The sequence below is a fragment of the Brevundimonas sp. UBA7507 genome (assembly GCF_002478355.1).
Classification (GTDB): Bacteria; Pseudomonadota; Alphaproteobacteria; order Caulobacterales; family Caulobacteraceae; genus Brevundimonas; species Brevundimonas diminuta_D.
The window spans coordinates 54,771-164,954 of record NZ_DLNP01000017.1 but is presented as its reverse complement, the minus strand read 5'-3'; the positions used below and the strand labels follow the sequence as shown (position 1 = coordinate 164,954).

Genomic DNA, 110,184 nt, shown 5'->3' with positions numbered 1-110,184 from the left:
TGCATCAGCCCCCAGTCGAACGAGGCCCCCACCCCGCCGGGCAGATCGGCGCCCTTGGGCGGCCGGGCGTCGAACAGCAGATGATCGGCGACGCCGGTCCAGTCGGCGACGCCCGCAAAGTCCGCCCCGTCCTCGATCGGCAGGGCCTTGATGATCCCCGCTCCCGTCAGTCTTCGCGCCTCGGCCGCGCGCTGCGCCGTCTCATGGCCGTGTAACTGGATGAAGTCGGGCCGCAGGATCAGGGCGACTTCGCTCAACAGGGCGTCGTCGGGATCAACCAGAACGGCCACCACCTTCGCTTTTCCGCGCGCCCGGTCGAACAGGTTGGCGGCGTGCATCGGCGGGATATGGCGCGGGCTCTTGGGAAACACCACCGCCCCGACAAAGGCCGCCCCGCCGTCCAGAGCCGCATCTAGGGTATCCGGCGTCGTCAGGCCGCAGATCTTGGTGAGTGTCATGAGACAGGCAGGTGCGCGACTGCAGAGGGCAGGTCAAGCGCCGGCCCTCCTGCTTCCCGCTCACCCCGGCGGACGCCGGGGCCCAGTTCTTTGGCTGCAAACGCGGCGTATGAGGCTCTCACTGGATCCCGGCGTCCGCCGGGATGAGCGGAGTTCAGAAGGCGAAGATCGACGCGATCTCGTCCTCGGTCAGCAGTCGCCACTCGCCCGGCCCCAGATCATCGGGCAACGCCAGCCCGCCCAGCCGCTCGCGGTGCAGAGCCTCGACGTGGTTGCCCGCCGCCGCGAACATCCGGCGCACCTGATGATAGCGCCCCTCCGTCACCGTCAGCAGGGCTTCGGTCGGCGACACCACCTCCAGCACGGCGGGCGCCAGCGGCTTGTCCTCGCCCTCCAGCACCAGCTCGCCCGAGGCGAACAGCCCCCCCTCCGCCCCGTTCAGCGGCCGCGCCAAGGACGCGCGATAGACCTTGGCCACATGACGCTTGGGCGAAATCACCCGGTGCAGCAGGTCGCCGTCGTCAGTCAGCAGCAACAGGCCGCTCGTCTGCTTGTCCAGCCGCCCGATGGTCGAGATCGCCGGATCGCGCCGCCGCCAACGGTCGGGCAGGACGTCATAGACCAGCGCCCCGTCCTCCTTGTGCGAACAGGTCATGCCCAGCGGCTTGTTCAGCAGGACGACCAGACCGGCCACGGGGTCCAGCGGCTCGCCGTCGATCTCCATGCGCGTCGGCAGATCGGGCGTCACCGGAATGCGCTTCGACACATCGGTCAGATCGGCGCCGTCCAGCACGACGCCGCCCGCCTTGCCCAGCCGCGCCATCTCGGCCCGCGAGCCGTAGCCCATCGAACCCAGCAGCCTGTCCACGCGGGACGTTGGAATCTTCTTGCTCATGCCCTAACGCCCTTCGGGCTGCTTGAGGGCGGGTTCATTTCACCGCCTCGAAAACCTTGTAGCCGCCCTGATCCACGACCATCCGCACCCGCTTGAAGGCGGCGTCCAGCTCGGCCTCATAGGGCAGGTGGCGGTTGGCGACGATCCAGGCCGTTCCGCCCTTCTTCAGCATCTCGGCCGCCTTGCGGATGAAGGTCTGCCCCAGCCGCCGGTCCTCGTCGCCGCCGTCGTGGAAGGGCGGGTTGCTGACGATGAAGTTCAGATCGCCCGCCGCCTCCAGCGTCCGCACGTCGGCCCAGTCGAAGCTGGCGCGCGCATCTTCGACATTGCGCTTCGCCGCCTCGACCGCGCGCCGGTCGATGTCGACCAGCCGCAAAGCCGTCACGCCGGGCGAGCGCAGCACCACCGTCGACAACGCCCCGAAGCCGCACCCCAGATCGGCGCCCGCCCCCTTCAGCGGCGGCAGCACCTGCGCCAGCAGCGCCGTGCCCGGATCAATCCGATCCCAGGCGAAGACGCCCGGCTGCGACCAGGCCTCCAGCCCCGGAACCACGCGCGGCGCGCCCGCCTCGATCGCGGCGTCCAGGCCCTCGACCGCCTCGGGGCGGATGACGATGCAGCGGCGATGATGCGCCTTGGCCGTCTCGATGACCTCCAGCCCGAAGTCCTTCAGCTCCTTGCCCAGACGCGATCCGCCCTTGTCCTTGGGGGCCATGACGTCCAGCCGCCCGCCGGGCTTCAGCGTCTTCAGCGCCAGCGCCAGCGTATAGCGACGCTCCACCGCGCCCGGCGGGGCGTACAGCATCACCCCGTCGGCCGATCCGGGCGCAACCGTCTCCAACGCCGTCGAGCCGGGGATCAGGGGCGAGGTCTGCGTCGCCGTCGAGGGCGGATCGAACACCGCGGGCGGGCGGCCGTAGAGAAGCATGGTCATGCGCTGCCTATAACGACATTTCCGTCTTCCTTCTGCCCTTGTGGAAGAAGATGGGCGCCGAAGACGCTTGAATGAGGGGGGTGAACGCCGCGGTCGGTCGACCATGGCGTTTTTTCTTCATCAGACCGACAGGCTGTGCGCCTAGGCCCCCGTCCGTCATGCTTCACATGCCGTCTTCTCCCTCAGGCGAGAGGGGCAGATCAGCCCCAGGGGCGGAAGTGTTTCGACAGCTTGAGCCCCTGGCTCTGGTAGTGACTGCCGCCTTCGCCATAGAGACGTGAGGGTCGCTCCGTCAGCGGCTCATAGACCAGGCGGGCGACGATCTGGCCGTGTTCCAGCAGGAAGGGGGTGTCGTGGGTGCGGACTTCCAGCACGCCCTTGGAGCCTGCGCCGTGCGCCTCGTCCGTGCCGAAGCCGGGGTCGAAGAAGCCGGCGTAGTGGACCCGGAACTCGCCGACCGAGGGGTCGATCGGGGTCATTTCGGCGGCCTGGTCGACCGGAATTTCCACATCGTCCGACGAGGCCAGGATGTAGAACTCGCCCGGATCCAGCAGCAGTTCGCCCCGGCGCAGGGTCAGCGGCTCCCAGAAGTCGCGCGGGTCGTGGCCGTCGATGTGGTCCATGTTGACCACGCCCGCGTGGCGGCGGCCGCGATAGCCGACGACGCCGTTGTCGCCCGCGCGCAGATCGACGCCGACGCTGCGGGTCTCCAGCTTGGGCGGCTCCCCCGCCTTGAGGCGCAGCTGGTTCAGGCGCGTGCCCGGCTTGACCAGGATGGAGAAGGTCTGGGGCGCGATCTCGAGGTAGAGGGGGCCGTCATAGCCCTCGTCCACGTCGTCGAAGCTGCCGCCCTGATCGGTCAGCAGGCGCACGAAGACGTCGACGCGGCCGGTCGAGCTCTTCGGATTGGCGCGTGCGTTCAACCCCTTGGGCAGGCTGAGGCGCTCCTGCAGGCGGGCGATGTAGACGCAGCCCTTCTCCATCACATAGCCGCTGTCGGGCAGGTCGATGGCGTGCATGGCGACGTCGGCGATGCGTTCCTCGACGCGGCGCTGGCCGGGCAGGAAGGAGGCGCGCACGCGCCAGGCCCGGTCGGACAGGCGCAGGTCCAGGCTGGCCGGCTGGACCTGATCGACGTCGAACGGGGTGTCGGAGGCGATGGCGCCGATCGCGATCAGGGTCTCAATGCCCTGGAAGGGAAGGATGCCGGGCTGGTCGGGAATGGAAAAGCGGGTCATGCCGTCCTGTTCTCACACGGATTTTCTCGTCTGTGTAGCTTGTCGGCGACGACAGACGCTTGAACCCCGCGTACGGCGGGACGCATATAGCGCATGCACTCCGCTCCTGCCTATACCGCCGAGACCGAAGGCGTCGTCGTTCGCGTCCGCCCCTCCTATCTGGCGGGCCAGTCGGACCCGGCCGAGAGCCGCTGGGTCTGGGCCTATCAGGTCGAGATCGTCAATCTGAGCGGCGGCCCGGTGCAGCTGGTGGCCCGGCGCTGGACCATCACCGACGCCCTGGGCCGGGTCGAGGAGGTGCGCGGCCCCGGCGTGGTCGGCGAGCAGCCGGTGATCGAGCCGGGCGACAGCTACGCCTACGCCTCGGGCTGTCCGTTGACGACGCCGTCCGGCTCCATGGTCGGCGCCTATTTCATGCAGGACGCCGAAGGCCGGATGTTCGAGGCCGCCATCCCGGCCTTCAGCCTGGACGTGCCGGACTCACGGCGCGTTCTGAACTAAGGGCAGGTCTCAAGCTGGGAGTGAAGGGGCTGAAGCCATTCGGCCCTCAAGCAGCGCGAAGCGCGTAGGGCCAGTACGAAGTCCCTCAAGCAGCGCGAAGCGCGTTAGGGCCAACAAAAAAACCCCCGCCGAGGGCGAGGGCCTGGATGGGACTGCGTCAACCCGGATGAACCGCAGTCCCGCCCCGGAGCCCGTCGGAAGCCGACGGGGCGGACGGCGGCCCCTTTAGGAGGCGTTCGTGTCGGCCGTAGGGCCGAAACTCGACGACGCGGCGGCTCCTCTGCTCAAGCAGGGAGCCGCCGCGCGGCGAGCGATAGCAGGCTTAAATGTACCGGCGCAGGCTGCGGGCCAGGTCGGACGAGGCGTCCTTGCCGGCGCTCTTGCGGACCTGGGGCTGGTAGGCGACGCGGGCGTGCTCGACGCAGTAGACGCCTTCCGACGCGCGACGGCCGCAGAAGCTGAAGTCGCTGGTCGAGGGGTCGCCGATCGGCCATTTGCACATGTGGGCGCCCAGCGTCAGCACGGTGGCGGTGCCGGCCAGTTCCGGCGCGGGGGCCGGGACCGAAGCTTGCGGCGCGGCGGCGACGACGGGGCGCGGAGCCACGGCCTCGATGCGGCGCGGGGCCGACGGAGCCTGCACCGGCGCGGCCGGGGCGGCGGCGCGGGGGCGGGCCGGGCGGAAGGTGGTGCGGGCGGGCTGCGACGGCGCGGCCCGACCCGACAGGCCGAGGCGGTGCACCTTGCCGATCACGGCGTTGCGGGTCACGCCGCCGCCTAGAGCCTTGGCGATCTGGCTCGCTGACTGGCCTTCCAGCCACAGCTTCTTGAGCGCGCCGACGCGGTCTTCGGTCCAGCCTGGGTTCATGTCGCCCTCCTGAGGAGAAGTCGGATTCAATATCTTGTGCCGGAGTCCGAATTTCGGCCCCTCATCACGCCTCTAATCGTAAATCACCCCTTAAAACACGCAATATGTGGGAATTCACCTGTCCACAGAAACTACATCTAGTATGGTTAATGTCCCGATTTGACTCAATTTCTTGGGCGTCATCCACAGGGGCTGCGCCTTGCGAAACCGGCTTGGCTGTCGCATCTGAGGCGGCATGACGCACCTGATCGCCGGTTCCGACGCCTCTTCCGCCGCCCCTCACGGCCTACCCCAGCCTCGTCGCTATGACGGGATCAACTGGGTGGGGCTGCGCACCCTGTACCTGAAGGAGGTCCGCCGCTTCTGGAAGGTGGGCGCCCAGACGGTGGCGGCGCCGGTGGTGACGACCCTGCTCTACATGATGGTCTTCGTGGTGGCCCTGAAGGGAGCGCGGCCGCCGCTTCACGGCACGCCTTTCGCCGAGTTCGTCGCGCCGGGTCTGATCATGATGGCCATCCTGCAGAACGCCTTCGCCAACGCCTCGTCCAGCCTGATCCAGGCCAAGATCATGGGCACGGCCACCGACTTTCTGACTCCGCCGCTTAGCCCGCTGGAGCTGACGGTCGGCTTCACCCTGGGAGCGGCGACGCGCGGGGTGGCGGTGGGGCTGGTGACGGCGATCTGCGTCATGCCCTTCGCCAAGCTGGGGCTGGCCAATATCGCCCTGATCGTCTGGTTCGGCCTGATCGCCTCCCTGCTGATGGGCATGGTCGGGGTGCTGGCGGGGCTGTGGTCCGAGAAGTTCGACCATCTGTCGGCGGTGCAGAACTTCGTGGTCATGCCGATGACCTTCCTGTCGGGCACCTTCTACCTGATCGACAGCCTGCCCGAGCCGTTCGCCACCATCAGCAAGTTCAATCCCTTCTTCTACCTGATCGACGGGTTCCGAGCGGGCTTCATCGGTCATGCCGAGGGCAGCCTGATGGTCGGCGTGGTTATGAGCGCCGTCTTGACCGTGGTCATGGGCGCAGCCTGCTGGTTGGTGTTCCGTTCAGGCTGGCGGCTGAAGAGCTGACGTTTTAATCAAGGCGTCGAGCACGGGGCGAGGGGCCTCGCGAAAGGGGCCTCGCCATGTCGTTTCACCTTCGCCTGAAAGCCGCTGTGAGCGGCGCTTGCCTGGCCGTCGTCTGCCTGACGGCCGCGCCGTCTTTCGCCCAGGATCGCGCCGCCGATCTGCGTGAACAGGTCGGCGCCTACGCCAAGCCGTCCAACGCCGAGCGCCTGGAGGTGCTGCTGGGCCAGCTTCGGGCCGAGGGCTTCGCCCCTACGGTCGAGACCTTCGAGGGCGGCGGCCGCGCCGGTCCGATGCAGGGCTCCAACGTCGTCGTCACCCTGGGCGAAGGCGAGAAGGAGATCCTGCTGACCGCCCACTATGACGCGGTGAAACTGCGTGACGGGACGATGGCCGACGGCCTGGTCGACAACGCCGGCTCGGTGGTCGCCCTGATCGAGGCGGCCAAGATCCTGCGCGAGACGCCGCTGTCGCACCGCATCCGCATCATCTTCTTCGACCAGGAGGAGCTGGGCCTGATCGGCGCCAAGAAGTGGATCGAGGCGCATGGGATCGCCAATGTCGCGGCGGTGGTGAACTCGGACGTCGCCGCCTATGGCGACACCATGATGTACGGCCAGAACAACGGGACGCAGTCGGCCTTCGTCACCCGTGCGGTGCAGGAGCTGTGCGCCGAGCGCGCTCAGCAGTGCGTCGGCTTCCCCGAGTATCCGCCGTCCGACGACCGGGCCTTCTCGGCGGCGGGCGCGCCGGTGGTCTCGCTGGGCTTTCAGGACGAGGTCGGCGCCCACCAGATGTGGCTGGCCTTCAACGGCGGCGAGACCAACGGCCTGGCCGAGGGCTTCACGCCCCAGGTCTTCCGCGTCATCCACTCCAAGGATGACGCCATCGCGGCGGTCGAGGGCCACACCATCGACCTGGCGGGCCGGACCTATGCGGCCCTGATCCAGAAGCTCGATGCGCAACTGCGCTGAAATCGCGTCTCTCGCGGTGTTGACTAAGGGGAAATAGCGCCCGACAAGTTCGTCGCCCTTTTCCAAAGCGGTCCCGTCGCAGACGCGTCGGGACCGTCTCGTTTTATGGAGTCTGCCAAGTGTCCGGTCATCTGATGGGTGTCTACAATCGCGCGCCGCTGGAAGTGGAGCGCGGCCAGGGCGTCCGCCTCTGGTCCACCGACGGCACGGAATATCTGGACTGCGTCTCGGGCATCTCGACCAACGCCCTGGGCCACGCCCACCCCAAGCTGGTGCAGGCGGTCAAGGACCAGGCCGAGAAGCTGTGGCACGTCTCCAACATCTTCAAGATTCCGGGGCAGGACGCCCTGGCCGACTCCCTGTGCGAGAAGTCGTTCGCCGACGTCGTCTTCTTCACCAACTCGGGCACCGAGGCGATCGAGTGCGCCCTGAAGACGGCGCGCAAATTCCACGTCGCCAACGGCCAGCCTGAGCGCATCGACATCTACGGCTTCGACGGCTCGTTCCACGGCCGCACCTACGGCGCCATCAACGCCGCCGCCAACCCCAGCTACACCGAGGGCTTCGGACCCAAGATGGAAGGCTTCCATCAGCTGAAGTGGGGCGATAAGGCCGCGCTGACCGCCGCCTTCGAGAACCCCAACACGGCCGCCATCATCCTGGAGCCGGTGCAGGGCGAGGGCGGCTGCCGCGCCACGCCTGAGGAAGACCTGCGTTGGATGCGCGAGATGGCCGACAAATACGGCGTCCTGATCATCTTCGACGAAGTCCAGTGCGGCATGGGGCGGACCGGCAAGCTGTGGGCCCACGAATGGGCCGGCATGACGCCGGACATCATGGCTGTCGCCAAGGCCCTGGGCGGCGGCTTCCCCATCGGCGCCTGCCTGGCCACCGCCGAGGCGGCCAAGGGCATGACGGTCGGCGTCCACGGCTCGACCTTCGGCGGCAACCCGCTGGCCATGGCCGTCGGCCAGGCGGCTTTCGACGAAGTGTCGTCGGACGCCATTCTGGACAACGTCAATGAGGTCGCCGGCTATCTGACCCAGCAGCTGCACGGCCTCAAGGAGCGTTTCCCTGACGTGATCGTCGAGGTGCGCGGCAAGGGGCTGCTGCTGGGCGTCAAACTGGTTCCGAACAACCGCGAGTTCATGGGCTGGGCCCGTGACGAGGCCAAGCTGCTGGTCGCCGGCGGCGGCGACAACCTGGTCCGCGTCCTGCCGCCGCTGAACATCACCCTCGACGAGGCCCGCGAGGCCATCGAGAAGTTCGAGAAGGCCTGCGAGTTCGCCCGCACCAAGGTCGCCGGCTGACGCTGTTTCTCCCTCCCCTTCATAGGGAGGGCGGCCGTGCCGTGAGGCGAGGCCGGGTGGGGACGCTTTCTTATACCTCCAGACTTTCGCAGGGCCGCCCCCACCCGGTCCCTGCGGGACCACCCTGCCCATGAAGGGGAGGGAGAAGGCTTGGTCATGGTTCGTCACTTCCTCGACATCCACCGCCTGGACGCAGCTGATCTGCGCGCCATTCTGGACGACGCCCACGCCCGAAAACGCGCCCGAAAAGGCTGGCCCCAGGGCCGCGCCGACGCCGATGCGCCGGGCAAGGACCGCGTCCTGGCCATGATCTTCGAGAAGAACTCGACGCGCACCCGCTTCAGTTTCGATGCGGCCATCCGCCAGCTGGGCGGCGACTCCATCATCGCCACCGCCTCGGACATGCAGCTGGGCCGGGGCGAGCCGGTCGAGGACACCGCCCGCGTCCTGTCGCGCATGGTCGACGCCGTGATGATCCGCGCCAACGACCATGAGGACGTCGAGCGCTTCGCCCGCGTCTCGACCGTGCCGGTGGTCAACGGCCTGACCGACCGCAGCCACCCGTGCCAGATTCTGGCCGACCTGATGACGATCGAGGAGCATCGCGGCCCGATCGAGGGCAAGACGATCGCCTGGATCGGCGACGGCAACAACGTCTGCCACAGCTTCATGCACGCCGCGCCCAAGTTCGGCTTCCACCTGCACGTCGCCTGCCCGGCGGAATACCACCCCGACCTGCGCGACCTGGAGAAGGGCGGCGCCCACGTCCACCTGACCAGCGACCCGCGCGAGGCGGTCAAGGGCGCCGACGTCGTCGTCACCGACACCTGGGTGTCGATGGGCGATCAGGACTATGAGGCCCGCCTGGCGGCCTTCGAGCCTTACGGCGTCGACGAGGCCCTGATGGCCGAGGCGGCCGACGACGCGGTCTTCCTGCACTGCCTGCCCGCCCACCGCGGCGAAGAGGTGACGGACGCCGTCATCGACGGCCCGCAGTCGCTGATCTGGGACGAGGCCGAGAACCGCCTGCACGCCCAGAAGGCGGTTCTCGCCTGGTGCTTCGGGGCTTTCTAATTCACCCTAACGCGCTTCGCGCTGCTTGAAGGCGAATTAGGCCTAGCGCAGGTGGACGTCGACCACGTCGCCCGCGTCCGGCTCCTTGCCGGTCAGGTTGGCGCGGGCGATCTCGAAGGCGAACTTCATCAGGCCGCCGTCGCTGACCCAGACCCGGCCGTCGTCGGCGTCGAAGCGCAACAGGGTCAGGCGGGGATCGTCCTTGCCGTCCGGATACCAGGCCGACAGCACCGGGTTCCAGTAGCGTTCGATGACGTCCCGGTCGTGGCCATGCACCGACAGGGCGCCGTGGATGCAGGCCCAGACCTTTTGGTCCTTGGAGCCATAGCTGAACATGGCCGTCTGTCCCGGCGTCGCCGCGTCGCGCGCCAGGTCGGTGTCGTCGCGGGTGAAGAACCAGATGGTTCCGGTCTCGGCCTCGCGAAAGGCGGTCATCGGTTGGCTGTGATAGCCGGGGCGATCCAGTCCCAGCATCCCGGTGTTGCTGGACTTCAGGCTTTTCCAGAAGGCCTCTTCGGCCTCGGCGGGCGTCAGGTGCTTGTCGGTCAAGATCGTCTCCTGTCTCGTCGTTCGGGGAAACAGGACAACCAACCCGGCGCCGGAGCGTTCCCGTCTAGTACGGCGCCGCGGACGGCAGAGGCCGCCCGCTCAGCTCCGCCAGCAGGTGGATCAGCAGGAAGAAGACCAGGGCGGCCGCCAGCAGCATGATGAAGCGCCACGGCATCATGCGCGGGCCGCGCATGATGTCTGTCGGCCGCGACCCTCGCCATCCCGCGAAGACGACGACGGCGATCGAAACGATCAGCAGGATCAGGGTGAGCGTGGCGTCCATGACGCCGCCAGTTGGGGCGCCCGAGGCGGCGATGCAAGCGCTCGGGCGCGCAGGATCGCCAGCGTGGCCGTATTTCTTGATGCGCGGTTAATCTAAACGCGGCATTAACCATGTCGGGCGCATCAGCGGCCTGTCGGCTGCCGTCGGCGACTCGCGGCGAGGCGCCACATCTAGCGGTTAACGACACGTTTACACGCTTTATCTGGAAGGATACCGTTCGCGCCATGGGTCGGGAGGCGAATCAGTGACCGCAGCGGCGCCGTGGAGCGTGAAGGGCATCGATCCCAAGGCGCGCGAGATCGCCAAGGATCTGGCGCGCCGTTCGGGCATGACCCTGGGCGAGTGGCTGAACTCCATGATCATGGACGAGCCGGACGACGACGACGGCGTCGCCACCTTGCCGCGTCGGTCGCCCATTCCGGACCCCTATGACCGCCGCAGCCGCTCGCGCCGCCTGGACGACGTCTATGGCGAGGATACGCACAGGCATGAGAACCTGGGCCGCATGGGCGCTTCGCTGGAGGTGATCGCCGAGCGTCTGGAGGCGGCTGAGCGCCGCTCGACCCTCGCGATCCAGGGCATCGACCAGGCCGTGGCCGGTCTGGTGCGCCGTCTTGAGACGCAGGACGAAGCCGAAGCCGCCAAGGCCCGCCGCATCGACGACATCGCCGAAGAGCTGCGCGAGGGCCATCGTCGCCTGCGTCGTCTGGAGCAGGACGCCGGCACCGAGGCGCGCGAAGGACTGGACAAGCTGGACGCGGCCCTGACCGCCGTCTCCACCCGTCTCTATGAGATGGACGAGCGCCAGCGCGCGGGCGTCAGCGAGCTGCGCGACCGCATCGAGGCGGTTGAGAAGGCGGCTGGGCCGGGCGCCGGAACCTCCCTGCTGTCGCAGGTCGGCGTGCGTCTGGACGATGCCCAGTCGCGCACCTCTGATGCGCTGAAAGGGTTGGAGCGGTCGTTCGCCGCCCTGGATCTGCGGATGCGCGACGCCGAGCGCCGCATCGAGCCGGACCACGCGCGCGAGGCCTCGCGCTTCGAGAAGCTGGCCGAGAGCCTGACGCGCCAGGTCGAGTCCAGCCGCACCGAGATGATCCGCCGTCTCGACGCCGTCGAGACCGAGGGGCGCGTCGAACGGATCGAACGCGCCCTGGCCGCCATCGGCGATCAGGCCCGCGCCGCCGAGCAGCGCTCGGCCGCCGCGGTCGAGGGCATGGGCCGCGAGATCATGCGGATCGCCCGCAACCTCAACGGCCGGGTCGAGAAGGTCGAAGCCGGCGGCGTGGGACCGTCGGACGCCCGCATCACGGCGCTGGAGCAGAAGCTGCAGCGCGACCTGGCCCGCCATGCTGAGACGGTGGACCAGCGTCTGACCCAGGCCGACGATCAGCACGCCCTGGCGCTGGAGCGCCTGGGCGGCGAGATCGCCCGCATCTCGGATCGCCTGAGCGAACGCATCGCCCAGTCCGAGCGCCGCTCGGCCCAGGCTATCGACGATATCGGCCGCCGTCTGGCGGAGAGCGCCGACAAGATGCATCAGCGCCACGAGAGCGCCTCGGGCGATCTGGCCGAACGGATGCGTCAGAGCGAGGAGCGCACGGCGCGCCTGCTGGCCGACGCCCGCGACAGCATGGAGCAGCGCGCCGATCGCGCCCCGCGTCGCGCCCCGCCGCTGGAAAGCCTCGACCCCGCGCCTTGGACCCCGGCGGAAACCGCCAGCGGCGACTGGCGCGCGACGGCCTTCGCCGATCCGGTCGAGGATTGGTCCGTCGAGCCTGTGACGGGCGCCGCCCCGACGACCGTGTCGGATTTCGCATCGGGCGCTGAGAACATCTTCGGCGATCCGCTGGAGACTGACCTTCTGGGGACCGAACCGAAGACGGCTGCGCCGTTCGGCCGGGTCGCGGCCGACGCCTGGCCGCAGGCTGCGTCTCTGGAAGATGAAGACCTGTTCGGCGGCGCTGACGTCAGCGACATTCTGAACGCTGCGGCCGATCAGGACGCCAACCGTCAGCCGTTCGACCTCGGCGAGGCGGCGGATGTCGACGACTTCTCGGCCGAGCTGGATTTCGTCACGCCGCAAGAGCCGGCGCAGGAGCCTGCTGCGGCCTCGACCCGCGACGTTTTGGAGGCCGCTCGCGCGGCCATGGCGCCCGAAGACGAAGCGGCGCCGCGTCAGGCCTTCGGCCTGGCCAAGCGCGGCGGCAAGTCCAAGCTGCAGGAGCGTCTGGACAAGCAGGCCGGCCGTCAGAGCTCGACCATGCGCACGGCGCTGGGCGCCATGGCGGTGGCGGCTCTGGGTGTCGTCGGCGGCTACGCCACCTTGCAGGTGGCGGGCGGTTCGGGTCTGACCCTGCCGGGCGGCTTCACCCTGGCGCCGACATCGAGCGACGACGCGGCGCCCGCTGAGACGACGGCGCCGATCGCGGCCCTGGCGCTGGACGCCGCGCCGACCGACGCCGTGCCGTCGCCCGATGCGGCGGCGACCGAAGGCGCAGGCCTGTTCGCACGCGCGGTGCAGATGCTGGACAACGGCGACGACGGCGGGCTGGAGCCCCTGACCCGCGCCGCCAACCTGGGCTACGCCCCGGCGCAGCTGCGCCTGGCCAGCCTGTATCAGGACGGCGCCGCCGGGCTGACGGCGGATGAGGCCGAGGCGCGCGCCTGGGCCCGCCGCGCCGCCGAGGCGGGCGACGCCAAGGCCATGCATTTCTACGCCATGCAGCTGTATGACGGCGTCGGCGGCGCGCAGAACCGCGCCGAGGCCCTGGCCTGGCTGACCAAGGCGGCGACCGCCGGACGCGTCGACAGCCAGTATAACGTCGCCCAGCTGCTGGAGAAGGGCGATCAGGGCGTGGCCCCCAATCGGGTCGAGGCGTTCAAGTGGTACATGATCGCGGCCCGGCGCGGCGACCAGCAGGCCCTGGCCTCGGTGCAGCGCCTGACCTCTGGCCTGTCGGCGGCCGACCGCCGCAAGGCGCGCGAGGCGGCCGACGCCTTCACCGCCCCGGCCGCCTGATCGGCGCACGACGCGTTCAACCGGGGGTGGCGGTTCGCCGCAGGGGCCGCTAAGACCGGAAGCCTAGTCGCCTTTCCGGCGCCGATTGCCTGTCCTTCCAGCCGAAGGCGCGTGCCGTGGATATTTACCTGCCGATCGCCGAAGTCTCGGTGAACTGGCCGCTCCTGGTTCTGCTGGGGGCGCTGGTTGGATTCGTGTCCGGTCTGTTCGGCATCGGCGGCGGTTTCCTGATGGCGCCGGTTCTGGTCTTTCTGGGCATCCCGCCGACGGTGGCGGTGGCCAGCCAGGCCAGCCATGTCGTCGCCTCCTCGACCTCGGGCGTCATCCGTTATTCCGGCATGAAGGCGGTCGATTACCGCATCGGCGGCATCATGGCTGTCGGCGGGGCGCTGGGCGCCGTGCTGGGCGTCGAGCTGTTCCGCTACCTGCGCCTGCTGGGTCAGGCTGACCTGGTGGTGGCCCTGTCCTATCTGCTGTTCCTCGGCTCGATCGGCAGCATGATGCTGTACGAAAGCCTGACGCAGATCCTGCACCGCGTCCGGGGCGAGACGCCGCCGCGCAAGGAGCGTCGTCGCCCGATGTGGCTGTACGGCTTGCCGTTCAGGATGCGCTTCCCGCGCTCGGGCCTCTATATCAGCGCCATTCCGCCGTTCGGCCTAGGCGTGTTCGCCGGGATTCTGTCGGCCATCATGGGGGTGGGCGGCGGCTTCATCCTGGTGCCGGCCATGCTCTATGTGCTGCGCATGAGGGCCAGCGTGGTGGTGGGCACCAGCCTGTTCCAGATCATCATCACCACCGCCATCACCACCGTGCTTCAGGCCGGGCGCAACCAGACGGTGGACATCGTCCTGTCGACCATCCTGCTGCTGGGCGGGGTGGTGGGGGCCCAGTACGGAGCCAAGCTGTCGGGCCGCTTCCGCGCCGAAGAGATGCGCGCGGCCCTGGGCCTGATCGTCCTGCTGGTCGGCATCCAGATGGGGCTGGAGCTGTTCGTGCGGCCTGGCGACCTGTTCCTGCTGGCGCCGGGGGTGGCGGACTGATGTTCCAGGTTCTGCCGCCCGAGCCGCCGCCCGTCGCCGCCGCGCCCGAGATCATCATCGAACGTTCGGCCGCCACGACCGAGGATGTGCGGGTCGCCGCCGCCCTGACGGACGCGCGGGTGGATGTGGACTCGGGGTTCAAGGGGGCGTCGATCGTCCTCTACGGCGCCGTGTTCAACCCGACCGATACGCCCGCCGACGTGGTGGTGGTGGTGCGCGGCCCCGACGCGCCGGTCCGCCTGGTCAAGAAGACGCGCAACATGGGGGTCTGGCTGAACAGTCGCCCGGTGCTGTTCGAAGGGGCGCCCGGCTTCTACATGACCGCCTCGACGCGGCCGCTGAGCGACATCGCCGACTTCGGCCAGTTGCGCCGTCTGGGCGTGGGGGTGGACCACTTGCGCATCGACGCGCCGGAAGAGGCCCGCACCGTCACCCGCTACGGCGTGCGCGATGTGGTCATCAGCCGCCTGGGCGAGGACTATCTTGATTGGCGCCGCGCCGTGATCCGGCTGAAGGAGGCGGCGGCCCTCTACGACACCGATCCCAAGGGGGTGGAGTTCGTCGATCGAGGCCTGTTCCGCGCCGAGGTCAAGCTTCCCGCCGTGGCTCCGACGGGGAAGTACTACGCCGAGGTCTGGCTGTTCCAGGAAGGGACGCCGGTGTCGGTGTCCAACCTGACCCTGACGGTCGAGAAGGTGGGGCTGGAGCGCGACATCTATGAGTTCGCCCACCGCCGACCTTGGAGCTACGGCGTGCTGTGCGTGCTGCTGGCGGCGATGACGGGCTATGCGGCGTCGCGGGTGTTCCGGAGTCGTTAGTGTCGCTATCGCTCGCCGCGCGGCGGCTCGCTGCTTGAGCGATACAGCCCCCTTCCCCCTCGATGGGGGAAGGGATGGGGATGGGGGTGCGTGCGCGACGGTGTCGGTAGGGCGCGCGAGGCGCGGCGTCTCCGGCGTTCCAGCGGTAGGCGGCCTGCCTTCACCCCCACCCAACCCTCCCCCATCGAGGGGGAGGGCTTTGAGAGCGCCAACAAAAAAGGCGGCCCGTGAAGGCCGCCCTTTCCGTTCAGTCTGTGCCTGAGCCTCAGGCCGCCTTGGTCTGCGGTGCGAAGCGGCCGTAGAAGGTTTCGTCCTTGGCGGCCATGTCGCGCAGAAGCTGCGGAACCTTGAAGCGGTCGCCGTATTTGGCGGCCAGTTCGTCGGCCTTGGCCACGAAGGCCTTCAGGCCGGTCTGGTCCATGAAGGTGATGGGGCCGCCGGTCCAGGGCGCGAAGCCCCAGCCCAGGATGGCGCCCAGGTCGCCCTCGCGCGGGTCGTCGATGACGCCCTCTTCCCAGCAGCGGGCCACTTCCACCGCCTGACGATACAGCAGGCGGGTCTTCAGCTCGTCGATGGCGGCCAGCGCCTCGGGGCTTTCGCCGAAGGCGTCGCCCTTGGTGGTCGGGGCCAGTTCGGCCAGACCCGGCCAGATGACCTTGGGCTTCTGGTCGTAGTCGTAGAAGCCCTTGCCGTTCTTGCGGCCGTAGCGGCCCTGCTCGACCATAGTGGCGACGATCTGCTCGCCCTCGGTCGGGACGTATTTGTCGCCCAGATCCTCGCGGGTCTGCTTGGCGATCTTGTACGACAGGTCCAGAGCCACGTCGTCGTGCATCTCCAGCGGGCCGCGCGGCATGCCGGTCATGCGGCCGACGTTGTCGATCAGCACGGGCGAATAGCCCTCTTCCAGCATGGCCATGCCTTCCATCAGGAAGGTGGAGAAGCAGCGCGAGGTGTAGAAGCCGCGGCTGTCGTTGACGACGATCGGCGTCTTCTTGATCTTCAGGACATAGTCCAGCGCCTTGGCCAGGGCCGCGTCGCCGGTCTTTTCGCCCATGATGATCTCGACCAGCATCATTTTGTCGACGGGCGAGAAGAAGTGGATGCCGATGAAGTCCTCGGGTCGCACGCTGGCCTCGGCCAGGCCGGTGATCGGCAGGGTCGAGGTGTTGGAGCCGAACACGGCGCCCTCGGCCAGTTGGGCCTCGGCGCGCTTGGTGACGTCGGCCTTGATTTCGCGGTTTTCGAACACGGCCTCGATGACCAGGTCCGAGCCCTTGATCAGGTCATAGTCCGTCGTCGCCGTGACCAGGGCCAGGGTGGCGTCGAACTTCTCCTGGGTCATCTGACCGCGCGACAGGCGCTTCTTCAGCAACTCCTCGACGTGGGCCTTGCCCTTGTCGGCGGCTTCCTGCGTCTGGTCGATCAGCACGGTCTCGATGCCGGCCATGACCTGAACATAGGCCACGCCCGCGCCCATCATGCCGGCGCCCAGGACGCTGACCTTCTTGGGGTCGGACTTGGGCACGCCCGCCGGGCGCACGGCGCCCTTGTCCAGCTCCTGCTTGGACAGGAACAGGCTGCGGATCATCGCCTGGGCCTGCGGCGTCATCAGGGTCTTGATGAAGTAGCGCGTCTCGATGCGCAGGCCGGCCTCGATCGGCACCTGCACGCCTTCATAGACGGCCTTCATCATGTTCAGCACGGCCGGATAGTTGCCGTAGGACTGCTTGCGCAGGATGGCGTTGCCCATGATGAAGACCTGGGCGCCCGCCGGGTGGTAGGGGCCGCCGCCGGGGATCTTGAACTTGGGATCGTCCCACGGCTGGACGGCCTTGCCGCCTCCCTTGATCCAGGCCTTGGCGGCCGCGACCGACTGGCCCTTTTCCACGACCTCATGGACGACGCCCGCGCCCTTGGCGTCGTTCGGGCGCCAGGACTTGCCCTCGGCCATCTGCATCAGGGCGGTCTGCACCCCGATCAGGCGCGTCAGGCGCTGGGTGCCGCCGCCGCCGGGGAAAAGGCCGACCTTGATCTCGGGCAGGCCCAGTTGGATATTCGGGTCGTTCTCGACGACGCGGTAGTGGCAGGCCAGGGTGAACTCCAGCCCGCCGCCCAGCGCCAGGCCGTTGATGGCCGCCGCCACCGGCTTGCCCGAGGTTTCCAGCGCGCGGAAGGCGCCGTTCAGCGCCCAGCCGGTGTCGAACGCCTTCTGCAGGTCGCCGCCGCCGGCCAGCATGCCCGAGGCCATGTCGCCCAGGTCCGCCCCGGCGCAGAAGCCGGTCGTCTTGCCCGAGGTCAGGACCACGCCCTTGATGGCGTCGTCGGTCTTGACCTTTTCGACCAGGGCCGGGATCTCGGCGATCACGGCTGAGGTCAGGGTGTTCATCGAACGGCCCGGCACGTCGAAGGTCACGAGCGCGACGCCGTCGGTGTCGATGTCGATCTTGAAGTTTTCCATAGTCATTCGCTCCCGGATCAGACGCGTTCGATGACGGTGGCGGTGCCCATGCCGCCGCCGATGCACAGGGTGGCCAGGGCCGTCGACTTGTTCGAGCGTTCCAGCTCGTCCAGAACCGTGCCCAGGATCATGGCGCCGGTGGCGCCCAGCGGGTGGCCCATGGCGATGGCGCCGCCGCAGACGTTGATCTTGTCGTGCGGGATGTCGAGCGCCTGCATGTAGCGCAGCACCACGGCTGCGAAGGCCTCGTTCAGTTCATACAGGTCGATGTCGCCCGGCTGCATCCCCAGCTTGCCCAGCAGCTTGCGGGTGACGGGTTCTGGGCCGGTCAGCATGATCGACGGTTCCGAACCGATCGAAGCGCCACCCAGGATTTTCGCGCGCGGCTTCAGGCCCAGGGCCTCGCCCATCTCCTTGGAGCCGACCAGGATGCCCGCCGCGCCGTCGACGATGCCGGACGAGTTGCCCGGCGTGTGGACGTGGTTGACGCCCGCCGTCTCGGGGTAGCGCTGGTTGATCACGGCGTCGAAGCCCATGCCGCCCATCATGACGAAGGAGGGGTTCAGCCCGCCCAGGGTCTGCATGTCCGTCTTCGGGCGAATGGTCTCGTCACGGTCCAGCTGGGTCAGACCGAGCTGGTTCTTGACCGCGATCACCGACTTGTCGAAGCGGCGCTCGGCCCAGGACTGGGCGGCGCGCTTGTGGCTTTCGACCGAATAGGCGTCCACGTCGTCGCGGCTGAAGCCGTATTTGGTGGCGATCATGTCGGCCGAGACGCCCTGCGGCACGAAATAGGTCGGGAAGGCCGCCGAAGGGTCGGTCGGCCAGGCGCCGCCGTCGGAACCCATCGGCACGCGGCTCATGGCCTCGACGCCGCCGCCGACGGCCATGTCGGCCTCGCCGGACTTCACCTTGGCGGCGGCCATGTTCACGGCTTCCAGACCCGAGGCGCAGAAGCGGTTGATCTGCACGCCCGCCGTCTCCTGGCCCCAGCCGGCCGACAGCACGGCGGTGCGGGCGATGTCCGAGCCCTGCTCGCCCACCGGCGACACGACGCCCAGGATCACGTCGTCGACCTTGGCGGTGTCCAGGCCGTTGCGGTCGCGCAGAGCCTCCAGAACCTGGGTCGCCAGGCTCAGGGCCGTGATCTCGTGCAGGCTGCCGTCCTTCTTGCCCTTGCCGCGCGGGGTGCGCACGGCGTCGTAGATGTAGGCGTCGGCCATGGAGCGTCTCTCTCTTGTTGTGCCCCTACCGTTCGCTGCGCGGCAGCGAACGGCATGAGGGACGGGTTCTTGGTGTCCCTATCGCTCGGCGCGCGGCGCCTCGCTGCATAAGGGACGGTTGTCGTCTTGGTTAGGGGGGCGGTGAGCGGACGGATCCGATCATCGCGTCTGGAATTGAAACTCAGGGCGTTAGAAAGCCGACGTTTACGTCAACGTCAAGTAACAAGGCGCGTGAGGTCGTCGGATGTGAAAAGGGCGGGCCGTTGTGCGCGGCCCGCCCTGTCCCTTCAGCCTCAGCGGCGCGCCAGCCGCACCAGCTTGCCGTTCTCCTCGTCTGTCACGACCCAGACGGCGCCGTCAGGCCCGACCGCCACGTCGCGGATGCGTTCGCCCAGGCCGGTCAGCAGCCGCTCCTCGCCGACCACGCGGCCGTCCTGCAGCACCAGGCGGACCAGATGCTTGCCGCCCAGGCCGCCGATCAGGGCGTTCCCCTTCCAACCGAGGAACATGGCGCCGTCGTAGAAGGCCATGCCGCCCGGCGCGATCACCGGATCCCAGTAGTAGACGGGCTGGACCGTGCCGTCCTGCGTCGTCGTCGCGCCGGGAATGGCGTCGCCGCTGTACTCGATGCCGTAGGCCGCGCCGGGCCAGCCGAAGTTGGCGCCGGCCTTCTCCAGGTTCAGCTCGTCGCCGCCGCGCGTGCCGTGCTCGATGCTCCAGACCGCGCCGGTTCCCGGCTGGACGGCGATGCCCTGCGGGTTGCGGTGGCCGTAGGACCAGATCTCGGGCAGGGCGCCTTCGCGGCCGACGAAGGGGTTATCGGACGGGACCGAGCCGTCGGCGTTGATGCGGATGACCTTGCCGTGGTGCGAGGCCAGGCTCTGGGCCGTCGGCCGCATCGGCTTGTCCGAGCGCTCGCCGATGGTGACGTACAGCTTGCCGTCCGGGCCGAAGACCAGGGAAGAGCCGAAATGCTTGTCCCCGTCATAGGTGTCCTTGACCTGGAAGACGACCTGCACGTTCTCGACGCGGCTCAGATCGTCCGACAGACGGCCGCGCGCCACGGCCGTGCCGTTGCCGCCGTCTCGCGGCTGGGCGTAGGACCAGTAGATTATCCGATCCTGGGCGAAGGTCGGGCTTAGGATCACATCCAGCAGGCCGCCCTGACCGCGCGCCGCCACGGCGGGCAGGCCGCCGATCGGCGCGCCGATCCGGCCCTGGGCGCTGACGACGCGCATCCGGCCCGGCTTTTCCGTCACCAGCCACTGGCCGTCCGGCAGCAGGGCCAGGCCCCACGGATGCTCCAGCCCTTCGGCCATGACGGCATGCTGCATGGCGATCGTGGTGCTGACCGACGGGGCGCGGGTCTGGCCCTCGAGCGCCGGCTTCTGGTCCGGGTTGTTGGGCGGGCGGGTCTCGACCGGCGCGCCCGTGGCGGCGGATGACGGCGCCTCATCCTGTCCATTGGCCCCGCAGGCGGCGAGAACCAGGGCGGCGGCGGAAGCGGCGAAGAGGGCGGGGCGCAGCATGGCGGCTCCTGAACAGCGTGGCTTTGAACGGTCAGGATGCCGCCTCGACGTGCTTTGCGCGAGCCGAAACGCGCCGCGACCGATAGTCCCGCATGAAATCCGCATCGAAGCGGCTTGAACCGGAGAGAAGGCGGCGATATACGCACCCCTCTCGCGCTCAGGGGTCGTTCTCGATCCGGCGCGATACTCCGTAAGGGGTTGGGTAGCTCAGATGGTTAGAGCGGTGGATTCATAACCCACAGGTCGGCGGTTCGATCCCGCCTCCAACCACCACGGATTTCCTAGTCAAATGTCGGCGATACACGGTCGCGCATCGCCTCGCTGCGCCGCTGATGGCGTGGCGAGCCGTATCGAGTCTTGTCGCGTCCATCCTCTGAGCCGACAATGGAGGAGGGCCGCTTCTCTTCTCGCCGGCTCTTATCGGACGTGGCTCTCTTCATTGGGAACGGTTCTTCGCGCCCTCGCCTTTATCGGCCTGTTCAGGAGGTCGATCATGGTCATCAGTTCACGCGCCACACTGCGCGATCAGGCGGGGGTGAAGCTGGTTCGAATAGAGCGTTTGGCCAAGCAGCAGCGCCTGATTTCCTTTAAACTTTCATCGCATCGGAACGGCAGTCAGCGTCTGATCACGGATGAAGCCGAGGCCCATCGAGCCTTTGCCCGCGAGGTCGCCGCGTCTCTGCAAGACCCAGTAGTCGTTGGTCTGATCGAGCGGGGCGTCCTGCCTGATTGAAGACCCCTCGCCAGCCGCTTGAGGTGTCTAGCGAGGGGCTCCGCGGTTCAACAGAGGGCAGCCCTAGATGGGTTGGGGCGGGCTGCGACGGGCTAACTGTATGCGCGGAAAGTGGTTCCCAACGACAGAAAGCGCCCCAGTAAACCGGAGGTGGCGCTTTGGTTGACCCTGATGAAGCTCTGTCGCTGGGGGCAACGAGAGCGCGAGGAGTCGTTCATATGCGGGCGGCGGGCATGGATCGACGCGCCAAGACCGTCGCCTTGGCCTGCAACCAAATCCAGCATGGCCAGTTGGCTCTGTATGGCTGGACTTGGTGGATACCTACTCGCTGCGCTCGACAACCTCTTTAAGCGCATGACCGGGAATGAACGTCTGCTTTAGCGTCTTCTGGGTTGCGGACGGAGATGCTGCTCCAGTCGCAGCGCCAGACGATCAGCGTTCGAGCGTCTCACAGAGCGGGCGTTCGACTTCTGCAACAGCCGCGCATTTCTCTTAAACAAAACCGCTGTGGAGGCTCAGCTTTGCGGAATTCGCGAGGCGCCGCCGGTGATCTTGCAGACGTAGTCGGTCTGCGGACGACCCGTCTGGCGGCCGGTGGGCGAGATGATGCCGCCGCGCTCGCGGCATTCGGCGTCCAGCTTGTCCATTTCCTGCTGATAGGTCGGCAAGGGGCGGCCTGAGGCGCAGGCGGCGAGCGCCAGCGGCGCGACAATGACGGCGACGAGGAACAGGGGGGCGCGCATGGAAGTCTCCTTCAACCGGTGAACGAGCGGCGAGACGGAATGATCCTCCTGAATCCGTCTCGGAGCAAGGCCAGGCTTTCGGAGCCTCGATCAGCCCGCCAGAACGCCCAGATGCTCCAGCAGGATCTTCAGGCCCAGCGCGATCAGGGCCACGCCGCCGACCAACTCGACGATCTTGCCCAGCCGCGCGCCCGCCGCCTTGCCGACCAGCAGGCCCAGGGTCGCCAAAGCAAAGGTGGTGAAGCCGATGCAGGCGGCGATCAGCCAGATGTTGGCGTCCAGCAGCGCCAGGCCGACCCCCACCGCGCCCGCGTCGATCGAGGTGCCGACGGCCGTGGCGACCAGAGCCAGCAGGCCGCGCGACGCGGCCTTGCCGCCGGGAGTGTCAGCCTCGACATCTGCTTCTTCGCGCTTCAGCGCCTCCCAGATCATCTTGGCCCCGACCGCGCCCAGCAGGCCGAAGGCGATCCAGTGGTCGATCGCCGCGACGAAGCCGGCGGCGGCCACGCCTAGGGCGAAGCCGATCAGGGGAGTGATGGCTTCGATCACGCCGAAAACCAGGCCCGAGCGCAGGGCCTGGGGCACCGTCGGTCGGTGCTGGGCGCCGCGCCCGATGGCGGCGGCGAAGGCGTCGGCGGACATGCTGACAGACAGGACGGCGATGGCGACAGGGGACATCATGGGAAATACGCTCGGCCGGACGCATGACAGCACGCTCCACGCACGGGCCGGCCCCGCAGGTGCAGCATGCTGGTCTCGCTAGGCGGAGGTGATCCGCTGATCGCGCCATGCTCCTGACGACAGGAGCAAGTGTGTTGACGCGACCCCGGCTGGGATATGCCGGAAGCTACTCCCCAACGGCCGCCCCTCTAACGCCTCGTTCCGAGTCTATCAACCCGCGCATGGCCAAAGGCGACAAGACGCCCCATCTGTGCTAGACGCCGCCGCTTCACTCTTCGCCGCAGGACATCCGCCCTTGAGCATTTCGCTCGATCTCTCGCGCGCCAGCGCCCCGGTAAAGACGCCCGTCAACCTCAGCGGTCTGACGCGCGACGAACTGCGCCAGGCCCTGATCGACGCCGGAATCTGTCCGCCCGAAAAGGCCAAGATGCGCGCCTCCCAGGTGTGGCGCTGGATCCACCACTACGGCGTCACCGACTTCGCCCTGATGAGCGATGTGGCCAAGGACACGCGCGCCAAACTGGCTGAGGCCTTCACCCTGGCTCGCCCCGAAATCGTCGAGCGCCAGGTGTCCAAGGACGGCACGCGCAAATGGCTGATCCGCACGGCGCCGGGCATCGAGATCGAGACCGTCTACATCCCCGACGTGGGCCGGGCGGGCGCCCTGTGCGTCTCGTCCCAGGTGGGCTGCACCCTGAACTGCACCTTCTGCCACACCGGCACGCAAAAGCTGGTGCGCAACCTGACGACGGCCGAGATCGTGGCCCAGGTCCAGGTGGCCCGGGACGATCTGGACGAGTGGCCTTCGCCCAAGGAAGACCGCCGCTTGTCGAACATCGTCTTCATGGGCATGGGCGAGCCGCTCTATAATCTGGACCACGTCGCCAACGCCGTCGACATCATCTCCGACAACGAAGGCATCGCTCTGTCGCGGCGCCGGATCACGGTGTCCACCTCGGGTGTTGTGCCGCAGCTGAATGCTCTGGGCGAGCGCACGGCGGCCATGCTGGCCATCAGCCTGCACGCCACCAACGATCCCTTGCGCGACCAGCTGGTGCCGCTGAACAAGAAGTATCCGCTGGATCAGCTGATGGCGGCCATCCGCGCCTATCCCGGCCTGTCCAACGCGCGCCGGGTGACGTTCGAATACGTCATGCTGAAGGGCGTCAACGACAGCCCGGCCGAGGCGCGCGCCCTGATCAAGCTGATCGAGGGCATTCCGTCCAAGGTCAACCTGATCCCGTTCAACCCCTGGCCCGGCACCGACTATCAGTGCTCGGACTGGAAGACGATCGAGACCTTCGCCGCCATCCTGAACAAGGCCGGCTACGCCTCGCCCATTCGCACCCCGCGCGGCCGCGACATCCTGGCCGCCTGCGGTCAGCTGAAGTCCGAGAGCGAGAAGCTGCGGGCCTCTGCGCGTCTGAAGGCCGAGCGCGAAGAGGCGGACGCAGCCTGAGGCCCGACCGTCTGGACGCTTTGTCCGTCGACTGTGGCGCGGGCGCCCTAGCGGAATGGTCAGGCTTTCGGGCAAGGGTGTTTTGGTTTCGTTCCCCTTCAGGCTGGGAGGCTAGGGTTCGTCGTCATGGAGACCTCGTCGTTGCCGGGCGTTCTGTCGACTCCTGAACTCCAGGCGTTCGCGACGGGCTTTCCGATCCTGATGCTGCACCTGGCCGTGACCTTCGGCCTGCTGGCGGCGGGGGCTGCGGTCTACGCCCTGCTGACGCCGTGGCGCGAGATCGCCCTGATCCGCCAGGGGAATCCGGCCGCCGCCGTGGCCTTCGCCGGGGTGCTGGTCGGCCTGGCCATTCCGCTGGCGGTGTCCCTGTCGGTGTCGACCTCGATCCGCGACATCGCCATCTGGGGCGTGGCGACGGTGGTGCTGCAACTGCTGGCCTTCCGCGTCGTCGACTTCCTGCTGCACGGCCTGCCGCAACGCATAGAGAAGGGCGAGACCTCCGCCGCCGTGGTCCTGGCCGGGGCCAAGCTGTCGACCGCCTTGATCCTGGCGGCCGCCCTGACGGGTTGAGGGGGCGGCCTTGCGCTTTCCCCACCTTCCCGACTGGACCATCTACGCCGCCGTCATCGGCGTGATCCTGATCGCGTCGCTGAACCGAGGCGAGCGGGCCGATGCGCCGCACGACTTCCATGCCGAAGAGCCGGCGGGGCCGTTGCTGGGGCCGATCACTCCCTTCGATCCGTCCGTCACCGTCGACACCTCGGACGAGCACGAGCCGGTGTCGGGCACGGCCTTCTCCATCGCCGGGGACGGCCGCTGGATCACCGCCCGCCACGTGGTCGAGGGCTGTCGCAAGCCGGCCCTGGTGATCGACAAGACCCGCGCCCTGGCCGCCGACGTGCGTCTGGCCGCGCGGGCGGACGTGGCCCTGCTGCTGACCGACGGCGGGCCGCCCGCCCTGCCGATCGCGCCCCAGGCGCCGCTCTACAAGGGCCAGCGCGCCTTCCATCCAGGCTTCCCCCAGGGACGGCCGGGCGAGGTGGCCTCGCGCCTGATCGGCCGCGAGACGCTGAAGATTCGCGGCCACCGCTCCTATGACGAGCCGGTGCTGGCCTGGGCCGAGGCCGGACGCACGCGAGGGCTGAAGGGCACGCTGTCGGGCCTGTCCGGGGCGCCGGTGCTGGATCGTCGCGGACGGGTGCTGGGCGTGACCATCGCCGAGTCGCCCCGGCGCGGCCGCATCTACACCACGGCGCCCGACACCTTCGTCCCCACGGTCGGCGCCCAGCAGCGCGCCGACGAGGCCGCTCTCGGCCAGGCGGTGACGACCCAGAACTACGGCGCCGTCTCCGACCGCCTGCGTCAGGATCTGCGCGTCGCCCAGGTGGTCTGCCTGACGACGTGATCTAGGCGACCAGACGCGAGCGGCTGGAACGAGAAACGCCTCCCCATGCGATGGGGAGGCGTTCTGTCTTTTACTTCAGCGAGGCGCTGTCCAGGTTCAGATCGGTCAGCGGAATGACCTCGACGTTCGGATACTTGGCCCGCAGGCCGTCGATGAACTTCGAGGCGTCGCCGACCACGACCAGGCTGGCCCGGTCGGTCGGCAGATGTTCGGCGAAGGCGGCCTCGACCTGCTGCGGCGTGACCGCGCGGACGCGCCCGGCGTAGTCGGCCAGATCGCTCATCGGCAGGTCGTAGAGGGCCAGGTTGGCGACCAGGCCGCCCAGGCCGTCGACCGTCTCCAGCGAGCGGCCGAAAGCGCCGATCAGTGTGGCGCGGCGCGGCGCCAGTTCAGCCTCGGTCGCCGGGGCGTCGCCCAGCTTGCCGATCTCGGCCAGCATCAGCTCGACCACCTCGGTCGCCGACTCGTTCTTGGTCTGGGTCGAGGCGGTGAAGACGCCCGTGTCCGCCCGCGCGCCCAGCGACGATCCGGCGCCGTAGGACAGGCCTTTCTCGATGCGGATCTTCTGGTTCAGCCGCGAGGAATAGCCGCCGCCCAGCAGGGTGTTGCCGACCGTCAGCGGGAAGAAGTCGGCGTCGGTGCGGCTGACGCCGCGGATGGCGGCGACGACCGCCGCCTGACCGGCGCCCGGCTGGTCGATGACGACGACGCGCGGCGCCAGAGCCTGGCCCGCCTTGTCGACGGCCGCAGGGGCGGGACCGGCGTCGCGCCAGTCGCCGAAGGCCTCATCCGCCAGGGCGCGGGCTTCGGCCGGGGTTACGTCGCCCGAGAAGACCAGGGTCGCCTGCGACGGGCGGAAGCGGTCGGAGTGGAACACCGCCACGTCGTCGCGCGTCAGGGCGGGGATGCTGTTCACCGTCCCCGAGCCCGGCGCGCCGTAGGGAGCGTCGCCGTAGATCACGCGGCCCACCGACTGGGAGGCGATGGAGCCGGGCTGGCTCAACGCCACGCGCAGGCCGTCCAGGGTCTGGGACTGCTGACGCTCCAGTTCCTCGGCGGCGAAGGTCGGATTGCGCACCAGGTCGGCCATCAGGGTCAGGGTCCGGCCGAACACGTCCTTGGGCGCATTGGCGTAGACATTGGTGAAGTCGGCGCCCGCGCCTGCGCCGATGCTGGCGCCCAGCTGTTCTATAGCGGTGGCGATTTCCGGGGCCGATTTGGTCGTCGTGCCCTGGGTCAGCAGGGCGGCCGTCATGGAGGCGACGCCCGGCTTGCCCGCCGGATCATGGGCCGAGCCGGCGTTGAAGTTCAGCCGCGCCGAGACCAGGGGCAGGCCCTGCGTCGGGGCGACCAGGACACGCAACCCGTTGTCCAGACGGAAGTCGGCGATGGCCGGGGTGGCGGGCGACACTTCCGGCCCCGGCTGGGGCAGTCGGGCGCGCTCGGCTTCCGGCAGCAGAACGGCGACCGGACCGGCCGGGGCCAGGGACGCGACCGTGACGGGGGCGTCGACGTTCTTCTTCTGCTCGCTGGGCGCATTGGCGTCGTCGGCGGGCAGGTAGTTGATGGTGATCTGGCGCTGCGGCGTCAGATAGCGGCGGGCCACGCGCTGCACGTCGGCGGCGGTGACGGCCTGGATCTCGGCGATCTCGCGGTCGGCGGCGGTCGCGTCGCCGGTCATGATCAGCGCCATGCCCAGGGTGGTGGCGCGGTCGTCGATGCTTTCACGCCCGCGCAGGGCGTCGGCGACCAGCTCGTTCTTGGCCTCGGCCAGTTCGGCGGCGGTGACGGGTTCGTCGCGCAGGCGCGCGATCTCGGCCTCCAGCGCGGCCTTGCCGGTCTCGACCGTCTCGCCGCCCGCCATGATGGCGTAGGCGGTCAGATTGCCCGCCTGCTGGGCGAAGTCGGGGTTGGAGCCCGCCGAGGCGGCGATCTGCTTGTCATAGACCAGCGAGCGGTACAGGCGGCTGCTCTCGCCGGTCGACAGGATGCCGTCCAGCACCGTCAGGGCCGCGCGGTCGGCGTCCTTGTAGGCCACGGTGTTCCAGGCCAGGGCGACGGCGGGCAGGGGCACGTTCGGCGCATAGTAGGTGGCGGTGCGCGGGCCGGTCGGCTCGGGCTCTTTCACGTCGTTGGCGGGCATGGGCGTCGACGGACGCTTCAGCGGGGCGAAATATTCGTCGACCCAGCCGTCCAGCTGCGCCTGATCGAAATTGCCCGCCACGATCAGCATGGCGTTGTCCGGCCGGTAGTAGGTGGCGTGGAAGCGCCGCACGTCGTCCAGGGTCGCGGCGTCCAGCTCCTCGATCGAGCCGATGCCCGGACGGCGATAGGGGTGGTCCTGATAGATGGTCTCGGGCGTGAATAGGCCGAACAGGCGGCCGTAGGGGCTGGCCAGGATGCGCTGGCGGTATTCCTCTTTCACCACGTCGCGCTCGGAGGCGAAGTTCGCCTCGTCGACGACCAGCGAGCCCATGCGGTCGGCCTCGGCGAACAGGATACGCTGCAGGTGGTTGGCCGGGACGACCTCGTAATAGGCGGTCACGTCGTCGGCGGTGAAGGCGTTGTTGAAGCCGCCGACGTCCTCGGTCAGACGATCGAACGTCTCGGACGGCATGTTCTTCGTCGCCTTGAACAGCAGGTGCTCGAACAGGTGGGCGAAGCCCGAACGGCCCGCCGGATCGTCCTTCGACCCCACGCGATACCAGACCTGCACCGTGACGTTGGAGGTCGAGGCGTCGCGCGCCGTATAGACCTCCATGCCGTTGGCCAGCACCCGCTTGGCGAAGCCCAGCGGCGGCACCTCGACCCCGCCCTGGGCGGTCGACGCGACGGCGGGCGGCGCCTTGGCCCAGGCCGGGGCGGCGGCGGGCAGGCCGAGCAGCAGCGCCGAGGCGCAGGCGGTCAGGATCAGGCGATTCTTCATGAGGGGCGGCTTTCCAACGCCCGCGATCGAAGAAACGGGCGCCGAAAGCCTAGCAGGGCGAAGAGCCGCCGCGCACCTTACGGAGATGTAATGAAAGGGGCGGAGCTCTACCGCCCGAACACCTCGACGCCGACGCCGCCGTCGGTCGCCAGCCAGGCGCGCTTCATGCCCTGGCTGTTGTAGGGGGCGGCGATGTTCCCCTCGCGATCCAGGGCGATCAGGCCGCCGTCGCCGCCCAGGGCGCCGATGCGGTCGATGACGGCTTGCGACGCCTCGGCCAGAGACTGGCCGGCGGCGACGCCGAAGGCCGTGCGCACGGCGGCGGCGACGCGGATGAAATACTCGCCCTGGCCGGTGCAGGAGACGGCGGCGTGTTCGTCGGCCCAGGTGCCGGCGGCGGGGATGGGGGTGTCGCCGACGCGGCCCGGCATCTTGCCGAACACGCCCGCCGTCGAGGTGGCGGCGGCCAGGCGACCCTGGCTGTCCAGCACGCAGCAGCCGACGGTGCCGTGGCTCAGACCGCCGGGCGGATGGTTGTCCTCGCCCTTGCCGGCGCGGGTGTACCAGGCCTCGGGGTCCTCGACGCGCGCCAGACCCTGTTCGGCGGCGAAGCGGGCGGCGCCGTTCCCGGCCAGCATGACGTGGGGAGTGCGGTCCATCACCGCGCGGGCGGCGACGACCGGGTTGCGGAAGCCCTGCAGGGCGGCGACGGCCCCGGCCTTGCCCGAGGCGCCGTCCATGAGGCTGGCGTCCAGCTCATAGTCGCCCGCCAGATTGGGCGAGGCGCCGCGACCGGCGACATAGAGGCCGGAATCCTCCAGCAGGACGACCGCCTCGACCGCCACGTCCAGGGCCGAGGCCCCGGCGTCCAGCCGCGCCTTCATCGCCTCCACCACCTCGCGCATGTGCACGACCTCGGCGTCATAGTTGCGCTCGCGCCGGGCGCCGGCGCCGCCGTGAAGGATGAGGGCGGGTTTCGCCATGATCGTCTCCTCAGAACCCATTCGGCCTCTTTGCATCGGGCCGCAGGCTGATTAGCGTCGCCGGCGTGTCGGCGCCATGGCCGATGGGGGATAGCTGAAAAGAGTTCCTATGCGTGCAGTCCTGTCCAAGGCCCCCGGCGGCCCGGAATCGCTCGTCGTCGAGGAGGTCATGGACCCCACGCCCGGTCCGGGCGAGGTGGTGATCGAGGTCAAGGCCGTGGGCGTCAACTATCCTGACGCCCTGATCATCGCCGACAAATACCAGTTCAAGCCCGAGCGCCCCTTCGCGCCGGGGGCCGAGGTCGCGGGCGTGGTCGACGCCGTCGGCGAAGGCGTCAAGGGCGTGTTCCGGGGCGATCGGGTGGTCGCCGTGCCCGGCTGGGGCGGCATGGTCGAGCGGTTGAAGGTCAAGGCCGAGACGCTGATCCCCATTCCCGACGGCATGGACTATGAGACCGCCGCCGCCTTCATCATGACCTACGGCACCAGCTACTACGCTCTGAAGGACCGGGCGCAGCTGCAGCCGGGCGAGACCCTGCTGGTGCTGGGCGCGGCGGGGGGCGTCGGCGCCGCCGCCGTCGAGCTGGGCAAGGCGATGGGCGCGCGCGTGGTCGCCGCCGCCTCGACCAACGACAAGGTGGAGTTCGCGCTGGAGCTGGGCGCCGACAACGGCCTGATCTACCCCTCCGGCCCGATGGACAAGGCGGCCCAGAAGGCGCTGTCGGGCGAGTTCAAGCTGTCGACCGGCCGTGACGGCGCCGATGTGGTGTTCGACGGCGTCGGCGGCGACTACGCCGAGCCGGCCCTGCGCGCGATGGACTGGAACGGCCGCTATCTGGTGGTGGGCTTCCCGGCGGGGATCCCGTCCCTGCCGCTGAACCTGACGCTGCTGAAGTCGGTGTCGGTGGTCGGCGTCTTCTGGGGCGCCGCCGTCGCCCGCGATCCCAAGGCCCACGCCGCCAACATGGCCGAGCTGATGCAGCTCTACGCCGAGGGCAAGATCAAGCCGCGCGTCAGCCGCACCTTTCCGCTGGAGCGCGCCCACGAGGCCATCCAGGCCCTCAGCGACCGCACCGCCGTCGGCAAGATCGTCGTGAAGGTCGAGGATTGATCGGAGCATCCTTCTCCCGCAAGGGGAGAAGGATTTATTCTTCCTCGTCCTCCCGCAGCCGCTTCAACGCCTGCGCCGCCTGATCGTGGTGGCGGGGCTTGAGGTGGGCGCCCAGGGTCGCCAGCACCGCGGCGATCACGGCCGCGTCGTCGGTGAAGCCGATGCCGGCGAAGATGTCGGGAATGGCGTCCACCGGCATGACGAAATAGGCCAGCGCCCCCAGGATCAGCCCCTTGGCCGCCAGCGGCGTCTTGGGATCCTGGGTCGCATACCAGGCGGCCAGGGCCTGTCCGGCGAAGGGGATGCGGGCGGCGGTGCGCCGCATCTTGGGCCAGAAGCCCTTGCGCACGCGCATCTCGTTCACCTTCTGCACGGCGGGAACCAGGGCCTTTTCAGGATTGATGGCGTCATCAGGCGACACCCCGTTGGTCTTTGCGGTCATGGCCGCTAAATCCTCGCACGAGCACTCGGTTCAATCGAATATAGGACGACTTTCATGAAACTCGACGCTTCGATCGCAGCAGTGGTGACGGGCGGGGCTTCGGGCCTCGGCGAAGGCACGGCGCGCGCCCTGGCGGCCAAGGGCGTCAAGGTCGCCCTGTTCGACCTGAACGAGGAACGCGGCGAGGTCATCGCCCAGGAGATCGGCGGCGTCTTCTGCAAGGTGGACGTGACCTCGGACGAGAGCGTCAAGGCCGGGTTCGAAAAGGCCCGCGCCGCCCACGGCCAGGAGCGCCTGACCGTCAACTGCGCCGGGATCGCCACCGGCCAGAAGACCGTCAGCCGCAAGAAGGACACCGGCGAGATTCGCGCCCACGACATGGCCCAGTTCGAGCGCACCGTCTCGATCAACCTGTTCGGCACCTTCCGCGTCCTGTCGCAGTCGGCGGCGGGCATGGTCACGCTGGAGCCGATGGACGACGGCGAGCGCGGCCTGATCGTCAACACCGCCTCGGTCGCGGCCCAGGACGGCCAGATCGGCCAGGCGGCCTATTCGGCGTCCAAGGGCGGCGTCTACGCCATGACCCTGCCGGTCGCGCGCGACCTGATGAACGAGGGCGTGCGGGTCAACACCATCCTGCCGGGCATCATGTGGACGCCGATGATGGCGGGCATGGACCAGAAGGTGCAGGACGCCCTAGCCGCCATGATCCCCTTCCCCAAGCGCCTGGGCACGCCGGCCGACTACGCCGCCCTGGCCCTGCACCTGGCCGAGAACACCTACATCAACGGCGAGTGCATCCGTCTGGACGGGGCGATCCGTCTCGCGCCTCGCTAAGGCGAGGCGCGGCAAGGCCGCTAACGCTCGCCGCGCGGCGGCTCGCTGCTTGAGCGGGCGGGGCGCGTAGCGGCAGGCGGCGGCGCTTTGAAGCGGCCTCCGAGGCGTCCTTGCGGGCGTTTCGGGGGCCGTTTTCGTGTGAAGTTTCAGGGCTATTCGAAAAAAATCGACGGATTGGACGAAAATCGAAAAAGGGGCTTGCGCGATCCGAAGTCGGTCCGCTATACGCCCCTTCCTCGACGGGGAGCAGCACATCGCTCCCAACGGAGTGCGGGCGTAGCTCAGGGGTAGAGCATCACCTTGCCAAGGTGAGGGTCGGGCGTTCGAATCGCCTCGCCCGCTCCAGTCGAAAGGGAAAACGGGGTCCGGCCGCAAGGTCGGGCCCCGTTTCCTTTTGCGCGCAGCGCATCGCTTCCAGCGTCGATGAATGATCCGGGCCGGGACGAACTGTCGTCGTCTCGTGTTCCGCGCGCAGATTCCTTTTCGTGAAACCGTCGTTCTCTCGTCGTCGCGGCGCATTAGCCATGCCGCCGAACCGGGCCGCCAGAAGCGGCGCCGGCCTTCGGGGATATGGACATGAAGCTCGGACTTCTTCTCAGCGCGGCGAGCCTGCCGATGGTTTTCGCTGTCGCCGCCCAGGCGGCTGATGTGGCGGTTGACGCCGCTCCGGCCGTTGCGGCCGCCCCGGCGGGCGACGGCCTGATCGGCCGCGTCGTCAACGCCGACGGCTCGCCCCTGCCGGGCGCCGAGATCATTGACCGCGTCAGCGGCCGCCGCGCCGTCAGCGACAGCCAGGGCGAGTTCAACCTGGGCGGCGTCTCGGGCCAGGTCACGCTGGAGGCGCGCTACATCGGCCTGCCGACCGCGACCCAGACGGTCGCCGCCGCGCCGGGCCGCCTGACCTCGGTCACCGTCATGATGGGCTCGGGCGATGCGGTCGCCGTGGCCGACGTCATCGTCAACGGCGTCATCACCGAAGGCGTGGCCCGCTCGCTGAACCAGCAGAAGAACGCCGACGGCGTGATCAACGTCCTGTCGGCCGACGCCATCGGCCGCTATCCCGACCCGAACGTGGCGGAATCGCTGCAGCGCGTGCCGGGCATCGCCATCCAGCGCGACCAAGGCGAGGGCCGCTACATCAACGTGCGTGGCGCGCCGTCGGCCTTCACCGCCGTGTCGGTGGACGGGGTGACGGTTCCGGCCGTCGATCCGGGCACGCGCGCGGTCGACCTGGACACCCTGCCCAGCGACATCGTCTCCAACATCGAGATCTCCAAGACCCTGCTGCCGAGCCAGGACGCCGACTCCATCGCCGGCGCGGTCAACATCAAGACCCGCTCGCCCTTCGACCAGCGCCGCCTGGCCGTCAGCGGCTATGCCGGCGGCAGCTACAACGACTACGGCGGCGAGGACATCCGCGCGGGTGCCACGGCGTCGAACGTCTTCGGCGCGGACCAGACCTTCGGCGGCCTGCTGTCCTACTCCTACTCCAGGACCAACCGCCGCCCCGACAACGTCGAGTCCGGCTGGACCAAGATCAAGCTCAAGGGCGGCGGCGAAGTATTCGCCCTCGAGGAAAGCCTGTTCAAGGACTATGACACCGAGCGCACGCGCCAGTCGATCAACGGCTCGCTGGAGTTCCGCCCGTCGGACGCCTATCGCGCCTGGGTCCGCGGCTCGTTCGCCCAGTTCGAGGACGACGAGTACCGCAACCAGCTGCTGCTGACCTATGACGAAGGAAAGCTTCAGGCCGGCGCCACGGACCGCAAGGCGACCTTCAATGACGTGACGGTCGAGCGCCAGCTGCGTCACCGCACCCAGAAGAACGAGATCCTGACCCTGACGACCGGGGCCGAGCGCATCTTCGGCAACGGCGCCGTGTGGGACGCCAGTCTGTCCTGGGCCAGCAGCGAGCAGACCTACCCGAACCGCAACGAGCTGCTGTTCGAACTGAACAGCGCTCCGACCGTCAGCTACGACTTCACGGGCAGCCACTACGAGCCGACCTATTCGATCTTCGCCGATGGCGATCATCTGGATCAGTCGAACTATAAATACGCCCAGACGGACTTCCGCTCCTCCACCACGACCCAGGAGGAATACGCCTTCCAGACCAATTTCGAGCTGCCCTCGATCATCGGCGGTCGCGAGGTGACGTGGAAGTTCGGCGGCAAGTTCCGCTCGCGCGACGTGTCGGCCGACGAAGAGCGCAGCCGTATCAAGCAGGCGCCGACACAGACCTACGCCGACCTGATGACGGGCTCGGAGTCGCGCAACTACGGCTATCTGCTGGGCCACAAGTTCAATAACGGTCTGGCCAATGGCTACTTCGGCCAGGTGCGGCCGCAGGCCAAGCGCCGGATGCCCGATTCCGTGCTGGCTGACTATGAAGCGCAGGAAGACATCCTGGCGGCCTATGGCCAGGCCCGTTTCGATATCGGCGCCACCAACATCATCGCCGGTCTGCGCGTCGAACAGACCAAGTTCGACGGCTCCGCAGCGACCTACAGCCTGGAGAACGCCGAGGACGAGAACGGCGAGGAGATCGAAACCGAGTTCTACGGCACGGCGAACGTCAGCCGCGACGACACGGAGTTCTTCCCCAGCCTGACCGTCCGCCACGCCTTTTCGGACAACCTGATCGGCCGCTTCGCCCTGACGCGTTCGATTTCCCGGCCGGAGTACACCGACATCGTGCCGCGCCGAGAGGAAGAGACCGAGGGCACGGAGAAAAAGTATGCGATCGGCAATCCGAGCCTGGAAGCGACCCTGTCGAACAACCTCGACTTCGGGCTGGAATACTACTTTGCCTCGCTCGGCGTGGTCTCGGCCAACGCCTTCTACAAGGATCTGACGGACTATCGTTACACCCTGAACTACAAGGACAAGGTGACGATCGACGGGACCGAGTTCGACGCCGAGTTCGAAACCCCCATCAACGCCCCCAACGGCCACCTGATGGGCCTGGAGCTGAACTGGCAGCAGAAGTTCAGCTTCCTGCCCGGCTGGGCCTCGGGCTTCGGCGTCTTCGCAAACTACACCTGGACCGACGCCGAGATCGAAACGGCCCAGGCCTATGGCGGCCGCAACAAGTTCGCCCTGCCGGGCCAGTCGGACAGCAACTACAACCTGGCCCTCTTCTACGAGATGGCCGGCTTCAGCGCCCGCCTCAGCTACACCAAGCGCAGCGACTATCTGGAAGAGATCAACGCCGACGATGCGGACATGGACCTGTTCGTCGAGGGCCGCGAACAGCTGGACTTCACCGCCTCCTACGACTTCGGCAACGGGGTCGAGGTGTTCGGCGAGGCCAAGAACCTGACCGACTCGGCGGGCGTCCGCTACTACGGCTCGCGCGAGCGGACCTATGAGTATGAGAAGTTCGGCTACAACGTCTTCATGGGCGTGCGCTTCAAATACTAATCGGCTCTGACGGGCTGAAAACGGAAGGCCGGGCGGCGACGCCCGGCCTTTTGCTTTTGTCGGCATGGCCCCCGTTGGGATCACGGCCTATATGAACTGTGGCGGTTGACCCCGCCGGGGTCGGCGCTAGTGTCCGCGCCGCTTCATTTTCAGCGCCTGCCCGGCGCCCGAACCTCAGAGGACCATATGGCCGACGCCGCTTCCCAGACCTACGACGTGGTGATCATCGGGGGCGGGCCGGGCGGCTACAACGCCGCCATCCGCGCCGGACAACTGGGGCTGAAGACCGCCCTGATCGAAAAGCGCGCGACCCTGGGCGGCACCTGTCTGAACGTCGGCTGCATGCCGTCGAAGGCCCTGCTGCACGCCTCGGAACTGTATGAAGCCGCCAACATCGAATTCGCCGGCATCGGCATCGAAGTGAAGCCCAAGCTGAACCTGGCCCAGATGCACAAGGCCAAGGACGACAGCGTCGAGGCCCTGACCAAGGGCATCGAATTCCTGATGAAGAAGAACAAGGTCGACGTGGTGAAGGGCTTCGGCCGCATCGTCGGGGCCGGCAAGGTCGAGGTCGAAGCCGAGGGCGGCGCCAAGACCACGCTCGAGACCAAGAACATCGTCATCGCCACCGGCTCCGAGCCGACCCCGCTGCCGGGCGTCGCCTTCGAGGACGGCAAGGTCATCGACTCGACCGGCGCCCTGTTCCTGCCCAAGGTGCCCAAGCATCTGATCGTCATCGGCGCGGGCGTCATCGGCCTCGAGCTCGGCTCGGTCTGGCGCCGTCTGGGCGCCCAGGTCACGGTCGTGGAGTTCCTCGACAAGGTCGGCGCGGGCATGGACGGCGAAGTCGCCACCGCCTTCCAGCGCGGCCTGACCAAGCAGGGCATGACCTTCCGCATGGGCACGAAGGTCACCGGCGCCAAGACCTCCAAGGACGGCGTCGAGCTGACCCTCGAACCCGCCAAGGGCGGCGAGGCCGAAACCCTGAAGGGCGACGTGGTTCTGGTCGCCATCGGTCGCCGTCCCTACACCGCCGGTCTGGGGCTGGAGACGGTCGGCGTCACGCCGGATCAGCGCGGCTTCATCGCCAACGATCACTTCAAGACCTCGGCGCCGGGCGTCTGGGTCATCGGCGATGTGACGCACGGCCCGATGCTGGCCCACAAGGCCGAGGAAGACGCCGTGGCCGTGATCGAGCTGATCGCGGGCAAGCCGGGCCACGTCGACTACGACCTGGTGCCGTCGGTCATCTACACCGGCCCGGAAGTGGCCTGGGTCGGCAAGACCGAAGAGGCGCTGAAGGCCGCGGGCGTTTCCTACAAGAAAGGAAAGTTCCCCTTCGCCGCCAACAGCCGCGCCAAGATCAACCACGAGACCGAGGGCTTCGTGAAGGTTCTGGCCGACGCCGCGACGGACAAGGTGCTGGGCGTCCACATCTATGGCCCGCAGGCGGGCGAACTGATCGGCGAGGCCTGCATGACCATGGCCTTCGGCGGCGCCTCGGAAGACGTGGCCCGCACCTGCCACCCGCACCCGACCCGCTCGGAAGCCTTCCGTCAGGCGGCCATGGGCGTCGAAGGCTGGACGATGCAGGCGTAAGCCTTCGGCTTTCCGGCTGAAAACAAAACGGCGCGTTCCGCACGGAGCGCGCCGTTTTCATTTGCTTCAGGCGAACCAGCCGTGGCTGCTGCAAACGACATTGTGGATCATCGCGCCGAAATCGATCAGCACGTTCACTGAGGCTGTGATCCCCAACGCTGCGACAGCGCCCAGGCCTATGCGGATGAGGTCAGGTTTTCTGGCCATCGGCGGAGCCTCTTCGAGTTCAGGCGGTACGATAGTCCGGGTTGATCAAGACGCGCAACGCGGCGCCGTGTTCCGGCCTATTGCCGAATCTTAACTTGTCGGGGCGCGGCCTCGCCCGCAGCTTCACCACGATTTCGTAGGAGCGAGGGTGAGACGATGCGTGTGGGAATCTGGCTGGCGGCGGCGTGGGTGGCGATCGGTTCGGCCGCTTCGGCGCAGGAGTATCGCCCCTCGTTTCACCCGGACCAGCTGAAGGGGCCGCCGGCGGGCGCTCTCAATGAGGTGCTGGTGCTGGGTTCGCCTCACCTGTCGGGCCTGCCGGACAGCTTCCGGTCCGAGCAGCTGGAGCCCTTGCTGGAGCGGCTGGAAGCCTGGCGTCCGACCGCTGTCGCCATCGAAAACCTGTCCGGTCTGCAGTGCGACGCCATGCGGCGCTATCCTTCGCGCTACGCCGAGTCGGTCGAGACCTACTGCTACGATCCGAGCGCCGAGGGGCGGGCTCTTGGTCTGGACGTGCCGGCGGCCAACGCCGAGGTCGAACGCCTGCTGGCTGCTTGGCCCGAGGCTCCGACGGCGGCCGAGCGGCGACGGCTGGCGGCCCTCTTGCTCGCCGCAGGAGAGCCGACCTCGGCCCTGGTGCAGTGGCTGCGCCTGCCCGAGGGCGAGCGCAAGGCTCAGGACGGCCTGACGGCGGACATGGCGGCCAAGCTGAACCGGCGCATGACACGCAGGAACGAGTCCGATCTGCTGGCGGCCGTTCTGGCCGCGCGGCTCGGCCTTGAGCGCCTGTGGGCGGTGGATGATCACACGGCGGACTCGGCGTCTCGTCCCGACGAGGAAGAGGCTCAGGGCAAGGCGATCATGGCGGCCTGGGACAATCCCTATGTCCACGCGCGCAAGGCCATGGATCAGCCCCTGTTCGAGAACCTGGCCCAGGCCGGTGGCCTGCTGAACATCTACCGGGCCTACAATATGCCGGAGACGCAGATGCTGGCCTATCGCTCCGACTTCGGCGCGACCCATGTGGAGCCGTCGCCCGAGGCGTTCGGGCGACGCTACCTGGGCTATTGGGAGACCCGCAACCTGCGCATGGTCGCCAATATCCGCGACGTGCTGGGGCGCTATCCGGGCACGCGGATGCTGACCGTCGTCGGCGCCTCGCACAAAGGCTACTACGAGGCCTATCTGAACCAGATGCACGACGTGCGGCTGGTCAGTTCCGACGCGGTTCTGCGTTAGCGGCCCATTCCGCGGCCAGCACGGCGTAGATGAACTCGTCGCCCCAGACGCCGTTGAAACGGTCATTCTGGATCAGGTGCGCCTCACGCCGGAAGCGCAGCCGCTCGACCAGGCCGATGGAGCCTTGGTTGTCCGTGTCGAGGCGGGCGTAGAGGCGATGCAGGCCGAGGCTGGAGAAGGAGACCCCGACCAGGGCGCGCACCGCCTCGGCGGCGTAGCCCTGGCCGGCGAAGGCCGGGTTGAAGATGTAGCCGATCTCGGCCTGCAGGGCCGCCTTGCTGGCCAGCCTAAGGAAAAGCTCGCCCAGCAGGACTCCATCCGCGCGTCGCGTCACCGCCAGCCGCGAGACGTCGCCGTCCTCGGTGAAGGCGTTCGCCGTTTGCAGGGTTCTGCGCGCCTCTTCGGCGTTCGGCGGCGCGGCGTAGAGGTAGCGATAGACCTCGGGCAGGGCGTGGTAGGCGTAATAGGCGTCAAAATCGTCCGGGCGGAAGGCGCGCAGCGACAGGCGTTCGGTTTCGATGGGCAGGGCGGGAAGCGACATGGCGGCCTTGTCTGGACGAGAGGGCCACGTACATGTGGAGCCTTGGGTGTTTCGCAACAGGAGCCTTGCATGGATCTTCAACTCACCGGCAAGCGCGCCCTGGTCTGCGGCGGCTCCAGCGGCCTGGGGCGGGCGGTGGCGACGGCGCTTGTGGCCGAGGGCGCGCACGTGGCCCTGCTGTCGCGCGATGCGGCAAAGCTTCAGGTCGTGGCCGACGAACTGAACGCCATGGGGCCGGGCAAGGCGGTCATCGCCCCGGCCGATCTGGCCGATCACGAGGCCCTGCTGAAGGCGGTGGACGTCGCTGAGGCCGGGCTGGGCGGGCCGATCCAGATTCTGCTGAACAACACGGGCGGGCCGCCACCCTCGGGCGTGGCGGGGTTGGACCCGGCGCTGTGGCGCGAGCAATTCGACGCCATGGTGCTGTCGGTCTTCCGCCTGACCGACCGGGTCATGCCGGGGATGCGGTCAATGGGCTGGGGCCGGGTGCTGAACGTCGCCTCGACCAGCGTGGTCGAGCCGATCGGGACGCTGGGGGTGTCCAACACCTTGCGCGCCTCGGTGGCGGCCTGGGCCAAGACCCTGGCGGGCGAGGTGGCGGCCAATGGGGTGACGGTCAACACCCTGCTGCCGGGCCGGATCGACACCCCGCGCATCGAGCGGCTGGACGCCGCGCGCGCCGCAGCGACGGGCGTCGAACCCGCCGAGGCCCGTGCGGAATCGGTCAAGTCCATCCCCGCCGGACGCATCGGCGCGACCGAGGAATTCGGCGCCGTCGCCGCCTTTCTGGCCAGTCCGCTGGCGGGCTATGTCACCGGCTCCCTGATCCGCGTCGACGGCGGGGCGGTTCGGGCGATCTGATAGGCCTAGGACCGAGGCGCGGCCTGCGGCGTCGGACGACGGACCAGGCCGCCGAGGGCGATGCGGCCGCGGCCATAGTCCAGCGTCACCTGGCTGAACCGGGTCAGGACGTCGGCGCCCAGCAACAGGGCGGGGCGGTCGATCAGGTTCAGGATGCGAAAGGCGTGCAGATCGCCGAACAACAGAGGCGTCGGCCCCAAATCGCGCCGCGCCAGGCGCAGATCAGCCAGTTCGCCGGACCGCACCAGCAAGGACTGGCCGATTACGCCATAGACGCGCACCAAGGGACGCTCGACCCGGCCCAGGCGCGAATCCAGCGCCCGCATCAGGGCGCGGTTGCCGATCGAGTATTGGGCGCCGCTGTCGATGAAGGCGACGGCCGGGACGCCGTCGGCGGCGACCTGGGTCAGGATCAACTGGCTGAAACGCCCCGAGCGGACATCGGTGATGTCCAGACCCACGCGGCTGGCGCGTCCGCCGAAGGACAGGCCGCGCCGCACGACGTCGGCGCCCGAGGCCGCGATCATGACCCGGCGTCGCCGCAGGTCTAGGGTCAGCCGGAAGCGCGACAACACGTCCAGCCCCAGAAGACCGTCGGCTCCCAGCAGCCCATAGGGAAAGACCGGCAGGACCAGGTCGGCGAACCGTCGCTCGGAAAAGGCCAGATGGGGCAGGCGCACGGTCGGCGTCATCTGGGCGGTGGTGATGCCGTGCACCAGGACGGGCGGGCCGGGTGGAAGGTCCAGCGCCTGCGCCAGCCGGTCGGAGATCGCGCTGCGCTCTGCGCCCGTGTCGATGACGAACAGCGCGTTGCGCCCGTCCAGATCGACCTCGACGCCGATGCGCGTCAGCAGGTTCGCCAGCAGGCGCGCCTCGGCGTCGGGCGGAGGAGCGGAGGGCGTCTGGCCCGCCGCATCCTGCGCCCAGGCCGGGGCGGCCAGAACAAGCCCGGTCTGGGCCAGCAGGCTCAGGGCCATGCGGCGGCTGGGGGCGAGGCGATCGGTCTCGGAAACGAGAATCGGCCTGTGCACGCGCGTGAACTCCCGTTCCGCGATCCCCAGGCCGGAATTCTGGCGCCTTTTCGAGGTGCTGGAAAGTCCGTTTGCGGAGGGTCAGCCGCGCGGATGGGCCTGGGCGTAGGCGGCCAGCAGGCGGGCGGCGTCGACCTGGGTGTACTTCTGCGTCGTCGACAGGCTGGCGTGGCCCAGCAGTTCCTGGATCGAGCGCAGGTCGGCGCCGGCGCCCAGCAGGTGGGTGGCGAAGCTGTGGCGCAGGGCGTGGGGCGTGGCCGAAGCGGGAAGGCCGAGACGCCCGCGCAGCCGTTGCACCGTCGCCTGCACATGGCGAGCGCTCAGGGGGCCGCCGCGTCGTGCGCGGAACAGGGCCTGATCGGCGTCGATGACGAAGGGCTGCAGCGCCAGATAGGCCTGCGTCGCCTCGCGCACCTGCGGCAGGACGGGGACCATCCGCGTCTTGTCGCCCTTGCCGGTGATGCGAAGGCTGTCGGTCAGGGGCGCGTCGGATCGCTTCAGCGACAGGGCCTCGGAAATCCGCAGGCCGCAGCCGTAGAGCAGGGTCAGGACAGCGCGGTCGCGGGCGGCCTCCCACGGCTCCATGTCGGGATCGGCCTCGGGCTCGTGCAGCAGGCCCTTGGCCTGATCCTCGCTGACCGGGCGGGGCAGGGAGGGCTTGACCTTGGGGCCCCGCACAAGAGCCAGTTGGGGCGTCGCTACGCCGAGGCGCCGGTCAAGAAAGGCGTGAAAGCCCCGGATGGCGGCCAGGGTCTGGCTGAGCGAGCGGGCGTTCAGCGGGCGATCGCCGCTGCGGCGTTCGGCCAGATGGGCGCGCGCCTCGGCCGCCGTGACGGACCCCAGGTCGGCCGCGCTTTGGGGGCCGCCGCGATGGCGCTCCAGAAAGGCCAGATACAGCCGGCCGATGTGGCCATAGGCCTCCAGCGTGCGCGGCGACAGGCGGCGCTCATGGGCCAGATGCTCCAGCCAGGCGGCCAGAGCGTCCTGCGAAGTCATGGAGGGGGCGCTCAGGCGTCCAGCGGCCATCGCTCGGCCATGCGTTCGACCACGCGGGCGACGAAGGCCACCAGTTCGCACCCCATGGCGGGGGTGAAGCCGTCTTCCTCGCCCGAGCCGAAGGCGCACAGGGCGGCGCGGGGCGCGGCGGCGCCCGGCAGGCGCAGGTTCATCCGCACCAGGGCGACCGAGGCGACCTCGCCCTCGGCCGGGCCGAACAGGCTGAGGCCGGTGAAGTTGGGGCCGAGCCAGTGCAGGCCGTCTTCGCCCAGCAGGGCGTCGACGCGGCCCGGCTCCAGCGCCTTCCAGCCGAAGGGGACGGCGCCCGGCTTCTCGATCGCCACGGCGGCGCCCGCCAGGCCGAAACGCCCCTGCGTCACGGCGTCGAGGCAGCGCGCCAGTTCGGCATGAGTCTGGGCCTCCATCAGGTCCAGGGCGGCGACGTGGGTCTGGGTCTGGGCGGCGAAGTTGGCGCGGGCGATCTCTTCGATCAGCTTGCGCGCCCCGGCTTCGCGCTGGGCGACGGCCTCCAGCCGCGCCAGGGCGGCGCGGCCGAAGTCGACGACGTTGCGGCCGGTGGCGGCCAGGCCCAGCTCTTCCAGCAGGGCGCGGTCGTCCAGCAGATGTTCGGCGTGATCGCCCAGCCAGGCGCGCACCTGCGGCCAGTGCAGGCCCGCCGTCGGGTCGGTGGAGAGGTCCAGGGAAGTGCTCAAGCGGACCTCTCGTCGGGTCAGAAACTATAGAATCGACTGACCGGTCTTGCCCCAGTCCGCCAGGAAGGCATCCAAACCCTTGTCGGTTAACGGGTGCTTTACTAGGGCCTTGAAAACGTCGGCCGGAATGGTCGAGGCGTCGGCGCCGGCCAGGGCGGCGGCGGTGACATGGTCCGCATTGCGCACCGAGGCGGCCAGGATTTCCGTGCTGAAGTCGTGGATATCGTAAAGGGTGCGGATGTCCTCCAGCAGGCCCACGCCGTCGGCGCCGACATCGTCCAGACGACCGACGAAGGGCGAGATGAAGGTCGCGCCCGCCTTGGCCGCCAGCATGGCCTGGGCCGCCGAGAAGCACAGGGTGACGTTGGTCTTGATGCCCTTGTCGGCGAAGGCGCGGGTGGCGCGCAGGCCGTCCCAGGTCAGAGGCAGCTTGACCACGACGTTGGGGGCGATGGAGGCCAGCTTGTCGCCTTCCTTGACCATGGTCTCGAAGTCGGTCGCCACGGCCTCGGCCGAGATCGGCCCCTCGACCAGGGCGCAGATTTCGGCGATGACCTCGGCGATGTTGCGACCCGACTTGGCGATCAGGCTAGGATTGGTGGTGACGCCGTCCACCATCCCGGTGGGCAGCAAGTCCTTGATGACGGCGACGTCGGCGGTGTCGAGAAAGAGTTTCATGAGACCAGTTTTAGCGCCGAGTTGTGACGGAAGCGACCGTCTTTCGCGGCCCGGGAAGTTTCAGACTCCGTGATCGAAAAAACAGAGTCCAATTCGTCTGAATCGTCTGAAATCGCTTCGCCGGGCGTGGCGAAGGGCGGCGATCATGGCAGGGCGCGACGTCGGTATCGGACGTCGGCGTTGCGGGCGTGCGAGGGCGCGCTGTGAAGGTCGCCTCCGTCCTCATTCCCCTGCCGGTGCCGGAAGCCTTCGACTATGCGGTTCCCGAGGCGCTGTCGGTCGAGCGCGGCGATCAGGTCGCCGTGCCGCTGGGCCCGCGCCTGATCCGGGGCGTGGTGGCCGACGTGTTCGAGACGACCGGCTCCAATCGCAAGCTGAAGGCGGTTGAGCAGGTGCTGGACGATCCGCGTCTGCCGGAGCGAACGCTGGACTTCGTCGAATGGGCGGCGCGCTGGACCCTCAGCCCGCCCGGCGAGATGGCGGCGACGGCGCTGAAGGGGCTGCGCGCGCCCCGGCCCCGGCCCGAGCGGCGGGTGCGGCGCATCGAGGGGCGCAGTCCCGCCCGACCCACGGCGACGCGCACGGCGGTGCTGGAGGCGCTGGGCGCGCGATCCATGCCCGGCCCCGATCTGGCGCGGGCGGCGGGCGTCTCGTCCGGCGTGGTCAAGGGGCTGGTCGATGAAGGCGTGCTGGAGGCGTTCGAGGTCGAGGCCGTCGCCGCCTTCGATGCGCCCAACCCCGACCATGCGCCCGCGACCCTGAACCCCGATCAGGCGGCGTCTGCGGCCGCCATCGCCGAGGCTGTGACGGCGGGCGGCTTCGCCCCCTTCCTGCTGGACGGGGTGACGGGCTCGGGCAAGACGGAGGCCTATCTGGAGGCGGCGGCGCGGGTGTTGCGGGCCGATCCGACGGCGCAGGTGCTGATCCTGCTGCCCGAGATCGCCCTGACCCAGGCGGTGATCGAGCGCATCACCGCCCGCTTCGGCGTCGCCCCGGCCGAATGGCATTCCGGCGTCGCCCCGCCGCGCCGTCGACAGGCGTGGGAGGCGGTGGTCGCCGGGCGCTGCAACATCGTGGTCGGCGCGCGCTCGGCCCTGTTCCTGCCCTACGCCAACCTGCGCCTGATCGTGGTGGACGAGGAGCACGACGGCTCCTTCAAGCAGGAGGAGGGGCTCGTCTATCACGGCCGCGACCTGGCCGTGGCGCGGGCGCGGATCGAGGGGGCGGCGGTGGTGCTGGCCTCGGCCACTCCGTCGCTGGAGACGCTGTGGAACGCGCATCAGGGGCGGTATCGCTGGCTGAAGCTGGCGGCGCGGCACGGGGCGGCGGTGCTGCCCGAGATCGGGCTGATCGACCTGCGCGAATGCCCGCCCGATCCGCAGACCTGGCTGTCGCAGCCGTTGCGCGAAGCCATCGGCGAGACGCTGGCGCGGGGCGAACAGAGCCTGCTGTTCCTCAACCGACGCGGCTATGCGCCGGTGGTGCTGTGCCGGTCGTGCGGGCACCGGCTGACGGCGCCGGACACGGATTCCTGGCTGGTCGAGCATCGCTACACCGGGCGGCTGGTCTGCCACCTGACCGGCTTCTCCATGCCCAAGCCCAAGGCCTGCCCATCATGCGGGGCCGAGGATTCGCTGGTGCCGGTCGGGCCGGGCGTCGAGCGGGTCGAGGAGGAGGTGCGCCAGCTCTTCCCTCAGGCGCGCACCGCCGTCTTCAGCTCAGACACCGTCCCGGACGGCAAATCGGCCCGCGCCCTGATCCAATCCATGGCCGACGGCGAGATCGACATCCTGGTCGCCACCCAGGCTGCGGCGAAAGGCCACAACTTCCCGCGCCTGACGCTGGTCGGGGTGGTGGACGCGGACTTAGGGCTTCGCGGCGGCGACCTGCGCGCGGCCGAGCGCACCTATCAGCTGCTGGCCCAGGCCACGGGCCGGGCGGGGCGAGCGGACAAGCCGGGCCGCGCCCTGCTGCAGACCTGGACGCCCGAGCATCCGGTGCTGCAGGCGCTGGCGGGGGGCGACCGCGACGCCTTCGTCGAGGCGGAGATGGCTGAGCGCGAGGCGGCGTCCCTGCCGCCGCACGGCCGTCTGGCGGCGCTGATCCTGTCCAGCGAGAACGCCATGGCGGTCGAGAAGGTCGCCCGCGATCTGGCCGAGGCCATCCCCAACGCCGAGCGGCTGGAGGTCTATGGCCCCGCCGATGCGCCGCTGGCCCTGGTGCGCGGGCGGCGGAGGAAGCGGCTGCTGGTGCGGGCCGACCGCGACGTGAACCTGCAGGCCTTCCTGCGCGCCTGGCTGGCGCGGGTGAAGGTTCCGGCCTCGGTGCGGCTGACGGTGGACGTGGATCCTTATAGTTTCCTGTAAGGCGCTATCGCTCGCCGCGCGGCGGCTCGCTGCTTGAGCGCGTTCTTTGCACCCGCTCACCCCGGCGGACGCCGGGGCCCAGTGAGAGCCTCAGACGCGGAAGACGGGGCCTACCTCGGCCCGGTCAGTCTGATCTCGAACAGGCTGGGCCAGTTCTTGCCGGTGACGAACAGGCGGCGGTTCTGCGCGTCCCAGGCGATTCCGTTCAGCACGTCGTCGACCGGATCCTTCACCTGATCCTTGGGCAGCAGGCCGCTGAGGTCGATGACGCCGACCACGCGGCCGGACTCTGGGTCGATGCGGAGGATGTAGTCGGTCCGCCAGACGTTGGCCCAGACCTCGCCGTCGATCCATTCCAGCTCGTTCAGCTGGCGCACCGGGCGGCCGTTCAGGGTGACGGAGACGCGGCCGGTCTCGGCCTGGGTGTCGGGATCGAGGAAGCGCAGGGCCGCCGATCCGTCGGACAGGATCAGGAGCGTCCCGTCGTGCGTCAGGCCCCAGCCCTCGCCCGCATAGGCGAAGCGCGAGACGGGCTTCAGGTCGTCCGCATTCCAGATGAAGCCGACGCCGTTGATCCACGACAGGGAGAAGACGCGGCCGTCCTTCTCGGTCAGGCCCTCGCCGAAATATTCAGGTTCGAGATCGCGCTTCTGCAGCACGACGCCGTCCTCCAGCCGCACGCGGCGCACGCTGGAGGGATTGCGGCCGGTGCTCTCGATCAGCACGCCGTCGCGGACGACCAGCCCCTGGGTGAAGGCGGTCGGGTCGTGGGGGAAGGTCCGCACCACCTCATAGCCGTAGACCGGAACGCGAGCCGGCGCGGGCTGGGTGGAAGAAGAAGGGGCCGGCCCCGGCGCTTGCGCCGCCGCCGACGCGGGCAGCGCCAGCAGAAGCGTCGCCAGGACCGGCCCGATACGCACGCTTAGACGCCGGGCTCGGCGGTTTCGGCCTTGTTGAGGGCGGCCTGGGCGGCTTCCTCGGCCTGGTTCTTTCTGATCTGGGCGTTGCGCGACCACATGTTCAGGCCCTCGACCAGGGCCGAGAAGGCCATGGCGGCGTAGATGTAGCCCTTGGGCACGTGGACGCCGAAGCCGTCGGCGATCAGCACGGCGCCGATCATCAGCAGGAAGCCCAGGGCCAGCATGACCACGGTCGGGTTCTTGTCGATGAAGTTCGCCAGCGGGTCGGCCGCCAGAAGCATGACGGTCACGGCGACAATGACGGCCACCATCATGATCGGCACGTGATCGGTCATGCCGACCGCCGTCAGGATGGAGTCGACCGAAAACACCAGGTCCAGCAGAATGATCTGGAAGATGGCCGAACCGACGTTGTTGATGACGACGTCCTTCTTGTCCTTCTCCAGCATGTCGTTCGACGGGGTGGTGTCGACCGCGTGGTGGATTTCCTTGGTGGCCTTCCAGACCAGGAAGAGGCCGCCGGCGATCAGGATCAGATCGCGCCAGGAGAAGGCGGTGTCGAAGGTCTCGCCGTGGAAGCCCAGGTCGAAGACCGGCTGGGTCAGGCCGACGATCCAGCCGATGGTGGCCAGAAGGCCCAGGCGCATGATCAGCGCCAGGCCGATGCCGATACGGCGCGTGCGCTGGCGGTGCTCGGGCGGGAGCTTGTTCGAGAGGATCGAGATGAAGATCAGGTTGTCGATCCCCAGCACCACCTCCATGACCACGAGGGTCACAAGGGCCGCCCAGGCGGCGGGATCGGTCAACAGCGGGGTTATGCTTTCGAGCATCGGGTGTCCTGATGGGTGTTGGAAGGTTTTCGGTAACGGGAGCGTGAGCGCGCATCAAGCGCCGGATGGCGTCGTCGTCGTCGCAGGCCCTCCTGTCGAACCCAGCTTGACCGGTCCTATTCGACCAAAGAGAGCGCGGGTGCGGCGTTATCGTTCCGCGCCCCTCGGTTGCGAGGCGAGGCCTTGCATGGTATCAGCCGCGCGGCTTTAGCGAAGGGCGTATCGAAAGATGCGTCCCCAGCGTGCTTTCTACAAGCATTTCAGGCCCTTGGCTGGCGCAGGCGACTGCGGCCGGTCTTGATCCAAACGCTTTAGACGCGGACCAAATATAAGTGGCGGACGATTTCAGGACGACGGAAGTCGGCGGACGGTATGCACAGGCGCTGTTCGACCTCGCGGACGAGACGGGGGCGCTGGACGCCGTGCGCGCCGATCTGGCCGCGCTAAAGGCGGCCTGGCTGGACAGCGCGGACCTGCGCCGTCTCGCCACCTCGCCCGTCATGGCGTCGGCTGATCAGGCCAAGGGCCTGGTCGCCATCGCCGACAAGGCCAAGTTCAATGCGACGACGCGCAACTTCCTGGGTCTGTTGGGCCAGAACGGCCGCGCGTCGGACCTGCCGGGCGTGATCGCCGGCTTCGAGGCGCTGTACGCCAAGAAGACGGGCGTCGTGGCCGCCGAGGTGGTCTCGGCCGTGGCGCTGAGCGCCGCCCAGACCAAGAAGATCCAGGCCGAGCTGCGCGCCGCCCTGGGCCGCGATCCCGAACTGACCGCCCGCGTCGATCCGACGATCCTGGGCGGGCTGAAGGTCAAGGTGGGCTCGAAGCTGTTCGACGCCTCGCTGAAGACCAAGCTCGACCAGATGACTTTTGCGCTGAAGCGCGCCTAAGCCCCGAATTCCAGATCAAGCCGGGCCAGCGGGCCCGCACCGAAGACGAAAGCCGAAAGAGCCAATCATGGATATCCGCGCCGCCGAAATCTCGGCCATCCTCAAGTCGCAGATCGCCAACTTCGGCGTGGAAGCCGACGTCTCGGACGTCGGCCAGGTGCTGTCGGTCGGCGACGGCATCGCGCGCATTCACGGTCTGGACAACGTCCAGGCCGGTGAAATGGTCGAGTTCACCAAGGCCGGCGTGAAGGGCATGGCCCTGAACCTGGAGCGCGACAACGTGGGCGCCGTGATCTTCGGCGCGGACGCCGCCATCGCCGAAGGCGACGACGTGCGCCGCCTGGGCGAGATCGTGGACGTGCCGGTCGGCAAGGGCCTGCTGGGCCGCGTCGTCAACCCGCTGGGCGAGCCGATCGACGGCAAGGGCCCGATCCAGTTCACCGAGCGTCGCCGCGTCGACGTGAAGGCCCCCGGCATCATCCCGCGCAAGTCGGTTCACGAGCCGATGCAGACGGGCATGAAGGCGATCGACACCCTGATCCCGGTCGGCCGCGGCCAGCGCGAGCTGATCATCGGCGACCGTCAGGTCGGCAAGACCGCCGTCGCCATCGACACCATCCTGAACCAGAAGGCCGTCAACAAGTCGGACGACGAGTCGGCCAAGCTGTACTGCATCTACGTCGCCATCGGTCAGAAGCGTTCGACCGTGGCCCAGATCGTCAAGACCCTCGAGGAGTCGGGCGCGCTGGAATACACCATCGTCGTGGCCGCCACGGCGTCGGAGCCGGCCCCGCTGCAGTTCCTGGCCCCGTTCGCCGGCACCGCCATGGGCGAGTATTTCCGCGACAACGGCATGCACGGCCTGATCATCTATGACGACCTGTCCAAGCAGGCCGTGGCCTATCGCCAGATGTCGCTGCTGCTGCGTCGTCCGCCGGGCCGTGAAGCCTATCCGGGCGACGTCTTCTACCTGCACTCTCGCCTGCTGGAGCGTTCGGCCAAGCTGAACGAGGACTACGGTTCGGGCTCGCTGACCGCCCTGCCGATCATCGAAACCCAGGCCAACGACGTGTCGGCCTACATCCCGACCAACGTGATCTCGATCACCGACGGCCAGATTTTCCTGGAATCGGACCTGTTCTATCAGGGCATCCGTCCGGCCGTGAACGTCGGCATCTCGGTGTCGCGCGTCGGCTCCTCAGCCCAGATCAAGGCCATGAAGCAGGTCGCCGGTTCGATTAAGGGCGAGCTGGCCCAGTATCGTGAAATGGCCGCCTTCGCGAAGTTCGGCTCGGATCTGGACGTCTCGACTCAGCGCCTGCTGGCCCGCGGCGCCCGCCTGACCGAGCTGCTGAAGCAGCCGCAGTACTCGCCGCTGGCCGTCGAAGAGCAGGTCGTGTCGATCTACGCCGGCACGCGCGGCTATCTGGACGGCATCGAAGTGTCGCAGGTCGGCCGCTTCGAGAGCGAACTGCTGGCGCGCATCCACGCCAACCACGCCTCGCTGCTGGACGGCATCCGCACCAAGAAGGCCCTGACGCCCGAGCTGGAAGCCGAGCTGAAGGACATCCTGGCGGCCTTCGCCAAGACCTTCGCCTGATCGTTCGGCCCTGTAGTCAAAGGAAGAGCAGAGCCGGATGGCTAGCCTCAAGGAAATGCGCGATCGGATCGGAAGCGTCAAAGCGACGCAGAAGATCACGAAAGCCATGCAGATGGTCGCCGCGGCCAAGCTGAAGCGCGCCCAGGACCAGGCCGAAAGCGCCCGGCCCTATGCGCAGCGGATGGCCTCGGTCATCGCCAACCTGGCGGCCGGCGTCGGCGACGACGGCCCGCGCCTGATGACCGGGACCGGCGCCGACCAGAAGCATCTGGTCGTCGTCGCCACGGCCGACAAGGGCCTGGCGGGCGGGTTCTCGACCAACGTCATCCGCGCTGCGCGGGACCACATCAACAGCCTGATCGCCAACGGCAAGACCGTCGAGATCGTGGCCGTCGGCCGCAAGTCGCGCGACCAGCTGACCCGCCTGTTCGGCGACAAGGTCGTCAAGACCTTCGAGCTGAGCGAGCACAAGACGGTGGGCCTGCATTCGGCCCAGCCGATCGCCGAACTGCTGGCCGAGAAGTTTGAAGCGGGCGAGGCCGACAAGGTCACCCTCTTCTACAGCCAGTTCAAGTCGGTGATCTCTCAGGTTCCGTCGTCGCGTCAGCTGGCCCCGGCCGAAGTCGACGCGGACGCCTCGGCCGACGCCGGCGCGCTCTATGAGTATGAGCCGTCGGAAGAGGAAATCCTCGAGACCCTGCTGCCGCGCAACCTGACGACGCAGATCCTGGCCGCCCTGCTGGAGAACCAGGCCGGCTTCTTCGGCGCCCAGATGGCCGCGATGGACAACGCCACGCGCAACGCGGGCGACCTCATCAGCGCCCTGACGCTGCAGTACAACCGTTCCCGCCAGGCTCAGATCACCACCGAGCTGATCGAGATCATCGCCGGCGCTGAAGCGCTCTGATCCCGATACAGCTGACATTCGACACGGACAAAAACCCGATGACCGACACCACCGCCGCCAAGAAACCCGCCGCCAAGAAGCCGGCCGCTCCCAAGAAGGCCGCCGCTCCGAAGGCCGCCGTCGCGACCGTCGCGGGCCAGGGCAAGATCGCCCAGGTCATCGGCGCCGTCGTCGACGTCGAGTTTGAAGGCCACCTGCCGGCGATCCTGAGCGCTCTGGAGACCCAGAACGTCGACCAGAAGACGGGCGAGCCCTTCACCCTGGTCCTGGAAGTCGCCCAGCACCTGGGTGAGAACATGGTCCGCGCCATCGCCATGGACACGACCGAAGGCCTGACCCGCGGTCAGCCCGTCGTCGACACCGGCAAGTCGATCATGGCCCCGGTCGGTCCGGGCACGCTCGGCCGCATCATGAACGTCGTCGGCCAGCCGATCGACGAAGCCGGTCCGATCCTGACCACCGAATACCGTCCGATCCACAAGGAAGCCCCGACCTTCGACGAACAGTCGACCTCGGCGGAAATCCTGGTCACCGGCATCAAGGTCATCGACCTGATCTGCCCCTACACCAAGGGCGGCAAGACCGGCCTGTTCGGCGGCGCCGGCGTGGGCAAGACCGTGACCATGCAGGAACTGATCAACAACATCGCCAAGGCTTACGGCGGTTACTCGGTTCTGGCCGGCGTGGGCGAACGCACCCGCGAAGGCAACGACCTGTACCACGAGATGATCGAGTCCAACGTGAACGTGGACCCGGCCAAGAACAACGGCTCGACCGAAGGCTCCAAGTGCGCCCTGGTCTACGGCCAGATGAACGAGCCGCCGGGCGCCCGCGCCCGCGTCGCCCTGACCGGCCTGTCGATCGCGGAATACTTCCGTGACGAGGAAGGCAAGGACGTGCTGCTGTTCGTCGACAACATCTTCCGCTTCACCCAGGCCGGTTCGGAAGTGTCGGCTCTGCTGGGCCGCATCCCCTCGGCCGTGGGCTATCAGCCGACGCTGGCGACCGAGATGGGCAACCTGCAGGAGCGCATCACCTCGACCAAGAAGGGCTCGATCACCTCGGTCCAGGCCATCTACGTCCCCGCCGACGACCTGACCGACCCGGCCCCGGCCGCTTCGTTCGCCCACCTGGACGCCACGACCGTTCTGTCGCGCGACATCGCCGCCCAGGCCATCTTCCCGGCCGTGGACCCGCTGGACTCCACCTCGCGGATCATGGACCCGCTGGTCATCGGCGAGGAGCACTATCAGGTCGCTCGCCGCGTCCAGGAAATCCTGCAGCAGTACAAGGCGCTGAAGGACATCATCGCCATCCTGGGCATGGACGAGCTGTCGGAAGACGACAAGCTGGTCGTGTCGCGCGCCCGCAAGATCCAGCGCTTCCTGTCGCAGCCCTTCTTCGTGGCCGAACAGTTCACCGGCTCGCCGGGCAAGTTCGTCGAGCTGGCCGACACCATCCGCTCGTTCAAGGCGATCTGCGACGGCGAATACGACCACCTGCCGGAAGCCGCCTTCTACATGGTCGGCGCCATCGAAGAGGCTGTCGAGAAGGCCGCCAAGATGGCCGCGGAAGCCTAAGCCATGGCCGGTAAGCTGAACTTCTCCCTCGTCGCCCCGGAACGCGAAGTCTTCGCCGGTTCGGTCGATCAGGTCGATGCGCCGGGCGTCGAGGGCGACTTCGGCGTCCTGCCGGGCCACGCGCCCTTCATGACCACCCTGCGCGAAGGCGTGGTGACGGTCTATGACGGCGCCCAGCGCCGCCGCTTCGAGGTCAAGGGCGGCTTCGCCGACGTCAACGGCGAAGGCCTGACCATCCTGGCCGAAGAGGCTTCGGAGCTGACCGCGAACTAAAGGTTCGCACGGCTGAAACGATTAGAGGCCCCTCGCTTGCGGCGAGGGGCCTTTTTCGTGCGTGCTTCTCAGGCCCTCCCCCTCGATGGGGGAGGGTTGGGTGGGGATGAAGGCAGGCGGTTTCCTGTCAGGCTCCGGCGGCGCGGGCGCGTCTCGCGCGCGCGGACATTCAACGTCGCGCCCACATCCCCATCCCCGGCCCTTCCCCCATCGAGGGGGGGGGAGCTATTGCGCCCACTCTCCGAACGCCTGCACCACCTGCTCATAGACCGGCCGTTTGAACGGCACGATCAGGCCGGGCGCCTCCTCCAGTCGCCCCCAGCGCCAGGCGTCGAATTCCGGTTCGCCGTGCGCGTTCAGGTCGATCTCGTCCTCAGCGCCGGTGAGACGGAAGGCGAACCACTGCTGGCGCTGGCCTTTCAGTCCCTTCCAGCTCTTGGGGCTCGGCAGGCCTTCGGGGAAGTCATAGGGAATCCACTCGCTCGTGCGGCCCAGCAGGGCGATGGAGCGCACGCCCGTCTCTTCGTGCAGTTCGCGGCGGGCGGCGGCTTCCAGGTCTTCGCCGTCGTCAACGCCGCCCTGCGGGAACTGCCAGTTCCACGGTTCGGGCGTGTCGGTGCGGCGGCCGAACCAGACCTGGCCGGCCGGGTTGAACAGGACGACCCCGACGTTGGGGCGATAGAGGGACAGGTCGATGCTCATGCCCTTCGCATACGCCGCCGTCTCGTCGCGGGCTAGGCGTCAACGTCCGGGAAAGGCGTGCGCGGCTAGGGTGGCGTCATGGACAGACGTCATCTGATCGGCCTGACTCTGAGCGGGCTCGCGCTGGCGAGCGCGGCGTACGCTTCACCCGAGAAGAGCGGCGGCGGCAAGGGCGGCTATCTGTCCCTGCCGACCGCCACCGCTACCGTTCTGAGGCGCGACGGGCGACGCGGGGTGATGACGGTCGAGACGGGCCTCGACATCGCCGACGGCGCCCTGATGGAGCGGGCGCAGCTGTCCCAGCCGCGTCTCAGCGCCGCCTATAACGAGATCGTCCGCATCGCCGCCGAGCGGCTGCTGCCCGATGCGCCGCCGAATGTCGAATGGCTGGTGGTGGCGTTGCAGCACGCGACGGACGCCATTCTGGGCAAGCCGGGGGCCAAGCTGCTGCTCGGCACGGTGATGGTGGCGTGAAAGGGCTAGGCCCCCTCCCTCAGTCCTGCGTCGGGTCGGGGCGGCTCGTGTCGCCGTAGGTCATGGCCAGGAAGACGTCTTCCAGATCCGGGTCTTCCGTAGCGATGTCCTTGATGGTCACGCCCGCCGCGCGCACGGCGGCCAACACCTGCTCGACGCTGGATTCGCCCGTCCGATAGGTGACGACGAAGGCGCCGTTGGCGCGCGGGGCGACCGCGAATCCGTTCAGGGCGGGCAGGGTCTCGGGCGCCGTCTCGGGCGTCACCACGACGTTGCGGGTGTCCAGTCGCTTCAACAACTGTTCGGTCGGCTCGCAGGCCACGACCTCGCCCCGGTTGATGATGGCGATGGTGTCGCACAGCTCCTGCGCTTCTTCGAGGTAGTGGGTGGTCAGGATCACCGTCACCCCCTCCTCATTGATTTTGCGGACATAGTCCCACAGCTGGCGGCGCAGCTCGACGTCCACGCCCGCCGTCGGCTCGTCCAGGATTAGGACGGGCGGGTTATGCACCAGGGCCTTGGCCACCATCAGGCGCCGCTTCATGCCGCCGGACAGGGCGCGGACATAGGCGTTGGCCTTGTCGGACAGGCCCAGGGCCGCCAGCAACTCGTCCGAGCGGCGCTCGTTCGCGGGCACGCCATAGAAACCGGCCTGGACCTCCAGCGCCTCGCGCGGGGTGAAGAAGACGTCGGCGACGATCTCCTGCGGCACAACGCCGAGCGCCGAGCGGGCGTCGCGCGCCTCATGGTCGATGTCGCGGTCCCAGATGCGGACCGTGCCCTCGGACTTGTTCACCACGCCCGCGATGATGTTGATCAGGGTCGACTTGCCCGCGCCGTTGGGCCCCAGCAGGCCGAACATCGAGCCGCGCGGCACCGTCAGATCGACCCCGCGCAGGGCCGTCTTCGGCGGGGACTTGCGCGAGCCCTTGTAGGTCTTCTTCAGCCCCCTGACCTCGATGGCGTTGACGGGCAGGCGGGGCGTTTGGGTCATGGGGCGGACTTCAACTCGAGCAGGGCGGGGCGGACGGCATAGGTAGGGCGCGCAAGGCCGTTCGCCAAGCGGTTGACGCGCGGGGTGAGACAAGGTTGCGAGACGATATGTAAATGGTGCTTGACGCGATTGGTTATCGTGTCTAGCTTCCTTGTCAGAAAGACAACTTCACTTGGATGAGGACACGCCATGACCACCGCCGTCGCTACCCGCAAGCCTCTGACCCGCACCCGCATCATCGGCTTCGCCGCCATGGGCGTCTGCGCCATCGGCTACACCGCCTTCGCCCTGGCCCTTGGGGCCGGCAAGCTGGACTATCTGCCCATGACCCAGGCGGCGATCATCGCCGCGGTCGCCGCCGTGATCGGCGAGATCGGCCTGTGGGTCGGCGCGGGCTGCCTGGGCCTGACCCTGTTCAAGAAGCGCAAGGCCCTGTTCGATCGGGTGATGGGCCGCAAGGCCGCGCCTTCCGACGTTTGACCTGACGGTCCGGTCCGCCTAGGAACGGCGCAAAGCCTTTCCAGACCGGACCGGATCATGCCTCCCCGCCATCTCGAAGCCGTCATTCCTCCGCCCGAAGAAATCGTGGTCTCGACCAAGCGCGTCGCCTGCGACGGCGGCGGCGGGGCCCTGGGCCACCCGCTGGTCTATATGGACATGGGCGAGGACGACTTCATCGAGTGCGGCTATTGCGACCGCCGCTTCGTGCTGTCGGCCCATCCACACCCCGAGAGCGAATACCTCGATCCGGCGGCCCGTCCGCCTGAGGCGCACTGAGTCCGGTCATGCGTTATCTGCACGCCATGGTTCGGGTGAAGGATCTGGACGCCTCGATGCGTTTCTACCGCGACCTGCTGGGTCTGGAGGAGACGCGCCGCGCCGACTATGAGGCGGGCCGCTTCACCCTGGTCTATCTGGCCGCGCCCGCCGACAAGGCCCGCGCCGAGGCCGAGAAGTCGCCCGAGGTCGAGCTGACCTACAACTGGGACGATCAGGACTACGACGGCGGCCGCAACTTCGGCCACCTGGCCTTTCAGGTCGACGACATCTACGCCGCCTGTCAGCGCCTGATGGACGGCGGCGTCGTCATCAACCGCCCGCCGCGCGACGGCCACATGGCCTTCATCCGCTCGCCGGACGGCATTTCGATCGAGCTGCTGCAGTCGGGCGAGCGTCTGGCCCCGGCCGAGCCCTGGGCCTCCATGCCGAACGTGGGCGCCTGGTGAGCGTTTCGGCGCGGCTGATCCTGGGTCTGGCGGTCCTGAGCCTGGGCGCCTGCGCCTCGGTGACGGAGACCAATCCGGCGCGGACGGCCACGGACATGCTGCTGGTCAACCGGGCGGCCGACCGGGCGGTCGAGGGCTTAACCCTGCCGATCCCTCAGGGCGTGCGCGTCTTCGTCGACGAGACCTATTTCCAGGCCGAGAACGCCCGCTATGCGCTGAGCGCCATCCGCGCCGCCCTGTCGGAGGCCGGCTACGCCATCGTGCGCGAGCGCGGCGAGGCCGACGCCATCTTCGAGGTGCGCGCCGGCGCCCTGTCGCTGGACCAGCTGCGCCGGGTGGTGGGCATTCCCGACATGCGGGTGCCGATCAACGAGAGCCTGAACGTCGTCTCCCTGCCGGAGCTGTCGCTCTACTCCAACCGCGACCGCATGGGCGTGGCCGAGTTCTCGGGCTTCCTCTACGACGCCCGCACCGGGATGCCGCTTGGCGCCGTCACGCCGATGATCGGCCAGTACAAGATCCGCAGCCACAAGGCCCTGATGATGATCACCTGGGGCCAGCAGCTGGCCCAGCCGGGCGAGCGTGATCCGGGCTCGAGCTGGAAGGAATTCTAGCGCGAGCGCTCAGTCCGTTCGCGGAGCGAGACAGCCGCTTCGGACCGTGTTAGGGCGCAGGTGAGCATAAGGCGTTGGCCGCGCTCATCCGTTCGCCGCCGCCGCAAGAGACGCCCTTGTCCTTCTTCCACGCCGGTCCCGCGCCGAAAGGCTCCGGTCTTCGCCGAGGCGCCCTGCGCGACGGGCTGGACCTGGCGCCGGGTATGAAGGTCGGCCTGTTCGGCGGCTCGTTCAATCCGGCCCACGACGGCCACGCCCATGTGGCGGCCACCGCCATGCAGCGGCTGGACCTGGACCGTGTAGTCTGGCTGGTGTCGCCGCAGAATCCGCTAAAATCCAACCACGAGACCGCGCCGCTGTCGGACCGCATGAGCTCGGCGCGCGCCGTGGCGGCCACGGTCGGCCCGGCCATGATCGTCTCGGACTTCGAGACGCGGGCGGGCACGGGCTGGACCATCGACACCCTGCGCGCCATCGTCGCGCGCCATCCGGGCGTGCATTTCGTCTGGCTGATGGGATCGGACAATCTGGCGGGCTTCCACCGCTGGCGGGGTTGGACCGACATCATGCGGTTGATGCCGGTGGCGGTGATCGCCCGGCCGGGCAGTCTGCTGGACAGCCGCACGGCGCCGGCGGCGGCGCGGTTCGCCCGCTATCGCATTCCCGCCGCCCAGGCCGGATTGCTGCCCAATCTGGAAGCGCCCGCCTGGACCTATCTGACGGCGCCGCTGAATCACCGCTCCTCCACCGCTATCCGCGCGACGCGCGCGGCGGGGTGAAGAGTCGTCGCAGGCCGGGTGACCTTTTGCGCCGGGCGTGCTATGATCGGCTTTTAGTAATCGCCTCGGAGCCCTCCGCTGACCCCCTCGACCGCGCACGATGCGCAAGACGCCGTTTCGAATGCGGCGCACGAAATGGACCTGATGGATTCCGTCCATTCCGAAGACGGTCAGGCCGAGGACGGCCCCAGTAGCGACGACTCCGGCAGCGACGGGCGCCAGCCTCTGCCGGTCGGCGCGACCGAGCTGGAGCAGGCCGTCCTCGCCAAACTCGACGACGACAAGGCCCAGGACATCGTCCTGATCGACCTGCGCGGCAAGAGCCCGATGACCGACGCCATGATCGTGGCTTCGGGTCGCTCGCACCGCCACGTCGGCGCCATCGCCGACCACCTGCTGCGCCTGTTCAAGGAACTGGGCCTGGGCAAGGTGAAGGTCGAGGGTCTGCCGCACTGCGACTGGGTGCTGCTGGATGCGGGCGACGTCGTCGTCCACCTGTTCCGCCCGGAAGTGCGCACCTTCTACAACATCGAGAAGATCTGGGCGGTCGACAGCGCCCACCGCGGCGGCCCTGTCCGCGGCTGACCCTTTCTCTGACTGCGGGCTGACCTCATGAAGCTGGCGATCGCGGCCATCGGCAAGCCGGGCCGCGGTCCCGAGGCCGCCCTGGCCGACGACTACGCCCGGCGGGCCACCCTGTCGGGGCGGCCCCTGGGTCTGGGCCCCCTCGAACTCATCGACCTGGAGCCGAAGAAGCCCGGCAAGGCGCCGGAGGCCGAGCTGCTGCTGGCCGCCGCCGAGGGCGCGCACCTGATCGCCTGCGACGAGCGGGGGCGGACCTATTCCTCGCGCGCCTTCGCTGACCACGTGGCCGCCTTGCGCGATCAGGGGGAACGGCGGCTGGTCTTCGTCATCGGCGGCGCCGACGGTCTGGACGAAAGCGTGCGTCGCGCGGCCCGCTCGACCCTGGCCTTCGGGCCGCAGACCTGGCCCCACGCCCTGGCGCGCGCCATGCTGGCCGAGCAGTTGTATCGGGCCGTGACCATTCTGGCCGGTTCGCCCTATCATCGCGACTGATGCGATCCGGGGCCGTTCTTCTTCTGACCTCCTCCAGCCTGCTGCTGGCCCTGGCCGGGCCGGCGGCCAGCCAGCGCGCGGCCCAGCCGAACCCCGAGCTGACCCGGCTTCAGGCCGAGTATCGCGACGAGACCGCCCGCGCCCGCCGCCTGCGCGCCGAGGCCGCCGCCGCCGCCGAGGAGATCGTCGACCTGGACCGCCAGCTGCGCGAGCTGCGCCGCGCCGAGGCCGAGGACGACGTGCAGATGGAGGCCCAGCGCGCCCGTCTGAAGGAGCTGGGCGATCGTGAAGCGGCCCTGCTGGCCGCCCTGTCGCGCGAGCGCGCGGCGCAGGGACGGCTGCTGTCCGCCCTGCAGATGATGAGCCGCGAGCCGCCGCCGCCCCTGCTGATCCCGGCCGACAAGGCGGTGGACACGGTGCGCGCCTCCATCCTGATCCGCGCCATCACGCCCGAGCTTCAGGACCGGGCCGAGACCCTGGTCGAGCGCCAGGCCGAGATCGGCCGCATCCGCCGTCTGGCCGCCCTGTCCAGCGAGCGCCTGTTCACCGTCGAAAGCGCCCAGAACGACCGCCGCGCCGAGATCGAGGGGCTGACGGCGCGCAAGACCGCCCTGCGTTCGGTCCTGCGGGCGGAGGCGGCGCGGGCCGAACGCGCGACCAAGGCGCTGGAAGCCCGCATCCGGGAACTGGGCGGGCAGGCGCCCCAGATCGCCGAAGCGCCCGAAGAGACTCCGGCGGCCCGCCTGCCCGCAGGCCGCAGCCGCCTGACGCCGCCCATCGCAGGGACGCCCTCGCAACGCTTCGGCGGCCGCTCCGCCGGATGGAGCTGGCGCTCCAGCCATGAGGCGGTCGGCGCGCCCGCGGCGGGCCGCGTCGCCTACGCCGGCCCCCTGAAGGAATGGGGCGAGGTGGTGATCCTCGACCTCGGCCCCGGCTGGCGCGCCGTGATCGCGGGCCTTGACCGGCTGGAGGTTGAGACCGGCCAGCGCGTGTCCGACGGCCAGACCCTGGGCCGCACCGGCGAGGACGGCGAGGCCTATTTCGAACTGCGCCGCCAGGAACGGCCCATCGATCCCGCGCCCTGGCTGCAGTAGCGGGGGCTCTGTCTCCCGCCGTCATCCGCCTTCTCGCCGTTATCCACCTTCCCGCCGTCATCCTCGGAAAAGGCGCAGGTGCAGGCGCCAGGCGACGTCATCCGGCAAGCTCTCTCCCGCCCAACCGCGCGAAATTCCTTTCAAATCGGCGCGGACGCTGTTTGTATCGCCGGAACTGTCGCGCGCGCCGTTCGTGGCGCCCGCGCCGCCCTGGACGACCGGAGCCGAAAGCGGATCCGATGGAAAGAGACCGAATGCGTAAACTGCTTCTCGTGGGCGCCGCCGCCCTGGCGTTGGGCGGATCGGCGGCGGCCGTGGCCAGCCAGACTCCGCGCAACGAGACCTTCCGCATGCTCGAGATGTTCGGCGACGTGCTGGGCATCGTCGAGCAGGCCTATGTCGTTCCGGTCGACAACAAGAAGCTGATCGAGGCCGCCCTTCAGGGCATGATGACGGCGCTCGACCCGCACTCCAACTACCTGCCGGCCAAGGCCTTCGGCGACCTGCGCGAGCGGACCTCGGGGGAATATTCCGGCGTCGGTCTGACTATCACCTCAGAGGGCGGGCTGGTGAAGGTCATCTCGCCGATGGACGACAGCCCGGCGGGCCGTGCGGGGGTTCAGGCGGGCGACGTCATCAGCGCCGTCAACGGCCAGAACGCGGCCGGTCTGACCGTGTCCGAGGTCTCGGACAAGCTGCGCGGCGCCACGGGCACCAGCGTCACCGTCACCTTCCTGCGCGACGGCGAGGAGCCGCGCGAGGTCGTGCTGACGCGCGAGGTCATCAAGGTCGAATCCGTCACCGGCCGTCTGGAAGGCGACTTCGGCTATCTGCGCATCTCGACCTTCAACGAGAACACCGGCCGCGAGCTGACCGAGACGATCGAGCGGCTGAAGCGCGAGAAGCCGGGCCTGAAGGGCTATGTGCTGGACCTGCGCAACAACGGCGGCGGCCTGCTGACGGCGGCCATCGACGTGTCCGACGCCTTCCTCGAGCGCGGCGAGATCGTCAGCCAGCGCGGCCGCAAGCCCGAGGACATCGAACGCTACGCCGCCAAGCCGGGCGACCTGACCGGCGGCCTGCCGGTGGTGGTGCTGATCAACTACGGCTCGGCCTCGGCGTCGGAAATCGTGGCGGGCGCCCTGAAGGATCAGGAGCGGGCGACGGTCGTCGGCCTGACCAGCTTCGGCAAGGGGTCGGTGCAGACCGTGATCCCGCTGCGCGGCGGCCAGGACGGCGCCCTGTCGATCACCACGGCGCGCTACTACACGCCGTCGGGCCGCTCTATCCAGAAGATCGGCATCGAGCCGGACCTGGAGGTCGCGCGCTCCGAGGCTGAGGCCCGCATCGTCTCGCGCTCCAGCTTCATCTATTCCGAGGCCGCCTATTCGACGGCGCTGGACTCCTCCATCGGGGCCGAGCGCAAGGGGCCGCACACCCCGCGCGAGGCGCCGGGCGCCGACTACGCCAAGGACAAGGACTATCAGCTGCAACGGGCGCTGGACGTTCTGCGCGCCGGCGGCGACCTGACCAAGCTGGCCGCTGCGCCGGAGGGGATCGTCATCACCGAGCCCGGCGAAGACAAGGTCGAGACGGCCGAGGCCAAGACCGACACGCCTGAACCGCCGACCGTCACGATCAAGCCGGACGAGCCGAAGAAGGACTGATCGCCGCATCCGGCGCGTCTCGCAAACGTGGTGAACGCGCCGTTAGGCTTTCTTAACCGACGCAGGGCTTAACTGAGGCTGAGGGGCGCCGCGTCTGTGCGGCGCCTGCAAGCCCGAGCCGCCGCCCTGACTATGTTCGCCAAGCGCCAGTCCGCCCTCGCCGCCGCCGCAGGCGCGCCGCCGGAGCCCCGGTCGCGCGTCGCCATGGAGCCGGTCCTGAACGCCCTGAAGAAGCCGCCCGTCGCGGCGGGCGCGGCCGGGGCCTTCGTCATCGGCGCCGCCGCCCTGTTCGTCGCCGTGCTGGGCGATCCGCGCGCGGGCGCGCCGACGGCCAGCGCCGTGCTGGAGCGGCCCGCCGCCGCCGACACGGCGCCGACCGGGGCGGAGGCCTTCGGTTTCAGCGGTCTGGACATCTATCAGGATCTCGGCCCCATCGATCCGGCCCTAATGGGCGAAAGCGCAATGGGCGGCGAGGCCCTGATCACCCTGCCGGACGGCGCCAGCGTGGCCTCGGGCCAGGGTTTCAGCGCCCCGGTGCGCGCGCCCTCCAATCCCCTGCCCAAGGCGCCGATCGCGGGCCTGTTCCAGCCCGGCCCCAATGGCCCCCTGCCGCGCATCGCCGCCGACGGTCGCGTCCCGGCCCAGGCCTACGCCCGGCCCTTCCGCTCGAACGGCAAGCCGATGGTGGCCCTCGTGGTCGGCGGTCTGGGCCTGAACAGCGCCACCACCCGTGCGGCGATCGAGCGCCTGCCGGCCGAGGTGACGCTCAGCTTCGTGCCCTACGCCGAGGGCTTGCAGACCTGGATCGACATGGCCCGCGCCCACGGCCATGAGGTGATGATCGAACTGCCGATGGAGCCGACCGGCTATCCCGACAACGACCCCGGCCCCTACACCCTGCTGTCGTCCGGCGGCGCCGACGACGTGGCGGTCAAGCTGGACTGGCTGCTGGCGCGCGCCACCGGCTATTTCGGCGTGACCAACTATCTGGGCGACCGGTTCGCGACCTCGGACGAGGGCGTGACGGCCCTGATGACCAACCTGCGCCAGCGCGGCCTGGCCTTCCTCGACGACGGTTCGATGCGCCGCCGCCCCGGCGCTTTCGCCCGCGCCAGCGCCGACCGCATCGTCGACGAGGAACAGACCCCCGCCGCCATCTTGCGCCAGTTCAACGCGCTGGAGGCCGCCGCCAAGACCAACGGCGCGGCCCTGGGAACCGGCTTCTCCTACCCCGTCACCGTCGAGGCCGCCGCCCGCTGGACGACGGGCCTGGAGGCGCGCGGCCTGCAACTGGCCCCCGCCTCGGCGATGACCCGACGACCGGGGCGGTAGAACCAGGCCCGCTGGACGATCGCCGCCGCGTCATATTTTCGCCGTCCCAAGCTCCACCATATGATCGACGTCCGCTCTTGAGGGGGCCGCGGGCGATTGTCATCGGAAGGGGGAGTTATGCCGCTATATCCCGTTTGCAGAGGGCTTGGCCTGGGGGCGGTTCTGTTTCTTGTTTCGGCAGGAGGCGCAGCGGCGCAATCGCGGCTGGACGCGGCGTCGGCGACTGCGGGCTTCGATCAGGCGCAGGCTTTATGCGAAGCTGACGACAGCGGCCTGTGGGGCGTCAGCCTGTGCGGGCCGATGATGCTCGCCGATCCCGCTACGCGCGAATTCATCGCCAATGCTGACGGCGTCCACACGCCGCTGGAACGAAACGGCGAGGTTTTTCAGGGGCGTCTTCCCGACGCCGTGCCGATCGCCAACACGGCCGTGCGCTGGAATGGCCGCGTCTGGACCATGCTGATCGCGCCGCTGACCGGAGACGAGCCCGCGCGGTCGATCCTGTTGATGCACGAAGCCTGGCACCGCATTCAGGATGAGATCGGCCTCAAGGCGGTCAACGCCGATCAGCCGCACCTGGCGACCGAAGCGGGACGGGTGTCGTTGCGCCTGGAACTGAGGGCGTTGTCGGCGGCGCTTTCTGCGACGGACCCGGCCGCGCGCCGCGTCGCCGTTGAGGACGCCCTGGCTTTCCGCGCCTGGCGGCATGCCCGCTTTCCTGAGTCGGAAGCGGCTGAAAACGCCATGGAACGGCACGAAGGGATCGCCGAATACACGGGGCGTCGTCTCTCACGCGACGATGCGATGGTCCGCCATCTGGCCGAACACCTGGGAAAGGGCGACAGGGTGCGGGAATACGCCCGGTCCTTCGCCTATTATACGGGACCGGCCTATGGCGTGCTGTTGGACGGGGCGGCGCCGGAGTGGCGGACGAATTGGGATCGGCGAGAGGGTCTGGCCCTGATGCTGTCGCAGACGTTGGGCCTGTCGCCCGCTTCTGATGACGAATCCTTCGCCGTTCGCGGCGCGCGCTATGATGCAGGGGCGCTTCAGGTCGAGGAGGCCGAGCGGGCGCGGGTGCAGGCGGTCCGCATCGCGCATCTCAGGGCCCGTCTGGCGGACGGTCCCTTGCTGGTCGCGCCGGTGACCGGGGCCAGCTTCAACTTCGATCCCAACCGTGTGACGCCCTTGCCTCCTGAAGGGACGGTTTACGGCGTCATTCGCGTCGCGGCGGACTGGGGTGTTCTGGAGGTCGAGCAGGACGGTCTGTTGTCGACGGACTGGTCGCGCCTGGCGGTGGCTCATGACGGCGTCCTGTCGACGGACGACGGCCTGAAGGGAGAGGGTTGGACGCTGAAGCTCAAGCCGGGGTGGGAGACGGCGCCGGGACCGCGCGAGGGCGACTGGACGATTCGACGCCGCCCCTGACTTCGTCTGATCGACGTCGTGGCGATGGACAGGGGGCGAGGCGGACGTGCTACATCGCGTGCATGAGCATAGACGACGATCACGCCCCCGCCGCCGAACCTGCGGACGCCGTTCCCGGCGAGACGCCCGTGCAGCGGGTGCTGCGGCTCAAGAAGGCGGCGATCGACGCCCGGCCCAAGCCGCCGCGCGGCGGGCGCTTCCAGCGCGAACAGGCGGCGCGTATCAAGAGCGGGGCGTCGCGTCCCTGGATGAGCAAATAGGCGTCAGAGCGTGAGCCGCATGGCGATGCGATCGGTGAGGCCGTGCCGGGCTTGCGCGGCCAAGGCATCGCGCAGATAGGCGGGCGTCGTTTCAGTGGTCAGCACGGCGTAGCCGAGGCGGGCGTATAAGGGGGCGTTCCACGCGACGCCTGCGAACGTCGTCAGCGTCAGGGCGGACAGGGCGCGGGTCTCGGCCTCGCGCCGGGCCGTCTGCATCAGCGCCCGCCCGGCGCCGCGTCCCTGATGGTCGGCGGCGACGGACAACTCCATAACGTGAAGGTCTGCGCCGTCCTCTACGGCGGCGATCAGGAAGCCGATCGGCTGGTCCGCCGCATCGACCGCGACCCAGGACAGGCCCTGCGCGACGGCTGTGCGCATGGGCTTCAGGCCCGGCCGTGCGGTCCTCCGCCAGCCAGGCCAGGTCGGGCAGGGCGCGGAACAGCGTCGCCGCCGACCGCTCCACCGCCTCCAGACGGTCGATGTCCGTTCCGCGCGTCGGGCGGACCCGGATCAATGGGCGTCGCAACCCTTGGCGGGCATCGGCTTCAGGTCCAGCAGGGCGAACAGTTTGGCGTCGTCGTCTTCTTCCGGGTTCGGCGTGGTCAGTAGCTTGCCGCCGACGAAGATGGAGTTGGCGCCCGCCAGGAAGCACAGGGCCTGCATCTCCGGCGTCATGCCTTCGCGACCGGCCGACAGGCGGACCATCGACTTGGGGCAGACCAGGCGGGCGACGGCGACGGTGCGGACGAACTCGATCGGATCGATCTCGCCCTCCTTCAGCACCCGCTCGCCCAGAGGCGTGCCGCCGACGGGGACCAGGGCGTTGACCGGCAGGCTGTCGGGGTGGACGGGCAGGGTGGCCAGGGCGTGCAGCAGACCAGCGCGGTCGCGGCGCTTCTCGCCCATGCCGACGATGCCGCCGCAGCAGGTGTTCATCCCGGCGTCGCGGACGTGCTGCAGCGTCTCCAGCCGGTCCTGATAGGAGCGGGTCGTCACCACCTCGGCGTAGTACTCAGGCCCGGTGTCGAGGTTGTGGTTGTAGTAGTCGAGGCCCGCGTCCTTCAGCTGTTTCGCCTGGTCGGCGTTCAGCATTCCCAGGGTGGCGCAGGTCTCCAGTCCGAGCGCCTTCACGCCCGAGATCATGGCCGCCAGCTTGGGCGTGTCGCGGTCCTTCAACTCGCGCCAGGCGGCGCCCATGCAGAAGCGGCTGGCCCCGCCCGCCTTGGCCGCCATGGCCTCGGCGATGACGGCGGTCGGCTCCATCAGCTTCTCGGCCTTCAGGCCGGTCTTGAAGCTGGCAGATTGCGAGCAGTAGCCGCAGTTCTCGGCGCAGCCGCCGGTCTTGACCGACAGCAGCTGCGACTTCTGGACTTCATTCGGGTCGAAGGTGCGCCGGTGCACCGTCGCGGCCTCGAACACCAGCTCCATGAAGGGGCGGGCGAACAGGGCCTCGACCTCCTCCAGGGTCCAGTCGTGACGGGGGATCGAGAGATCGCGGGCGGGTCGGATCGAAGCGTCGTCAGCCATGGGACGACGGCTTAGCCGCGCGCGCGGGCGCGGCCAAGCCGGAAGTGACGCGTCGCCGTTCTTTGGCTCAGCGTTCGTCCTTGTAGACGCGGCCGTCGCGCATGACGAAGGCCACGGACTTCAGCGTCGTGACGTCGGCCAGCGGGTCGCCCGCCACGGCGATGACGTCGGCGCGTTTGCCCGGCTCCAGCGTGCCGACCTCGGCCGAGACGCCCAGCAGATCGGCGGCGTTGACGGTGGCCGCCTCGATGGCGGTCGCCGGGGTCATGCCGTTCCTGACCATCAGCTCGAACTCATCGGCGTTGCGGCCATGCTTGGACACGCCCGCGTCGGTGCCGAAGGCGATGCGGACGCCCGCCGGGACGGCGCGTTGCAGCGACTGGCCGGTGATCTCGATACGCCAGCGGATCTTGGCCAGGACTTCCGGCGGATAGGCCTCGGGGTCGGCGGCCAGACGCTCCGTGTAGCCGTTCACCACCGACAGGGTCGGGACGTAATAGGCGCGGGTGCGACGCAGCAGCTGCAGGGTCTCGTCGTCGAAGATGGTGCCGTGCTCGACCGAATCGACGCCCATTCTCAGGGCCAGGTTGACGCCGTCGGCGCCGTGGGCGTGGACGGCGACCTTCTTGCCGTAGAGGTGGGCCGTGTCGATCAGGGCCTTGGCCTCGTCGTCGAACATCTGGGCGCCCAGTCCGGCGCCGATGCGGCTGTTGACCCCGCCGGTGGTGGCGATCTTGATGACGTCGACCCCGCGTCCGACCTGAAGACGCACGGCCTCGCGGCAGCTTTCGGCGCCGTTGCAGACGTTGTCGTGGGCCACGTGCTCGCGGAAGTCGTCGTTGAAGCCCAGACGCCCGTCCATGTGGCCGGAGGTGGTCGAGATGCTGTTCCCGGCGTCGATGATGCGCGGTCCGGCCAGGCGGTGCGCCGCCGTCTCCTCGCGCAGGGCCAGGGTGACGCCGCCGCTGTCGCCCAGATTCCGCACGGTGGTGAAGCCCGCCATCAGCGTCTTGCGGGCGTTCATGGCGGCGCTGTAGGCGCGCGAGGGCAGGTTGTCGGTGATCTCGGCCAGGAAGCCCGCTTGACCGGCCACGTCGGACACCAGGTGCACATGGCTGTCGATCAGGCCGGGCAGGACGAAGCGGTCGCGCTGGTCCACCACCACGGCGCCGGGGAAGGCGGCGGCGTCGACGAAGCCGTCGCGGATCTCGACCACCTTGCCGTCGCGCACCACCAGGGTGGACGGCCCGCGCGGGGCCTGGCCGGGACGATCCAGCAGGCGCCCCGCCTGGATCAGGGTCACGACGCCCGGCGCGGGCGCGGCGCCCGTCGGCGCGACGGGCGTGGCGGTCTGGGCGGCTGCGGGCGCGCCCGCGGCCGCCAGGGCCAGGGCGCAGGCGGCCGTCGTCAGCAAGGTCTTCGTCATGGATACTCCCCCCTCGAAACTCGGGGAGAGTGTTAGCCCGCGTCCGTCGCCTGACGCCAGTCGGATTTGCGTCTGCGGATCAGGCGACCAGGCGGGGGCCCGTCGCGGCGGCGCCGGCGGCGACCGAGCGGTCCAGACGGAAGCGGCCGACCTGCTGGTTCAGGCTGACGGCCTCATTGGCCAGCTGACGGGCGGCGGCGGTGGCCTCTTCGGTCATGGCGGCGTTCTGCTGGGTGATGTCGTCCATCTCGCCCATGGCGCGGCGGACGCGCGCCAGGCCGTCGGCCTGTTCCTGAGCCGAGCCGGCGATGCCGCCCGCCAGACCGTCGACGGCCGAGACCTTGGCGCCGATGCGCTCCAGCGCCGCGCCGGTGCGTTCGACCAGGTCGACGCCGCGCGCCACCTGGGCCGAGGAGGTGGAGATCAGGGTGCGGATCTCGCCCGAGGCCTCGGACGAGCGCTGGGCCAGGGCGCGCACTTCCTGGGCCACCACGGCGAAGCCGCGCCCGGCGTCGCCGGCGCGGGCGGCCTCGACCCCGGCGTTGAGGGCCAGCAGGTTGGTCTGGAAGGCGATCTCGTCGATCAGGCTGGTGAAGCGGGCGATCTCGGTCGAGGATTCGGCGATGGCGTGGATGGCGGATACGGCGTCGCCGACCACCTGGGTCGTGTGCTCGACATCGGCGCGGGCGGCGGCCAGAGCCTCGGCGGTCTGGCGCGCGCCGTCGGCGGTCGAGGCGACCTGGCGGGCGATGGCGTCGGCCTCGTTGACGGTGCGCTCCAGATTGGCGGCCTGACGCTCGGTGCGGCTGGCCAGGTCTTCGGAGGCGACGGCCAACTGGCTGGACCCGGCGCTCAGGCTCTCGACGCTGTCGGCCACGGCGCGCACGGCGGTGCGCAGAGCGCGGGTCGCGGCGTGGAAGTCGTTCTGAAGCGAGCGGTATTCCTCGGGGAAGACGTCCGGGATGGTCACGGACAGATCGTTGTCGGCCAGGCTGTGCAGGGCGGCGCCCAGGGCGCGCACGACCTCGGCCTGGCGGGCTTCGGCGGCGTCGTGCTCGGCCTGCACGCGGTCGCGTTCTTCCTGCAGCGCGTCCAGATAGATGGAGATGGCCAGGTCCATGTCCAGCATGACCCGCTGGTTGAGCTCGGCCAGGGCTTCGGCGGTGATGCGGTCGTGCGCGCGGCGGTTGGCGAACAGCTTCCTGGGGCGTTCGACCACGGCGCGGGTCAGGTGGGCCAGGATGACGCTGTAGCCGCCGATGTACCAGCGCGGCTCCAGACCGATGCGGGCGTGGACGCGGCCGATGGTGCGCACCGAGGCGGCGTAGTCTTCGTCGGCGCGGCCGTCGATGATGGCGGCCCAGTGGCGCTGCTGGGCGTTGCTGGCCGCGGTGATGTGGCCTTCGTCACGGAAGAAGCGGCGGGTCTCGGGCTCGGCGCGCACCTTGTCGTAGAAGGCGGCCAGGGCCTGGGGCACGGCCTGACGCAGCAGGCCCGAGATGGCGCTGTAACCGGCGGACGGCCGACCCAGCCCCATGAAGTTCATGCGACGGTCGATCTCGTGGGAAGCCATGACGCAAACTCGTTTCAACGGCAGGGCGGGGGAGAGCCCTAATACCCCTTGTCACCAAGAGGGTATTGGCCGGGTTAAGCCCGGATTGCGTAGATTCCCTTAACCGCTTCGGAGGGCCCGCGATTCAGGCGGTTGACCGCTCATATAAAGACATCCTTATGTCTTGATTGCTCCCGCCGCCGCGCCGCGCTATAGCGACGGCGATCCCCCGACAGTGGCCGAAAGACATTTCTGCATGACCGACTACATCGTCCGCGACATCTCCCTGGCCGACTTCGGCAACAAGGAAATCGCCATCGCCGAAACCGAGATGCCGGGCCTGATGGCGCTGCGCGCGGAATACGGCGCGTCCCAGCCGCTGAAGGGCGCCCGCATCGCCGGCAGCCTGCACATGACCATCCAGACGGCCGTGCTGATCCAGACGCTGGAAGCCCTGGGCGCCGAAGTGCGCTGGGCCTCGTGCAACATCTTCTCGACCCAGGACCACGCCGCCGCCGCCATCGCCGCGTCGGGCACGCCGGTCTTCGCCTTCAAGGGCGAGACCCTGGTTGAATATTGGGAATACGCCCACAAGATCTTCGAGTGGGCCGACGGCGGCTACCCGAACCTGATCCTGGACGACGGCGGCGACGCCACCCTGCTGTGCGTGCTGGGTCCGAAGGCCGAGAAGGACGCCTCCGTCCTGGACAACCCGCAGAACGAGGAAGAGGAAGCCCTCTTCTCGGTCATGAAGCGCTATCTGAAGGAAAAGCCGGGCTTCTATTCGGCCATCCGCGACGCCATCGGCGGCGTGTCGGAAGAGACGACCACGGGCGTCCACCGCCTGTATCAGATGGCCGAGCGCGGCGAGCTGCCGTTCCCGGCGATCAACGTCAACGACAGCGTCACCAAGTCGAAGTTCGACAACCTGTACGGCTGCCGTGAGAGCCTGGTCGACGCCATTCGTCGCGGCACCGACGTCATGCTGTCGGGCAAGGTGGCGGTGGTCTGCGGCTACGGCGACGTGGGCAAGGGTTCGGCGGCTTCGCTCCGCAACGGCGGCGCACGCGTCATCGTGACGGAGATCGACCCGATCTGCGCCCTGCAGGCGGCGATGGAAGGCTATGAGGTCCAGACCCTGGAAGACGTCGCCGACAAGGCCGACATCTTCGTCACCACGACGGGCAACAAGGACGTCATCCGCGTCGAGCACATGCGCGCCATGCGCAACAACGCCATCGTCTGCAACATCGGCCACTTCGACTCGGAAATTCAGGTCGCGGGCCTGAAGAACTTCAAGTGGGACAAGATCAAGGATCAGGTCCACCACGTCGAGTTCCCTGACGGCAAGAAGATCATCCTGCTGTCGGAAGGCCGTCTGGTGAATCTGGGCAACGCCACGGGCCACCCGTCCTTCGTGATGTCGGCGTCCTTCACCAACCAGACGCTGGCCCAGATCGAGCTGTGGACCAACGCCAAGGCCTACGACAACAAGGTCTACACCCTGCCCAAGCACCTGGACGAGAAGGTCGCCTTCCTGCACCTGGCCAAGCTGGGCGCCAAGCTGACGACGCTGAGCCAGGATCAGGCCGACTACATCTCGGTGCCGGTCGAGGGGCCGTTCAAGCCCGAACACTACCGCTACTGAGACCTGTCTCGGGTCTGAAAGACAGAACCCCGGGCCGGCGACGGCGCGGGGTTTTCTTTTGGGCTTACGCCGCGATGTCGCGTGGGTCGAATTCGTCGGGCCCCCGGCCCATCAGGCCGGTTTCGAAGTCCATGAAGATGTCGATCAACTCCTCCACCCCGACCGGCGGCGCCTTGGGGTTGAAGCGGAAGCGCCAGAAGCTGACGATGTGCTGCACCGCCCCCAGCTGGTCGCCCAAGCGGGTGAACAGGGCGGGCGCCTCCAGCAGGAAGTCGCGGAACGCCACCGGATTGCCCTCGCGCGTCAGCCCCGCATAGGCGTCGTCGTAGTAGCGTAGGGTGCGGCTGACCTCTTCGCAGGTCCTCATGATGCGGCCGCGCAGCACGCCGCGTCCGCGCGCGATATAGTCCTTGGCCGCCTGATCGCTGGGGCCGGCGGGCTGGATCGTGCCCACTTCGTCGGCCACATGGACGATGTCGGCCATCAGACTGGCGAGCGACCATTTGTAGTAGAGGAAGCCCTTCCAGCAGAAGACGCCCTCCTGATACTGCTCGGGCTCCAGCTTCAGCGTCAGGCGCAGCGCCTCCAGCCGGTCGCCGGGGGCGTTGGACAGGATCTTCGACGCCATGCGGGCGGTTGAACCGGCGGCCACCACCCCGTCGCCGACGCTGAGCGTGACCAGAGGCTCGATCTCCTTCTGGACGAACTCCAGCATACGCTCCAGATCGGCCTCGCTGAGGGCGAAATAGCAGGGGGCGGCGTCCACATTTCCGCGCCGCAGCTGTTCGCGCAGCAGGAAGGGGTCCAGCGACGGCAGCTGATCCATCAGCCGCAGGGTCTTCAGGTCCGGGTGGTCGGGGTCGACGCCGAAGGCCTCGTGCATGGCGCGCTCGAAGCCGATCTGGTTGACGAAGATGAAGCGGCCGCCGGTCTTCAGGTCGGTGCTGTCGATCGGCACCACGATCTTGGTCGCCACTTGCCGACGGCCCGGAAAGGCGTCGGTCTCATTGCGCCGCAGCCGGTGCTTGATGATCAGGGCGCGATTCAGGGCCGGGCTGCGGAACATGGGGCGCTCGGCCCAGTCGTCGCTGTCGCCGTGCTCGTCATAGACCTTGAGCAGATTCAGCACGCGCGCCGTCGAGGCGGTGCGGCGCAGGTGTTCGAGGTTGCGGATGGCGCGATCAGTCATGACGGCCACCCTGCCAGCCAAAAATGACCAACGGCTTAGTTTGGCGCAGGTCAAAAAAACGGGCCGCTTCCTTCAAGGAGGCGGCCCGGTCAGTCGGGGAGGAAACTGAAGAGGGGTTAGAAGGTCGTCGTCACCGACACCCAAAGACGACGCGGCTCCTGATTGTTGGCGTATTCCGGCGAATAGGCGACCGGCGCGCCATAGGGAGCCAGACGGACGAAGTCCTTGTCGAACAGGTTGTAGACGGCCGCATTGAGGGTCACGCGGTCATTGACTTCGTACGAGCCGCCGATGTGGAACAGCTCATAGGCCTTGAAGTCGCCCAGGGCGTCGCGGGCGGCGCCCTCCCCGCGCCAGCGCTCCGAGCGGTATTCGCCGCGCAGCCAGGTCGACAGACGGTCGGTGGCCTGCCAGCGCAGCTGGGCGTTGATCATGTGCTCGGGCGTATCGGTCAGGGGGCGGCCGGCCTGCGCGCCGGTCTTCTGCTCGCTGTCGGTGTAGGTGTAGTTGCCGTGCAGGCTCCAGGCCTCCGCGAAGCGCCAGCGGGCGACGACTTCCAGGCCCTGAGTCGTGGCCTCGTCGATGTTCACGCTCTGGCCGAACTCCTTGATCGCCGACCAGAAGCCGACGTCGGCGCAACCCGTCTTGGAGTAGTCGCCGGCGTCGTATTGGGCCTGGGTCAGGCCGAAGGTGCAGTTGGCGATCGGCTGGCCGGAGGCGATCTTGTCCTCGAAGTCGTTGCGGAAGACGGTGGCGTTGGCGCGGAAGGTCGAGCCGTTGTCGAAATAGACGCCGAACTCATAGGCCACGCTGGTTTCCGGCTTCAGGCCGGGGCTGCCGATCAGCGGCAGGGCGCCCTGGCGGCCGAAGCCGTTGATGCCGGGGGTCAGCTGTTCCAGGCGCGGGGTCTTGTAGCCGCCGCTGACGCCGCCCTTCAGGGTCCATTGCTCATTGGCGTTCCACACCAGATAGGCGCGCGGGCTGACGTGGTCGCCGAAGCTGGAGTGGTCGTCGTAGCGGAGGCCGACGGTCAGGGCCAGGTCGTCTCGCAGCCGCCATTCGTCCTCGGCGAATAGGGCCCCTTGCTCGAAGGTGAAGGCGCCGGCCGCCACGCCGTCGGTCATTTCGGCGTCCATGTACTGGCCGCCGACGGTGAAGGTGTGGTTGCGCCACTGGCTGTTCAGCTTGGTGTCGAACAGGGTGGTCGTGGTCTCCAGGGTGCGGTCGCCCCCGGCGCCGGGCACGCCGCGGGGGATGATGCGGCCGACCGTCTCGGTCTTGTTGTGCGACAGGGTGGATTCCAGCGTGCCGAAATCCAGACGCCAATTGTGCGCCAGAAGGTACTGCTCGCGGTTGAATTCCAGGAAGTCCTTGTAGCCGCCGGCGACGGTGTTGGTGCCCATCTGGCCCTTGGCGTTGTCGTACCACTGGCCGGCCGCGTCGACGTCCAGCCACAGGTCGTGGTCCGCGTTCGGCGTCAGGCTGAGGCGGGCGCCCAGGGTCCAGATCTCATAGGCGGTGGCGCTGCGGCCGAAGCCGGTGACGTCGACCTCGTTTCCGTTCACGTCGCGGTATTTCAGGTCCGACTGTTCGCGCTCGGACCAGGAGCCGCGCAGGGCCAGGCCCAGGCGGTCGGCGATCAGCGGACCTGAAGCGTAGCCGTTGATCCCCCAGAAGTCGCCGAACTCGTCGTCGCCTTGCAGGGTGTAGTTGGCCGAGGCGGAGCCGGTCCAGGCGTCGCCCACCTTGCGGGTGATGATGTTGACGACCCCGCCCATCGCGTCCGAGCCGTAGAGGGTGGCGACCGGGCCGCGCACCACCTCAATGCGGTCGATGGCCGAGACCGGCGGCAGGAAGCTGTTGGCCGTTTCGCCGAAGCCGTTCGGGGTCACGCTGCCGGCCGTGTTCTGGCGGCGGCCGTCGATCAGGATCAGGGTGTAGTCCGAGCCCATGCCGCGGATGTTGATGGTCTGGCCGCCGGTCTTGCCGACGCCCGAACCCGTGTCGACGCCCTCGATGTTGTTCAGGATCTCGGCGATCGAGGCGGCGCGGATCTCTTGGATCTCCTCGCGCGGCAGGACGCTGATTGAGGCGGGCGCCTGGGTGATCTTCTGCTCGAAGCCCGAGGCGGTGACGACCACGTCGGCGACCTTGTGCGTCTGCTCCATCATGTCCGCGGTCTCGTCAGCCAGGGCGGGCGCGCCGGCGCCCACAGTCATCAGAGCGGTGGCGGCCAGCAGGGACGAACGGCGGGACGTGCGGGAAGGGGACATTCGGGGAGGGAGCCTTTAAAATGAGAACGCCTCTCAACAGCGTTCGCATTCTCAACGCAATAGGGGTGTGCGAATAGGTCGCAATTGCGATCTCGTTTCGACATGTCTGGCGCGGGATGGCGGGCGGGCCTAAGAAGCGGTCATGGACCTCATCGACATTCTGATCCTGATCGCCGTGGCCGGCGTCGTCGTCACCCTGGGCTTCGGCCTCTACAACCTGAACAAGGGCGGGGAAGGCGCGAGCGTCCGCTCGAACAAGCTGATGCGGCTGCGGATCATCCTTCAGGCGGTGGCGGTGCTGCTGCTGATGGTCGGCATGTGGCTGAAGCGGACGCACGCGGGCTGAGGCGCGCGCCAACAGGAACAGGGGAGGGCGCGTCATGGTGACGCTGAACAAGATCTACACCCGCACCGGCGACGCCGGGCAGACGCGGCTGGCCTCGGGCGCTCCGGTGTCCAAGACCGATGCGCGGGTCGAGGCCTATGGCGCGGTGGACGAACTGAACGCCGTCATCGGCGTGGCGCGCCTGAACAGCGGCCAGAACGACCGCATCGACGCCATGCTGGGCCGCATCCAGAACGAGCTGTTCGACCTGGGCGCCGATCTGGCCACGCCGATGGAGCCGGCGCCCCAGTGGGAGGCCCTGCGCATCATCGCCTCCCAGGTCGAGCGGCTGGAATCAGAGATCGACTGGATGAATGAGAGCCTCAAGCCGCTGGACAGCTTCATCCTGTCGGGCGGCTCACCGTTGTCGGCGCATCTGCACCTGGCGCGCACCGTGTGCCGCCGGGCCGAGCGCGAGGCCGTGCGTCTGATGGAAGCGGGCGAGGTCGTGAACCCTGAGGCGGTGCGTTACCTCAACCGCCTGTCGGACCTGCTGTTCGTCGCCGCCCGCCGCGCCAACGCCAATGGCGCGGGCGATGTCCTGTGGCGGCCCGGCGCGACGCGCTGAGGCGCGGGCCTACTGCGACCGCAGGGCGTTCACCCGCTCGCGCTCGGCCTCGGTGGCGGCGGCGCGGGCGCGCTTCTGGGCGTTGACCTGATCTTCGAGGACCAGCAGCTCCTGATTGGCCTTGTTCGAGGCCTCGGCGCGCGTCGTGCCCGCCGGACGGCCGGTGATGTCGGGGATGTAGATGGGCTGGGCGCAGATGCGCGTCTCCAGATCGTACCAATAGCCCTTGGCCGCGCAGCGCTCGCCCGGATCGACCCAGAAACGCTGCAGGATGAACACCCCCGCCAGCGTCACCGCGAACAGGCTGAAGAAGATGAAGCTGAGGCGCCGGATCGTCAGGAAGCGTTTCATGCCCGTCTCAATAGATCAAAAATGCGTCCGCGACACGACCGCAGTTCACGTAGCGTTACGTTGACAGGCTCGTTTCGTCGGTCCAATCCCTCGACCGACATTTCGATGACCAAGTGGATAGGCTCATGAAGGTACTCGTCCCGGTGAAACGGGTGATCGACAGCAACGTCAAGGCTCGCGTGAAGGCGGACCAGACCGGCGTCGACCTGGCCAACGTCAAGATGAGCATGAACCCCTTCGACGAAATCGCCGTCGAAGAGGCCGTGCGTCTGAAGGAAGGCAAGGAACACCATGCCGCGGGCACGGCGACCGAGATCGTCGTCGTCTCCATCGGCGTGACCCAGGCGCAGGAAACCATCCGCACGGCCCTGGCCATGGGCGCCGACCGCGGCGTCCTGGTGCAGTCGGACACGGACCTGGAGCCGCTGGCCGTCGCCAAGGTGCTGAAGGCCGTGGTGGACGAAGAGAAGCCGGACCTGGTGCTGCTGGGCAAGCAGTCGATCGACGGCGACAACAACGCCGTGGGCCAGATGCTGGCCGCCCTGCTGGACTGGCCGCAGGCCACCTTCGCCGGCAAGCTGGTCATCGAAGGCGGCAAGGCGGTCGTCACCCGTGAAGTCGACGGCGGTCTGCAGACAGTCTCTGCCGAACTGCCGGCCGTGGTCTCGGTCGACCTGCGCCTGAACACGCCGCGCTATGCGTCGCTGCCCAACATCATGAAGGCCAAGAAGAAGGAGATCGCCGTCAAGGCGGTCGCCGACTACGGCGTCGATACGGCTGACCGCCTCAAGGTGCTGAAGGTGACGGAGCCGCCGAAGCGTTCGGCGGGCGTCAAGGTCGCCGATGCGGCCGAACTGGTTTCCAAGCTCAAAGACGCAGGGGTTCTGTAATGGCCGTTCTCGTCATCGCCGACCACGACGGCTCGGTTGTTCGCGACACCACCCACAAGACCGTGACGGCCGCCCTGGCCCTGTCGTCGGACGTGGACGTTCTGGTGCTAGGCAAGGGCGCGCAAGGCGTGGCTGACGCCGCCGCCAAGATCGCGGGCGTGCGCAAGGTGCTGCTGGCCGAAGGCGACGCCGTCGCCCACGGTCTTGCCGAGGCCGTCGAGGCCACCGTCCTGCCGCTGGCCGGGAACTACGACGCCATCCTGACCCCGGCCAACACCGACGGCAAGAACTTCGCCCCGCGCATCGCCGCCAAGCTGGACACGGCGCCGATCTCGGACATCGTCGAGGTCGTCTCGGCCGACACCTTCGTGCGTCCGATCTACGCCGGCAACGCGCTGGAGACGGTCCAGTCGGCCGACGCCAAGAAGGTCATCACCGTGCGCCCGACGGCTTTCGCCGCCGCCGCTGAAGGCGGTTCGGCCTCGGTCGAGAGCGTCGCCGCCGGCGAAGCGCCCAAGACCGCCTTCGTCTCCGAGGAAATGGTCAAGTCGGACCGTCCTGAACTGGGCGCCGCCAAGATCGTCGTCTCGGGCGGCCGCGCCCTGGGCTCGGCCGAAGAGTTCCACGCCGTCATGGACCCCCTGGCCGACAAGCTGGGCGCCGCCGTCGGCGCCTCGCGCGCGGCGGTCGATGCGGGTTACGCCCCCAACGACTATCAGGTCGGTCAGACCGGCAAGGTCGTGGCGCCGGCTCTCTACATCGCCATCGGCATCTCGGGCGCCATCCAGCACCTGGCCGGGATGAAGGACTCCAAGGTGATCGTCGCCATCAACAAGGACGCCGACGCCCCGATCTTCCAGGTCGCCGACTACGGCTGGGTCGCCGACTACAAGACCGCCGTGCCGGAACTGATGGCCGCCCTGGGCTGATCGGTTCTCACGCTGAGTTGGAAGCGCGCCGGATGGGAAACCGTCCGGCGCGTTTTCTTTTTGGCGCGCCTTATCTTTCGTCATCCTCCGGCGACCCTCGCGAAAGCGGGGGGAGACCGGGGGACCCAGCGGCGCCAAAGGCGATCTTTACTGCAGGCGTGGCGCGTGGAGTTTCGCCCTCCGGGCGCCGCTGGGTTCCCCGGTCTGCGCCGCTGCGCGGCTTGCCGGAGAATGACGAAAATTTGGACCTTTCCTCTCCTTGGGCCAAACACCTCCCATGACCGCCCGTCTCGCCATCAAGTTGACCCCGCGCGCCTCGGCCGACCGCATCGACGGCTGGGATGTCGACCTGGACGGCCGTCCGGTGCTGAAGGTCCGCGTCCGCGCCCAGCCGGTGGAGGGCGAGGCCAACGCCGCCCTGACCGCCTTCCTCGCCAAGGCCCTGGGCGTGCCCAAGCGCGATGTGGCGCTGGCGCGCGGCGGCCAGTCGCGGCTGAAGATGATCGAGGTCGACGGCCTGACCGACGCGGAGGTCCGCGCCCGCCTGCCTGCGGATTGAGCGCGTGGCTGACTTTGCCGCGAGCGGCGCTTTTAGAGCTTTACCCTGACGGAAACTGGCGATTGTATACGCGCCATTGTCTGCCCGCAGTTCGCGGGCGCGAGGGGGCTCGCCCATGTTGTTCAGTCGCCTGCGGGGTCCAAGCCTCGCTGCTCTCACCTGCGCGCTCGGCGCGCTCAGCCTGTCGGCCTGCGCCACGACCGGCGACGCCGCGCCCAAGACCGAGACGGCTTCCGCCGCGTCGTCCTCCAAGGACCGCACGATGGCGCCGGGTCTGGACGGCTGGGCCAACACTGACCCCTATCCCTCGACCTATCGCGGCCTGCCGCGCCAGAACATGGCCATCGTCGGCGCGACGGTGCTGACCGGCGCGGGTCAGAAGATCGAGGGCGGCGTCGTCGTCGTCACGGACGGCCGCATCGCCGCCGTCGGCGGCGCGGACACCCCGGTCCCGGCGGGCCATCAGGTGGTCGATGCGCGCGGCCGCTTCGTCACGCCGGGCATCATCGACATCCACAGCCACCTGGGCGTCTATCCCTCGCCGGGCGTCATGGGCATGAGCGACGGCAACGAAGCCACCAACCCCAACACCGCCCAGGTCTGGTCCGAACACTCGATCTGGCCGCAGGATCCCGGCTTCAACACCGCCCGCGCGGGCGGGGTGACGACGATGCAGATCCTGCCCGGCTCGGCCAATCTGTTCGGCGGCCGAGGCGTGACCCTGCGCAACGTCCCCTCGGTGACGATGCAGGGGATGAAGTTCCCGAACGCCCCCTACGGCCTGAAGATGGCCTGCGGCGAGAACCCGTCGCGGGTCTACGGTTCGCGCAACCAGTCGCCGGCCACCGGCATGGGCAATGTCGCGGGCTATCGCGCCGGCTTCATCGCCGCGCGCGACTACAAGGCCAAGTGGGACAAGTGGCGCGAGGACGGTCAGGGCACGCCCCCGACCCGCAACCTGCAGCTCGAGACCCTGGCGGGCGTTCTGGACGGCTCGATCCTGATTCAGAACCACTGCTACCGCGCCGACGAAATGGCGGTCATGCTCGATGTGGCCAAGGAGTTCGGCTACAAGATCACCACCTTCCACCACGCGGTCGAGGCCTACAAGATCGCGCCGCTGCTGGCCCGTGAAGGCGTCTGCGCCGCCATGTGGACCGGCTGGTGGGGATTCAAGATGGAGGCCCTGGACGGCATCGAGGAGAACGCCGCCCTGACCGACGCGCCCGAGGGCTCGTGCGCCGTCATCCACTCGGACGACGCCGAACTGATCCAGCGCCTGAACCAGGAAGCCGCCGCCGCCCTGTCGGCCGGCCGCCGCGCGGGGATGAACATTTCCGAAGAGCACGCCATCAGCTGGATCACGCTGAATGCGGCCAGGTCCATCGGCATCGACAAGGAAACCGGCTCTCTGGAGAGCGGCAAGCGCGCCGACGTGGTGATCTGGAGCGCCGATCCCTTCTCGATCTACGCCCGCGCCGACCAGGTCTTCATCGACGGCGGCCTGGCCTTCGATCGCCAGAACCCCGCCTTCCAGCCCGTGTCCGATTTCGAACTGGGCCAGCCCGGCTTCGGCCAGTCCGCCGCCGGCGTCGCCCAGGGAGCTCGCTGAACCATGCGTATCAAAACTCTCCTCGCGGGCGCTGTTGCGGCCCTCGCCCTGACCGGCCCCGCCCTGGCGCAGGACGTCGCCATCACCGGCGGCCGGGTGCTGACCGGAACCTCGGTGATCGAGAACGGCACGGTGGTCATCCGTAACGGCAAGGTCGTTTCGGTCGGAACCGGCGGCGCGCCGGCCGGTCTGCGGGTCATCGACGCGCGCGGCAAGATCGTCACGCCGGGCTTCGTCGCCGTGGATTCCGGCCTGGCCGGGACCGAGGTCGGCTCGGTGCGCGGGACCAACGACCTGGCCAATCGCGCCAACACCCTGACCGCGGCCTTCGACCTGTCCTATGGCCTGGACCCTTGGTCCTTCACCCTGCCGGTGGCCCGTCTGGGCGGCGTCACCCGCGCCGTCGTCACGCCGCAGCACGGCGGCTCGGGCGGCGGGCACAGCCATGACGATTCCGATTTCGCCGGCGCGGGTCACGGCGGCTTCCAGTCGCCGGGCCTGTTCGCCGGCCAGGCGGCGGTCATCAAGCTGGGCGGCGCCGACATCCTGGTGAAGCCGCGCGTGGCCATGGTCGCGCCCTTCGGCGAGGCCGGGGCGACGGTGGCGGGCGGCGCCCGCGGCGCCGAGTTCGTCCTGTTCAAGGAGACCCTGGCCGAGGTGCGAGCCTACGCCCGGAACAAGGCGGCCTATGAGCGGGCCGACATGCGCGCTCTGTCGCTGTCTCGCGCCGATATGGAGGCCCTGATCCCGGTGGCGAACGGGGCCATGTCGCTGATCGTCACCGTCAACCGCGCCTCGGACATCCAGCAGGTGCTGCGTCTGGCGCGCGAGGAAGGCGTCAAGGTCATCCTGGACGGCGCCGCCGAGGGCTGGCTGGTGGCCGATGAGATCGCGGCGGCCAAGGTTCCGGTCATCCTGCACCCGACCACCAACCTGCCCTCGAACTTCGAGATGCGGGCGGCGCGGATGCAGAATGCGGCGGCCTTGAACGCGGCGGGCGTGGTCATCGCCATCAAGGGCAACGAGGGTTCGGCCCACCGCGCTCGCGACATCCGCTACAACGCGGGCAACGCCGTGTCGCACGGCCTGCCGTTCGCGGCGGCCATCCAGGCGATCACGGTCAATCCGGCCCGCATCTTCGGCTTCGACGGCCAGTTCGGCGAGCTGAAGGCCGGGGCGGCGGGCGATGTCGTGGTCTGGTCCGGCGATCCGCTGGAGCCGCTGAGCCAGCCCTCGGCCGTGCTGATCGACGGGGTGGAGCAGCCGTTGCAGGCCCGCAACCTGCTGCTGCGCGACCGCTACCGCACCGGCGGCGAAGGCGCCATGCCGCCTGCTTACGGGAACTGAGGCTCAGGCCTGAAGACGGAAGGGCGCTGCGGGAGACCGCAGCGCCCTTTTTCTTTTCTATCCTGAAGCCCTCCCCCTCGATGGGGGAGGGTTGGGTGGGGGTGAGGGCGGGGCGTTTCCGATGTGGCGAATGAGACGCGCCGCAGTGTCTCGTGTGCCTGTTCGGCGCTGTTGCGCGCGCACCCCCATCCCCGACCCTTCCCCCATCGAGGGGGAAGGGGGCAGGCCGCGTTACTGCGCCGTCATGCCGCCGTCGATCTTGAACTCGGCGCCGGTCACGAACTTGGACTCGTCCGACGCCAGATACAGCACGCAATAGGCCACGTCGTCCGGCTCGCCGATGCGCTTCAGCGGAATGCCGCGCGCCAGCTTCTCGTGCGCGTTCGCCTCGTCTCCGCCCGCCATGGCGATGAAGGGGTCGAGGATCGGCGTCTTGATGAAGACCGGGTGCACCGAGTTGGCGCGCACGTTCCACCCCGCCTTGGCCGCCTCCAGCGCCACCGTCTTGGTGTAGAGCCAGACCGCCGCCTTGGTGGCGTTATAGGCGCCCATGCCCGGCGCCGCCGCCAGTCCCGCGATCGAGGAGATGTTGACGATCGACCCCGCGCCCGAGGCCCTGAGCGGCGCCATGGCGTGCTTGCAGCCCAGCATGACGGATTCCAGGTTGACCGCCTGGACCTTGCGCCAGTTCTCCAGCGTGTCCTGCTCGGCCCACAAAAGCTGGCCGCCGATCCCGGCGTTGTTCACCAGGATGCTGAGCCCGTCCATGTCCTCGACCGCCGCGCCGACGACGCGGACCCAGTCGTCCTCGCGCGTGACGTCGTGCTCATAGGCGAAGGCCATGCCGGGATGGTCGGCGTTGATCGTCTCGGCCAGGGCCCGCGCGCCGTTCAGGTCCAGGTCGCTGAGCGCCACTGTAGCGCCCTCGCGGACCAGCATCCGCGCCATCGCCTGGCCCAGACCCCCGGCGGCGCCGGTGATCAGGGCCGTCTTGCCCGCGACGCGGCCGCCGGTCACTCGACCAGGCCCTTGACCGCCGCGTCGATGAAGCGGGCCATCGCCACGTCGCGCTCCGTCACCCCGTCCGCGTCATGGGTGGTCAGCAGCACCTCGACGCGGTTGTAGACGTTGGACCACTCCGGATGATGGTCGACCTTGTCGGCCAGCAGGGCGACGCGGGTCATGAAGCCGAAGGCGGCGTTGAAATCGGCGAAGCGCAGGGTACGCGCGATGGCCGGGCGCGGATCGTCGGCGCGGCGCCAGTCGGGCAGGCCCGCCAGAACTTCGGTCACGTCGAGGGCGGCGGTCATGGGCGTCTCCTTATGCTTTCGTCAGGCGTATCGCGCGCCCCGAGGCGCGACAAGCCGCCAGCCTGCGTCAGATGCGACGCTTCCCCGGATGACGGCGGCGACGGGAGGCGTTACACCCCCATCCATGACCCAGGCCGATCCCTCCTCCGACGCTTCCGGCAAGACCTCCTCCTTCGGCTTCCGCGACGTGGACGCCAAGGAAAAGGTGCAGATGGTGCGCGGCGTGTTCGATTCCGTCGCCTCCAACTACGACCTGATGAACGACCTGATGAGCGCGGGCGTCCACCGCATCTGGAAGGATGCGACGGCGGCCAAGCTGAACGTCCGGCCGGGCGAGGTGGTGCTGGACATGGCCGGGGGCACCGGCGACATGGCCCGCCGCTATTCCAGGATGGCCCGCGCGGCCCAGGACCGGCGCGGCGGCGAGGACGCCACCGTCATCGTCATGGACTACAACGCCGAGATGATCCTGAACGGCGTGGCCAAGGGCGGCGAGCCGGAGATGGCCTGGGGCGTCGGCGACGCCATGCACCTGCCGCTGCCGGACGCCTGCCTGGACGCCTATTCGATCAGCTTCGGCATCCGCAACGTGGCCGACATTTCGCAGGCCCTGCGCGAGGCGCGCCGCGCGCTGAAGCCGGGCGGCCGCTTCATCTGCCTGGAGTTCTCGCGGCCCACGACCGGCGCGTTGAGGAAGGCCTATGACGCCTGGTCCTTCCACGCCATTCCGCGCATCGGCCAACTGGTCGCCAAGGACCGCGACAGCTACCAGTATCTGGTCGAGAGCATCCGCCGCTTCCCCGATCAGCAGACCTTCAAGCGGATGATCGAGGAGGCGGGCTTCAGCCGCGTCAGCGTCACCAATCTGTCGGGCGGGATCGCCGCCATCCACCACGGGTGGGCGATCTGAGCCGGCTGACCTTCAACGCCCCGCCGCCGACGCCGCAGGCCCAGCCGGTCCGCCATCCGGTCGGCGCGGCCCTGCGCATGATCCGCTGGGGCTGGGTGCTGGCGCGCCACGACGCCCTGATCCCGCGCGAGGCCAACCCCCTGCTGCCCGCCTGGGGGCGTCCGTTCGCCCGCCTGGTCCAGATGTTCGCCAGCCGCAGGCACCGCGCGGGGCGACCCGGTCAGCGCGTCGGCCAGGCCTTCGAGCATCTCGGCCCGGTCGCCATCAAGCTGGGCCAGGTGCTGGCGACCCGCGCCGACATCTTCGGCCTGCAGTTCGCCCAGGATCTGGGGCGTCTGAAGGACAAGCTGCCGCCCTTCCCGCTGGAAGAGGCCAAGCGCGAGATCGAACGCTCGCTGGGCCGCCCGGCCGAGAGCCTGTTCATCGATCTGACCGAACCGATGGGCGCCGCCTCTCTGGCTCAGGCGCATCCGGCCCGGCTGGCGGACGGGCGCAAGGTGGCGGTCAAGGTGCTGCGCCCCGGCGTCGAGCGCCGCGTGGCCCAGGGGCTGGACGCCATGCGCCTGGGGGCAAAGCTGGTCGACCGCTTCGTCGAGCCGGCGCGTCGGCTGGAGCCGCGCGCCTTCGTCGAGATCATCGCCCAGTCGCTGCAACTTGAACTGGACATGCGGCTGGAGGCGGCGGCCGCCTCCGAACTGGCCGAGGTCATGGCCAAGGACGGCTATATGTCCGCCCCCGCCGTCGTCTGGGACGGGGTGGGCAAGCGGGTGCTGACGCTGGAATGGGCGCCCGGCCTGCCGATGACCGACCCGGCCCTGGTCGACCTGCCCGGTCTCGACAAGGACGCCCTGGCCGACAAGGTGGTGCGCGCCTTCCTGGTTCAGGCGCTGGACCACGGCGTCTTCCACGCCGATCTGCACGAGGGCAATCTGTTCGCCGACGCCCCTGCGCAGCTGACGGCCATCGACTTCGGCATCGTCGGGCGGCTGGGCCCGGCCGAGCGACGCTACCTGGCCGAGATCCTGTGGGGCTTCATCAGCCGCGACTACGACCGCATCAGCCGCGTCCATTTCGAGGCGGGATACGTGCCGCCGCACCATTCGGTCGACACCTTCGCCCAGGCCCTGCGCGCGGTCGGCGAGCCGGTCATCGGCCGCCAGGCCAGCCAGGTGTCGATGGGCCGCCTGCTGGGCCAGCTGTTCGAGATCACCGCCCTGTTCGACATGCATATGCGCCCTGAACTGGTGCTGCTGCAGAAGACCATGGTCTCGGTCGAGGGGGTGGCGCGCCGCCTGAACCCCGATCACGACCTGTGGGAGGCCGCCAAGCCGGTGGTCGAGCGCTGGATCAAGCGCGAACTGGGACCGCAGGCCCAGATTAAGGAAACCGTCGAGGAGGCGATGGCCGCCCTCAAGGCCCTGTCGCGTCTGGTGCAGAACCCGCCGGCGTCTCAGACGTTGGTGATCGACAAGGCCGGAACGCGGCCCTGGGTGGTCGCCGCCGTCACCGTCGCAGTCTGCGCGTCGACGGCCGCCTTGGTGCTGACGCTTTGGCCGATGATCGTCGCCTGACGTTTCTTCGGAGCCTGCGTTTTATGAAGACCTCTTCCTTCGCCGTCGTCCTGTCGGGCGCTCTTCTGCTGGCCGCCCCGGCGCTGGCCCAGACCACCGCTCCGAGCCGGGCGCCGGCCCAGGGCGCGGCTGCGGCGACCCTGCCCGACGCCTTCGAGGGGGATGCGCCCGCCGCTTCGACCCCGCCAGCGTCGCCGCCGGTCGCCGGCCCCGCCGCCCAGGCGCCCGACATCGCCCGCTCTGAAGAGGCCCTGCGCCGGGTCATCGCCGCCTTCCAGACCAATCAGATCGACTATGCGGTGTTCAGCACCGACATGGCCGAGCAGATCCGCGCCCAGTCCGGCGCGGTGGCGCCCCTGATCCAGCAGTTCGGCGCACTGAAGACGATCGAGCATCGCGGCCAGCAGAGCGGCGCCGACATGTTCCGCGTGGTGTTCGAGAAGCAGGCCACCGACTGGGTCATCGCCTTCGACGACCAGGACCAGATCGCCGCTCTGCTGTTCCGCCCGGCCCAGGACTGATCAGTCCAGCGACGGCTTGCCGCGCCCGCTCTTGATCGAGGCGCGGCTGGACTTGGCCTGCAGCCGACGCTCTTTCGATGCGCGCGTCGGCCGGGTCGGCACGCGATAGACCGGCTTGATCGAGGCCTCGGCCACCATGGCCTCCAGCCGTTCGACGGCGTCCGCCCTGTTGCGCTCCTGGGTGCGGAAGCGAACGGCGCTGATGACGATCACCCCGTCCAGCGTCAGGCGGCTGCCCGCCAGCTTCATCAGCCGCGCCTTCACCGGCTCGGTCAGGCTGGGCGAGTTCTTCACGTCGAACCGCATCTGCACGGCGGTCGAGACCTTGTTGACGTTCTGGCCGCCCGGCCCGCCGGCGCGGAAGAAGCGGAACTCCAGCTCATCTTCGGGAATGCGGCTCATGACGCGTCTCTGCGCGCCCGCACCACGGCCGCGTCCAGCGCCTGCAGGAAGCGCGAGCGGTCGGCGGCCGAGAAGGGCGGCGGCCCGCTGGTCGGCACGCCCATGGAGCGCAGATGTTCGCCGATCATCCGCCCGGCCAGGGCCGAGCCGATGGAGTCCGCCGTGAACGGCTGGCCGTTGGACTTCAGCGCCTGGGCGCCCGATTTCAGCACCCGGTCGGCCAACGGAATGTCGGCGGTGATGACGATGTCGCCGCGCCCCGCGCGCTCGGCGATCCAGTCGTCGGCTGCGTCCGGCCCGGCGTCGACGACGACCTGTTCGATCAGCGGCTCGCGCGGCGTGTTGATCCAGGCGTTGGACACCACGAAGACCTTCAGGCCGCAGCGGCGGGCCACGCGATACACCTCCTCCTTCACGGGGCAGGCGTCGGCGTCGATGTAGAGGGTGGCGGCCATGACAGGCTTATGGCCCGAGACGGGCGAGGGGAGAAGGCTGGTTGATGCCAGGCCGCGGTCAGAAGGCTCCGCCTTCTCGACCCGACGCGACCATCTCCTCCCCCACGAAGGGGGAGGAGACAGGCGGTGTCAGGCCACGCCGTCGCGGATGCGCTTCAGATCCGGCGCCAGGGCCTCGTCCGTCAGCATGGCGATGGCTTCCTCGACCGTGACGATGGTCTGGGCCTGGGAGCCGAAGCGGCGGATGGCGACCTTGCCTTCCTCGGCCTCCTTGCGGCCGACCACGGCGATGGCGGGCACCTTGGCGACCGAGTGTTCGCGGATCTTGTAGTTGATCTTTTCGTTGCGCAGGTCGATCTCGGTGCGCAGGCCCGCCGCCCGGAACCTGGCCAGAACCTCTTCGGCGTAACCGTCGGCGTCAGAGGTGATGGTCGCCACCACGGCCTGCGTCGGCGCCAGCCACAGTGGGAAGGCCCCGGCGTAGTTCTCGATCATGATGCCGATGAAGCGTTCGAACGAGCCCAGGATCGCGCGGTGCAGCATGACCGGGCGGTGCTTCTGGCCATCCTCGGCGATGTAGGTCGCATCCAGACGTTCCGGCAGCACATAGTCCAGCTGGATCGTGCCGCAGGTCCATTCGCGGCCGATGGCGTCCTTGACGATGAAGTCCAGCTTGGGCGCGTAGAAGGCGCCGTCCCCCTCGGTGACGACCGGCTCGGTTCCGGCGGCGCGGGCGGCTTCCAGCATCTGGGCCTCGGCCTTGTCCCAGAACTCCTCGGTGCCGGCGCGCAGCTCGGGGCGGGTGCCCAGGCTGATGTATTTGGTCTCCATGCCCAGGTCGGCGTGGACCGAATAGGCCAGCTTGATGAACTCGGCCGTCTCCTCGACGATCTGATCCTCGCGGCAGAAGATGTGGGCGTCGTCCTGGGTGAAGCCGCGCACCCGCATCAGGCCGTGCAGCGAGCCCGACGGCTCATAGCGGTGGCAGGCGCCGAACTCGGCCATGCGCAGCGGCAGTTCGCGATAGGACCGCTGGCCCTGATCGAAGATCTGCACGTGGCCGGGGCAGTTCATCGGTTTGAGGCTGAGCGTCTCGCCCTCGACCGTCTCGCAGACGAACATATTGGCGCGGTACTTGTCCCAGTGGCCCGAGGCCTCCCAGAACTTGCGGTCCAGCACCTGCGGCGTCTTGACCTCGACATAGCCCGCGGCGTCCAGACGGCGGCGCATATAGGCCTCCAGCACGCGCCACAGCACCCAGCCCTTGGGGTGCCAGAAGACCATGCCCCGGCCCTCTTCCTGCATGTGGAAGAGCTCCATGGCGCGGCCCAGCTTGCGGTGGTCGCGCTTCTCGGCCTCCTCGATGCGCAGCAGATAGGCGTCCAGATCCTCCTTGGTCGCCCACGCCGTGCCGTAGATGCGCTGAAGTTGGGCGCGGTTGGAATCGCCGCGCCAATAGGCGCCCGCCAGCTTGGTCAGCTTGAAGGCCTTGCCCACGAACTTGGTCGTCGGGAAGTGCGGCCCGCGGCACAGGTCGGCCCATTCGCCCTGCTTGTAGACGGTGATCGTTTCCGTCTCGGGCAGGTCGCGGATCAGTTCGGCCTTATATTCCTCGCCGATCTTTTCGAAGTGGGCGATGGCTTCGTCGCGGTTCCAGACCTGGCGCTCCAGCGGCGCGCCCCGGTCGATGATCTCGGCCATCTTCTTCTCGATCTTCGGGAAGTCGTCGGTCGAGAAGGGCTCGTCGCGGGCGAAGTCGTAATAGAAGCCGTCCTCGATGGCCGGGCCGATCGTCACCTGGGTGCCGGGGAACAACTCCTGCACCGCCTGCGCCAGCACGTGGGCGGCGTCGTGGCGGATGGTCTCCAGCGCCTCGGGATCGTCGCGCATCAGCAGGCGGAAGTCGCCGTTCCCGTCGATGACGCGGTCCAGGTCGCGCTGTTCGCCGTTCCAGACGACCAGGGCCGCCTTCTTGGCCAGCGAGGGCGAGATGGCGGCGGCCACGTCGCGGCCCGTCGAGCCGGCCGGATACTGACGCACGGCGCCGTCGGGGAATTTCAGTTCGATCATGACGGTCGTTCTTTTTCAGACTTGGCGGGCGGAACGGGATCATAGCCCGAACCGCCGAAGGGATGGCATTTACAGAGGCGCCGCACGGTGAGCCATCCCCCCCGCACCGGACCGTGCCGGATCAGGGCGTCGCGCCCGTAATCCGAACAGGTCGGCATGAACCGGCACTGCTGGCCGATCAGGGGGGACAGCGTCAGCTTATAGCCTCGATGGGCTGCGCGGACGCTGCGTTCGTAGAGAGACATCTGTCCCTTCGCCGGGGGCTCTGTTTCGGGTTCGTCGCGCTTATCCCTCTTCACGGCAGGGGGATCAACCGACGCGCCGTTCAGGCCGCGCCGGCGAGGCGAGTTCGCGTATCGCTGTGGTGTTTTTCCAGCGCCTGCTTGACGGCGTCCAGCGTCGCCTCCAGCGCCACCATGGTCGAGGCGTGGCGGGCGGGATAGTCGGCGACCTGCTGCAGGACGCGTAAGGCTTCGAAGCGGCCCTCAGGGCCTTCGCCGCCGGATTTCAGCATGGCCGACATGGCGTCACGTGCGGCTTCGATCTCCTGCACCGAGGCGCCGAGGACGTTTTCTCCGACCACGCCCGCCGCCGCCTGGCCCAGGGCGCAGGCCTTGACCGTCTGGGCGAAGCCGCCGACGCGGCCGTCGGCGTCCAGCACCACATCGACGATCGCCTTCGACCCGCACAGTTTGGCCACCCGCTCGGCCGAGCCTTCGGGCGCAGGCAGGCGCCCGCTGTGCGGCAGATTGGCCGCCAGCAACAGGATGCGCGCGCTGTAAAGGTCGTCGATCACGGGACGAAGATAGGCCTTCAAGGGCGGAAGGTGAAGAGAGGCGACGCTTCTCCCTCGGTCGCGGGGGCCTTGCTCCACCCCGCCGTCATCCTCGGGTCAAGCCCGAGGATCGAGCGTGGCGGCGCGTGACCTGTCCAATGAGGCGTGGCGGATGGTCCGATCCTCGGGTCAAGCCCGAGGATGACGGCAGTATTTGAGCGGGGTGAACCTATCCACCCTGCAACGACGACCACGTCCGCGCCGTCGGCGACGCCTCGGCGACTGCCGCCGCGCTCTGCCCCGGCTGCATCCGCGCGGCCAGCCAGCGCAGGTTCTGGTCCGCCGCTTCCGGCGGCAGGTCGCGGCGCAGGATGGCTTCGGCCTCGGCGGTCTTGCCCTGCAGCCCCAGCGCCAGGGCCAGGTTCTGGCGCACCTGCAGCCCGGCGCCCGGCTGGGCCGCCGCGCGACGCAGCAGGATTTCGGCTGAGGGCGCATCCCCCTCGCCGATGCGGGCGATGGCGGCGTTGGTCAGGACGTTGGCGTTGTCGGGCGACAGGCGCAGGGCCTCGTTCCACGCGGCCTTGGCGTCGTCGGGGCGGCGCACCTGCTGATAGGCCACGCCCAGCAGCGACAGCGGCCGCCAGTCGCGCGGCGCGGCGGCCTTGGCCTGTTCCAGCGCGGCGATGCCGTAGAAGGCCTGACCGCGCGCGATGTGGGCGCGGCCGACCTCCAGCATGGCCTCGACATTGGCGGGCTGGACGACCAGCACGCCCTGCGCGGTCTCGGCGGCGCGGTCGAACTGGCCCAGTTCGCGCAGGGCCTGCGCCAGCTTGACCCCAGCGACCGGGTCCATCGGATTGAGCTGCTGCTCCTGCGTCCAGAAGACCGAGCGGCTGAGGGCGTCGGCCCGGTCGTAGCCCGCGCGCGTCGCGGCGTCGGCAGGGGCGCGCGCTGCGGGCGCGGTCTGGCCCAGGGCCGGGGCGGCGGCGAGGGCCAGAAGCGTCAGGCTGACGGTTGCGGCGAGGGCGGCGTTGCGCGACATGGAAGGGGTCCGTGGCGGTTCTGCCCCTAGGGTCGCGCCGACGGGTCAAGGTTTGGTTAATCGGCGTTAAGCGTCGGAAAGGTCGCCCCATGTCCCCTCAGTCCGAACTGCTGATCGCCGCTTCTGAGACCGCGCGCCCGGTCCGCATCGTCAAGGCGGGCGCGGCGCTGGAGGGACGCATCGCCGCCTGGGCCGAGGCCAACGGCTTCACCGGCAAGACAGGCCAGCTGCTGGTGGTCCCCGCCGCCGACGGCGCGCCGGAGCAGGCCCTGTTCGGCGCGGGCGAGGCCTTCGATCCCATGACCGCGCGCGGCCTGCCGACGCGCCTGCCCGCCGGCGACTGGCGACTGGAGGGCGTCGAGGGCGAGGCGGCGCATTCGGCGGCCCTGGCCTTTGCGCTCGGCGGCTATCTGTTTGACCGTTACAAGGCCCGACCGGAGCGCGGCCGCGCGCGTCTGGTCGCGCCGGACGGGCTCGACCTGACGGCGACGCTGAACATCGCCGCCGCCTGCGCCCTGACCCGCGAGATGGTCGACACCCCCGCCGCCGACATGGGGCCGCTGCAACTCGAGACCATCGCGCGCGAGATCGCCGAGGGCGCGGGCGCGAGCCTGACCGTCACGACCGGCGACGCCCTGCTGGAGGAGAACTATCCGGCCGTCCACGCCGTCGGCCGCGCCGCCGCCCCGCACCGCGCGCCGCGCGTGCTCGAGATCGGCTGGAACCTGGACAAGGCCGACCTGCCGCTGGTGGCCCTGGTCGGCAAGGGGGTGGTGTTCGACACCGGCGGTCTGGACCTGAAGCCCGCCGCCGGGATGCGCAATATGAAGAAGGACATGGGCGGCGCCGCCCACGCCCTGGCTCTGGGGCGCCTCATCATGCAGGCCGGTCTGCCCGTGCGGCTGGTGGTGCTGGTCGCGGCGGTCGAGAACGCCGTGTCGGCCGACGCCTTCCGGCCGGGCGACATTCTGAACAGCCGCAAGGGCCTGACCATCGAGATCGGCAACACCGACGCCGAAGGCCGCCTGATCCTGGCCGACGTCCTGACGCGGGCGGGCGAGCATGAGCCGGACCTGACGCTGGACTTCGCCACCCTGACCGGGGCGGCGCGCATTGCGCTGGGGCCGGAGTTGCCGCCGCTCTACACCGACGACGACGCCCTGGCCGAGGGCATGTTGAACGCCGGTCGTGCCGTGGGCGACCCCCTGTGGCGGATGCCTCTGTGGGCGGGCTATCGCGCCTCGCTGGACAGCGAGATCGCCGACGTGCGCAACGATTCCGCCGCCTGGGCTCAGGCCGGATCGGTGACGGCGGCCCTGTTCCTGCAGAAGTTCGCCCCGACGACGGGCGGCTGGGCGCACATGGACGTCTTCGCCTGGAATCCGCGCGCCCGTCCCGGTTGGCCTGAGGGCGGAGAAGCCCAGGCCATCCGCGCCTGCTTCCGCTACCTCAGCGACAAATTCGTCAAATAGCCAAGGCTGTTAACGCCCCCTTCGGGATCGGCGCCTAGGGTGGGCGGCTCGAATTGTCCGAGCCGTCTAGAGACCGCCGCTTGACCGATGTCCTGGCCCTGCTGCCGCCTGGCGCGCCCCTGATCCTGCGGGACGGGGATCGTGTGGTGCTGGCCGAGCAGGCGCTGGAAGGTCTGATGCGGGCCGAGGCCTATCGCCGGACCGATCCCGCTCATTGCCGCCTGCCGGTCGCCGACATCGTCGCCGACGACGGTCAACGCATCGACCAGCTGCTGTTCGGCGAGGCCTTCGACGTGTTGGAGCGCCGTCAGGACCGTGCCTGGGGCCGCGCCCGTCGCGACGGCGTGGTCGGCTGGGTCTCGCTGGAGGCCTTGGCGCCCGGCGCGCCCCTGGCGACCCGCCGCGTCGCCTCCGTTTCCGCCGCCCTGCCGCTGAACGCCTTGATCGGCGACGACGCTCAGGGCCTGGCCGACAGCGACCTGGAATCTATCGGCGCGTTCGAGCGCGACCTGGTCGCGGTGGCCGAGCTCCTGCTGGGCCGCCCGCACGCCCTGGGCGCCCGCTCCTCGCTGGAGACGGACTGCTCGGGCCTGGTGCAACAGGCTCTGCTGGCCTGCGGACGGCCCGGCCCGCGCCGCGCGAATGAGCAGGCCGGTCTCGGCCGCGCCGTGTCGCGCGAGGACGCCCAGCGCGGCGACCTGGCGATCTGGCTGTCGCAGGCCGAGGGCGACTGGACCGGCCATTCGGCCCTGATGATCGACGCCGAGCGCGTCATTCATGCGACCGGCGCGCGCGGCGGCGTGGTGGTCGAGACCCTGGCCGAGGTCGAGGCCCGCCTGACCGCCGACGGCTTCGCCTCTGCGGTTTTCCGCCGGGTCTGAAACCCTAAAGCCTGATCCTGAAACGAAGAAAGGCGACCCGAAGGCCGCCTTTCCGTCGTCTGTCGTGTCCGTTCGCCCTCAGGCTTTCGGAGCCGGAGGCGTCGCCTGGGTCGCGGGGGCGTCGGCGGCGGGCGCCTCGGCCGGAGCGGCGCCGGCTTCCGTCGCAGCGGCGCCTTCAGCGGCCGGAGCTTCGCCTTCGGCGGCGGCCGGGGCGGCGGCGCCCGGCTGACGGGCGGGGTCCGGCGCCGGGATGGCGAAACCGGCCGAGCCTTGCGTGCGCAGCCAAGCGATCAGGTTGATGCGGGTCTTCTCGTCGCGGATGCCGGCGAAGGACATCTTGGTGCCGGGCACATAGCGGCCCGGCGCGTTGATGAAGTGATCCAGCTCGTCATAGTTCCAGGTCGGGGCCTCGGCCTTGTGCTTGGCCATGGCGTCCGAATAGGCGAAGCCCGCGCGGTGCATGGCGGGGCCGCCGACCACGCCGAACAGGTTCGGGCCGATGCCGTCGGCGCCGCCCGAGTTGACGGTGTGGCAGGCCTGGCAGCGCGCGAAGGCGGCTTCGCCGGCGGCCAGGTCGGCGGTCGGCAGGACCGTGCCCCAGTCGATCGGCAGGGCGGCTTCGGCCGCGCCCGCAGCCGCTTCATCCGGCGCGTCGACGAAGTAGCCCATCTTCTCGGGCTGCTTGGTGTGGTAGACCATGCCCGAAACCTGCTGGACCACCAGGATCGCAAAGGCGGTGCCCAGGCACGCGCCCATAATCTTGTTCCACTTCAGATCGCCGCTCATTCCGCGTCGTCGCATCCCGTCTCTAGGTGAGCCCCCCGACCGCGAAGCGGCGTTCAGGCGTATTCTTGCGTGGGCGTCTCTTACACGCTAGCGCGACCTTCGCAACCGGCCCGGACGCTTCCGGGCGCTTTCAAGGCGCTGGGCGACCATGAATCCGCTGATAATGATACCCGCTCGCATGGCGGCCACCCGTCTGCCCGGCAAACCCCTGGCGGACATCGGCGGCAAGCCGATGATCGTGCGGGCGTGGGAGCAGGCTTGCCTGTCCGGTTTCCGCGTCGCCGTGGCGGCGGGCGATCCCGAGATCGTCGCGGCGGTGCAGGCGGCGGGCGGCGAGGCGGTGCTGACCGATCCCGACCTGCCCAGCGGCTCGGACCGCATCCTGGCGGCCGCCCAGGCGGTCGATCCCGACGGCGCCCATGAGGTGGTCATCAACATCCAGGGCGACATGCCGTTTGCCTCGCCGGACCTGGCCAAGGCCTGCGCCGAACTGCTGGCGCGCGAATCAGCCTGCGGCATCGCCACCCTGGTCGCGGCCGAGGCGGACATCTCGGATCGGAACAATCCCGATGTGGTCAAGGCGGTGCTGGCCCTGCCGGACGGCGGGACCAGCGGCCGCGCCCTCTACTTCACCCGTTCGACGTTGTACGGCGACGGCCCGGTCTGGCGCCATGTCGGCATCTACGGCTATCGGCGTGAAGCCTTGACCCGCTTCTGCGCCGCACCGCCGTCGCCGCTGGAGAAGCGCGAAAAGCTGGAGCAGCTGCGCGCCCTGGAGATGGGTCTGCAGATCTGGGCCTCGGTGATCAATGCGGCGCCCCTGTCGGTGGACAATCCGGCCGACCTGGAGGCCGCGCGGGCGCTGGCCTGATCAGTCGTCGTCGCCCGTCTCGCCGTCGTCGGGGATGGCGGGCATCTCGACGGCCGGGGCCAGGGTGACGATCTCCTTGATCTCGGCGCCGGGGAAGGCCTGCATGATCGACACCACGAAGGGGTCGGCCTCGACCGCAGCGCGGCGGGCCGCGCGGGCCTTCTTCTCGACCTCGATCAGGGTCTCGCCGCCGCCCTGTCCGTTGGCGGCGATCAGCCAGGTGCGCCCGGTCCATTCCTTGAGCCGCCCGGCCAGACGCCGCGCCAGATCGTGGGGCGAGCCCTCGGCCGGTTCATAGGTGATGGCGCCGGGGCGGAAGCTGACCACGCGGACGTAGCGCTCCACGTCCATCTGCAGTGTGATCTCGCGCTTCTCGCCGATCAGGGCGACCACAGCCTCGAAGCTCTGCGGGTCCGGCAGGGCGGGCGCCGCCATCGGCCGCGCCGCCAGCATGGCCGAGGCGCCGCCGCCTCCACCCCCTGAGCCGCCTCCGCGAGGGCCAGCGCCGCCGCCGGGCACGCCGCCCGACTGGATCGCCTTCAGCGCCTCTTCGGGGCCGGGCAGGTCGGCGGCGTAGGCTAGGCGCACGATGGCCATCTCCACCGCATCGGCGGGATTGGGCGCGCGCCGCACCTCGTCCAGCGCCTTCAGCAGCATCTGCCAGGTGCGCGACAGGGTTCCGGCCGAGATGGCCGCGCCCAGGGCCGCCAGCTTCTGCGCCTGATCGCCGGGCAGGCGAGTGGCGTTCGGCCCCAGCATCTTGGCGACCGAGGCCGCGTGGCAGTGCTCCAGCAGGTCGTTGGCCACCTGCACCGGATCGGCGCCGTAGCCGTAAAGGGTGCGGAAGGTCGTCAGCGCCTCGGCCGTCTTGCCCGCCATCGTCTGTTCGAACAGGGCGATGGTCTGGGTGCGGTCGGCCAGACCCAGCATGTCGCGCACCGTAGCCGTCTCGACCACCGCGCCGCGCTCGGCCTGAACCAGAGCCTGATCCAGCAGCGACAGGCCGTCGCGCACCGACCCTTCGGCCGCGCGTGAGATCAGGGCCAGCGCCTCCTGCTCGATCTTCATGCCTTCGCGCTCGGCGACGCGGCCCAGATGGCCGACCAGAACCTCAGGCTCCACGCGGCGCAGGTCGAAACGCTGGCAGCGGCTCAGGATCGTCACCGGCACCTTGCGGATCTCGGTGGTGGCGAAGATGAACTTCGCGTGGGGCGGCGGCTCCTCCAGCGTCTTCAGCAGGGCGTTGAACGCCTGCGTCGACAGCATGTGGACCTCGTCCAGCACATAGACCTTGTAGCGGGCCTCGACCGGCGCGTAGCGGACGCTTTCAAGGATGTCGCGGATGTCGTTGACGCCGGTGTGCGAGGCGGCGTCCATCTCCATCACGTCCATGTGCTGGCCCGCCATGATGGCGGCGTCGTGCCGCCCCGTGGGTGTCAGCGCCAGGGACGGCTTGTCGATGGTCTCGGTTTCATTGTTCAGCGCGCGAGCCAGCAGGCGGGCTGTCGTCGTCTTGCCGACGCCCCGCACCCCGGTCAGCATGAAGGCGTGGGCGATCCGGCCGGTGGCGAAGGCGTTGGTCAGGGTGCGGACCATCGCCTCCTGCCCGATCAGGTCTTCGAACGCGCGCGGCCGGTATTTGCGGGCCAGGACGGTATAGGCCTCGCCCTCGACGGGTGGCGCTTCGGACGCCTTGGGCGCGGGAGCGGGCGCTGGCTCGGCCTTCATTTCAGGCGCAGGTTCGACCGCTGCGGCGGGCGGCGGGGCGCCGAACATGTCGTCGGTGTTGGGGTCGCGCTCCTCGACTTCGGGCGCGTCTTCCTCCCACGGAGGACCATCGAGACTGTGATCGGCGTCGCTCATGGCCCACTCTTAGCGCGAAGGAGCGCGCTCGCGCACCCCCTCGCGCCGCAGAGAGGCTCAGAGATCGGTGGGCAGTTGGCCGCCGTTGTCGCGGATTTTCTGGATCACCTGCTTGTGCAGCCAGATGTTCATGCTGGCGCTGTCCGACTTGTCGCCGGTGTAGCCCAGTTCGTCAGCCAGCTCCTTGCGCTCGGCCAGCGAGGATTCAAGGCCGATCAGCTTCATCAGGTCGACGATGGAGGTGCGCCAGTTCAGCTTCTGCGCGCGCTGCTCGTTCATGAAGTCGAGGATGCCGGCGACGTCGACCTCGGCCGCGGGCTGGGGCGCGACGGCGGCGGCCGTGGGCGCAGGCGCAGGCGCCGGGGTCGGGGTCGGGGCCGCTGCTTCGGGCGCGGGGGCTGCGGGCGTCGCCGCCGGGGCCTCCTTCTTCCTGAAAACGCCGCCGAGAATCTTGCCGAGTATGCTCATTCGCCTGCTCCTGATCGTGGGGGTCGAAGCCCTTTCAGCGAATGAGGCGCAGCCCGGTTCCGTGAAGCTTGCACGACGGCGGAGATGTAGGGGACGGCGCGCTCAAGCAGCGAGTGACCGCGTCGCGAGCGATAGCGCACAAAAGGCGCATAAAAAAAGCGCTCAAGTCGTGAGCGCCCGCGGCGCGAACATAGCGCCCTAAGAATAAGGTGGAGACCGCGACCCGAAGGGGAATTCGTTGTGGCTGCTGCCTTCCGGCCCTGACCAGGTTGGCGAAGCCTTCGCCCGCGATCTCCGAGAGGGGATATGACGGCGGACGACGCGGGAATCAAGCCCTCCCCTGCAGGCGCGCTCAAGGCTATGAAGCCTCATGCCCTATCGCAACGTCTTTTCCGGCAATCCGCTCGACCGCTCCGGCGACCTTCGCAACGACGCCGCCTGGCTGGCCGAGCAGGAGGCCAACCCCGAAGCCCTGGCCATGATCCTGTGGGAAGGCCGTCCCCTGATCGAAACCCATGAGGGGGCCGAGCGGCTGGTCTGGCTGTCGCTGGGCCATGCGCGCGATCTGGCGCGCGACCGCGATATCTTCCTGGGCCTGTGGAAGGGGGCGCCGGTCTTCGCCGCCGAGTTCGAGGGCTCCATCGACCCGACCAGCGGCCCGGCCGGGGGCCTGGGCCGTTTCGCCGAGATGCGCGAGGCGGCGGTCGTCCTGCCCGAAGCCGACGCCGGCATCGCCGCCACGGCCAAGAGCCTGTTCGACTGGCGCCGCCGTCACGGCTTCTGCGCCGCCTGCGGCAAGGCGACGGATCAGGCGTCCGGCGGCTGGAAGCGCATCTGCCCCGCCTGCGGGACCGAGCATTTCCCGCGCGTCGACCCGGTCGTCATCATGCTGCCGGTCTATAAGGGCGGGGCTGAGCCGCGCTGCCTGCTGGGCCGTCAGGCCGCCTGGCCCGCCGGTCGCATGTCGGCGCTGGCGGGCTTCATGGAGCCGGGCGAGGCGATCGAGGAGGCCTGCGCCCGCGAGGTCATGGAGGAGGCGGGGCTGACGGTCTGCGACGTGCGCTACCACTCCAGCCAGCCCTGGCCCTTCCCGGCCCAGTTGATGATCGGCCTGATCGCCGAAGTCACGACCGACGAGGCCGCGCCCGACCAGACCGAGTTGGAGGCCGTCGCCTGGCTGACCCGCGGCGAGGCGCGCGCCGTTCTGGACGAGACCCACCCGACCATCCAAGCCCCGCCGCCCTACGCCATCGCACGGCGGCTGCTGGAGACCTGGGCGCGGGGCGAGGGCTAGGCCCTCGGGGCAAGCCCGAGGGCGCCGGCCTTACAGGATCTGAGCGGCTTCCTCGAAGTCGAGGCGGGGCGAGCGGGGGAACAGGTTCTCGTCCGTGCCGTAGCCCAGGTTCATGATGAAGTTCGGCTCGACATTGCTGTCGGGGAAGAACTCGGCCTTCACCCCCGCCGCGTCGAAGCCCGACATCGGACCGACGTCCAGACCCAGGGCGCGCGCGGCGATGGTCAGATAGCCGCCCTGCAGCGAGGCGTTGCGGAAGGCGGCTTCACGACGGCCGGCCTCGTCCAGGAACCAGTCGCGGGCGCCCGGCGCGTGCGGGAACAGCTTGGGCAGGGTGTCGTGAAAGTCGATGTCCTGGGCGATGATCAGATTGACCGGCGCGGCCAGGGTCTTGGCGCGGTTGCCTTCGGCCATGTGCGTCGACAGCCGGGCCTTGGCCTCGGGCGAGGTGATGAAGACGAAGCGGGCCGGGGTCATGTTGACCGCCGTCGGGCCGAACTTGGTCAGGTCATACAGCTTGCGGATCAGGTCTTCGGACACGGGCCGGTCGCTCCAGCCGTTGCGCGTGCGCGCCTCGGTGAACAACTGGGCCAGAACGGCGTCGGAAACCGGAAGGTCGCGGGCGGAAAGGGCGTCAAAGGCCATCAGGGCTTCTCCAGAAAACTGATTGGTAACTTCAAGTGTGGCCAATTAGGCTTGCGCGACTCTGTCGTCAAGAGATCGGCAACCGATTTTGTGACGAATGTGGGAGAGGCGGGCGCGACAGGCTTTCTTCGTCAGGGTCTGGAGCCGCGCGGCGCTTGGCCCTATCTAGGGCGCATGAAAGACCTCAACGCCCTGATGCAACAGGCCCAGGCGATGCAGCAGAAGCTGCAGGACGCCCAGGCGAAAATGGCCGAATCCACCGCCGAGGGCACCTCGGGCGGCGGCCTTGTGACCATCTCTCTGAAAGGCCCCGGCGAGATCACCTCGGTGAAGATCGACGACAGCCTGATGGCCCCCGGCGAGGGCGAGATCCTGGCCGACCTGATCGTCGCCGCCCACGCCGACGCCAAGCGCAAGCTGGACGAGATCAACAACGCCCTGATGCGCGACGCCGCCGGGCCGATGGCCGGGATGAACATCCCCGGAATGCCGAAACTCTTCTGATGGCCGCCTCCGCCGGGCCGGAAATCGAACGGCTCATCAGCCTGCTGGCCAAGCTGCCGGGCATGGGCCCGCGCTCGGCCCGGCGCGCGGCCCTGGCCCTGCTGAAGCGGCGCGAGCAGCTGCTGGTCCCGCTGGCTGCGTCGCTGGCCGAGACGGCGGACAAGGTGGTCAACTGCTCGGTATGCGGCTCGCCCGATACGCGCGACCCCTGCTCGGTCTGTGCGGACCAGAGCCGCGACAACGCCCTGATCTGCGTGGTCGAGGAGGCCGGCGCCCTGTGGGCGATGGAGCGGTCGGGCGCCTTTCGCGGCAAGTATCACGTGCTGGGCGGCCTGCTGTCGGCGCTGGACGGCGTCGGCCCCGAACAGCTGCGCATCGCCGAACTGATCGGCCGGGCGAAGGGCGGAGAGGCGAAGGAAGTGGTCCTGGCCCTGCCCGCCACCGTCGACGGCCAGACCACGGCGCACTATCTGGCCGAACGCCTGTCGGCGGCGGGGGTGCAGGTCACGTCGCTGGCGCGCGGCGTGCCTGTCGGCGGCGAGCTGGACTGGCTGGACGACGGCACCATCATCCAGGCCCTGCGGGCGCGACGGCCGGCCTAGCGCGCGTCTAGCGCCGCTTCTTCATCCGCCGCCGCATCACCCGATCGCCCAGCGCCTCGGCGTATTTCAGGGTGAAGGCCAGGGCGGCGGGATTGCCGCGCCGGGGACCGACCGAATCGGCCATCACAGCGCCGCGCTCGCCGATCGGCCGGGGCGCGCCCGTGGTGGTGTCATGGGCGGTCTGGTGTTCGATCTCGGCGTTCAGCCGCGCGCCCATCAGGATCACCTGCACCGAGAACCAGGTCCACAGCAGGAAGCCCATGGCCGCCGCCAGCGGGCCGTAGGAATCGGTGCGCACGAAGGTGGTCAGGAACCAGCTGAAGAGGAAGGACACCAGCAGGCTCAGGCTGGCCGCGAACAGGGCTCCCGGCGTCAGCCAGCGCCAGCGCGCCCGCGCCCGGCTCGGCCCGTAACGATAGATCAGGGCCAGCGCCCCGACATAGCCTAGGAACAACAGGGGCCAGCGTAGCGGCGCCAGATAGGCCCACTCGTCCTCCAGGCCGAACACGGCCAGCACCACGGGTACGCCGACCACCAGGGCCGAGCTCAGCATCACCGCCGCCATGGCCGAGACGGTGAAGCCCATGCACACTAGGTTGTAGATGACGATATTGCGCCGCTCGACCTCGTGATAGGCGAGGTTCAGGCCGTAGAAGAGGGTCTTGATCCCCCCGTTGGCCGCCCACAGCGACAGCAGCAGGGTCCAGATCAGGGTGAAGGTCAGCTGGCCGGTCGAGTTGCCCGCCAGCCGCGTCATCTCGGCGCCCAGGAATTGAGCCACGTTCGACGGCAGCACCTCATAAAGGAAGCTGAGTTGGCTCCAGGCGTCGGCCGGATCGGCGAACAGGCCGTAGATGGTGACGAAGGCGCCCAGCGTCGGGAACAGGGCCAGCAGCAGGAAGAAGGTCACGCCCCCGGCGACGAAGCCGACGCGATCGCCGAAATAGCCCATGACCGTGCGCCACAGGATGTCGACCCAGCCCTTGTGCGGTATCTCCAGCGGGCGGCGCGCCAGGCGGCCGCGGCCGGGCTCTTCGGCGTCATAGTCCTCGGGCGTGGGATCGCGCGGGGGCAGGGGCTCGGGCCGCGGGGGGCGCAGCTCCAGGCCGAAGCGATGGCCTTGAGTGTAGAGCAGGTGGGCCGCCGTCGCGCCCGTCGCCAGTCCGCCCGCGGCGGCGGCCAGATAGCGCAGCAGCCCGCTGGCCGCGCCGGGCGCGCGACGCGCCGGACGACGTTTCCAGGCGCGCGACGCGCGATGATTCGACTGTGGTTTCATCCCCATTCGCCCTTCAACGGCCACGCTGTCGGGCCGTTCCGTCTTGAAATCATCCGTCGCAGACCCCAATCACCCGGAATGTCCGATCAGAACACCCAACCGACCCTGCTGACCGCCTGGAAAGGCGCCCAGGCGCGCCTGAAGGCCGCCGGCATCGACAGCCCCTCCATCGACGCCCGTCTGATGCTCGAGGCGGCGACGGGCGCGGGCCGCGTCGACATCCTGAACGACCCCTACCGTGCGCTCTCGCCTGAGCAAACCCTGGCGCTGGACGCCATGGTGCATCGCCGCCTGCGCCGCGAGCCGGTGTCGCGCATCCTGGGGCGCAAGGGCTTCTGGAAGATCATGCTGAACGTCACCCCCGACGTGCTCAGCCCGCGCCCCGACACCGAGACGGTGGTGGACGTCATCGTCCGCGCCTTCCCGCCGAACTCGACCTTCGAGATGGCCGACCTGGGCACGGGCTCGGGCGCCATCCTGCTGGCCGCCCTGGCCGAGCGGCGCGGCGCGCGCGGCGTCGGCACCGACATCTCGACCGAGGCCATCGCCGTGGCGCGCGAGAACGCGGCCAATCTGGACCTGAACCATCGCTGCACCTTCATGCGCACCGACTGGGCGGCGGGCTTCGCCGACGACAGCTTCGACCTGGTGGTGTCCAATCCGCCCTATATCCCGACCGCGGACATCGCCGGTCTGGACCCCGAGGTGCGCGAGCACGATCCGCATCTGGCGCTGGACGGCGGCCCTGACGGACTGCAGCCCTATCGCGACCTGGCGCCCGAGATCGCCCGCATCCTGCGCCCGCAAGGCGTCTTCGCCGTCGAGATCGGCTGGGACCAGGGCCAGGCGGTCAAGGCCCTGTTCGAAGCGGCGGGCTTCACCGACGTCAAGGTCGTGAAGGATCTGTCGGATCGCGACCGCGTCGTCACCAACGGCCCGGACCCGCGCGTGGGCCCGATCCCCGAAGCCGAAGCGCCGTTGCAATAAAAACCCTTGGAAAGCGTCTCGGCGCGCGCTAAGTCCGTGGTGTTCCCCACTCAGACGCACCCTTTTCGAGCCGGTTCGCTCGATTAAGCGTGTCGGAGTTCAGTGACGGCCGCGCCCCTCAGACGGACGTGGCGGACCACGGGGGACGCACGGTTTTCCGAACAGCTCGCACCGGGGATCGGCCCCGAACGAACGGAACGACGAACAGGGTCTCGCCCGTCTTCTGCGACGGCGGCCCGCACCAGCACGGTAAGCTCCGATGAGAGATTTCAAGGGCATGAAGCGTCAACGCGGACGCAACCGTAAGCCCGGCGGCGGCAATAACGCCAACGCGACCAATCCGAACCGTTCGTGGGACTCGCAAGGCCCCGAGAACATCAAGGTCCGGGGCAACGCCCAGACCGTCTACGAACGCTACATGCAGCTGGCCCGCGACGCCGCGGCCGCCGGCGACCGCGTTCTGGCCGAGAACTACACCCAGCACGCCGAACATTATTTCCGCGTCCTGCGCGCGCTCCAGCCGCAGCGCTCGGTCAGCGAGATCGCCCAGCGCGAACAGGCGGGCCAGGGCTTCGACATCGACTTCGAGGACGAGTCGGGCGCCCAGGCGGCGGCCATCATCGCCGCCCAGCAGGCCGAGGAGCGCCGCGTCGAGGAAGAGGCTCGCCGTCAGGCTGAACGCGCCGAGCGCGAGGCCAACCGCGACCGTGAGCCGCGTGAACCCCGCGAACCGCGTGAAAACGGCGACGGCGACAACCGCGAAGGCGGCCGCCGCGAATCCCGCCGCGAGCGTTGGGAGCGCCGCCGCGAGGAGCGCAACCGTCGTTTCGAGAACGGCGAATCCGAGATCGCCGACGCCGATGAGTCCGGTCAGGACGGCGGCCCTGCGTCCGAGGTTCCGACCGAAGAGCGTGCGCATGAGGCGCCCGCCGTCGAGGCCGGTGCGGACGCCGACGCGCCGGTCGCCAAGGCGCCGCGCGCCCCGCGCCGTCCTCGCGCCGCTGCGGCCAAGGATGAGGCGGCCGGCGACGACGCCGCGGCTCTGCCGGGCTTCCTGACCCGCCCCGCGGCGATCGAGGAAGCGGCCCAGGACGACGAGACGCCCGCCCCGCGCACCCGCCGTCCGCGCCGCAAGACTGAGACGGTCGCCGACGACGAATAGGGCGACTGAACAACCCTCGCGGGTGTGTTCACTCTAATACAACTATTTGCGCGTCACTCTCGATCCATCGGGAGGACGTGTGATGGAATTCGTTCTACTGGCGATCGCCCTCGGACTGGCGACGGGCGTCGCGGGCGTCAGGCTGTCGATCGGCGCCCATGGGCGCATTCGCGCGGTGCAGCGGCTGCATGACCGCCAGCTCGCCGCCGCCCGACGACGCATCGCTGATCTGGAAGGCGCCGCCTGCGACGTCGAGGCGCGCCTGTTGCGCGCCCAGGCGGTCGAGGCGGCCGGACGCCGCACCCATACGGCCCTGCTCGCCGCCTTCAGCCGTGAGATGCGCGGGCCGCTCGACGCCATATTGGGCTTCGCCGATCTGCTGCGGATCAATGCGGTCAATGAGCCGCTCAGCCGTCGTCAGAGTCAGGCCGTCGAGCAGATTCACGATGGCGCGACTCGCCTGCGGACTCTGGTCGAGGGGCTGACCGCCTTTGCGGACGCCTCGGGCGTCGCGGCCGCGCGCGAGCGCCTGGACCCTTTGCTGATCGCCCGGCGCATCTGCCAGTCCCTGGCCGGTCAGGCCGAGGCGGCGGGGGTCGATCTGCGTCCGCCTCCGTTTCAGGCCGGGCTGACGGTCCAGGCCGAGCCTCGCGCCCTGGATCAGGTGTTGACCCGTCTGATCCGCAACGCCGTGCAGCATAATCGTCGCGGCGGGACGGTGGCGATCGAAGGCCGCCGCCTCGCCCAGGAGGTCTGGATCACCGTGCGCGACACCGGGCCGGGCCTGTCGCCGCGCCGGATCGAAACCCTGTTCGACCCTTTCGCCCGGCGCGGCCGCGCCGCCTCCTCGGCTGACGGCGCGGGCGTCGGCCTGGCCGCCGCGCGCCGTCTGGCGGCCGCCATGGACGGCGATCTGACGGTCGAGAGCCGGGAAGGCGAGGGCGCGGCCTTCACCCTGCGCCTGCCGGCTTCACCTCGGCGTCAGGCCGAGTTCCCCGCCGCCTCGCCCTGGCCGCGCCTGCCGGACGCGGTCCTGCTCTATATCGCCGAGGACGCGGCTGCGGTCGCCCTGATGCGCCATCTGCTGCACGGGGCGGGTCAGATCCAGCTCCACGTCGCAGCGACCGCGCAGGAGGGGGCGGAGCTGGCGCGCGACCTTCGGCCCGACGCCGTCATCCTGGATCTCGACCTGCAGGGCGGTCAGGGCCTGGCGGTCAAGGCCGCCCTGGCGCAGGAGCCGCTGACCCGCGACCTGCCCGTCATGGCGTTGTCGGCGGCGATCGCCCCGGACGAGGTGCGACGCGCGCAGGCGGCGGGCTTCGCCGAATACCTGATCAAACCGATCGGACTCGCCGATCTGACCGCAGGACTGTCGCGTCTTCTGGCGCCGTCTGACGCCTCTTCGCCGACCATGCCCAAGGCGGCGCAGGCCTGACGACTTCACGCGGTCGCGACGACGGGCGGGGTTGACGCCGCGCCTCATGGCGGCTTCCTAAAGAGAAACGGGGCTTTCGATCCCCGTCGCTTGAGAAGACTGATATGCCGCGTACGCCGACCCGACCTTTCCGGCTCGCTTTCCAGCCCCTGTTCAAGACCCTGATCGGCCCGGCTCTGGGCTCGGCGGCCCTGGCCGCCTGCGCCACGACGCCCCCGCCGCCTCCGCCGCCGCCGCTCCCGCCGGTTCCGGCCGCGCCCGACGCGCCCGTCGGCGCCGTGCTGGACGACTGGCGCGGCGTCATCACCCCTGCGGATCGCGACCGCTATCAGCGCCGCGCCGCCGCCTGGAGTCTGGCGCTGGAACAGGCTCGCCGCCAGCCCGGTTCGGGTGACCTGTCGGCCTTGGGCGAACTGATCAATCCCGACGCCGCCCGTCCCAGTGTCGCCCCGCCGCCCGGCGCCTATCGCTGCCGCACCGTCAAACTGGGCTCGCAGGGGGATGAAGGCGGGCTCGGCTATGTGGTCTACGGCTGGTTCGCCTGCCGCATCGAACAGACCCCCGGCGGTCTGAAGCTGATCAAGCGCACCGGCTCGCAACGTCCCGCAGGCCTGCTATTCCCCGAGAACGACCGTGAAATGGTCTTCCTCGGCTCCATGGCCCTGGCGTCCGAACCGACGGCCCGCAGCTATGGCCAGCGGCCCGAACGCGACCTGGTCGGCGTGCTGGAGCGGATCGGCGAGCGGCGCTGGCGCCTGGTCACGCCCTGGCCGGCGGCGGAATCCAACCTCGACCTGCTGGAATTGGTCCCGGCGCCGCCGTCGCGCTGAACCGTCGCCGTTCCTGTCCGTTAGGGCGGGATGACAGTAGAGAGCCCGATGCGCTTCAGCCCCGTCAACGCCGCCCTGTTCGCGAGCGTCCTCGCCCTGGCCGGCTGCGACCGCGACGCCGCGCCGACCCCGCCGCCCGCTTCTTCGCCGGATGCGCCTGTCGCGGCGCCGTCTGAAGCCGTATCGCCTCCGCCTGGGACTGCGGCGCCGTCCCCGTCTCCCGGCGAGCAGGGCGGCGGCGACGATTGGCGTGCGGTCGCCGCGCCTGCCGACGCCAGCCTGCTGGGCCGCCTCGATCAGGCCTGGAGCCTGGCCCGCGCCGAGGCCGAGGCGCGCGGCTTCGCCGACGAGGTCGAATCTCTCGGCGTCCTGGTCGATCCCAACGCCGCACAGGCCGGCCGTCTTCAGCCGCCGCCGGGCGACTACCGCTGCCGCACGGTCAAACTGGGCGCGCGCGAGGCGCAGGGCCTGGCCTATGTCGCCTATCCGGCCTTCCGCTGCCGCGTCGAATTGACGCCCGGCGGCGACCTGATCCTGGAGAAGACCACGGGCAGCCAGCGCACGCGCGGCCTGCTCTATCCCGACACTGATCGACGCCTGGTCTATGTCGGCGCCCAGGCCTGGGGCGACGAGACCGGCTTCCCCGCCTACGGCGCCAAGGCCGAGCGCGACCAGCTGGGCGTGTTCGAGCGCATCGGTCCGCAGCGCTGGCGCCTGGTCATTCCCTTTCCCAAGCAGGAATCCAAGCTCGACATTCTGGAGCTGACGCGCTGATCGCAGCTTGACCGTGCAGGGGCGCGCCCTTCACCCTGAGCGCCTCATCGCCTTTACTCTCGGAGCACCCTCATGCGCGGCGTCGGCCTCACGATCGGATCCATCATCGCCATCGCCGTCGTCCTGGCGGTCGTGCTGATCGGCTTCCCCACCTACAACGTCTATTCCAAGCAGATGGCGGGCAAGGCGGCCTATGAAGAGGCGGTGCAGAACCGCCGCATCCGCGTGCTAGAGGCCCAGGCCGCCCTGGACTCGGCCAAGCTGACCGCCGCCGCCGAGATCGAGCGCGCCAAGGGTGCCAATGAGGCCAACCGCATCATGGCCGAGGCCCTGGGCGGCCCCGAGGCCTATCTGCGCTGGTCCTACATCAACATGCTGCAGGAGACGGCCGGCAAGGAAGGCCGCCAGACCATCTACATCCCCACCGAGGCGGGGATGCCGATCCTGGAGGCCGGCCAACGCCCGGCGCGCTGACCTGAATCCTTCTCCCCTTGTGGGAGAAGGTGGCTCGCGAAGCGAGACGGATGAGGGGTTTCTGGCGAGCAGCTGCATCACCCTCATCCACGTCGCAAGACCCCTCATCCGGCCCTGACGGGCCACCTTCTCCCACAAGGGGAGAAGGGTTAGGGCGTTCAGACCCGCGTCAGCCGCAGATCCTGATAGTCGTAGCTGAAGTCGATGTCCGGCGAGACGCCCTTGACCGTGGCCGTGGCGGGCTTGGCCGTGGCGATGCTGAAGGTGATGAAGGCGTCCTCTTCGCGCTTGTCGGGGAAGCGGGTGCGGAAGGTTTCGCCGTCATAGGGCTCCAGCCAGCCTTGCAGCGCCGGGGTGTGGGTGAAGCGCAGCCACAGGCCGGACTTGCGGTTGCGGCCGCGCCCCTCGGTCTTCGGCTCGATGACGATGTCGCCGTACCAGGGATCGCGCCAGGTTCCGGCGTAGGCCTCCAGCGGCAAGGAGGGCGGGGCGCCCGCCGCCTGCTTGGCGTCGATCTCCACGGCGGCCTTCAGCGACTTCTCGGTCCCTTCGGCCTCAATCCGCTTGGAATCGGCGATCCAGTCGACGTCGACCTTGTTCATGGCGATGTCCGACAGGCCCGAGCGCAGGGCGCGTAAGAGGAAGCTCTCTTCGGCGTTGGTGAAGACCGAGAAGCCGATCTTGCGGCCGGGGATCAGCACCGTGGCCGAGATGCCGCCGGGCGAGCCGCCGCCGTGGGTCGCCAGCCGCTCGCCGCGATAATCCTGCACCTGCAAGCCCATGGCGTAGGTCGAGGCCACGGCCCGGTTGGGCAGGGCCGCCGTCGGTCCGTTGGACGAGGAGACCACGATGTTGGGCTTGTACATTTCCTTCGCGGCGGCTTCGGAGAACAGGCGCGAGCCGTCGGCCAGCTTGCCGTCGTTCAGGCGCACGGCGATCCACTTGGCCCAGTCGTGGGCGCTGGCGCAGATGCCGCCCGCCGCCGCCGCCGAATCCCAGTTCCACACCTCGACGATCGACTCGGCGATCTGGGTCATCGCCCCCTGATAGCGCAGGGGCGGACCGACGCGGCCGTGCGGCAGGGCGCTCTTCTTCGGGTCGGCCAGACGCGCCAGGGGCACGCTCTCGTTCATGCCCACGCGGTCGAAGATGCGGGTCTGGACGAAGGCCTCCCAGGACAGGCCCGAGACCTTCTCGATCACCGCGCCCGCCACCACGAACATCAGGTTGCAGTAATGGTAGTCCTCGCGAAAGCCGTCCTCGATGGGCACGAAGGCGGCCTGGGCCAGAACCTCGGCCCGCGTCCGGTCGCTGTTGGGCCAGAACAGCAGGTCGCCCGCGCCCAGGCCGAAACCGGCGCGGTGGCTCAGCGTATCACGCACCGTGATGCGCTCGCCCACCATCGGGGCCGACAGGGTGAAGCCGGGCAGATAGGTGCGGATCGGCTCGTCCCACTTCACCTTGCCTTCGTCGACCAGGATGGCCAGGCAGGCGGCGGTGACGTTCTTGGAGTTCGACGCGATGGCGAACAGGGTGTGCTCGTCGGCGGGTTCATTTTTGCCCTGACGGCGCACGCCATAACCCTTGGCCAGCACCGTCTTGCCGTCGCGCACCAGGGCCAGGGAGACGGCGGGCTGGTCCGGCCAGGCGGCCATGCAGCGCCGCACCCAGGCGTCGGCGGCGGTGGCGATCTCGTCGTCGGAACGCGTATCGGCGCTGGTCTGGGCCCAGCCGGTCGCGGGCAGGGCCGCGCCGGCGGCGCCGACGGCGGAAGAGATCAGCGCGGCGCGGCGCGACAGGCGGATGGACATCAAGGACGCTCCCGAAGACTGAACGGCGACGCTAACGCCGCCCGTCCGTCGGGCCAAGGGGCGTAAAGCGTCCTACGCCGCCAGCCGCCACCTTTGCAGATGCTCCAGCACGTCCGCCACGATCTGGGCGCGGGTGAATCCGGTCACGTCGCGCGGGCGCGTGCCGTCGCCGGTCACGGCGCTCAGCCGCCATTCCAGGGCGCGGCGGCTTTCGGGCGCCTCCAGCGCGGTCAGGGCGGGCAGGGGCCGCGAGCGCGCGCCCAGCCGATACAGGAAGTCCCGTCCGTTGGCGTGCTCGACTCTCAGCCAGACGCCGTTGTCGTCGCTCTGCACCTCGCTGTTCTCCAGCCCTTCGGCGGCGACGGCGGCGCGCACCTCTTCCAGCGCTGGGACGCCGTGGCGCGCGATCTGGCGGTCGATGTCGCGACGGCTGGCCGGGGCCAGGATGCGCTTGAGCTGTTCGCGCAGGGGCGGCGCCTCGGTCTCGACGGCCTCGCCCTTCAGGTCGGCGTTCATCTGCCGCGCCAGGCCGAAACAGGCCAGGATCATGATGACCGCGAAGGGCAGGGCCGCCACCAGGGTCGCCGCCTGCAGGGCGCCGAGGCCCCCGGCCAACAACAGCAGGGCCGCCGTCAGCCCCTCCATTCCGCACCAGTAGACCCTTTGCCAGCGCGGCGTCTCCTCGGCCCCGCCCGAGGCCAGGGTGTCGATCACCAGCGAGCCTGAGTCTGCCGAGGTGACGAAGAAGACCGCCACCAGGGCGATGGCCAGGACCGAGGTGATCGCCGTGCCCGGCAGGAATTCGAAGAAACGGAACAGGGCCGTCGACAGGTCCGCCTGCACCGCGTCCGAGATCGCCCCCGCCGCCACGCCCAGGTCCAGGCTCATGGCGGTGTTGCCGAAGACCGTCATCCACAGGAAGGTGAAGCCCGACGGCACCAGCAGCACGCCGATGAGGAATTCGCGCACCGTCCGTCCGCGTGAGATGCGGGCGATGAACATGCCCACGAACGGCGACCAGGAGATCCACCAGGCCCAATACAGCAGGGTCCAGTCCGCCATCCAGGCGCGCGGCTCATAGGCGTAGAGGGTGAAGGTGCGCTCGAAGAAGTGGTCCAGATAGAGGCCGAAATTCTGCACATAGGCCCGCAGCAGGAACAGCGTCGGCCCCACGATCAGCACGAACAGCATCAGGCAGACGGCGATGAACAGGTTCAGCTCGGACAGCCGCCGCACGCCCTTGTCCACGCCGGTCAGCACCGAGATCGTCGCCGCGCCCATCACCACGACGATCAGTCCCACCTGCATGATCACGTCGTTGGGCAGGCCGAAAACGTAGTTCAGGCCCGAAGTCATCTGCGCCACGCCGTAGCCCAGGGAGGTGGCGATGCCGAACAGGGTGCCGCAGATGGCGAAGATGTCGACCAGGTCGCCCAGCCAGCCGTTCACCCGCTTGCCCAGCAGGGGATAGAGGCTGGACCGCATGGTCAGGGGCAGTCCCTTCCTGTGCGCGAAATAGGCCAAGCTCAGACCCACCACGGCGTAGATGGCCCAGGCGTGGACGCCCCAGTGGGTATAGGTGATGACCATGGCCTCGCGGGCGGCTTCCAGCGTGCCGGGCTGCGCCTCGGGCGGGGCGATGTAGTGCTGGACCGGCTCGGCGACGGCGAAATACATCAGGCCGATGCCCATGCCTGCCGCGAACAGCATCGCCAGCCATGAGACATAGGGGAAGTCCGGCTCGGCGTCGTCCGGCCCCAGCTTCAACCGCCCCGTCGGCCCCAGGGCCAGCGCCGCGACGAACAGCATGAAGCCCGCGACCGAAGCGACGTAGAACCAGCCGAACGTCTCCACCACCCAGGCCTGGGCGCGTCCGAACAACAGGTCGGACGTCGCGGGCGCCATGAGGGCGAGCAGCAGCAGTCCGCCCGCGATGGCGCTGGCCCCCCAGAAGACCCGAGGGTTCATTTTTGAGCTCAGCATGGCCTCCAAGCGCACGGCAACGCTTAAGGTTCCATGCGCCGCGCTTTCCTTTCGGATCCGCTCAGGCTCGCGTCTCCCAGGCGGTCCAGGCGGCGATGGCGACCAGGCCCAGGGCCATGGCGGCGCGCAGCATCGGACCCTGGGCGCGGGTCAGCAGGGCGCCGCCCGCGCGCGCCGCCGTCAGCACGATGGTCGTGTGGACGACGACGCTGACCAGAACGTGCAGCGCGCCTAGCGTCAGGGCCTGCGCCAGGGTCGAGCCGTGGTCGGGGCGCATGAAGCCGGGCAGCAGCACCACATAGAGCAAGGCGGCCTTGGGGTTCAGCAGATTGCCGATCAGGCCGCGTCGGAACAGGGCGCGTCGCCGCATCGCGACCGGGGCGACGCCCGCGCCGTCGCCCGCACTGCGCCAGGCGTCCCAGGCCAGCCACAGCAGGAAGCCTACGCCCGCCCAGCGGATGGCCTGATACAAGGCGGGCCAGCGCAGCACCACTTCCGTCAGCCCGAAGGCGGCGGCGACCATCCACAGCGTCAGGCCCAGGGTGACGCCCGCCACGGCGGCCAGCCCGGCCGCGCGCCCCTGCGACAGGGACGCCAGCGCCAGCCACCCCATGTTCGGGCCGGGCGTCAGCTCCATCAGCGCCACCGCCGCCAGGAACGGCAGGACCACGGTCGGATCGACGGGCGGCTGCATCGGCGAATTCCATCCTCTTCCTAAGGCTAGGCTAGGCCGGGAGGGGCGGCGTCATCAATCGCGGGTCGGACCTCTTGCGTGTCCCATAGGCCACACCCACCTCCTTTGCGACAGCTCAAGGCGTCGCTTCGTGAAAGGGCGCATTGAGTCGAAATCCGCCTCCCGAGGGGAAACCGAACGACATGAATCTCGACCTCTATTC

The 110,184-nt window shown here is 69.0% G+C and carries 109 protein-coding genes, 2 tRNA genes, 1 other RNA gene and 1 riboswitch (2 of these 113 running past the window's edge); of the genes, 63 read left to right on the top strand and 49 right to left on the bottom strand.

Features of this window, described 5'->3' with window-relative positions; all coding sequences use genetic code 11:
- The 4 genes from B3D50_RS12970 to B3D50_RS12955 all read right to left on the bottom strand — a co-directional run.
- A protein-coding gene (locus tag B3D50_RS12970; RefSeq protein ID WP_286951743.1) for a phosphoribosylanthranilate isomerase crosses the window boundary here: on the bottom strand, window positions 1-458 show its 5' portion. Its footprint begins 181 nt before the window's first position; 458 of the gene's 639 nt are visible here — the first part of the coding sequence; it begins with the start codon at window positions 456-458; the stop codon falls past the left edge of the window.
- Between the two features lie 154 nt (window positions 459-612).
- A complete protein-coding gene (locus B3D50_RS12965) occupies window positions 613-1,353 on the bottom strand; it encodes a pseudouridine synthase (RefSeq protein WP_286951741.1) in 741 nt (246 codons plus the stop codon).
- 34 nt (window positions 1,354-1,387) lie between these two features.
- Window positions 1,388-2,287, bottom strand: a complete 900-nt coding sequence (locus B3D50_RS12960) for a class I SAM-dependent methyltransferase (protein WP_286951740.1) — start codon at window positions 2,285-2,287, stop codon at window positions 1,388-1,390.
- A gap of 200 nt (window positions 2,288-2,487) precedes the next feature.
- A complete protein-coding gene (locus B3D50_RS12955; RefSeq protein WP_003166349.1) occupies window positions 2,488-3,525 on the bottom strand; it encodes a 2'-deoxycytidine 5'-triphosphate deaminase in 1,038 nt (345 codons plus the stop codon).
- A 93-nt stretch (window positions 3,526-3,618) separates the two neighbouring features.
- Here B3D50_RS12955 and apaG point away from each other — a divergent pair, with 93 nt between their 5' ends.
- On the top strand, window positions 3,619-4,026 hold the full coding sequence (gene apaG, locus B3D50_RS12950) for a Co2+/Mg2+ efflux protein ApaG (RefSeq protein ID WP_003166348.1): 408 nt from the start codon (window positions 3,619-3,621) through the stop codon (window positions 4,024-4,026).
- Between the two features lie 322 nt (window positions 4,027-4,348).
- Here the strand turns inward: apaG and B3D50_RS12945 are convergent, their stop codons facing one another.
- Window positions 4,349-4,891, bottom strand: a complete 543-nt coding sequence (locus B3D50_RS12945; RefSeq protein ID WP_286951734.1) for a GcrA family cell cycle regulator — start codon at window positions 4,889-4,891, stop codon at window positions 4,349-4,351.
- A gap of 235 nt (window positions 4,892-5,126) precedes the next feature.
- Here B3D50_RS12945 and B3D50_RS12940 point away from each other — a divergent pair, with 235 nt between their 5' ends.
- The 4 genes from B3D50_RS12940 (at window position 5,127) to argF (ending at window position 9,321) form a co-directional block, all read left to right on the top strand.
- The gene (locus tag B3D50_RS12940; RefSeq protein WP_286951730.1) at window positions 5,127-5,966 is read left to right on the top strand and encodes an ABC transporter permease; all 840 of its coding nucleotides are present in this window, start codon (window positions 5,127-5,129) and stop codon (window positions 5,964-5,966) included.
- Window positions 5,967-6,022: 56 nt separating this feature from the next.
- Window positions 6,023-6,937 (top strand): M20/M25/M40 family metallo-hydrolase, encoded by a 915-nt coding sequence (locus B3D50_RS12935; RefSeq protein WP_286951728.1) that lies wholly within the window; start codon window positions 6,023-6,025, stop codon window positions 6,935-6,937.
- Window positions 6,938-7,071: 134 nt separating this feature from the next.
- Complete coding sequence (locus B3D50_RS12930) at window positions 7,072-8,247, top strand: aspartate aminotransferase family protein (protein WP_286951964.1); 1,176 nt, start codon at window positions 7,072-7,074, stop codon at window positions 8,245-8,247.
- A gap of 156 nt (window positions 8,248-8,403) precedes the next feature.
- Window positions 8,404-9,321 carry an ornithine carbamoyltransferase gene (gene argF, locus B3D50_RS12925; RefSeq protein WP_312220195.1) on the top strand — a complete coding sequence of 306 codons (918 nt, stop codon included), beginning with the start codon at window positions 8,404-8,406 and terminating at the stop codon, window positions 9,319-9,321.
- 42 nt (window positions 9,322-9,363) lie between these two features.
- On the opposite strand, the gene B3D50_RS12920 is transcribed toward argF, so the two are convergent.
- Both B3D50_RS12920 and B3D50_RS12915 read right to left on the bottom strand, forming a co-directional pair.
- Window positions 9,364-9,870 (bottom strand): pyridoxamine 5'-phosphate oxidase family protein, encoded by a 507-nt coding sequence (locus tag B3D50_RS12920; protein WP_286951725.1) that lies wholly within the window; start codon window positions 9,868-9,870, stop codon window positions 9,364-9,366.
- A gap of 64 nt (window positions 9,871-9,934) precedes the next feature.
- The gene (locus tag B3D50_RS12915; RefSeq protein WP_286951723.1) at window positions 9,935-10,153 is read right to left on the bottom strand and encodes a hypothetical protein; all 219 of its coding nucleotides are present in this window, start codon (window positions 10,151-10,153) and stop codon (window positions 9,935-9,937) included.
- Window positions 10,154-10,397: 244 nt separating this feature from the next.
- On the opposite strand from B3D50_RS12915, the gene B3D50_RS12910 reads away from it, so the two are divergent.
- The 3 genes from B3D50_RS12910 to B3D50_RS12900 all read left to right on the top strand — a co-directional run bounded on the left by B3D50_RS12910 (window position 10,398) and on the right by B3D50_RS12900 (window position 15,030).
- Window positions 10,398-13,172: an SEL1-like repeat protein gene (locus tag B3D50_RS12910; RefSeq protein ID WP_286951721.1), complete on the top strand. Its 2,775-nt coding sequence runs from the start codon at window positions 10,398-10,400 to the stop codon at window positions 13,170-13,172.
- 116 nt (window positions 13,173-13,288) lie between these two features.
- Window positions 13,289-14,212, top strand: a complete 924-nt coding sequence (locus tag B3D50_RS12905) for a sulfite exporter TauE/SafE family protein (protein WP_286951719.1) — start codon at window positions 13,289-13,291, stop codon at window positions 14,210-14,212.
- Window positions 14,212-15,030, top strand: a complete 819-nt coding sequence (locus tag B3D50_RS12900) for a TIGR02186 family protein (protein ID WP_046652504.1) — start codon at window positions 14,212-14,214, stop codon at window positions 15,028-15,030. Before B3D50_RS12905 ends, B3D50_RS12900 begins: the two co-directional genes overlap by 1 nt.
- A 265-nt stretch (window positions 15,031-15,295) precedes the next feature.
- Here the strand turns inward: B3D50_RS12900 and B3D50_RS12895 are convergent, their stop codons facing one another.
- The 3 genes from B3D50_RS12895 to B3D50_RS12885 form a co-directional block, all read right to left on the bottom strand.
- Window positions 15,296-17,488 (bottom strand): 3-hydroxyacyl-CoA dehydrogenase NAD-binding domain-containing protein, encoded by a 2,193-nt coding sequence (locus tag B3D50_RS12895; RefSeq protein WP_286951962.1) that lies wholly within the window; start codon window positions 17,486-17,488, stop codon window positions 15,296-15,298.
- 17 nt (window positions 17,489-17,505) lie between these two features.
- Window positions 17,506-18,711 carry an acetyl-CoA C-acetyltransferase gene (locus B3D50_RS12890; protein WP_286951716.1) on the bottom strand — a complete coding sequence of 402 codons (1,206 nt, stop codon included), beginning with the start codon at window positions 18,709-18,711 and terminating at the stop codon, window positions 17,506-17,508.
- 293 nt (window positions 18,712-19,004) lie between these two features.
- Entirely contained in the window at window positions 19,005-20,237 is a 1,233-nt protein-coding gene (locus B3D50_RS12885) for a PQQ-dependent sugar dehydrogenase (RefSeq protein WP_286951960.1), read from the bottom strand.
- A gap of 199 nt (window positions 20,238-20,436) precedes the next feature.
- On the opposite strand from B3D50_RS12885, the gene B3D50_RS12880 reads away from it, so the two are divergent.
- Window positions 20,437-20,513 (top strand) — tRNA-Met (locus B3D50_RS12880).
- Between the two features lie 220 nt (window positions 20,514-20,733).
- Window positions 20,734-20,973, top strand: a complete 240-nt coding sequence (locus tag B3D50_RS12875) for a hypothetical protein (RefSeq protein WP_286951714.1) — start codon at window positions 20,734-20,736, stop codon at window positions 20,971-20,973.
- A gap of 515 nt (window positions 20,974-21,488) precedes the next feature.
- Here the strand turns inward: B3D50_RS12875 and B3D50_RS12870 are convergent.
- Both B3D50_RS12870 and B3D50_RS12865 read right to left on the bottom strand, forming a co-directional pair.
- Complete coding sequence (locus tag B3D50_RS12870) at window positions 21,489-21,716, bottom strand: hypothetical protein (protein ID WP_046652477.1); 228 nt, start codon at window positions 21,714-21,716, stop codon at window positions 21,489-21,491.
- A 90-nt stretch (window positions 21,717-21,806) separates the two neighbouring features.
- Entirely contained in the window at window positions 21,807-22,397 is a 591-nt protein-coding gene (locus tag B3D50_RS12865) for a manganese efflux pump MntP family protein (RefSeq protein WP_286951711.1), read from the bottom strand.
- Window positions 22,398-22,574, bottom strand: a riboswitch (yybP-ykoY riboswitch).
- A 118-nt stretch (window positions 22,575-22,692) separates the two neighbouring features.
- Here B3D50_RS12865 and rlmN point away from each other — a divergent pair.
- The 3 genes from rlmN to B3D50_RS12850 all read left to right on the top strand — a co-directional run bounded on the left by rlmN (window position 22,693) and on the right by B3D50_RS12850 (window position 25,261).
- Window positions 22,693-23,856 (top strand): 23S rRNA (adenine(2503)-C(2))-methyltransferase RlmN, encoded by a 1,164-nt coding sequence (rlmN, locus tag B3D50_RS12860; RefSeq protein ID WP_286951708.1) that lies wholly within the window; start codon window positions 22,693-22,695, stop codon window positions 23,854-23,856.
- A gap of 126 nt (window positions 23,857-23,982) precedes the next feature.
- The gene (locus tag B3D50_RS12855; protein WP_286951707.1) at window positions 23,983-24,426 is read left to right on the top strand and encodes a DUF350 domain-containing protein; all 444 of its coding nucleotides are present in this window, start codon (window positions 23,983-23,985) and stop codon (window positions 24,424-24,426) included.
- 10 nt (window positions 24,427-24,436) lie between these two features.
- A complete protein-coding gene (locus tag B3D50_RS12850; RefSeq protein ID WP_286951706.1) occupies window positions 24,437-25,261 on the top strand; it encodes a S1 family peptidase in 825 nt (274 codons plus the stop codon).
- A 70-nt stretch (window positions 25,262-25,331) separates the two neighbouring features.
- Here the strand turns inward: B3D50_RS12850 and B3D50_RS12845 are convergent, their stop codons facing one another.
- Window positions 25,332-28,187 carry a M16 family metallopeptidase gene (locus B3D50_RS12845; protein ID WP_286951705.1) on the bottom strand — a complete coding sequence of 952 codons (2,856 nt, stop codon included), beginning with the start codon at window positions 28,185-28,187 and terminating at the stop codon, window positions 25,332-25,334.
- A 107-nt stretch (window positions 28,188-28,294) separates the two neighbouring features.
- Window positions 28,295-29,170, bottom strand: coding sequence for an isoaspartyl peptidase/L-asparaginase family protein (locus tag B3D50_RS12840; RefSeq protein ID WP_286951703.1), 876 nt, complete (start codon window positions 29,168-29,170; stop codon window positions 28,295-28,297).
- 109 nt (window positions 29,171-29,279) lie between these two features.
- On the opposite strand from B3D50_RS12840, the gene B3D50_RS12835 reads away from it, so the two are divergent.
- Window positions 29,280-30,281, top strand: a complete 1,002-nt coding sequence (locus tag B3D50_RS12835; protein WP_286951702.1) for an NADPH:quinone oxidoreductase family protein — start codon at window positions 29,280-29,282, stop codon at window positions 30,279-30,281.
- Between the two features lie 34 nt (window positions 30,282-30,315).
- Here the strand turns inward: B3D50_RS12835 and B3D50_RS12830 are convergent, their stop codons facing one another.
- The gene (locus tag B3D50_RS12830; protein WP_269296723.1) at window positions 30,316-30,723 is read right to left on the bottom strand and encodes a YkvA family protein; all 408 of its coding nucleotides are present in this window, start codon (window positions 30,721-30,723) and stop codon (window positions 30,316-30,318) included.
- Window positions 30,724-30,777: 54 nt separating this feature from the next.
- Between B3D50_RS12830 and B3D50_RS12825 the strand changes: the two genes are divergently transcribed.
- From B3D50_RS12825 to lpdA, 4 genes are all read left to right on the top strand, one after another.
- The gene (locus B3D50_RS12825; RefSeq protein WP_286951700.1) at window positions 30,778-31,560 is read left to right on the top strand and encodes an SDR family oxidoreductase; all 783 of its coding nucleotides are present in this window, start codon (window positions 30,778-30,780) and stop codon (window positions 31,558-31,560) included.
- A 270-nt stretch (window positions 31,561-31,830) separates the two neighbouring features.
- A tRNA-Gly gene (locus B3D50_RS12820) sits at window positions 31,831-31,905 on the top strand.
- Window positions 31,906-32,136: 231 nt separating this feature from the next.
- Complete coding sequence (locus B3D50_RS12815; protein WP_286951698.1) at window positions 32,137-34,983, top strand: TonB-dependent receptor; 2,847 nt, start codon at window positions 32,137-32,139, stop codon at window positions 34,981-34,983.
- Between the two features lie 186 nt (window positions 34,984-35,169).
- Window positions 35,170-36,582: a dihydrolipoyl dehydrogenase gene (gene lpdA / locus B3D50_RS12810; protein ID WP_269296729.1), complete on the top strand. Its 1,413-nt coding sequence runs from the start codon at window positions 35,170-35,172 to the stop codon at window positions 36,580-36,582.
- Window positions 36,583-36,648: 66 nt separating this feature from the next.
- On the opposite strand, the gene B3D50_RS12805 is transcribed toward lpdA, so the two are convergent.
- Window positions 36,649-36,789: a hypothetical protein gene (locus B3D50_RS12805; protein ID WP_286951696.1), complete on the bottom strand. Its 141-nt coding sequence runs from the start codon at window positions 36,787-36,789 to the stop codon at window positions 36,649-36,651.
- Window positions 36,790-36,945: 156 nt separating this feature from the next.
- On the opposite strand from B3D50_RS12805, the gene B3D50_RS12800 reads away from it, so the two are divergent.
- On the top strand, window positions 36,946-38,028 hold the full coding sequence (locus tag B3D50_RS12800) for a DUF5694 domain-containing protein (protein ID WP_286951695.1): 1,083 nt from the start codon (window positions 36,946-36,948) through the stop codon (window positions 38,026-38,028).
- Here B3D50_RS12800 and B3D50_RS12795 read toward each other — a convergent pair.
- Window positions 38,003-38,569, bottom strand: coding sequence for a GNAT family N-acetyltransferase (locus B3D50_RS12795; protein ID WP_286951693.1), 567 nt, complete (start codon window positions 38,567-38,569; stop codon window positions 38,003-38,005). The two genes, B3D50_RS12800 and B3D50_RS12795, sit on opposite strands and share 26 nt — an antisense overlap.
- A 69-nt stretch (window positions 38,570-38,638) precedes the next feature.
- Here B3D50_RS12795 and B3D50_RS12790 point away from each other — a divergent pair, with 69 nt between their 5' ends.
- Window positions 38,639-39,430: an SDR family oxidoreductase gene (locus B3D50_RS12790; RefSeq protein ID WP_286951691.1), complete on the top strand. Its 792-nt coding sequence runs from the start codon at window positions 38,639-38,641 to the stop codon at window positions 39,428-39,430.
- A 5-nt stretch (window positions 39,431-39,435) separates the two neighbouring features.
- Here B3D50_RS12790 and B3D50_RS12785 read toward each other — a convergent pair whose 3' ends face one another.
- From B3D50_RS12785 to fsa, 4 genes are all read right to left on the bottom strand, one after another.
- Window positions 39,436-40,461: a pepsin/retropepsin-like aspartic protease family protein gene (locus B3D50_RS12785; protein WP_286951689.1), complete on the bottom strand. Its 1,026-nt coding sequence runs from the start codon at window positions 40,459-40,461 to the stop codon at window positions 39,436-39,438.
- Window positions 40,462-40,542: 81 nt separating this feature from the next.
- Window positions 40,543-41,457 carry a tyrosine recombinase XerC gene (locus B3D50_RS12780; protein WP_269296738.1) on the bottom strand — a complete coding sequence of 305 codons (915 nt, stop codon included), beginning with the start codon at window positions 41,455-41,457 and terminating at the stop codon, window positions 40,543-40,545.
- 11 nt (window positions 41,458-41,468) lie between these two features.
- Complete coding sequence (locus B3D50_RS12775; RefSeq protein ID WP_286951687.1) at window positions 41,469-42,170, bottom strand: DUF484 family protein; 702 nt, start codon at window positions 42,168-42,170, stop codon at window positions 41,469-41,471.
- A 24-nt stretch (window positions 42,171-42,194) separates the two neighbouring features.
- Window positions 42,195-42,848: a fructose-6-phosphate aldolase gene (fsa, locus tag B3D50_RS12770; RefSeq protein WP_003166309.1), complete on the bottom strand. Its 654-nt coding sequence runs from the start codon at window positions 42,846-42,848 to the stop codon at window positions 42,195-42,197.
- Between the two features lie 203 nt (window positions 42,849-43,051).
- Here fsa and B3D50_RS12765 point away from each other — a divergent pair, with 203 nt between their 5' ends.
- The gene (locus B3D50_RS12765; protein ID WP_286951684.1) at window positions 43,052-45,214 is read left to right on the top strand and encodes a primosomal protein N'; all 2,163 of its coding nucleotides are present in this window, start codon (window positions 43,052-43,054) and stop codon (window positions 45,212-45,214) included.
- A 110-nt stretch (window positions 45,215-45,324) separates the two neighbouring features.
- On the opposite strand, the gene B3D50_RS12760 is transcribed toward B3D50_RS12765, so the two are convergent.
- Complete coding sequence (locus tag B3D50_RS12760) at window positions 45,325-46,134, bottom strand: glutaminyl-peptide cyclotransferase (RefSeq protein WP_286951681.1); 810 nt, start codon at window positions 46,132-46,134, stop codon at window positions 45,325-45,327.
- 2 nt (window positions 46,135-46,136) lie between these two features.
- Window positions 46,137-46,964 (bottom strand): TerC family protein, encoded by an 828-nt coding sequence (locus B3D50_RS12755; protein ID WP_269296747.1) that lies wholly within the window; start codon window positions 46,962-46,964, stop codon window positions 46,137-46,139.
- Between the two features lie 332 nt (window positions 46,965-47,296).
- Here B3D50_RS12755 and B3D50_RS12750 point away from each other — a divergent pair, with 332 nt between their 5' ends.
- The 5 genes from B3D50_RS12750 to B3D50_RS12730 all read left to right on the top strand — a co-directional run bounded on the left by B3D50_RS12750 (window position 47,297) and on the right by B3D50_RS12730 (window position 52,211).
- Window positions 47,297-47,851, top strand: coding sequence for a F0F1 ATP synthase subunit delta (locus B3D50_RS12750; protein ID WP_269296749.1), 555 nt, complete (start codon window positions 47,297-47,299; stop codon window positions 47,849-47,851).
- 67 nt (window positions 47,852-47,918) lie between these two features.
- On the top strand, window positions 47,919-49,451 hold the full coding sequence (atpA, locus tag B3D50_RS12745) for a F0F1 ATP synthase subunit alpha (RefSeq protein WP_088410584.1): 1,533 nt from the start codon (window positions 47,919-47,921) through the stop codon (window positions 49,449-49,451).
- 37 nt (window positions 49,452-49,488) lie between these two features.
- On the top strand, window positions 49,489-50,358 hold the full coding sequence (locus B3D50_RS12740) for a F0F1 ATP synthase subunit gamma (protein WP_076222867.1): 870 nt from the start codon (window positions 49,489-49,491) through the stop codon (window positions 50,356-50,358).
- 38 nt (window positions 50,359-50,396) lie between these two features.
- Window positions 50,397-51,938 (top strand): F0F1 ATP synthase subunit beta, encoded by a 1,542-nt coding sequence (gene atpD, locus B3D50_RS12735; RefSeq protein WP_003166302.1) that lies wholly within the window; start codon window positions 50,397-50,399, stop codon window positions 51,936-51,938.
- Window positions 51,939-51,941: 3 nt separating this feature from the next.
- On the top strand, window positions 51,942-52,211 hold the full coding sequence (locus tag B3D50_RS12730) for an ATP synthase F1 subunit epsilon (RefSeq protein WP_003167474.1): 270 nt from the start codon (window positions 51,942-51,944) through the stop codon (window positions 52,209-52,211).
- Between the two features lie 225 nt (window positions 52,212-52,436).
- Here B3D50_RS12730 and B3D50_RS12725 read toward each other — a convergent pair whose 3' ends face one another.
- Window positions 52,437-52,913 (bottom strand): RNA pyrophosphohydrolase, encoded by a 477-nt coding sequence (locus B3D50_RS12725; protein WP_286951669.1) that lies wholly within the window; start codon window positions 52,911-52,913, stop codon window positions 52,437-52,439.
- Between the two features lie 78 nt (window positions 52,914-52,991).
- Between B3D50_RS12725 and B3D50_RS12720 the strand changes: the two genes are divergently transcribed.
- Window positions 52,992-53,387, top strand: a complete 396-nt coding sequence (locus B3D50_RS12720) for a Tat pathway signal protein (RefSeq protein ID WP_269296759.1) — start codon at window positions 52,992-52,994, stop codon at window positions 53,385-53,387.
- A gap of 19 nt (window positions 53,388-53,406) precedes the next feature.
- Here the strand turns inward: B3D50_RS12720 and B3D50_RS12715 are convergent, their stop codons facing one another.
- Window positions 53,407-54,381, bottom strand: a complete 975-nt coding sequence (locus B3D50_RS12715; RefSeq protein ID WP_286951665.1) for an ABC transporter ATP-binding protein — start codon at window positions 54,379-54,381, stop codon at window positions 53,407-53,409.
- Between the two features lie 189 nt (window positions 54,382-54,570).
- Here B3D50_RS12715 and B3D50_RS12710 point away from each other — a divergent pair, with 189 nt between their 5' ends.
- From B3D50_RS12710 to B3D50_RS12655, 12 genes are all read left to right on the top strand, one after another.
- Window positions 54,571-54,861, top strand: coding sequence for a hypothetical protein (locus B3D50_RS12710; RefSeq protein WP_286951662.1), 291 nt, complete (start codon window positions 54,571-54,573; stop codon window positions 54,859-54,861).
- Window positions 54,862-54,918: 57 nt separating this feature from the next.
- Window positions 54,919-55,158, top strand: coding sequence for a zinc-finger domain-containing protein (locus B3D50_RS12705; RefSeq protein ID WP_040346318.1), 240 nt, complete (start codon window positions 54,919-54,921; stop codon window positions 55,156-55,158).
- Window positions 55,159-55,166: 8 nt separating this feature from the next.
- Window positions 55,167-55,607 carry a VOC family protein gene (locus B3D50_RS12700; protein ID WP_286951658.1) on the top strand — a complete coding sequence of 147 codons (441 nt, stop codon included), beginning with the start codon at window positions 55,167-55,169 and terminating at the stop codon, window positions 55,605-55,607.
- Window positions 55,604-56,221 carry a DUF6655 family protein gene (locus B3D50_RS12695; RefSeq protein ID WP_286951656.1) on the top strand — a complete coding sequence of 206 codons (618 nt, stop codon included), beginning with the start codon at window positions 55,604-55,606 and terminating at the stop codon, window positions 56,219-56,221. The genes B3D50_RS12700 and B3D50_RS12695 overlap by 4 nt, the downstream gene beginning before the upstream one ends.
- Before the next feature lie 116 nt (window positions 56,222-56,337).
- Window positions 56,338-57,000 (top strand): nicotinate-nucleotide adenylyltransferase, encoded by a 663-nt coding sequence (locus B3D50_RS12690; RefSeq protein WP_286951654.1) that lies wholly within the window; start codon window positions 56,338-56,340, stop codon window positions 56,998-57,000.
- 135 nt (window positions 57,001-57,135) lie between these two features.
- The gene (rsfS, locus tag B3D50_RS12685; protein ID WP_197733786.1) at window positions 57,136-57,585 is read left to right on the top strand and encodes a ribosome silencing factor; all 450 of its coding nucleotides are present in this window, start codon (window positions 57,136-57,138) and stop codon (window positions 57,583-57,585) included.
- A gap of 27 nt (window positions 57,586-57,612) precedes the next feature.
- Window positions 57,613-58,077: a 23S rRNA (pseudouridine(1915)-N(3))-methyltransferase RlmH gene (gene rlmH / locus B3D50_RS12680; protein WP_125900384.1), complete on the top strand. Its 465-nt coding sequence runs from the start codon at window positions 57,613-57,615 to the stop codon at window positions 58,075-58,077.
- Window positions 58,077-59,171, top strand: coding sequence for a murein hydrolase activator EnvC family protein (locus B3D50_RS12675; RefSeq protein ID WP_286951650.1), 1,095 nt, complete (start codon window positions 58,077-58,079; stop codon window positions 59,169-59,171). Before rlmH ends, B3D50_RS12675 begins: the two co-directional genes overlap by 1 nt.
- Window positions 59,172-59,425: 254 nt before the next feature.
- A complete protein-coding gene (locus B3D50_RS12670) occupies window positions 59,426-60,838 on the top strand; it encodes a S41 family peptidase (protein WP_286951648.1) in 1,413 nt (470 codons plus the stop codon).
- 132 nt (window positions 60,839-60,970) lie between these two features.
- On the top strand, window positions 60,971-62,170 hold the full coding sequence (locus tag B3D50_RS12665) for a divergent polysaccharide deacetylase family protein (RefSeq protein WP_286951958.1): 1,200 nt from the start codon (window positions 60,971-60,973) through the stop codon (window positions 62,168-62,170).
- A gap of 117 nt (window positions 62,171-62,287) precedes the next feature.
- Window positions 62,288-63,598: a hypothetical protein gene (locus B3D50_RS12660; RefSeq protein ID WP_286951646.1), complete on the top strand. Its 1,311-nt coding sequence runs from the start codon at window positions 62,288-62,290 to the stop codon at window positions 63,596-63,598.
- A 62-nt stretch (window positions 63,599-63,660) separates the two neighbouring features.
- Window positions 63,661-63,858, top strand: a complete 198-nt coding sequence (locus B3D50_RS12655; RefSeq protein WP_286951644.1) for a hypothetical protein — start codon at window positions 63,661-63,663, stop codon at window positions 63,856-63,858.
- A 3-nt stretch (window positions 63,859-63,861) separates the two neighbouring features.
- On the opposite strand, the gene B3D50_RS12650 is transcribed toward B3D50_RS12655, so the two are convergent.
- The 4 genes from B3D50_RS12650 to B3D50_RS12635 form a co-directional block, all read right to left on the bottom strand.
- Window positions 63,862-64,236 (bottom strand): GNAT family N-acetyltransferase, encoded by a 375-nt coding sequence (locus B3D50_RS12650; RefSeq protein WP_286951641.1) that lies wholly within the window; start codon window positions 64,234-64,236, stop codon window positions 63,862-63,864.
- Between the two features lie 132 nt (window positions 64,237-64,368).
- On the bottom strand, window positions 64,369-65,385 hold the full coding sequence (gene bioB / locus B3D50_RS12645) for a biotin synthase BioB (protein WP_128718944.1): 1,017 nt from the start codon (window positions 65,383-65,385) through the stop codon (window positions 64,369-64,371).
- 67 nt (window positions 65,386-65,452) lie between these two features.
- Window positions 65,453-66,811: a metal-dependent hydrolase family protein gene (locus tag B3D50_RS12640; protein WP_286951637.1), complete on the bottom strand. Its 1,359-nt coding sequence runs from the start codon at window positions 66,809-66,811 to the stop codon at window positions 65,453-65,455.
- A gap of 79 nt (window positions 66,812-66,890) precedes the next feature.
- The gene (locus tag B3D50_RS12635) at window positions 66,891-68,384 is read right to left on the bottom strand and encodes a methyl-accepting chemotaxis protein (protein ID WP_286951634.1); all 1,494 of its coding nucleotides are present in this window, start codon (window positions 68,382-68,384) and stop codon (window positions 66,891-66,893) included.
- Window positions 68,385-68,619: 235 nt separating this feature from the next.
- Between B3D50_RS12635 and ahcY the strand changes: the two genes are divergently transcribed.
- On the top strand, window positions 68,620-70,011 hold the full coding sequence (ahcY, locus tag B3D50_RS12630) for an adenosylhomocysteinase (protein WP_286951633.1): 1,392 nt from the start codon (window positions 68,620-68,622) through the stop codon (window positions 70,009-70,011).
- Between the two features lie 64 nt (window positions 70,012-70,075).
- Here ahcY and B3D50_RS12625 read toward each other — a convergent pair whose 3' ends face one another.
- Complete coding sequence (locus B3D50_RS12625; RefSeq protein ID WP_286951631.1) at window positions 70,076-71,200, bottom strand: hypothetical protein; 1,125 nt, start codon at window positions 71,198-71,200, stop codon at window positions 70,076-70,078.
- A 116-nt stretch (window positions 71,201-71,316) separates the two neighbouring features.
- Window positions 71,317-73,473 (bottom strand): TonB-dependent receptor domain-containing protein, encoded by a 2,157-nt coding sequence (locus B3D50_RS12620; protein ID WP_286951628.1) that lies wholly within the window; start codon window positions 73,471-73,473, stop codon window positions 71,317-71,319.
- 142 nt (window positions 73,474-73,615) lie between these two features.
- Here B3D50_RS12620 and B3D50_RS12615 point away from each other — a divergent pair, with 142 nt between their 5' ends.
- Together B3D50_RS12615 and B3D50_RS12610 are read left to right on the top strand one after the other, a co-directional pair.
- Window positions 73,616-73,819 (top strand): twin transmembrane helix small protein, encoded by a 204-nt coding sequence (locus tag B3D50_RS12615; protein ID WP_076222851.1) that lies wholly within the window; start codon window positions 73,616-73,618, stop codon window positions 73,817-73,819.
- A gap of 34 nt (window positions 73,820-73,853) precedes the next feature.
- Window positions 73,854-74,426, top strand: coding sequence for a cob(I)yrinic acid a,c-diamide adenosyltransferase (locus B3D50_RS12610; protein ID WP_286951626.1), 573 nt, complete (start codon window positions 73,854-73,856; stop codon window positions 74,424-74,426).
- 9 nt (window positions 74,427-74,435) lie between these two features.
- Here B3D50_RS12610 and B3D50_RS12605 read toward each other — a convergent pair whose 3' ends face one another.
- The gene (locus B3D50_RS12605; RefSeq protein ID WP_076222848.1) at window positions 74,436-74,777 is read right to left on the bottom strand and encodes a hypothetical protein; all 342 of its coding nucleotides are present in this window, start codon (window positions 74,775-74,777) and stop codon (window positions 74,436-74,438) included.
- A 125-nt stretch (window positions 74,778-74,902) separates the two neighbouring features.
- Between B3D50_RS12605 and B3D50_RS12600 the strand changes: the two genes are divergently transcribed.
- From B3D50_RS12600 to B3D50_RS12580, 5 genes are all read left to right on the top strand, one after another.
- Window positions 74,903-75,667 (top strand): electron transfer flavoprotein subunit beta/FixA family protein, encoded by a 765-nt coding sequence (locus B3D50_RS12600; protein ID WP_286951624.1) that lies wholly within the window; start codon window positions 74,903-74,905, stop codon window positions 75,665-75,667.
- On the top strand, window positions 75,667-76,596 hold the full coding sequence (locus B3D50_RS12595) for an electron transfer flavoprotein subunit alpha/FixB family protein (protein ID WP_003166275.1): 930 nt from the start codon (window positions 75,667-75,669) through the stop codon (window positions 76,594-76,596). Before B3D50_RS12600 ends, B3D50_RS12595 begins: the two co-directional genes overlap by 1 nt.
- A 277-nt stretch (window positions 76,597-76,873) precedes the next feature.
- Window positions 76,874-77,155, top strand: coding sequence for a DUF167 domain-containing protein (locus B3D50_RS12590; RefSeq protein ID WP_286951622.1), 282 nt, complete (start codon window positions 76,874-76,876; stop codon window positions 77,153-77,155).
- 115 nt (window positions 77,156-77,270) lie between these two features.
- Window positions 77,271-78,767, top strand: a complete 1,497-nt coding sequence (locus B3D50_RS12585) for an amidohydrolase (protein ID WP_286951621.1) — start codon at window positions 77,271-77,273, stop codon at window positions 78,765-78,767.
- A 3-nt stretch (window positions 78,768-78,770) separates the two neighbouring features.
- On the top strand, window positions 78,771-80,114 hold the full coding sequence (locus B3D50_RS12580; protein WP_286951620.1) for an amidohydrolase family protein: 1,344 nt from the start codon (window positions 78,771-78,773) through the stop codon (window positions 80,112-80,114).
- Between the two features lie 231 nt (window positions 80,115-80,345).
- Here the strand turns inward: B3D50_RS12580 and B3D50_RS12575 are convergent, their stop codons facing one another.
- Window positions 80,346-81,131 (bottom strand): SDR family oxidoreductase, encoded by a 786-nt coding sequence (locus B3D50_RS12575; protein WP_286951618.1) that lies wholly within the window; start codon window positions 81,129-81,131, stop codon window positions 80,346-80,348.
- Window positions 81,128-81,424, bottom strand: coding sequence for a 4a-hydroxytetrahydrobiopterin dehydratase (locus B3D50_RS12570; protein WP_040346303.1), 297 nt, complete (start codon window positions 81,422-81,424; stop codon window positions 81,128-81,130). The genes B3D50_RS12575 and B3D50_RS12570 overlap by 4 nt, the downstream gene beginning before the upstream one ends.
- 124 nt (window positions 81,425-81,548) lie before the next feature.
- Here B3D50_RS12570 and B3D50_RS12565 point away from each other — a divergent pair, with 124 nt between their 5' ends.
- From B3D50_RS12565 to B3D50_RS12555, 3 genes are read left to right on the top strand one after another with little or no spacing between them, the layout of a single operon-like run.
- Window positions 81,549-82,334, top strand: coding sequence for a class I SAM-dependent methyltransferase (locus tag B3D50_RS12565; RefSeq protein ID WP_286951617.1), 786 nt, complete (start codon window positions 81,549-81,551; stop codon window positions 82,332-82,334).
- Window positions 82,322-83,905, top strand: coding sequence for a 2-polyprenylphenol 6-hydroxylase (gene ubiB, locus B3D50_RS12560; protein WP_286951615.1), 1,584 nt, complete (start codon window positions 82,322-82,324; stop codon window positions 83,903-83,905). Before B3D50_RS12565 ends, ubiB begins: the two co-directional genes overlap by 13 nt.
- A gap of 23 nt (window positions 83,906-83,928) precedes the next feature.
- On the top strand, window positions 83,929-84,426 hold the full coding sequence (locus B3D50_RS12555; RefSeq protein ID WP_286951613.1) for a hypothetical protein: 498 nt from the start codon (window positions 83,929-83,931) through the stop codon (window positions 84,424-84,426).
- Here the strand turns inward: B3D50_RS12555 and arfB are convergent, their stop codons facing one another.
- The 6 genes from arfB to B3D50_RS12525 form a co-directional block, all read right to left on the bottom strand.
- Window positions 84,427-84,828, bottom strand: coding sequence for an alternative ribosome rescue aminoacyl-tRNA hydrolase ArfB (gene arfB / locus B3D50_RS12550; RefSeq protein ID WP_286951611.1), 402 nt, complete (start codon window positions 84,826-84,828; stop codon window positions 84,427-84,429). It lies immediately after the preceding gene.
- Entirely contained in the window at window positions 84,825-85,283 is a 459-nt protein-coding gene (locus B3D50_RS12545; protein ID WP_286951609.1) for a YaiI/YqxD family protein, read from the bottom strand. Before B3D50_RS12545 ends, arfB begins: the two co-directional genes overlap by 4 nt.
- 129 nt (window positions 85,284-85,412) lie before the next feature.
- On the bottom strand, window positions 85,413-87,353 hold the full coding sequence (thrS, locus tag B3D50_RS12540) for a threonine--tRNA ligase (protein ID WP_286951608.1): 1,941 nt from the start codon (window positions 87,351-87,353) through the stop codon (window positions 85,413-85,415).
- Window positions 87,350-87,598, bottom strand: coding sequence for a membrane protein insertion efficiency factor YidD (gene yidD, locus B3D50_RS12535; protein WP_087140330.1), 249 nt, complete (start codon window positions 87,596-87,598; stop codon window positions 87,350-87,352). Before yidD ends, thrS begins: the two co-directional genes overlap by 4 nt.
- 80 nt (window positions 87,599-87,678) lie before the next feature.
- On the bottom strand, window positions 87,679-88,149 hold the full coding sequence (locus tag B3D50_RS12530; RefSeq protein WP_286951605.1) for an iron-sulfur cluster assembly scaffold protein: 471 nt from the start codon (window positions 88,147-88,149) through the stop codon (window positions 87,679-87,681).
- 208 nt (window positions 88,150-88,357) lie between these two features.
- A complete protein-coding gene (locus B3D50_RS12525; protein WP_286951603.1) occupies window positions 88,358-89,170 on the bottom strand; it encodes a tetratricopeptide repeat protein in 813 nt (270 codons plus the stop codon).
- 89 nt (window positions 89,171-89,259) lie between these two features.
- Here B3D50_RS12525 and B3D50_RS12520 point away from each other — a divergent pair, with 89 nt between their 5' ends.
- The gene (locus tag B3D50_RS12520) at window positions 89,260-90,642 is read left to right on the top strand and encodes a leucyl aminopeptidase family protein (protein WP_286951602.1); all 1,383 of its coding nucleotides are present in this window, start codon (window positions 89,260-89,262) and stop codon (window positions 90,640-90,642) included.
- An 80-nt stretch (window positions 90,643-90,722) separates the two neighbouring features.
- Entirely contained in the window at window positions 90,723-91,523 is an 801-nt protein-coding gene (locus B3D50_RS12515; protein WP_286951600.1) for an NlpC/P60 family protein, read from the top strand.
- A gap of 78 nt (window positions 91,524-91,601) precedes the next feature.
- Here B3D50_RS12515 and B3D50_RS12510 read toward each other — a convergent pair whose 3' ends face one another.
- Window positions 91,602-92,309 (bottom strand): c-type cytochrome, encoded by a 708-nt coding sequence (locus B3D50_RS12510; protein WP_269296829.1) that lies wholly within the window; start codon window positions 92,307-92,309, stop codon window positions 91,602-91,604.
- Window positions 92,310-92,457: 148 nt separating this feature from the next.
- Between B3D50_RS12510 and B3D50_RS12505 the strand changes: the two genes are divergently transcribed.
- On the top strand, window positions 92,458-93,180 hold the full coding sequence (locus B3D50_RS12505) for a 3-deoxy-manno-octulosonate cytidylyltransferase (RefSeq protein WP_286951598.1): 723 nt from the start codon (window positions 92,458-92,460) through the stop codon (window positions 93,178-93,180).
- On the opposite strand, the gene B3D50_RS12500 is transcribed toward B3D50_RS12505, so the two are convergent.
- The 3 genes from B3D50_RS12500 to ffs all read right to left on the bottom strand — a co-directional run bounded on the left by B3D50_RS12500 (window position 93,181) and on the right by ffs (window position 95,810).
- On the bottom strand, window positions 93,181-95,043 hold the full coding sequence (locus tag B3D50_RS12500; RefSeq protein ID WP_286951596.1) for a DNA polymerase III subunit gamma/tau: 1,863 nt from the start codon (window positions 95,041-95,043) through the stop codon (window positions 93,181-93,183). It lies immediately after the preceding gene.
- Window positions 95,044-95,100: 57 nt separating this feature from the next.
- On the bottom strand, window positions 95,101-95,511 hold the full coding sequence (locus B3D50_RS12495) for a DUF3597 domain-containing protein (protein WP_286951594.1): 411 nt from the start codon (window positions 95,509-95,511) through the stop codon (window positions 95,101-95,103).
- Between the two features lie 205 nt (window positions 95,512-95,716).
- Window positions 95,717-95,810, bottom strand: an RNA gene (gene ffs / locus B3D50_RS12490) — signal recognition particle sRNA small type.
- Window positions 95,811-95,881: 71 nt separating this feature from the next.
- Here ffs and nudC point away from each other — a divergent pair.
- The gene (nudC, locus tag B3D50_RS12485) at window positions 95,882-96,805 is read left to right on the top strand and encodes an NAD(+) diphosphatase (protein ID WP_286951591.1); all 924 of its coding nucleotides are present in this window, start codon (window positions 95,882-95,884) and stop codon (window positions 96,803-96,805) included.
- A gap of 30 nt (window positions 96,806-96,835) precedes the next feature.
- Here the strand turns inward: nudC and B3D50_RS12480 are convergent, their stop codons facing one another.
- Window positions 96,836-97,450 carry a malonic semialdehyde reductase gene (locus tag B3D50_RS12480; protein WP_088410554.1) on the bottom strand — a complete coding sequence of 205 codons (615 nt, stop codon included), beginning with the start codon at window positions 97,448-97,450 and terminating at the stop codon, window positions 96,836-96,838.
- Between the two features lie 174 nt (window positions 97,451-97,624).
- Between B3D50_RS12480 and B3D50_RS12475 the strand changes: the two genes are divergently transcribed.
- Window positions 97,625-97,954 carry a YbaB/EbfC family nucleoid-associated protein gene (locus B3D50_RS12475; RefSeq protein ID WP_269296839.1) on the top strand — a complete coding sequence of 110 codons (330 nt, stop codon included), beginning with the start codon at window positions 97,625-97,627 and terminating at the stop codon, window positions 97,952-97,954.
- A complete protein-coding gene (gene recR, locus B3D50_RS12470) occupies window positions 97,954-98,556 on the top strand; it encodes a recombination mediator RecR (protein WP_003166259.1) in 603 nt (200 codons plus the stop codon). Before B3D50_RS12475 ends, recR begins: the two co-directional genes overlap by 1 nt.
- A gap of 7 nt (window positions 98,557-98,563) precedes the next feature.
- Here the strand turns inward: recR and B3D50_RS12465 are convergent, their stop codons facing one another.
- Window positions 98,564-99,832, bottom strand: a complete 1,269-nt coding sequence (locus tag B3D50_RS12465; RefSeq protein ID WP_286951585.1) for a YihY/virulence factor BrkB family protein — start codon at window positions 99,830-99,832, stop codon at window positions 98,564-98,566.
- A gap of 78 nt (window positions 99,833-99,910) precedes the next feature.
- Between B3D50_RS12465 and prmC the strand changes: the two genes are divergently transcribed.
- The 6 genes from prmC to B3D50_RS12435 all read left to right on the top strand — a co-directional run bounded on the left by prmC (window position 99,911) and on the right by B3D50_RS12435 (window position 105,494).
- Window positions 99,911-100,819, top strand: coding sequence for a peptide chain release factor N(5)-glutamine methyltransferase (gene prmC / locus B3D50_RS12460; RefSeq protein ID WP_286951583.1), 909 nt, complete (start codon window positions 99,911-99,913; stop codon window positions 100,817-100,819).
- 277 nt (window positions 100,820-101,096) lie between these two features.
- Window positions 101,097-101,981, top strand: a complete 885-nt coding sequence (locus B3D50_RS12455) for a DUF4167 domain-containing protein (protein WP_286951581.1) — start codon at window positions 101,097-101,099, stop codon at window positions 101,979-101,981.
- 82 nt (window positions 101,982-102,063) lie between these two features.
- Window positions 102,064-103,416: a hybrid sensor histidine kinase/response regulator gene (locus tag B3D50_RS12450; protein WP_286951579.1), complete on the top strand. Its 1,353-nt coding sequence runs from the start codon at window positions 102,064-102,066 to the stop codon at window positions 103,414-103,416.
- A 104-nt stretch (window positions 103,417-103,520) separates the two neighbouring features.
- A complete protein-coding gene (locus tag B3D50_RS12445) occupies window positions 103,521-104,246 on the top strand; it encodes a DUF4893 domain-containing protein (RefSeq protein WP_286951577.1) in 726 nt (241 codons plus the stop codon).
- 48 nt (window positions 104,247-104,294) lie between these two features.
- Window positions 104,295-105,020 (top strand): DUF4893 domain-containing protein, encoded by a 726-nt coding sequence (locus B3D50_RS12440; protein WP_286951574.1) that lies wholly within the window; start codon window positions 104,295-104,297, stop codon window positions 105,018-105,020.
- 72 nt (window positions 105,021-105,092) lie between these two features.
- The gene (locus B3D50_RS12435; RefSeq protein ID WP_269296856.1) at window positions 105,093-105,494 is read left to right on the top strand and encodes a hypothetical protein; all 402 of its coding nucleotides are present in this window, start codon (window positions 105,093-105,095) and stop codon (window positions 105,492-105,494) included.
- Window positions 105,495-105,652: 158 nt separating this feature from the next.
- On the opposite strand, the gene B3D50_RS12430 is transcribed toward B3D50_RS12435, so the two are convergent.
- From B3D50_RS12430 to B3D50_RS12420, 3 genes are all read right to left on the bottom strand, one after another.
- Window positions 105,653-107,305 (bottom strand): serine hydrolase, encoded by a 1,653-nt coding sequence (locus B3D50_RS12430; protein WP_286951568.1) that lies wholly within the window; start codon window positions 107,303-107,305, stop codon window positions 105,653-105,655.
- A 72-nt stretch (window positions 107,306-107,377) separates the two neighbouring features.
- Entirely contained in the window at window positions 107,378-109,273 is a 1,896-nt protein-coding gene (locus tag B3D50_RS12425) for a BCCT family transporter (protein WP_223850619.1), read from the bottom strand.
- Between the two features lie 76 nt (window positions 109,274-109,349).
- Window positions 109,350-109,982, bottom strand: coding sequence for a LysE family translocator (locus B3D50_RS12420; RefSeq protein ID WP_286951565.1), 633 nt, complete (start codon window positions 109,980-109,982; stop codon window positions 109,350-109,352).
- A gap of 182 nt (window positions 109,983-110,164) precedes the next feature.
- Here B3D50_RS12420 and clpB point away from each other — a divergent pair, with 182 nt between their 5' ends.
- A protein-coding gene (gene clpB, locus B3D50_RS12415) for an ATP-dependent chaperone ClpB (protein ID WP_286951562.1) crosses the window boundary here: on the top strand, window positions 110,165-110,184 show its 5' portion. Its footprint extends 2,566 nt past the window's final position; only the first 20 of its 2,586 coding nucleotides appear in the window; the start codon lies at window positions 110,165-110,167; its stop codon lies off the right edge, out of view.

Bases quoted from the DNA above. Each gene is read 5' to 3' on its own strand.
- B3D50_RS12890 (WP_286951716.1), bottom strand. From the start codon at position 18,711: ATGGCCGACGCCTACATCTACGACGCCGTGCGCACCCCGCGCGGCAAG.
- rsfS (WP_197733786.1), top strand. From the start codon at position 57,136: ATGGACCTGATGGATTCCGTCCATTCCGAAGACGGTCAGGCCGAGGAC.
- B3D50_RS12440 (WP_286951574.1), top strand. From the start codon at position 104,295: ATGCGCTTCAGCCCCGTCAACGCCGCCCTGTTCGCGAGCGTCCTCGCC.
- arfB (WP_286951611.1), bottom strand. From the start codon at position 84,828: ATGAGCCGCATTCCCGAAGATGAGCTGGAGTTCCGCTTCTTCCGCGCC.
- B3D50_RS12930 (WP_286951964.1), top strand. From the start codon at position 7,072: ATGGGTGTCTACAATCGCGCGCCGCTGGAAGTGGAGCGCGGCCAGGGC.
- B3D50_RS12425 (WP_223850619.1), bottom strand. From the start codon at position 109,273: ATGAACCCTCGGGTCTTCTGGGGGGCCAGCGCCATCGCGGGCGGACTG.
- B3D50_RS12465 (WP_286951585.1), bottom strand. From the start codon at position 99,832: ATGAAACCACAGTCGAATCATCGCGCGTCGCGCGCCTGGAAACGTCGT.
- B3D50_RS12955 (WP_003166349.1), bottom strand. From the start codon at position 3,525: ATGACCCGCTTTTCCATTCCCGACCAGCCCGGCATCCTTCCCTTCCAG.
- B3D50_RS12565 (WP_286951617.1), top strand. From the start codon at position 81,549: ATGACCCAGGCCGATCCCTCCTCCGACGCTTCCGGCAAGACCTCCTCC.
- B3D50_RS12790 (WP_286951691.1), top strand. From the start codon at position 38,639: ATGGATCTTCAACTCACCGGCAAGCGCGCCCTGGTCTGCGGCGGCTCC.
- B3D50_RS12520 (WP_286951602.1), top strand. From the start codon at position 89,260: ATGTCCCCTCAGTCCGAACTGCTGATCGCCGCTTCTGAGACCGCGCGC.
- prmC (WP_286951583.1), top strand. From the start codon at position 99,911: ATGTCCGATCAGAACACCCAACCGACCCTGCTGACCGCCTGGAAAGGC.
- B3D50_RS12585 (WP_286951621.1), top strand. From the start codon at position 77,271: ATGTTGTTCAGTCGCCTGCGGGGTCCAAGCCTCGCTGCTCTCACCTGC.
- B3D50_RS12455 (WP_286951581.1), top strand. From the start codon at position 101,097: ATGAAGCGTCAACGCGGACGCAACCGTAAGCCCGGCGGCGGCAATAAC.
- B3D50_RS12845 (WP_286951705.1), bottom strand. From the start codon at position 28,187: ATGAAGAATCGCCTGATCCTGACCGCCTGCGCCTCGGCGCTGCTGCTC.
- ahcY (WP_286951633.1), top strand. From the start codon at position 68,620: ATGACCGACTACATCGTCCGCGACATCTCCCTGGCCGACTTCGGCAAC.
- atpD (WP_003166302.1), top strand. From the start codon at position 50,397: ATGACCGACACCACCGCCGCCAAGAAACCCGCCGCCAAGAAGCCGGCC.
- B3D50_RS12855 (WP_286951707.1), top strand. From the start codon at position 23,983: ATGGAGACCTCGTCGTTGCCGGGCGTTCTGTCGACTCCTGAACTCCAG.
- fsa (WP_003166309.1), bottom strand. From the start codon at position 42,848: ATGAAACTCTTTCTCGACACCGCCGACGTCGCCGTCATCAAGGACTTG.
- B3D50_RS12650 (WP_286951641.1), bottom strand. From the start codon at position 64,236: ATGCGCACAGCCGTCGCGCAGGGCCTGTCCTGGGTCGCGGTCGATGCG.
- B3D50_RS12815 (WP_286951698.1), top strand. From the start codon at position 32,137: ATGAAGCTCGGACTTCTTCTCAGCGCGGCGAGCCTGCCGATGGTTTTC.
- yidD (WP_087140330.1), bottom strand. From the start codon at position 87,598: ATGTCTCTCTACGAACGCAGCGTCCGCGCAGCCCATCGAGGCTATAAG.
- B3D50_RS12700 (WP_286951658.1), top strand. From the start codon at position 55,167: ATGCGTTATCTGCACGCCATGGTTCGGGTGAAGGATCTGGACGCCTCG.
- rlmH (WP_125900384.1), top strand. From the start codon at position 57,613: ATGAAGCTGGCGATCGCGGCCATCGGCAAGCCGGGCCGCGGTCCCGAG.
- B3D50_RS12660 (WP_286951646.1), top strand. From the start codon at position 62,288: ATGCCGCTATATCCCGTTTGCAGAGGGCTTGGCCTGGGGGCGGTTCTG.
- B3D50_RS12570 (WP_040346303.1), bottom strand. From the start codon at position 81,424: ATGACCGCCGCCCTCGACGTGACCGAAGTTCTGGCGGGCCTGCCCGAC.
- B3D50_RS12840 (WP_286951703.1), bottom strand. From the start codon at position 29,170: ATGGCGAAACCCGCCCTCATCCTTCACGGCGGCGCCGGCGCCCGGCGC.
- B3D50_RS12900 (WP_046652504.1), top strand. From the start codon at position 14,212: ATGTTCCAGGTTCTGCCGCCCGAGCCGCCGCCCGTCGCCGCCGCGCCC.
- B3D50_RS12720 (WP_269296759.1), top strand. From the start codon at position 52,992: ATGGACAGACGTCATCTGATCGGCCTGACTCTGAGCGGGCTCGCGCTG.
- thrS (WP_286951608.1), bottom strand. From the start codon at position 87,353: ATGATCGAACTGAAATTCCCCGACGGCGCCGTGCGTCAGTATCCGGCC.
- B3D50_RS12705 (WP_040346318.1), top strand. From the start codon at position 54,919: ATGCCTCCCCGCCATCTCGAAGCCGTCATTCCTCCGCCCGAAGAAATC.
- B3D50_RS12600 (WP_286951624.1), top strand. From the start codon at position 74,903: ATGAAGGTACTCGTCCCGGTGAAACGGGTGATCGACAGCAACGTCAAG.
- B3D50_RS12895 (WP_286951962.1), bottom strand. From the start codon at position 17,488: ATGGAAAACTTCAAGATCGACATCGACACCGACGGCGTCGCGCTCGTG.
- B3D50_RS12935 (WP_286951728.1), top strand. From the start codon at position 6,023: ATGTCGTTTCACCTTCGCCTGAAAGCCGCTGTGAGCGGCGCTTGCCTG.
- lpdA (WP_269296729.1), top strand. From the start codon at position 35,170: ATGGCCGACGCCGCTTCCCAGACCTACGACGTGGTGATCATCGGGGGC.
- B3D50_RS12865 (WP_286951711.1), bottom strand. From the start codon at position 22,397: ATGATGTCCCCTGTCGCCATCGCCGTCCTGTCTGTCAGCATGTCCGCC.
- B3D50_RS12435 (WP_269296856.1), top strand. From the start codon at position 105,093: ATGCGCGGCGTCGGCCTCACGATCGGATCCATCATCGCCATCGCCGTC.
- apaG (WP_003166348.1), top strand. From the start codon at position 3,619: ATGCACTCCGCTCCTGCCTATACCGCCGAGACCGAAGGCGTCGTCGTT.
- B3D50_RS12505 (WP_286951598.1), top strand. From the start codon at position 92,458: ATGAATCCGCTGATAATGATACCCGCTCGCATGGCGGCCACCCGTCTG.
- B3D50_RS12510 (WP_269296829.1), bottom strand. From the start codon at position 92,309: ATGAGCGGCGATCTGAAGTGGAACAAGATTATGGGCGCGTGCCTGGGC.
- B3D50_RS12430 (WP_286951568.1), bottom strand. From the start codon at position 107,305: ATGTCCATCCGCCTGTCGCGCCGCGCCGCGCTGATCTCTTCCGCCGTC.
- B3D50_RS12755 (WP_269296747.1), bottom strand. From the start codon at position 46,964: ATGCTCGAAAGCATAACCCCGCTGTTGACCGATCCCGCCGCCTGGGCG.
- argF (WP_312220195.1), top strand. From the start codon at position 8,404: ATGGTTCGTCACTTCCTCGACATCCACCGCCTGGACGCAGCTGATCTG.
- B3D50_RS12635 (WP_286951634.1), bottom strand. From the start codon at position 68,384: ATGGCTTCCCACGAGATCGACCGTCGCATGAACTTCATGGGGCTGGGT.
- B3D50_RS12605 (WP_076222848.1), bottom strand. From the start codon at position 74,777: ATGAAACGCTTCCTGACGATCCGGCGCCTCAGCTTCATCTTCTTCAGC.
- B3D50_RS12420 (WP_286951565.1), bottom strand. From the start codon at position 109,982: ATGCAGCCGCCCGTCGATCCGACCGTGGTCCTGCCGTTCCTGGCGGCG.
- B3D50_RS12590 (WP_286951622.1), top strand. From the start codon at position 76,874: ATGACCGCCCGTCTCGCCATCAAGTTGACCCCGCGCGCCTCGGCCGAC.
- B3D50_RS12780 (WP_269296738.1), bottom strand. From the start codon at position 41,457: ATGACTTCGCAGGACGCTCTGGCCGCCTGGCTGGAGCATCTGGCCCAT.
- B3D50_RS12495 (WP_286951594.1), bottom strand. From the start codon at position 95,511: ATGAGCATACTCGGCAAGATTCTCGGCGGCGTTTTCAGGAAGAAGGAG.
- B3D50_RS12875 (WP_286951714.1), top strand. From the start codon at position 20,734: ATGGTCATCAGTTCACGCGCCACACTGCGCGATCAGGCGGGGGTGAAG.
- B3D50_RS12800 (WP_286951695.1), top strand. From the start codon at position 36,946: ATGCGTGTGGGAATCTGGCTGGCGGCGGCGTGGGTGGCGATCGGTTCG.
- B3D50_RS12740 (WP_076222867.1), top strand. From the start codon at position 49,489: ATGGCTAGCCTCAAGGAAATGCGCGATCGGATCGGAAGCGTCAAAGCG.
- bioB (WP_128718944.1), bottom strand. From the start codon at position 65,385: ATGGCTGACGACGCTTCGATCCGACCCGCCCGCGATCTCTCGATCCCC.
- B3D50_RS12725 (WP_286951669.1), bottom strand. From the start codon at position 52,913: ATGAGCATCGACCTGTCCCTCTATCGCCCCAACGTCGGGGTCGTCCTG.
- B3D50_RS12450 (WP_286951579.1), top strand. From the start codon at position 102,064: ATGGAATTCGTTCTACTGGCGATCGCCCTCGGACTGGCGACGGGCGTC.
- B3D50_RS12665 (WP_286951958.1), top strand. From the start codon at position 60,971: ATGTTCGCCAAGCGCCAGTCCGCCCTCGCCGCCGCCGCAGGCGCGCCG.
- B3D50_RS12915 (WP_286951723.1), bottom strand. From the start codon at position 10,153: ATGGACGCCACGCTCACCCTGATCCTGCTGATCGTTTCGATCGCCGTC.
- B3D50_RS12965 (WP_286951741.1), bottom strand. From the start codon at position 1,353: ATGAGCAAGAAGATTCCAACGTCCCGCGTGGACAGGCTGCTGGGTTCG.
- B3D50_RS12555 (WP_286951613.1), top strand. From the start codon at position 83,929: ATGAAGACCTCTTCCTTCGCCGTCGTCCTGTCGGGCGCTCTTCTGCTG.
- B3D50_RS12960 (WP_286951740.1), bottom strand. From the start codon at position 2,287: ATGACCATGCTTCTCTACGGCCGCCCGCCCGCGGTGTTCGATCCGCCC.
- B3D50_RS12730 (WP_003167474.1), top strand. From the start codon at position 51,942: ATGGCCGGTAAGCTGAACTTCTCCCTCGTCGCCCCGGAACGCGAAGTC.
- B3D50_RS12830 (WP_269296723.1), bottom strand. From the start codon at position 30,723: ATGACCGCAAAGACCAACGGGGTGTCGCCTGATGACGCCATCAATCCT.
- B3D50_RS12670 (WP_286951648.1), top strand. From the start codon at position 59,426: ATGCGTAAACTGCTTCTCGTGGGCGCCGCCGCCCTGGCGTTGGGCGGA.
- B3D50_RS12835 (WP_286951702.1), top strand. From the start codon at position 29,280: ATGCGTGCAGTCCTGTCCAAGGCCCCCGGCGGCCCGGAATCGCTCGTC.
- B3D50_RS12580 (WP_286951620.1), top strand. From the start codon at position 78,771: ATGCGTATCAAAACTCTCCTCGCGGGCGCTGTTGCGGCCCTCGCCCTG.
- B3D50_RS12825 (WP_286951700.1), top strand. From the start codon at position 30,778: ATGAAACTCGACGCTTCGATCGCAGCAGTGGTGACGGGCGGGGCTTCG.
- B3D50_RS12500 (WP_286951596.1), bottom strand. From the start codon at position 95,043: ATGAGCGACGCCGATCACAGTCTCGATGGTCCTCCGTGGGAGGAAGAC.
- B3D50_RS12675 (WP_286951650.1), top strand. From the start codon at position 58,077: ATGCGATCCGGGGCCGTTCTTCTTCTGACCTCCTCCAGCCTGCTGCTG.
- B3D50_RS12870 (WP_046652477.1), bottom strand. From the start codon at position 21,716: ATGCGCGCCCCCCTGTTCCTCGTCGCCGTCATTGTCGCGCCGCTGGCG.
- B3D50_RS12710 (WP_286951662.1), top strand. From the start codon at position 54,571: ATGACCACCGCCGTCGCTACCCGCAAGCCTCTGACCCGCACCCGCATC.
- recR (WP_003166259.1), top strand. From the start codon at position 97,954: ATGGCCGCCTCCGCCGGGCCGGAAATCGAACGGCTCATCAGCCTGCTG.
- B3D50_RS12805 (WP_286951696.1), bottom strand. From the start codon at position 36,789: ATGGCCAGAAAACCTGACCTCATCCGCATAGGCCTGGGCGCTGTCGCA.
- B3D50_RS12625 (WP_286951631.1), bottom strand. From the start codon at position 71,200: ATGACTGATCGCGCCATCCGCAACCTCGAACACCTGCGCCGCACCGCC.
- B3D50_RS12545 (WP_286951609.1), bottom strand. From the start codon at position 85,283: ATGGCCGCCACCCTCTACATCGACGCCGACGCCTGCCCCGTGAAGGAG.
- B3D50_RS12615 (WP_076222851.1), top strand. From the start codon at position 73,616: ATGGACCTCATCGACATTCTGATCCTGATCGCCGTGGCCGGCGTCGTC.
- B3D50_RS12655 (WP_286951644.1), top strand. From the start codon at position 63,661: ATGAGCATAGACGACGATCACGCCCCCGCCGCCGAACCTGCGGACGCC.
- B3D50_RS12480 (WP_088410554.1), bottom strand. From the start codon at position 97,450: ATGGCCTTTGACGCCCTTTCCGCCCGCGACCTTCCGGTTTCCGACGCC.
- nudC (WP_286951591.1), top strand. From the start codon at position 95,882: ATGCCCTATCGCAACGTCTTTTCCGGCAATCCGCTCGACCGCTCCGGC.
- B3D50_RS12640 (WP_286951637.1), bottom strand. From the start codon at position 66,811: ATGACGAAGACCTTGCTGACGACGGCCGCCTGCGCCCTGGCCCTGGCG.
- B3D50_RS12445 (WP_286951577.1), top strand. From the start codon at position 103,521: ATGCCGCGTACGCCGACCCGACCTTTCCGGCTCGCTTTCCAGCCCCTG.
- atpA (WP_088410584.1), top strand. From the start codon at position 47,919: ATGGATATCCGCGCCGCCGAAATCTCGGCCATCCTCAAGTCGCAGATC.
- B3D50_RS12610 (WP_286951626.1), top strand. From the start codon at position 73,854: ATGGTGACGCTGAACAAGATCTACACCCGCACCGGCGACGCCGGGCAG.
- B3D50_RS12525 (WP_286951603.1), bottom strand. From the start codon at position 89,170: ATGTCGCGCAACGCCGCCCTCGCCGCAACCGTCAGCCTGACGCTTCTG.
- B3D50_RS12475 (WP_269296839.1), top strand. From the start codon at position 97,625: ATGAAAGACCTCAACGCCCTGATGCAACAGGCCCAGGCGATGCAGCAG.
- B3D50_RS12595 (WP_003166275.1), top strand. From the start codon at position 75,667: ATGGCCGTTCTCGTCATCGCCGACCACGACGGCTCGGTTGTTCGCGAC.
- B3D50_RS12620 (WP_286951628.1), bottom strand. From the start codon at position 73,473: ATGTCCCCTTCCCGCACGTCCCGCCGTTCGTCCCTGCTGGCCGCCACC.
- B3D50_RS12795 (WP_286951693.1), bottom strand. From the start codon at position 38,569: ATGTCGCTTCCCGCCCTGCCCATCGAAACCGAACGCCTGTCGCTGCGC.
- B3D50_RS12940 (WP_286951730.1), top strand. From the start codon at position 5,127: ATGACGCACCTGATCGCCGGTTCCGACGCCTCTTCCGCCGCCCCTCAC.
- B3D50_RS12715 (WP_286951665.1), bottom strand. From the start codon at position 54,381: ATGACCCAAACGCCCCGCCTGCCCGTCAACGCCATCGAGGTCAGGGGG.
- B3D50_RS12945 (WP_286951734.1), bottom strand. From the start codon at position 4,891: ATGAACCCAGGCTGGACCGAAGACCGCGTCGGCGCGCTCAAGAAGCTG.